93 protein-coding genes and 1 tRNA gene (2 of these 94 only partly in view) are annotated in these 115,343 nt (G+C 42.2%); 71 read left to right on the forward strand and 23 right to left on the reverse strand.

Translation table 11 applies throughout. The features are described 5' to 3' along the window. The 43 genes from asnB to ACFPIK_RS00925 form a co-directional block, all read left to right on the forward strand. On the forward strand, positions 1–1,134 hold the 3' portion of the coding sequence (asnB, locus tag ACFPIK_RS00715; protein ID WP_377911180.1) for an asparagine synthase (glutamine-hydrolyzing). 714 nt of this gene lie to the left of the window's left edge; the window shows 1,134 of its 1,848 coding nt (coding positions 715–1,848); the start codon falls outside the window, past its left edge; the stop codon is at positions 1,132–1,134. 9 nt (positions 1,135–1,143) lie between these two features. Next, positions 1,144–2,181 carry a glycosyltransferase family 47 protein gene (locus ACFPIK_RS00720; RefSeq protein ID WP_377911182.1) on the forward strand — a complete coding sequence of 346 codons (1,038 nt, stop codon included), beginning with the start codon at positions 1,144–1,146 and terminating at the stop codon, positions 2,179–2,181. Between the two features lie 39 nt (positions 2,182–2,220). Continuing rightward, positions 2,221–3,174, forward strand: coding sequence for a hypothetical protein (locus ACFPIK_RS00725; RefSeq protein ID WP_377911184.1), 954 nt, complete (start codon positions 2,221–2,223; stop codon positions 3,172–3,174). 25 nt (positions 3,175–3,199) lie between these two features. Next, entirely contained in the window at positions 3,200–4,243 is a 1,044-nt protein-coding gene (locus tag ACFPIK_RS00730; RefSeq protein WP_377911186.1) for an N-acetylneuraminate synthase family protein, read from the forward strand. Beyond that, positions 4,230–5,366 (forward strand): UDP-N-acetylglucosamine 2-epimerase, encoded by a 1,137-nt coding sequence (gene neuC / locus ACFPIK_RS00735; RefSeq protein WP_377911188.1) that lies wholly within the window; start codon positions 4,230–4,232, stop codon positions 5,364–5,366. Before ACFPIK_RS00730 ends, neuC begins: the two co-directional genes overlap by 14 nt. A 136-nt stretch (positions 5,367–5,502) precedes the next feature. After that, positions 5,503–12,594, forward strand: a complete 7,092-nt coding sequence (locus ACFPIK_RS00740) for a PKD domain-containing protein (protein WP_377911190.1) — start codon at positions 5,503–5,505, stop codon at positions 12,592–12,594. Positions 12,595–12,629: 35 nt separating this feature from the next. Next, positions 12,630–13,616, forward strand: coding sequence for a Gfo/Idh/MocA family protein (locus tag ACFPIK_RS00745; RefSeq protein WP_377911192.1), 987 nt, complete (start codon positions 12,630–12,632; stop codon positions 13,614–13,616). After that, the gene (locus ACFPIK_RS00750) at positions 13,613–14,314 is read left to right on the forward strand and encodes an acylneuraminate cytidylyltransferase family protein (protein ID WP_377911194.1); all 702 of its coding nucleotides are present in this window, start codon (positions 13,613–13,615) and stop codon (positions 14,312–14,314) included. The genes ACFPIK_RS00745 and ACFPIK_RS00750 overlap by 4 nt, the downstream gene beginning before the upstream one ends. 14 nt (positions 14,315–14,328) lie before the next feature. Then, complete coding sequence (locus ACFPIK_RS00755) at positions 14,329–15,141, forward strand: SDR family oxidoreductase (RefSeq protein WP_377911196.1); 813 nt, start codon at positions 14,329–14,331, stop codon at positions 15,139–15,141. A 184-nt stretch (positions 15,142–15,325) separates the two neighbouring features. Continuing rightward, positions 15,326–16,114 carry an MraY family glycosyltransferase gene (locus ACFPIK_RS00760; RefSeq protein ID WP_377911198.1) on the forward strand — a complete coding sequence of 263 codons (789 nt, stop codon included), beginning with the start codon at positions 15,326–15,328 and terminating at the stop codon, positions 16,112–16,114. Between the two features lie 644 nt (positions 16,115–16,758). After that, positions 16,759–17,232, forward strand: a complete 474-nt coding sequence (locus ACFPIK_RS00765) for a nucleoid-structuring protein H-NS (protein ID WP_377911200.1) — start codon at positions 16,759–16,761, stop codon at positions 17,230–17,232. 24 nt (positions 17,233–17,256) lie between these two features. Continuing rightward, positions 17,257–17,832, forward strand: coding sequence for a hypothetical protein (locus tag ACFPIK_RS00770; RefSeq protein ID WP_377911202.1), 576 nt, complete (start codon positions 17,257–17,259; stop codon positions 17,830–17,832). Then, the gene (locus ACFPIK_RS00775) at positions 17,829–18,671 is read left to right on the forward strand and encodes a hypothetical protein (protein ID WP_377911204.1); all 843 of its coding nucleotides are present in this window, start codon (positions 17,829–17,831) and stop codon (positions 18,669–18,671) included. The genes ACFPIK_RS00770 and ACFPIK_RS00775 overlap by 4 nt, the downstream gene beginning before the upstream one ends. Next, positions 18,658–21,111, forward strand: coding sequence for a leucine-rich repeat domain-containing protein (locus tag ACFPIK_RS00780; RefSeq protein ID WP_377911206.1), 2,454 nt, complete (start codon positions 18,658–18,660; stop codon positions 21,109–21,111). Before ACFPIK_RS00775 ends, ACFPIK_RS00780 begins: the two co-directional genes overlap by 14 nt. 379 nt (positions 21,112–21,490) lie before the next feature. Continuing rightward, positions 21,491–22,993, forward strand: a complete 1,503-nt coding sequence (locus ACFPIK_RS00785; protein ID WP_377911208.1) for a hypothetical protein — start codon at positions 21,491–21,493, stop codon at positions 22,991–22,993. Then, complete coding sequence (locus ACFPIK_RS00790) at positions 22,993–24,534, forward strand: hypothetical protein (RefSeq protein WP_377911210.1); 1,542 nt, start codon at positions 22,993–22,995, stop codon at positions 24,532–24,534. Before ACFPIK_RS00785 ends, ACFPIK_RS00790 begins: the two co-directional genes overlap by 1 nt. Before the next feature lie 252 nt (positions 24,535–24,786). Beyond that, entirely contained in the window at positions 24,787–25,293 is a 507-nt protein-coding gene (locus ACFPIK_RS00795; RefSeq protein ID WP_377911212.1) for a winged helix-turn-helix domain-containing protein, read from the forward strand. Between the two features lie 708 nt (positions 25,294–26,001). Further along, entirely contained in the window at positions 26,002–26,874 is an 873-nt protein-coding gene (locus tag ACFPIK_RS00800; RefSeq protein WP_377911214.1) for a glycosyltransferase family 2 protein, read from the forward strand. Positions 26,875–27,012: 138 nt separating this feature from the next. Further along, positions 27,013–27,879, forward strand: a complete 867-nt coding sequence (locus ACFPIK_RS00805) for an ATP-grasp fold amidoligase family protein (RefSeq protein ID WP_377911216.1) — start codon at positions 27,013–27,015, stop codon at positions 27,877–27,879. A gap of 54 nt (positions 27,880–27,933) precedes the next feature. Then, entirely contained in the window at positions 27,934–28,773 is an 840-nt protein-coding gene (locus ACFPIK_RS00810; RefSeq protein ID WP_377911218.1) for an ABC transporter permease, read from the forward strand. A 294-nt stretch (positions 28,774–29,067) separates the two neighbouring features. Then, positions 29,068–29,991, forward strand: a complete 924-nt coding sequence (locus ACFPIK_RS00815) for a glycosyltransferase family 2 protein (RefSeq protein WP_377911220.1) — start codon at positions 29,068–29,070, stop codon at positions 29,989–29,991. Between the two features lie 296 nt (positions 29,992–30,287). Beyond that, positions 30,288–30,944, forward strand: coding sequence for a GNAT family N-acetyltransferase (locus ACFPIK_RS00820; protein ID WP_377911222.1), 657 nt, complete (start codon positions 30,288–30,290; stop codon positions 30,942–30,944). Positions 30,945–31,191: 247 nt separating this feature from the next. Then, on the forward strand, positions 31,192–32,352 hold the full coding sequence (gene rffA / locus ACFPIK_RS00825) for a dTDP-4-amino-4,6-dideoxygalactose transaminase (RefSeq protein ID WP_377911224.1): 1,161 nt from the start codon (positions 31,192–31,194) through the stop codon (positions 32,350–32,352). A gap of 57 nt (positions 32,353–32,409) precedes the next feature. Next, a complete protein-coding gene (locus tag ACFPIK_RS00830) occupies positions 32,410–33,024 on the forward strand; it encodes an acetyltransferase (protein WP_377911226.1) in 615 nt (204 codons plus the stop codon). Between the two features lie 522 nt (positions 33,025–33,546). Beyond that, complete coding sequence (locus ACFPIK_RS00835) at positions 33,547–34,281, forward strand: glycosyltransferase family 2 protein (protein WP_377911228.1); 735 nt, start codon at positions 33,547–33,549, stop codon at positions 34,279–34,281. Positions 34,282–34,773: 492 nt separating this feature from the next. Continuing rightward, complete coding sequence (locus tag ACFPIK_RS00840; protein ID WP_377911230.1) at positions 34,774–35,472, forward strand: O-methyltransferase; 699 nt, start codon at positions 34,774–34,776, stop codon at positions 35,470–35,472. After that, positions 35,472–36,314, forward strand: a complete 843-nt coding sequence (locus ACFPIK_RS00845) for a glycosyltransferase family 2 protein (RefSeq protein WP_377911232.1) — start codon at positions 35,472–35,474, stop codon at positions 36,312–36,314. The genes ACFPIK_RS00840 and ACFPIK_RS00845 overlap by 1 nt, the downstream gene beginning before the upstream one ends. Next, the gene (locus ACFPIK_RS00850) at positions 36,311–37,393 is read left to right on the forward strand and encodes a glycosyltransferase WbsX family protein (RefSeq protein WP_377911234.1); all 1,083 of its coding nucleotides are present in this window, start codon (positions 36,311–36,313) and stop codon (positions 37,391–37,393) included. The genes ACFPIK_RS00845 and ACFPIK_RS00850 overlap by 4 nt, the downstream gene beginning before the upstream one ends. After that, on the forward strand, positions 37,386–38,657 hold the full coding sequence (locus ACFPIK_RS00855; RefSeq protein WP_377911236.1) for an ABC transporter ATP-binding protein: 1,272 nt from the start codon (positions 37,386–37,388) through the stop codon (positions 38,655–38,657). Before ACFPIK_RS00850 ends, ACFPIK_RS00855 begins: the two co-directional genes overlap by 8 nt. Before the next feature lie 36 nt (positions 38,658–38,693). Then, a complete protein-coding gene (locus ACFPIK_RS00860) occupies positions 38,694–39,410 on the forward strand; it encodes a class I SAM-dependent methyltransferase (RefSeq protein WP_377911238.1) in 717 nt (238 codons plus the stop codon). Between the two features lie 65 nt (positions 39,411–39,475). Next, the gene (locus ACFPIK_RS00865) at positions 39,476–40,414 is read left to right on the forward strand and encodes a hypothetical protein (protein WP_377911240.1); all 939 of its coding nucleotides are present in this window, start codon (positions 39,476–39,478) and stop codon (positions 40,412–40,414) included. A 45-nt stretch (positions 40,415–40,459) separates the two neighbouring features. Then, complete coding sequence (locus ACFPIK_RS00870; protein ID WP_377911242.1) at positions 40,460–41,737, forward strand: glycosyltransferase; 1,278 nt, start codon at positions 40,460–40,462, stop codon at positions 41,735–41,737. Between the two features lie 6 nt (positions 41,738–41,743). Next, complete coding sequence (locus ACFPIK_RS00875; RefSeq protein ID WP_377911244.1) at positions 41,744–42,502, forward strand: glycosyltransferase family 2 protein; 759 nt, start codon at positions 41,744–41,746, stop codon at positions 42,500–42,502. After that, positions 42,499–43,488: a hypothetical protein gene (locus ACFPIK_RS00880; protein WP_377911246.1), complete on the forward strand. Its 990-nt coding sequence runs from the start codon at positions 42,499–42,501 to the stop codon at positions 43,486–43,488. The genes ACFPIK_RS00875 and ACFPIK_RS00880 overlap by 4 nt, the downstream gene beginning before the upstream one ends. Then, entirely contained in the window at positions 43,489–44,472 is a 984-nt protein-coding gene (locus ACFPIK_RS00885; RefSeq protein WP_377911248.1) for a glycosyltransferase, read from the forward strand. Further along, positions 44,462–45,310 carry a glycosyltransferase family 2 protein gene (locus ACFPIK_RS00890; RefSeq protein WP_377911250.1) on the forward strand — a complete coding sequence of 283 codons (849 nt, stop codon included), beginning with the start codon at positions 44,462–44,464 and terminating at the stop codon, positions 45,308–45,310. Before ACFPIK_RS00885 ends, ACFPIK_RS00890 begins: the two co-directional genes overlap by 11 nt. Continuing rightward, positions 45,307–46,197, forward strand: coding sequence for a glycosyltransferase (locus ACFPIK_RS00895; protein WP_377911252.1), 891 nt, complete (start codon positions 45,307–45,309; stop codon positions 46,195–46,197). The genes ACFPIK_RS00890 and ACFPIK_RS00895 overlap by 4 nt, the downstream gene beginning before the upstream one ends. Further along, the gene (locus tag ACFPIK_RS00900; RefSeq protein ID WP_377911254.1) at positions 46,194–47,075 is read left to right on the forward strand and encodes a glycosyltransferase; all 882 of its coding nucleotides are present in this window, start codon (positions 46,194–46,196) and stop codon (positions 47,073–47,075) included. The genes ACFPIK_RS00895 and ACFPIK_RS00900 overlap by 4 nt, the downstream gene beginning before the upstream one ends. Next, complete coding sequence (locus ACFPIK_RS00905; protein ID WP_377911256.1) at positions 47,072–48,649, forward strand: glycosyltransferase; 1,578 nt, start codon at positions 47,072–47,074, stop codon at positions 48,647–48,649. The genes ACFPIK_RS00900 and ACFPIK_RS00905 overlap by 4 nt, the downstream gene beginning before the upstream one ends. Before the next feature lie 568 nt (positions 48,650–49,217). Then, a complete protein-coding gene (locus ACFPIK_RS00910) occupies positions 49,218–50,822 on the forward strand; it encodes a glucosamine inositolphosphorylceramide transferase family protein (protein ID WP_377911258.1) in 1,605 nt (534 codons plus the stop codon). Then, the gene (locus ACFPIK_RS00915; protein WP_377911260.1) at positions 50,819–51,889 is read left to right on the forward strand and encodes a glycosyltransferase; all 1,071 of its coding nucleotides are present in this window, start codon (positions 50,819–50,821) and stop codon (positions 51,887–51,889) included. The genes ACFPIK_RS00910 and ACFPIK_RS00915 overlap by 4 nt, the downstream gene beginning before the upstream one ends. Beyond that, entirely contained in the window at positions 51,880–52,965 is a 1,086-nt protein-coding gene (locus ACFPIK_RS00920) for a glycosyltransferase (RefSeq protein WP_377911262.1), read from the forward strand. Before ACFPIK_RS00915 ends, ACFPIK_RS00920 begins: the two co-directional genes overlap by 10 nt. 345 nt (positions 52,966–53,310) lie before the next feature. Next, positions 53,311–54,531 carry a hypothetical protein gene (locus ACFPIK_RS00925; RefSeq protein WP_377911263.1) on the forward strand — a complete coding sequence of 407 codons (1,221 nt, stop codon included), beginning with the start codon at positions 53,311–53,313 and terminating at the stop codon, positions 54,529–54,531. A 732-nt stretch (positions 54,532–55,263) separates the two neighbouring features. Here the strand turns inward: ACFPIK_RS00925 and ACFPIK_RS00930 are convergent. The 3 genes from ACFPIK_RS00930 to ACFPIK_RS00940 all read right to left on the reverse strand — a co-directional run bounded on the left by ACFPIK_RS00930 (position 55,264) and on the right by ACFPIK_RS00940 (position 59,000). After that, on the reverse strand, positions 55,264–56,577 hold the full coding sequence (locus tag ACFPIK_RS00930; protein WP_377911265.1) for a glycosyltransferase: 1,314 nt from the start codon (positions 56,575–56,577) through the stop codon (positions 55,264–55,266). Between the two features lie 112 nt (positions 56,578–56,689). Next, positions 56,690–57,673, reverse strand: coding sequence for a polysaccharide deacetylase family protein (locus tag ACFPIK_RS00935; protein ID WP_377911267.1), 984 nt, complete (start codon positions 57,671–57,673; stop codon positions 56,690–56,692). Between the two features lie 397 nt (positions 57,674–58,070). Continuing rightward, positions 58,071–59,000: a GNAT family N-acetyltransferase gene (locus tag ACFPIK_RS00940; RefSeq protein ID WP_377911269.1), complete on the reverse strand. Its 930-nt coding sequence runs from the start codon at positions 58,998–59,000 to the stop codon at positions 58,071–58,073. 153 nt (positions 59,001–59,153) lie between these two features. Between ACFPIK_RS00940 and ACFPIK_RS00945 the strand changes: the two genes are divergently transcribed. The 4 genes from ACFPIK_RS00945 to bla all read left to right on the forward strand — a co-directional run bounded on the left by ACFPIK_RS00945 (position 59,154) and on the right by bla (position 64,063). Continuing rightward, positions 59,154–59,969, forward strand: a complete 816-nt coding sequence (locus ACFPIK_RS00945; protein WP_377911271.1) for a polysaccharide biosynthesis/export family protein — start codon at positions 59,154–59,156, stop codon at positions 59,967–59,969. 3 nt (positions 59,970–59,972) lie between these two features. Further along, positions 59,973–62,435 carry a GumC family protein gene (locus ACFPIK_RS00950; RefSeq protein ID WP_377911273.1) on the forward strand — a complete coding sequence of 821 codons (2,463 nt, stop codon included), beginning with the start codon at positions 59,973–59,975 and terminating at the stop codon, positions 62,433–62,435. An 80-nt stretch (positions 62,436–62,515) separates the two neighbouring features. Next, on the forward strand, positions 62,516–63,241 hold the full coding sequence (kdsB, locus tag ACFPIK_RS00955; RefSeq protein WP_377911275.1) for a 3-deoxy-manno-octulosonate cytidylyltransferase: 726 nt from the start codon (positions 62,516–62,518) through the stop codon (positions 63,239–63,241). Between the two features lie 87 nt (positions 63,242–63,328). Continuing rightward, positions 63,329–64,063 (forward strand): subclass B1 metallo-beta-lactamase, encoded by a 735-nt coding sequence (gene bla, locus ACFPIK_RS00960; protein WP_377911277.1) that lies wholly within the window; start codon positions 63,329–63,331, stop codon positions 64,061–64,063. 698 nt (positions 64,064–64,761) lie between these two features. On the opposite strand, the gene ACFPIK_RS00965 is transcribed toward bla, so the two are convergent. Beyond that, positions 64,762–64,850, reverse strand: a tRNA-Ser gene (locus ACFPIK_RS00965). Positions 64,851–65,096: 246 nt separating this feature from the next. Between ACFPIK_RS00965 and ACFPIK_RS00970 the strand changes: the two genes are divergently transcribed. Beyond that, a complete protein-coding gene (locus tag ACFPIK_RS00970) occupies positions 65,097–65,351 on the forward strand; it encodes a hypothetical protein (protein ID WP_377911279.1) in 255 nt (84 codons plus the stop codon). Positions 65,352–65,601: 250 nt separating this feature from the next. After that, positions 65,602–66,906, forward strand: coding sequence for a sensor histidine kinase (locus ACFPIK_RS00975; protein ID WP_377911281.1), 1,305 nt, complete (start codon positions 65,602–65,604; stop codon positions 66,904–66,906). 32 nt (positions 66,907–66,938) lie between these two features. On the opposite strand, the gene ACFPIK_RS00980 is transcribed toward ACFPIK_RS00975, so the two are convergent. The 4 genes from ACFPIK_RS00980 to recQ are packed head-to-tail and all read right to left on the reverse strand — an operon-like array spanning position 66,939 to position 72,428. After that, positions 66,939–67,397 carry a gliding motility lipoprotein GldH gene (locus ACFPIK_RS00980; protein WP_377911283.1) on the reverse strand — a complete coding sequence of 153 codons (459 nt, stop codon included), beginning with the start codon at positions 67,395–67,397 and terminating at the stop codon, positions 66,939–66,941. After that, on the reverse strand, positions 67,390–68,901 hold the full coding sequence (locus ACFPIK_RS00985; RefSeq protein ID WP_377911285.1) for a regulatory iron-sulfur-containing complex subunit RicT: 1,512 nt from the start codon (positions 68,899–68,901) through the stop codon (positions 67,390–67,392). The genes ACFPIK_RS00980 and ACFPIK_RS00985 overlap by 8 nt, the downstream gene beginning before the upstream one ends. Before the next feature lie 47 nt (positions 68,902–68,948). Then, positions 68,949–70,235, reverse strand: coding sequence for a phosphoribosylamine--glycine ligase (purD, locus tag ACFPIK_RS00990; protein ID WP_377911287.1), 1,287 nt, complete (start codon positions 70,233–70,235; stop codon positions 68,949–68,951). 15 nt (positions 70,236–70,250) lie between these two features. Then, a complete protein-coding gene (recQ, locus tag ACFPIK_RS00995; RefSeq protein WP_377911289.1) occupies positions 70,251–72,428 on the reverse strand; it encodes a DNA helicase RecQ in 2,178 nt (725 codons plus the stop codon). Positions 72,429–72,525: 97 nt separating this feature from the next. Here recQ and ACFPIK_RS01000 point away from each other — a divergent pair, with 97 nt between their 5' ends. Together ACFPIK_RS01000 and ACFPIK_RS01005 are read left to right on the forward strand one after the other, a co-directional pair. Then, positions 72,526–73,494 (forward strand): KpsF/GutQ family sugar-phosphate isomerase, encoded by a 969-nt coding sequence (locus tag ACFPIK_RS01000; protein WP_377911291.1) that lies wholly within the window; start codon positions 72,526–72,528, stop codon positions 73,492–73,494. Between the two features lie 6 nt (positions 73,495–73,500). Beyond that, positions 73,501–74,577 carry a mannose-1-phosphate guanylyltransferase gene (locus ACFPIK_RS01005; protein WP_377911293.1) on the forward strand — a complete coding sequence of 359 codons (1,077 nt, stop codon included), beginning with the start codon at positions 73,501–73,503 and terminating at the stop codon, positions 74,575–74,577. Positions 74,578–74,691: 114 nt separating this feature from the next. Here the strand turns inward: ACFPIK_RS01005 and rlmB are convergent, their stop codons facing one another. Together rlmB and ACFPIK_RS01015 are read right to left on the reverse strand one after the other, a co-directional pair. Beyond that, a complete protein-coding gene (rlmB, locus tag ACFPIK_RS01010; RefSeq protein ID WP_377911295.1) occupies positions 74,692–75,468 on the reverse strand; it encodes a 23S rRNA (guanosine(2251)-2'-O)-methyltransferase RlmB in 777 nt (258 codons plus the stop codon). After that, entirely contained in the window at positions 75,441–76,676 is a 1,236-nt protein-coding gene (locus tag ACFPIK_RS01015; protein WP_377911297.1) for a GWxTD domain-containing protein, read from the reverse strand. The genes rlmB and ACFPIK_RS01015 overlap by 28 nt, the downstream gene beginning before the upstream one ends. Positions 76,677–76,737: 61 nt before the next feature. Here ACFPIK_RS01015 and ACFPIK_RS01020 point away from each other — a divergent pair, with 61 nt between their 5' ends. Next, positions 76,738–77,514, forward strand: coding sequence for a class I SAM-dependent methyltransferase (locus ACFPIK_RS01020; protein ID WP_377911299.1), 777 nt, complete (start codon positions 76,738–76,740; stop codon positions 77,512–77,514). A gap of 57 nt (positions 77,515–77,571) precedes the next feature. Here ACFPIK_RS01020 and ACFPIK_RS01025 read toward each other — a convergent pair whose 3' ends face one another. Then, complete coding sequence (locus ACFPIK_RS01025) at positions 77,572–80,556, reverse strand: glycosyltransferase family 117 protein (RefSeq protein ID WP_377911301.1); 2,985 nt, start codon at positions 80,554–80,556, stop codon at positions 77,572–77,574. A gap of 171 nt (positions 80,557–80,727) precedes the next feature. Between ACFPIK_RS01025 and trxA the strand changes: the two genes are divergently transcribed. The 8 genes from trxA (at position 80,728) to ACFPIK_RS01065 (ending at position 88,566) form a co-directional block, all read left to right on the forward strand. After that, positions 80,728–81,048 (forward strand): thioredoxin, encoded by a 321-nt coding sequence (gene trxA / locus ACFPIK_RS01030; RefSeq protein ID WP_377911303.1) that lies wholly within the window; start codon positions 80,728–80,730, stop codon positions 81,046–81,048. 87 nt (positions 81,049–81,135) lie between these two features. Further along, complete coding sequence (locus ACFPIK_RS01035; RefSeq protein WP_377911305.1) at positions 81,136–82,557, forward strand: MBL fold metallo-hydrolase; 1,422 nt, start codon at positions 81,136–81,138, stop codon at positions 82,555–82,557. Positions 82,558–82,841: 284 nt separating this feature from the next. Further along, positions 82,842–83,423, forward strand: coding sequence for a YeeE/YedE family protein (locus ACFPIK_RS01040; protein WP_377911307.1), 582 nt, complete (start codon positions 82,842–82,844; stop codon positions 83,421–83,423). A gap of 13 nt (positions 83,424–83,436) precedes the next feature. Beyond that, positions 83,437–83,931 carry a DUF6691 family protein gene (locus ACFPIK_RS01045; protein ID WP_377911309.1) on the forward strand — a complete coding sequence of 165 codons (495 nt, stop codon included), beginning with the start codon at positions 83,437–83,439 and terminating at the stop codon, positions 83,929–83,931. A gap of 251 nt (positions 83,932–84,182) precedes the next feature. Beyond that, complete coding sequence (locus ACFPIK_RS01050; protein ID WP_377911311.1) at positions 84,183–85,349, forward strand: MFS transporter; 1,167 nt, start codon at positions 84,183–84,185, stop codon at positions 85,347–85,349. Beyond that, positions 85,346–86,062 carry an acyl-[acyl-carrier-protein] thioesterase gene (locus ACFPIK_RS01055; protein WP_377911313.1) on the forward strand — a complete coding sequence of 239 codons (717 nt, stop codon included), beginning with the start codon at positions 85,346–85,348 and terminating at the stop codon, positions 86,060–86,062. Before ACFPIK_RS01050 ends, ACFPIK_RS01055 begins: the two co-directional genes overlap by 4 nt. A gap of 90 nt (positions 86,063–86,152) precedes the next feature. Further along, positions 86,153–87,214, forward strand: coding sequence for a c-type cytochrome (locus tag ACFPIK_RS01060; RefSeq protein WP_377911315.1), 1,062 nt, complete (start codon positions 86,153–86,155; stop codon positions 87,212–87,214). Continuing rightward, positions 87,214–88,566 (forward strand): hypothetical protein, encoded by a 1,353-nt coding sequence (locus tag ACFPIK_RS01065; protein ID WP_377911317.1) that lies wholly within the window; start codon positions 87,214–87,216, stop codon positions 88,564–88,566. Before ACFPIK_RS01060 ends, ACFPIK_RS01065 begins: the two co-directional genes overlap by 1 nt. Here ACFPIK_RS01065 and ACFPIK_RS01070 read toward each other — a convergent pair whose 3' ends face one another. After that, positions 88,567–88,899, reverse strand: a complete 333-nt coding sequence (locus ACFPIK_RS01070) for a type II toxin-antitoxin system PemK/MazF family toxin (RefSeq protein ID WP_377911319.1) — start codon at positions 88,897–88,899, stop codon at positions 88,567–88,569. Beyond that, on the reverse strand, positions 88,896–89,129 hold the full coding sequence (locus ACFPIK_RS01075) for a ribbon-helix-helix domain-containing protein (RefSeq protein ID WP_377911320.1): 234 nt from the start codon (positions 89,127–89,129) through the stop codon (positions 88,896–88,898). Before ACFPIK_RS01075 ends, ACFPIK_RS01070 begins: the two co-directional genes overlap by 4 nt. A gap of 471 nt (positions 89,130–89,600) precedes the next feature. Here ACFPIK_RS01075 and ACFPIK_RS01080 point away from each other — a divergent pair, with 471 nt between their 5' ends. From ACFPIK_RS01080 to ACFPIK_RS01095, 4 genes are read left to right on the forward strand one after another with little or no spacing between them, the layout of a single operon-like run. Next, positions 89,601–90,623 (forward strand): fatty acid desaturase family protein, encoded by a 1,023-nt coding sequence (locus tag ACFPIK_RS01080; protein WP_377911322.1) that lies wholly within the window; start codon positions 89,601–89,603, stop codon positions 90,621–90,623. Continuing rightward, the gene (locus ACFPIK_RS01085; RefSeq protein WP_377911324.1) at positions 90,598–91,791 is read left to right on the forward strand and encodes a DEAD/DEAH box helicase; all 1,194 of its coding nucleotides are present in this window, start codon (positions 90,598–90,600) and stop codon (positions 91,789–91,791) included. The genes ACFPIK_RS01080 and ACFPIK_RS01085 overlap by 26 nt, the downstream gene beginning before the upstream one ends. A 9-nt stretch (positions 91,792–91,800) precedes the next feature. Further along, complete coding sequence (locus ACFPIK_RS01090) at positions 91,801–92,061, forward strand: cold-shock protein (RefSeq protein ID WP_377911326.1); 261 nt, start codon at positions 91,801–91,803, stop codon at positions 92,059–92,061. Beyond that, on the forward strand, positions 92,054–92,248 hold the full coding sequence (locus ACFPIK_RS01095) for a cold-shock protein (RefSeq protein WP_077348399.1): 195 nt from the start codon (positions 92,054–92,056) through the stop codon (positions 92,246–92,248). The genes ACFPIK_RS01090 and ACFPIK_RS01095 overlap by 8 nt, the downstream gene beginning before the upstream one ends. 58 nt (positions 92,249–92,306) lie before the next feature. On the opposite strand, the gene ACFPIK_RS01100 is transcribed toward ACFPIK_RS01095, so the two are convergent. After that, entirely contained in the window at positions 92,307–93,302 is a 996-nt protein-coding gene (locus tag ACFPIK_RS01100) for a 2-hydroxyacid dehydrogenase (protein ID WP_377911329.1), read from the reverse strand. Between the two features lie 168 nt (positions 93,303–93,470). Between ACFPIK_RS01100 and ACFPIK_RS01105 the strand changes: the two genes are divergently transcribed. Continuing rightward, entirely contained in the window at positions 93,471–93,905 is a 435-nt protein-coding gene (locus ACFPIK_RS01105; RefSeq protein WP_377911331.1) for a Dabb family protein, read from the forward strand. On the opposite strand, the gene ACFPIK_RS01110 is transcribed toward ACFPIK_RS01105, so the two are convergent. Continuing rightward, a complete protein-coding gene (locus tag ACFPIK_RS01110; RefSeq protein WP_377911333.1) occupies positions 93,906–94,310 on the reverse strand; it encodes a hypothetical protein in 405 nt (134 codons plus the stop codon). A 104-nt stretch (positions 94,311–94,414) separates the two neighbouring features. Between ACFPIK_RS01110 and ACFPIK_RS01115 the strand changes: the two genes are divergently transcribed. Then, positions 94,415–95,023 carry an alpha-ketoglutarate-dependent dioxygenase AlkB family protein gene (locus tag ACFPIK_RS01115; RefSeq protein ID WP_377911335.1) on the forward strand — a complete coding sequence of 203 codons (609 nt, stop codon included), beginning with the start codon at positions 94,415–94,417 and terminating at the stop codon, positions 95,021–95,023. Between the two features lie 44 nt (positions 95,024–95,067). On the opposite strand, the gene ACFPIK_RS01120 is transcribed toward ACFPIK_RS01115, so the two are convergent. From ACFPIK_RS01120 to msrA, 4 genes are all read right to left on the reverse strand, one after another. Further along, positions 95,068–95,457 carry a response regulator gene (locus ACFPIK_RS01120; RefSeq protein ID WP_377911337.1) on the reverse strand — a complete coding sequence of 130 codons (390 nt, stop codon included), beginning with the start codon at positions 95,455–95,457 and terminating at the stop codon, positions 95,068–95,070. A 22-nt stretch (positions 95,458–95,479) separates the two neighbouring features. Continuing rightward, entirely contained in the window at positions 95,480–96,604 is a 1,125-nt protein-coding gene (locus ACFPIK_RS01125; protein WP_377911339.1) for a response regulator, read from the reverse strand. Further along, entirely contained in the window at positions 96,597–102,098 is a 5,502-nt protein-coding gene (locus tag ACFPIK_RS01130) for a PAS domain S-box protein (RefSeq protein ID WP_377911341.1), read from the reverse strand. The genes ACFPIK_RS01125 and ACFPIK_RS01130 overlap by 8 nt, the downstream gene beginning before the upstream one ends. Positions 102,099–102,572: 474 nt before the next feature. Then, the gene (gene msrA / locus ACFPIK_RS01135) at positions 102,573–103,652 is read right to left on the reverse strand and encodes a peptide-methionine (S)-S-oxide reductase MsrA (RefSeq protein WP_377911343.1); all 1,080 of its coding nucleotides are present in this window, start codon (positions 103,650–103,652) and stop codon (positions 102,573–102,575) included. A 324-nt stretch (positions 103,653–103,976) separates the two neighbouring features. Between msrA and ACFPIK_RS01140 the strand changes: the two genes are divergently transcribed. Next, entirely contained in the window at positions 103,977–106,640 is a 2,664-nt protein-coding gene (locus ACFPIK_RS01140) for a PQQ-dependent sugar dehydrogenase (protein ID WP_377911345.1), read from the forward strand. 226 nt (positions 106,641–106,866) lie between these two features. Here the strand turns inward: ACFPIK_RS01140 and ACFPIK_RS01145 are convergent, their stop codons facing one another. From ACFPIK_RS01145 to ACFPIK_RS01155, 3 genes are all read right to left on the reverse strand, one after another. Beyond that, positions 106,867–107,583, reverse strand: a complete 717-nt coding sequence (locus tag ACFPIK_RS01145; RefSeq protein ID WP_377911346.1) for a hypothetical protein — start codon at positions 107,581–107,583, stop codon at positions 106,867–106,869. 67 nt (positions 107,584–107,650) lie between these two features. Continuing rightward, complete coding sequence (locus ACFPIK_RS01150) at positions 107,651–109,003, reverse strand: sensor histidine kinase (protein ID WP_377911348.1); 1,353 nt, start codon at positions 109,001–109,003, stop codon at positions 107,651–107,653. Next, positions 108,993–110,381 (reverse strand): sigma-54-dependent transcriptional regulator, encoded by a 1,389-nt coding sequence (locus ACFPIK_RS01155; protein WP_377911350.1) that lies wholly within the window; start codon positions 110,379–110,381, stop codon positions 108,993–108,995. The genes ACFPIK_RS01150 and ACFPIK_RS01155 overlap by 11 nt, the downstream gene beginning before the upstream one ends. 315 nt (positions 110,382–110,696) lie before the next feature. Between ACFPIK_RS01155 and ACFPIK_RS01160 the strand changes: the two genes are divergently transcribed. The 3 genes from ACFPIK_RS01160 (at position 110,697) to ACFPIK_RS01170 (ending at position 113,389) form a co-directional block, all read left to right on the forward strand. Continuing rightward, on the forward strand, positions 110,697–111,947 hold the full coding sequence (locus ACFPIK_RS01160) for an efflux RND transporter periplasmic adaptor subunit (RefSeq protein WP_377911352.1): 1,251 nt from the start codon (positions 110,697–110,699) through the stop codon (positions 111,945–111,947). A gap of 307 nt (positions 111,948–112,254) precedes the next feature. Continuing rightward, complete coding sequence (locus ACFPIK_RS01165) at positions 112,255–112,623, forward strand: four helix bundle protein (protein ID WP_377911354.1); 369 nt, start codon at positions 112,255–112,257, stop codon at positions 112,621–112,623. A gap of 67 nt (positions 112,624–112,690) precedes the next feature. Next, complete coding sequence (locus ACFPIK_RS01170) at positions 112,691–113,389, forward strand: ABC transporter ATP-binding protein (protein WP_377911356.1); 699 nt, start codon at positions 112,691–112,693, stop codon at positions 113,387–113,389. 34 nt (positions 113,390–113,423) lie between these two features. On the opposite strand, the gene ACFPIK_RS01175 is transcribed toward ACFPIK_RS01170, so the two are convergent. After that, a complete protein-coding gene (locus ACFPIK_RS01175) occupies positions 113,424–113,825 on the reverse strand; it encodes a four helix bundle protein (RefSeq protein WP_377911358.1) in 402 nt (133 codons plus the stop codon). A gap of 186 nt (positions 113,826–114,011) precedes the next feature. On the opposite strand from ACFPIK_RS01175, the gene ACFPIK_RS01180 reads away from it, so the two are divergent. Then, on the forward strand, positions 114,012–115,343 hold the 5' portion of the coding sequence (locus ACFPIK_RS01180) for an ABC transporter permease (RefSeq protein ID WP_377911360.1). It continues 1,038 nt past the right edge of the window; only the first 1,332 of its 2,370 coding nucleotides appear in the window; the start codon lies at positions 114,012–114,014; its stop codon lies off the right edge, out of view.

Here is a 115,343-nt window from a genome sequence, read left to right on the forward strand (position 1 = left end):
GAGTGGTTTGAGGAAGTTTTTCACCAGTCCATTCGATATAGGATGATATCCGATGTCCCTGTAGGTACTCTCCTAAGTGGAGGGTTAGACTCAAGTTCTGTGCTTTACAGTCAGGCTTCGCAGGGATTTCAAGGATTGAGTTCTTGGAATATCTCTTTTTCAAACTACCAGCATGACGAATCTGCAGTAGCCAGAAACTTTTCAAAAAGCTTAGGAGTCGATTTCCATACGCATGAATTCAAGGGCGAAGAATTGATGAGCTTAGTGATGGAGGCAATTCATAACCATGACGAACCTTTAATGCACCTTCAGGATGGGCATATTCTGGGTATATCCAAAAAAGCCAAAGAAAAAGTCACCGTTTTGTTGAGTGGGGAAGGTGCAGATGAGATTCTTGGGGGATACGTGAGGTATAAAGTTCATGATAAAGCTTTTAGATACCAGCTTTTGCAATTTTTGAAGTATGTGCCTGATCGATTCTTAACCAAGGAGCGATTAAGAAAAATGAAGAGGTACCTTCAAGAAGGAAAGGAGGAGTTTCAGATGATGTCTAATTCCAATGAGAATTTCCTAAGTGACTTAAATAGATTTGGGGGGATTCCAGGTGACCTAATTATTCCTTACAGAGAGCAAATACTAGAAGAGGCAAAATCACTTTATCCGAAAAACAGACTCCGTCAACTGCTTTATTTAGAGCAGCATACGCACTTATTTACCCTGAATGATCGAAATGATAGAACCACGATGGGAGCTTCTATTGAGTGTAGAGATCCATTTCTAGATCCTAATTTGGTGATTGGTGTAGCGAGTTTGAAAGATGAGTGGTTTGATACGAAAGGAAAGGGTAAAAAATTGTTGTTTGATTCTGTTGGTAAGCACCTGCCGGATTACATCACCAAGCATCCGAAAATTGGACTTTCTGTGCCTTGGAATGAATACTTTTTGAAACAAGAGGAGTTCAAACAGCATTTTGAAAAGATGCATAAAAGTGTGCTGTTTGAATCTGAAACCTTTGAAAAACTCCAGATTTCAAAAATTATAGCAGACTTTAAAAAAGATGGAAAAACAAACTATGGCATGATCAGACAGCTGTTTTTTCTATCATTATGGTATAATTATCAGTTTAGCGGATAATATAGAGTAATGGTAAAGTTGTTTATTCCAAAGTTTGACTTTAAAAATCAGCTATTGTTTGAGATTTTTGAATATTCTGAAAAAGGGGATTTTTTGATTTCTAAAACAGCTGAAAATTTATTCGTTTGTGTAGAGAATTATGAAGATTCAGATTGGATAATCATTCCAGTTTTTATAACTTCTTTGTCCTCCGCATCTGGAAAAGAATACATTAAAAATGCAGCTAAATTAGCTCAATCCTTGAATAAGCCATTTGGAGTTTTTTCAAACTCAGATTTAATAATTAATCCGGGTGTTGAAAATGTTTTTGTCTTTACCCCAGGCGCATATTCTACCTATTCCAATCTAATTGAAATACCTGCGACCCTTCCTTATGATCCTGTCCAAAAATGGAAGCAAGGTAATTGGTTACCATGGGATCCATCCGGCCCTTTAATTGGTTTTTGTGGTCAAGCAACAATCAATCCCATCAAAATGCTTAAGGATGCTTTGAAAATTTCAAAGTTAAGACAAGAATTAAAAAAAGGGGGGTCTCCTTACCTTACTGTACCCAATTTTCTTCCTGCATGGGAAAGGGCAAGAATATTGAAAAAGCTTCAAGCTACAGATTTAAGGACTGATTTCATCCTTAGATCAAGGTATAAAGCAGGAGCCAGCAGTCTAGACGAAAAGGAGAAAGTAGAAGAAGACTTTTATCAAAATATTGATAAAAGTCTTTTCACCGTGTGCGTGAGAGGGATGGGCAACTATTCTGTTAGGTTTTATCAAACATTAGCGATGGGAAGAATTCCAATATTGATCGATACAGACTCAGTTTTACCATTTAGTTCTGAGATTCCCTATGACCAATTTATCCTTAAGGTATCTTTTCAGGATAGATTTAACTTAAAACCCATAATTGAATCTTTTGTAAAATCAAAAACTGAAGATGAACTCATATCAATTCAAAAACTGGCAAGAGAGTGCTGGATTCAGCATTTTCAAACAAAAGGGATGATCAAAGACCTAGAGAAACAGATGAGAAAATTGGCTGTGGAAATGCAATAATTTAAAACTTGAGATTGAATAAACATAAACATACTTTTAATGCCAAAGATTAATGTATTGAATATACCTAATTACTATTGTTCCTATTATCATTTCGGTTTGGAACAACTTGCTGACCTAAGGTATACCCCAAACCAGGAATTTGCTCACCTAAACAATAAGCCTTTTTTAGTTATTGAATATCAGGGGAAAATAGCTGTGATTGAAAATGATGACCCTATTGGAGTTGATAAAAAATCCTATGATGCATGTGATTTGTATTTTGCAACCAATAAACTTTTAGCAAGAGAAGATTACAATTGGTCCAAAGTAAATTCCATCTACCCTCATTATTCCATCAATAATTGCTGGGAATATTTGAGACTTTTTGGTGTAAATGGAGCGCTAAATATTGGAGCCAAAGAATTTCTGCGACAATGGTACATTCTTTATCGAAGGCCAGATTTTATCAATATGGGAAGAAGACATCTGGAAGGGAATTATGTGTTTTTTGCGGGGAGTATCTGGAAAAAGGAACCTTGGGCAAATCAAATACGAGCTGATTTTGTAATAGCCTGTCAATCAAATCCTTTGATAAATTTTGAAGGAGGGATGAATCCTAGATCTGATGGTGATTTATGTGGTCTTCCTTTATCCGTTATGGATAAAAGATATACTCCGGGAGATTTTGCTGAAAAATCCTCTCGATCTGTCATTGGATTTAGCAATCCGGCAGTTTTGGATGCTGTAAGTTGGCGTCTGGCAGAATATTGGAATTACAGCTGCTTTGTATTGGGATTTCCATTTAAAATAGATATGCCAACTCTACCAGAACATGGAAAGCACATGCATTATGTTCAGGATTCTGCTGAATTCACTGAAGTGTTGACTTTTGTAATGAAAAATTCATCCTATCGAGAAAAAGTATCCCAGGGAGGGAAGGATTTCTTTGAGTCAAACTGTCTTCCAAAAATTCAGGCCAAACGAATCTTGGACCTTCTTGAAAATTCCTAACTCAAAAAATAATTTAATATACTCTATGAATCACCCATCATTTTCTATAGCTGGAAGAATGGTCGGCTATGACTATCCACCCTTGGTAATTGCAGAAATTGGAATTAATCATGAAGGTTCTCTTGAGGTAGCTAAAGCTATGGTCGATGCCGCACACCGTGCAGGTGCAGAAGTGGTTAAGCACCAAACCCACATCGTCGAAGATGAAATGTCCGGTGCTGCCAAAAAGACCATTCCCGGGAATGCAAAAGTTTCCATTTACGAGATCATGGAACGATGTGCCTTAAATGAATCTGATGAATTGGCTCTTAAAAATTATGTAGAGAGTAAGGGGATGATTTTCATTTCAACTCCTTTCTCAAGAGCAGCAGCAGACAGATTGATTAAGTGGGATGTTCCGGCATTCAAAATCGGTTCCGGTGAATGTAATAATTACCCACTACTAGAGCACATTGCGGATTTTGGCAAGCCAATTATTATGAGTACCGGTATGAATACCATTGAAAGTATTCGTAAAGCAGTAGCAATTTTCGAGCAGCGAGGAGTTCCGTATGCGCTTTTGCATACAACTAATTTGTACCCAACCCCTGATCATTTGGTAAGGCTGGGCGCGATGGTAGAAGTTCAAGAAAATTTCCCTAATGCGGTTGTGGGCTTAAGTGATCATACACTCACCAATCACGCTTGTTTTGGTGCTGTCGCACTGGGAGCTTCTATTTTGGAACGACATTTTACAGACCATATGGACAGACCCGGTCCAGACATAATCTGCTCAATGGACGAAAAGGCCTGCAAAGAATTGATTGAAGGATCACGTCTGCTACAACTCCAAAGGGGTGGAAGAAAGGGGCCTGCTGAGGAAGAAAAAGTGACCATAGACTTTGCTTTTGCAACAATTTGTACGATTCAATCCATCAAAGCAGGAGAGCTGTTTACTAAAGAAAACATTTGGGTAAAACGGCCTGGTAAAGGAGGCATCTTAGCAGAGCATTATTCAGAAGTTTTGGGGAGAGTGGCAAAGACTGACTTAGAATCTGACGTTCAATTGCTTTGGAATGACATTGAATAAGAAAAAGATAATTTTTTTGACAGGAACAAGGGCTGACTTTGGCAAACTGAAGTCCTTGATAGAAATCACCAGAAATCATCCTGATTTTGAGGTGCATATTTTTGTGACAGGTATGCACCTGCTAGAACAATATGGGTATACTTTTTTGGAGGTTCAAAAATGTGGGTATCAAAATCTTCATGCATTTAAAAACCATACCGATGAACGTACAATGGACCTAAGTCTAGCCAAAACCATTGAAGGTTTCTCAGCTTTTGTAAAGCAGGTTAGTCCAGATCTAATTGTAGTGCATGGTGATCGAATCGAAGCGATGGCAGGAGCGATAGTAGGAGCATTGAATAATGTCCTAGTGGCACATATAGAAGGGGGTGAGGTGTCAGGTACAATTGACGAACTCATAAGGCACTCTGTTTCGAAATTGGCTCATATTCACTTTGTTTCTAATCAAAAGGCCAAAGATCGATTGATACAGATGGGAGAGTTGGCAGATTCTGTATTCGTAATCGGTTCACCCGATGTAGATCTGATGCTGTCTTCTAATTTGCCAGCAATTGAGCAAGTGAAATCCTATTATGAAATAGAGTTTGAAACTTTCGGGGTAGCCATGTTCCATCCTGTTACTACAGAATATGATCGCATGGATCACTATGCAAAGGAGTTTGTAGAAGCGCTTTTGGAATCCGAAAAAGAATACGTAGTCATATTTCCGAACAATGATTTGGGAAGTAAATTCATATTGAAGGAATATGAAAAACTTTCGAATCACCCCAAATTCAGAATTTTTCCTTCTATCCGATTCGAGTACTTTTTGACTCTGTTGAAATATGCCCGATTTATGGTTGGTAATTCTAGTGCCGGCATCCGTGAGGCTCCTTATTATGGTATACCCGTAGTCAACATTGGAACTCGACAAAAAAACAGGGCCCTGCATCAGGATATCCTAAATTGTGGATACTCAAAACAAGAGATTTCGGATGCTATAAAGATTGCCTGTTCTAGTAGTTTCTCCAAAGAAGATCTTTTTGGGGAAGGGAATAGTGATCAACTCTTTTTGAAATCACTGGTATCGTGTGAATTTTGGGATATAGACAAGCAAAAGCAGTTTAAGGATTTAGTTTATTGAAATGATTGATTTTCAAATTATTAAATAAAATAAACCCTATGATTCATTCCAAAATGATGATTTTTCATTTCATAACCCTCATTATTTTATTTTAGGTACGATATATGAGGTGTTTAAAGATTGATTACCCTAAATCTTGCAGTTTCTCTGGCATATAGGTATGAGGAAAAAATCTACCCCTCCAAGTGAACGATTAGCATTCTGCCAAAAAGCAATTCTATCATTGCTTTTAGGTTTGTTTATTTTTTCTTATGGAAGTTCGCAGACTGTGATTATTCCAAGAGATGGATTCCCTTATTGCGAGCCGTTTACCAAATCCTCTACTCGTGCCAATACCGTTTTTGATGGAACTCCTAATAAAGCATTTTTAACTGCAGCTACAGGTTTGGACGTAGAAGGTGACGGCTTTTTGCAACTAACTGATAATTCAACCGACCAAAGAGGATATGTGTTTATTGACCTTCCTTTTTCATCAGCCTATGGAATAAAGGTTTCTTTTGAATATTTTGCCTATGGTGGTATAAATCCTCCAGCATATGCCGATGGAATTTCATTTTTCATGTTTGATGGAAACATTGGTCCATCTACTTTTCAGATTGGTGGTTTGGGAGGATCATTAGGTTACGCACCATGGAGAAGGAATGCCAATACCACTTTAATTCCTGACCAACCGGGCTTGAAGGGAGGTTATATTGGAATAGGGTTTGATGCTTTTCGAAATTGGGGGAATGAATATGAAGGGAGATTTGGTGGATTTAAAAACTCAAGCTCCTTAATGTTTGGTCCTGTTCCTGATGAGCGTCAATATTATAATTCAATAGCCATTAGAGGACCCGAATCTTCCAACTATAAATTCATTGATGGAAAAAGGACATACAGCAGAAGCTTCTTAAATGAAGAGCAAGTTGCAGTCTATTCAGATCCGATTAATTCGATTTATTACCTATTTGATGGACTTGATCCCTTAGATTATTTGGCCCGAAGATTCAAAATAGGATCAGTAAACAAAGCTGAAGAATGCTCACAGGACGGCTATAGAAAGGTTTTCATAGATTTGGCCCCTACAGGTGGAGGCAACTACCTCTTGACTGTGGACATGTTGGTAAATAACGGAGGGACACTTAGACTAGAAAATATTTTTAATAAGGTTCCATATAATTTTCCAGCTCCGAAAAATTTAAAAATTGGTTTTGCAGCCTCAACAGGTACTCCAAATACCAATTTTCATCAAATTAGAAATGTAACTGCAGAGGTCTCAGATTATTTGAGTATTCCAATACCTGAGGTTGAAAATCTTTCCGCTGAGGTTTGTGAAGGAGATGCTAACCTTTTTGAATTTGATGTAAATCTAAAAAGCGAAAACTCTTTTGTAAGATGTGTTCAGCTTTTTGAATCGAACCCAGGTCCTCCCAACAATTCAGCTCCAACAGGTGGTAATCCTTCCTTAACTAATTGTGGGTTATCCAATGTTTGTATTGAAAGATGTAACCCCTTAAATAATAGCAAGTATATTCCAGGAAAAGGTACTTTCACCGTTGAATTAGCAGAATTAAACAGCGGAAATTTTGATGATGAACGTTTTTCCGCCAGCGTCCGATTTGTTCCAGACCCTGGCTTTGTAGGAACTGCTCAGGTGTATTACCAAGTATTGGATAATTATGGTTTGCTGTCCTTTGCCAAGACCATCACGGTAACTTCCAATCCTGATCCTATAAAAATTCAAGATCCTACTATTGTTAACCCATCTTGTAATGGACAAAATGATGGGCAGATTTCAAGTTTGATTGTGGGTGACCTAGTGAATGGCTTTGATTACGAATGGATTTATAATGGAGTATCGCAAGGCAAAAGTAATGCTACAGTTACTTCTCTTACCGCAGATGGTAAGGCAACCTTCTCCCTCTCAAATATCAATATTGGAACCTATACATTGAAGGTTTGGAATCCTTCTGACAACGGAAGATGCGAATTTTCATTTTCTGTTCCGATTACTCAAGAAAAAGGAACTCCAGTAGAAGTTGAAGTAAATGATAAAGTGATTTGTGAAGGGCAAGTAGTAGATTTTAATCCAGTGATTAATCCTGCTTTTGGGAATGATTCTGGGGCAAAATTCTTTTGGTACACCTCTGCCAACCGAGTTGGTGGACCCATAACCAATGGTTCTACCAGAGTAATAGATGGAAAAACAATTTCATTTAAAATTACAAATGATAGGGTTATTGAAATAAGTGGTCTTACACCAAATGGATCTACCCCAAAAAGCTACCAGTTTTTTGTTGAGGCCCAATCGGCCTCTAACCCCAGCGGGAATTTTTGCCCTTATATAGGGGATGTTTTGGCTGTAGCTAAAGTGACAGTCTTTCCTCCAATTAATTTTACAGCCACAAAAGTCTCTGACGACTGGTGTCTCGATGGTGGAGGGAGAATTAGTGCAACCGTTTCAAACCCTTCTAGCCCTATTTCCTATACTTTGCTTAATGGTACTGGTAATGTAGTTTCTACCAATACTACCGGTCAATTTCCCGGTTTGTCAAAGGGAACTTATGAGGTATTTGCTACATCCTCCAATCCTTCCTGTACATCTGTTTCTATACCATTGACCATAGATGGTCCAAATTCTGATTTATCTCTTGTTTTTGGTTCTGTACAAAACTCATTTTGTAATCTTCCTAATGGAGTTTTTGATTTCACTTTATCTGGAGGAAATCTACCTTACACGATAAAAGTTGATGGCAGCTCCATTTCTTCCCTTACACCTGCCGGGAATTTATATACCATTACAAATCTTTCTTCTGGTAGTCATACATTAGAAATTATAGATGCAAAAGGATGTGTAGAATTACGTCAATTTCAAATCAATGCTGATCCTCTTCCATCATTTAACACTACAAGTGATGAAATTTGTGTAGGTGAAGATGCGGTTATCGAGCCAGTGATTGTCAATCAATCATCTTCTACTCCCGTATTTTCATGGTATGCCTCTGACGGTGCTGGTGGCTATCTACCCATTACTAATTCTTCCACTTTTAATGGTGCAAAATTTAGCATTAATCCTTCTACCTCAGTACTGACTGTATCTGGTCTTGCCGCTTCTGCTACTCCGTACACCTATTATCTTCAAGTAACTGGTTCTAAGACTTGTAATAGTGCTTATTTACCTGCCCAGATTAAGGTAAATGCCGGTCCTGCTTTAAGTCCTCCGTCCTTGAAAATGGTCGAATGTTTCGGACAGTCAACAGGAGCAATTCAAGCAGCAGTCACTGCGGGGAATCTAACTGATTTTCAATTTTCACTGACTGGCAATAATGGTGTGAATATCCCATTTACATCCAATAGCGGACTATTTCAGAATCTTTTAGCAGGAATATATACCCTATCAATCAAAAATTCAAGTGGCTGTATTACCTCCATTTCGGCAATAGAAATAACTCAACCAGCCGAACTAAAGATCGGTTCAAAGGATGTTTCAGATGCAACTTGCGGCGAAAATAATGGCACTTGGACTGTTGAAGTCACTGGAGGGACACTCAAACCTGGAGATAATTATCAACTGACTTTTGATGGACAGCCTGTAGCAGGGCTTGGAGCAAATTTCATAACCAATAGCCCCGGAAACTATACTGTCAAAGGAATCTCACCCGGAACTCATACCATCGATGTAAAGGACTCGAATAATTGCTCGATATCGATTAGCCAACTGTTTTTAGCTCGACCTGTACCCAAATTCGAGACTGAGGATTTGGTTATTTGTGAAGGACAAACAGGGGTGTTAATTCCACAAATAGTCGATCAAGCAGGTTCAACGCCAACTTTTTCTTGGTCGTTAGAGGATCCATCAAAACCAGGATCTTTTATAACAATTAATTCAGGTGATAAAATAGGAAGTGTTACTTACACGATTTCAAATGGACAGTTGACTGTAGAAGGATTGGCTCCACAAGCTGCTCCTTATATATATTATTTATCAGTTTCTGGAAATTTGGTTTGTCCTGCTAGCCCAATTCCAGCTGAAATTAAGGTTGTAAAAAATCCGGAGGCGACGTTTGAAATAGAAAAAGTATCATGTTTTGGAGCAAGTGATGGTGCTATTCGACTTTTAAGCAGTACTCCCTCAACTGATTTAACGTATACTTTAGTAGAAAAAGAGCAATCAAATTCAACGGGTATTTTTTCTGGATTACAAGCAGGTTCATACACCATAGCCGTTAAAAATCTTTCAGGATGTGAGATTACAGTTCCTTTGGAGGTGCCTCAACCAACAGCGGCAATTCAAATAAATAAACCTGATATTTTAAGAAGCTCTTGTGATTTAGAAAATGGCAGCATAGAGAACCTTGTTATTTCAGGAGGTTGGGGTAATTATACAGTCACATGGAAGAAAGGATCCCTTACTGGTACCGCTATTACTGGCTCAGCAACCGAAGTTAAAAACCTAGGTCCAGGTATCTATTATTTAATCATTAAAGATGAGGAGGGATGTGAGGTTTCCTTCTCCTTCGTAATTGAGGAATCTTCTGATCCTGAATATGCGTTAGTACCACCCATCAATGTATGTTTGGGTCAGGTAGTTTCTATCCGTCCAGTACACCTGGCACCTAATCCCAACCTTCCGCCGGCAGCTCCTACAGAAGTTCAATGGTATACAGGACCAGGTAAAACAGGATTGATTTCAAATGGGGCAGATCCTTCGACGCCTTCAATATCCTACACTATAGATGATACCGATTGGCTTAATCCTAAGCTGGAAGTAACCGGATTGCCAGTAGGGGTTCATGATTTTTATTTCTATGTCGTGTGTACGGGTAAAGAATCCAAAATTGAGGTAACGGTCTATGAAGTTCCTAAAGTGGAGCTTGAACTCACGCCGATTACTTGTTTTGGTAATACAAATGGAAAGGTTAAAATCACTTCAGGAGCCCTGCCTGTATATACTTATACTGTTAATGGGGGCGCGACACTCAGTCAAACAGCATTTGAGGCGCTGAATTTGGGAGCAGGTGTGTATAATCTGGAAGTGAACACTCCTGCGGGCTGTGTCCAAAAGACGACATTTGAGGTATTGGGACCAAGTGCAGCCTTGTCCTCTACGACGATGACCAAGGTAGATCCTGGCTGTAATGCTCCAAACGGAAAACTTGAATTTACTCTGAATGGCGGATGGCTTCCATACACGTTAGAAGTGATTAAAAACGGAACAAGTCTAGGCACGCAGACGACAAGTGCTAGCGCGGTAGTTCTGAATGGCTATACTTCGGGAGTGTACCAGGTGAAAGTAAGCGATGCAAGAGGGTGTACGATTACAACCAATACGGTAACCCTAGTGGACGGGCCATCTCAGATAGCCGTTCAAGATGCTGAGATATGCGTTGGAGGGACGGCGGTGCTTACTCCGACGATTGATCCTGTGGCACCAGGAGCGGTATTCAATTGGTATTTGGATGCGGGCTTGACTCAAAAGATCAACAGTAGTGCAACTCCTGCTGCTGATGGCAGGGTTTATCTGATAGAAGGCACAGGAGTTTTGTCTATAAGTAACTTACCGGCAAGAGTTGCTCCATATGTATACTATGTGAAGGCTACAGGTCCCGGCGTCTGCACTGGTTTTGTGGAAAGAGTTGAAGTGAAGGTCTTTGATCTTCCTCTAGTATCTTCTGTAATCAAAAACGAGGTTTGTTTTGGTGATGGTGGTGAGATTACCGTTCTGGCAACAGGAGGATCGGGAAATTATTCTTACAGTTTAAATGGAGGTCCATTCGGGACGACTAATACTCTCAAGGTTCCAATTGGTAATTATCAGGTTGAAGTTCGGACAAAAGAGGGGTGTGCTGTGATCCTTAGTGGATTATTGGTTTCTGGACCTACCTCCTCCTTGACTGCGACTGATTTGCAGCAAGATTCTCCTACTTGTGGTCAAAGCAATGGCGCGGTTAGATTTCAAATTTTGGGAGGCTATTCTCCTTACACTGTCTCATGGATGAAAGATGGGGTAATTTCGGGTTCCCAAAATGTGGCTGGACCTGGTCAGGCAACAGTCAGTAATCTGGGTGTTGGAAATTACACTTTTCAGGTTAGAGATAATTCAGGTTGTTTGGTAGGTCTTCCAAATAGTTTCACTTTAGTAGAGGTGCCTACCGTGATTTCAATTTCAGATGATAAAATTTGTGAAGGAGAGTTAGCAGAATTGATTCCTAGTCTCCCTCAAAATATTACAAACCCAATTTATTCTTGGTCATTTGATGCTGGAGGTAATTCGAAAATTTCAGATGGAATGACCCTCGATGGAGCAAGATTTAATATAAGTTCATCTGGAGTTCTAACAATTGAAGGATTAAAGGGTACGGCAAATCCATATAAATACTACATAACAGCCAGTGGAAATGGAATTTGCAATGTTTCTCCTAAAGAAGTTAAAGTTCAAGTTTTTAGCTATCCTAATTTGAGGGTTTCCAATCCTTCAGTGGTTTGCGATCCAAAAGGAACAGTTGACCTTACTGATTATATTGAGGGTTTTAATCCATCAATTTATGATTACTCAGTATTGAGTCCTTCAGGTGGCTCAATGCAACTCAATGAATTGGAGAATGTTTCATTTTCAGGAGACTATAGAGTAAGCAGCTCAATCAAAGGTTCGGGCTGTTGGAATCAACCTCTGCGAATTCGAGTATTGATCGCTGATGAATTGTTGAAAGCTGAATTCAATTATGAAGTGGACTTGGGCAATGGTATTTTAATACCCAATGCCGAAGTTCAAATTCAAGAAAATGTACAATTCTATGATTTTAGCCTCGGCAAAGCTATCATATGGAATTGGGATTTTGGAGATGGCAAAACTAGTACAGCCCAAAACCCTACTCACCAATATCAGAACAAAGGCACGTACACAGTTTCTCTTCAGGTGATTGATTCACTTGGTTGTATTTCTACCTTTGAGCGATTGATAGTAGTGTCTGACGATTATAGAATTATGGTGCCAAATGCATTTACTCCTGAAGGGGTAAAAAATAAGACTTTCAAACCATACACCAGAGGTATAGCGTCAATGGAATTTTATATTTTCAACACTTGGGGGGAATTGCTTTATAAGTCTGAATCTTTGGAAGACCAAGGATGGGACGGAATGCATAATGGAAAACCTGCACAAAATGGAAACTACGTCTATCGTGGGAAATTTACCAGTCGATCAGGCGAAATTTCTGAGAGATCAGGGGTCTTTGTATTGATTCGATAGGCCATTTTCAAACAATACCTTCAATAATTTTCTAAATGTTTAAAATTATAGTAATTGGAATAGGGTCTATTGGTAAACGACATGTTTCAAATCTCATTAGACTTGGTTATAAAAATTTAACACTTATAACTTCCAAGCCTACCTTAGGATCAGAATACGAAGGTTTTTTTTCGAGCAAGAGTTTATCTGAATTAATGCCTGATCATGACTATTCCCATGCAATAATTTGTTCACCCACAGCAAGTCATGTAGCTGATTTAAAAGCTTGCATTGAATTAGGTGTTAGACATATTTATCTTGAAAAACCGGTAAGCCATACCCTTGAAGGAATAGATGAAATTCACAACCTGATTTTAAAAAATAAGGTGAGGATTCAAGTTGGATTTGATTTGCATTTCGATCCTGGTCTTACCAAAGCCAAGGAAATTTTAGAATCAGGAATTCTAGGCAAAATCTATTCTGCAAATGCATTTGTAGGTCAATACTTACCTGACTGGAGGCCACATGAAAATTACAAATTGGGAATGAGTGCTTCAAAAGCTAAAGGGGGGGGAGTAATGCTGGATTTGGTTCATGAATTTGACTACATCAGGTGGCTCATGGGGATTCCAGAATTGATATTTTCAAGTTACCAACACAATGATGCTCTTGGAATAGAAACAGAGGATCTGGCTGATGTATTGATCCGGCATAAAAACGGAGCAAACTCATCGATTCACTTGGATTATCACCAAAGAAAGCTTATTCGTTTCTGTTTATTTACCGGAGAAAATGGCACCTTACACTGGGACTTAGCAGAAAGAAATCTAAAGTTAATTTCTAAAGGCGCCCATGTTGAATCATTTGATTTTTCATCCTTTGAACGTAATGATAGGTATTTGGAGATCATGAGAGCATTTTTGGAAAATCCGTTAGATCCAAGACTTACCTCTTTTGAGGAAGCCATTGTGAGCCTAAAAATGGTTTTGGCTTCAAAAATAGCTAGCGAAAAAAAATCTGTTATTGAATTTGCAAATATATGATTCTTGGTACCATTTGTTGTAGAGGAGGCTCAAAGGGAGTTCCTGGTAAAAATTTGAAGCTACTAAATGGGGTACCGCTCATAGGCCACACTATTTTGCAAGCCCAAAAATCATCCTTAATTGATCACTTGATCATTTCTACGGATTCATTGGAAATTTCTTCAATTGCCAAAAGCTATGGGGCCGACGTTCCGTTCATTCGGCCAGAAAATCTCGCTACAGATACTGCAAGTAAATGGCCAGTATTCATCCATGCGCTTGAGCATATAGAAGCTAAATGGAAGACAAAAGTTGATTTTTTGGTAGACATGGATGTTACTGTTCCTCTGAAAACAACTGCTGACATTGATGAAGCAATTAAATTGGCAATTTCAAGGCCAGATGTAGACGTGGTGATCACCGGATATGAACCCGAGCGTAATCCTTATTTCAATATGATGGAAATAACGGAAGAAGGGTACGCTCAAATTGTAAAAAAATCTGTAAAACCAATTGTTAGGAGACAAGATGCTCCAATGGTCTATAGTTTGAGCCCGGCAGCCTATGTGGTAAGAAGAGAAGCACTATACAAATATGAGCATTGGTCAAAAGCAAATTGCCTAATTTCACCCATGCCACGGGAAAGAGCAATTGATATTGATTCTGAGTTTGATTTCAGCTTAATAGAATATATCCTTAACTATCAAAAAAATAAGTAATCAAGTTTTAGCCCATGAACAATAATTCTATTTCTCCCTTATTTGATCTTTCTGGGAAAGTTGCCTTAGTTACAGGAGGGGCAGGTCTCCTAGCTTCAGAACATGCAATAGCCTTGGCAGACCATGGAGCAATTGTAATTTTAGCGGATAAAAATTTGGAGAAATGTAACCAAGCGGTTCATGAATTAGCTTCCAAAGATTATAATAAAATTGAAGGATTTGAACTCGATGTAACCAGTAAAGATTCGTGGGAGATGGTCAAAAATCACCTTATAGATCGATATGGAAAAATAGATGTTTTAATTAATAATGCTGGATATACCAACCAAAGTAAATCAAAAAATTTTGACGCAGGATTTGAGGATTTTCCCCTTGAAGATTGGACCAATATTATGAATGTTAATCTTACGGGCTGTTTTTTGGGTTGTCAGGTGATTGGTAAACAAATGCTTAATCAGTCAAAGGGAGCCATAATTAACATTGCATCACTGTATGGTGTGGTCAGCCCCAACCATAAAATTTATCCAGGTACCGGAATTTCCCAACCTGTAGCCTATTCGGTAAGTAAGCATGGAGTTGTTTCGCTGACCAAATACTTAGCTACTTTATGGGCAGAAAAAGGAGTGAGAGTGAATGCCCTCACACCAGGAGGGATTTGGAATGGTCATAGTGGCTTGTTTCTAGAGAGATTTCAACAGCTGAATCCAATAGGTAGAATGAGCGATAAAACAGAGCTGAGAGGTGGGATTGTTTACCTTGCCTCAGATGCAAGCAGTCATGTCATTGGTCATAATCTTATCATTGACGGAGGATGGACGGCCTGGTAATTTTTTTCAAATGATTCTTTCACAGCTGATTGTCTTTCTTGCTTTGCTATTGGTAGCTTTAGTTTACTACCGATTAGCAATAAAATTTGGGATAATTGACAGTCCAAATCATCGTAGTTCTCATATTAATCCAACTGTAAGGGGAGGGGGGATAATCTTTCCAATTGCGGGTATCTTTTGGTGGATGGCCTCTGACTTCCTTCATACCTGGATGGTACTTGGTTTGGTTTGGATTTCTGCCATCAGCCTAATGGATGACATGTATACCCTGTCTCGAAAACTTAGATTTGGAATTCAGTTTTTAGCAATTTCCATGTCCTTCTATGATCTAGGAGTCTTTGAACAGAAGCCTTTTTGGACACTTCCAATCTTGTTTTTCATCGCACTAGGGATCATTAATGCAATCAATTTTATGGATGGCATAAATGGGATTACAGGATTGTATTCATTGGTGTTTTTTGGCTCTATTTTGGCCATAAATAGATTCATGCCCATTTTTGAGGCCAGCCTTATTCAATACATTATCTTGTCTATTTTAGTTTTTTTGATTTTTAACCTACGTAGAAAAGCATTGATGTTTGCAGGTGACATTGGTAGCATTTCTATGGCTTATTTTGTGATTTACTTTTTGGTCAAATGGTATTTGGCAAGTAATGACTGGACCATTATTCTTTTTTTATTGGTTTATGGAGTAGACTCCTTTCTCACCTTAGGGCAAAGATTGCTTCGGGGAGAAAATGTGGCCCTACCTCATCGATCTCACCTTTATCAACTTTTAGTCAATCAATTAAAAAAAGATCATGTGGTAATTTCTATTGCATTTGCCTCCGTTCAGTTTCTATTGAATTTCTTTCTGTTTATTTACCCTCAGTCTTTTCCAAGCCCAATGATTGCAAGCATAGTACTGATAGTCTCTGCCATGGTATACTTGCTGATTAAAAAACCTTTACAAAAGAAATTCAACCTGATCTAAATCAAACCTTCTTTATTCCTAAAGAAAAAAGCCCTCTAGAATCCAGAGGGCTTTTTTGATTGGCTTTAGCCTGATTTAAAACTTAACACTGTCTCAAAGTTCATGGAATTTATTGCTCAAGTAAATACCCTATATAGGGTATTTTTTGAATATTTTAATTATTTAGGTGTTCAAAATTAAGCGGGCTAAGACTTTTGAAGTTCTTGGTAAGATTTCTGAAGAAAGTCAGAGGGCCCTTTTATTCCTTACCCTTTTTAAAATTTTGGAGGAGAAAAATCCCATGAACTCAACTCCCTAAGTTGAAGAATCTGGATTTATGTCACTCAATTTTGCATTAGAAACTGGGATTTTGAAGGTTGTTACCCATAAAAGATTTTTAATTTTCGGCTTTGAAAGTCCCCTAAATCGGATTTAAAAAGTTGATTTTTTTCCAATTGAAATTCAGAGAGTTGGTAAATTTTTATTTTCTCTATCAACCTTATAAAAATAATTTATTGAAGTTTTTTTTACATAAAAGGGCAAATATCAATTTCAACTCGTGTAAAGCAGTATCGTCAAATGATATGTTTTTATTTACTTTGCATCATCCAATCGCCCTAAATTCGGCAACTATTCTAATTAATAAAACCTAATCTATCAAAAAGATGAAGCAATCCTTGTTCTCTCTTTCCTTGAGAAAAACCATGTTTGTGGCTCTGTTAGCCATGATGGCCATGGGTGCATGTAAAAGCAAAAAGAAAGCAGTGGCTCCTGCACCTGCACCTGCACCAAAAGAAGAAGTCATCCAACAAGCTCCTCCTGCACCCGCTCCTGCAAAATCTGCGGAAGAACTGGCTGCAGAGCGTCTTGAAAATTTCTTCAATTCGGTTTCAAATGCCAGCAGTGTAAATGCAGCAAATCAAACTATCCAAGATGCCTTGGCTATGTTCTCAAATCAGGAAACTCCGGTTCTGATTGTTATCCATGAAGAAAAAGGAATCAAGGATTATGACGAGCCTACCACTATCAAAAGATATTTGGAGTACCTGAAAGACACTAAAAAGAACCTCAACTATATTTCTGACATCAGATTGGATGCCAGCGGTAAGGTGTCTGAACTGGAACTGAAAAGAAAATAATTCAAACCGGAAAAACTGAATAAAATGAAAAATAAATTGATTCTTTTCCTCGGACTGTTTCTCTCTGCTTCATTGGCAGTAATGGCTCAGGACAACATCAGCCCTGCACGTAAGCAGGCCATTGATTCCCTTGCATTGGAAAAAGTAAAAGACCTTTCCAAGTATATTGCCATAATTGGCAGCAAGGAGACACAATTCTCCGAAGCCAACCGCGTTATGGATAGAGCTGAAGAGCTGTTTGCTCCAGGTGCTGAGATGGGGGTGTCCTCTATCAATACCAAAGAAATCGCTTATTACAAAGTAAGAAGATACTTCGAGCGACTAATGGCTCTCAACTATGATCGAGTAAACATCACATGGTATGATATCCAGTATATCTCTGACTTGGAAAGACAGCCTGACGGTAGATACGTAGGTGTAATCACTATCTATCAGAGATTTGAGGGAACTTCAATCGAAACAGGTATGAACTATAAGGATACCACCAAAAAGGACATTACCATTTACGTAGAGAAGAAGCAAACTCAAATTGCCGGCCGTACCATCGAGTTTTGGGACGTGATGCTCGGTGACGTTAGAGTTACTGAAACCTCCGCATGAGAAAAACCTTTCTGATTTTTGCGTTTTTTATCGCAATCATCTCTGTTGTCTCGGGGCAAAGCTATTTAGGCGGCCCCGGGACAATTAAGGATGACGGAAGATTTGCAGCTTCCACCAAACAACTCAATCAATTCTTTAGAAGATTCAACGGTGAAGAATCTGTAGACGGAAATACTCGATTTTATCCGGGAGACTCACTTTTTCAAAATCCAAGTCTCAGAAAAGGTTTCTTATCGATCCTTTTTGATAATCAGACTTCTTCCATTTCACCGGATTTGAAAAATCAGTTTATCCAGAGTGTACTTTCACCCATGTATCCACAATACCTCATCTTCCACAGGCCAGGGTGGTATGCTGAGGTAGATGCAGTCTTTAATTTTAAAGGTAAAAGAGAGCAAGTAACCTTTATCATGAAAATCCAACCCGAAGGTCTTGGATATGAGTGGGTTATTGATCACGTGGTATTCGACCCTTTCAAAAATTTGTTTAATAAGCCAGTAGGGGATAAAAAAGATTTCCTTCATCCACTCAGCCATGAATTGGGATTTATGAATCTCAGAAGGGCTTTTCAGGATTCAAATTCCCCCGAATCATTTACTGCCAGTTCATACAAGCCAGATTATTTGGCAATTTTCTTGTATGAGATGAAACAAGGTAACCTTCGCTTCGAAACAGTAAATGAGGTTAAGTTCCACTTTTTTCTGATTGGAGGTTGGTACTTTGAAGTAAATCAGTTTAACAGACCCGGATTCAATACCGGATGGTTGATTTCAAATCTTGTCCGACTAGGACCAGGTGACAAAGAGACCCTATTAAAATATATCTATGATCAGAATTAAGCAAAATACGCTCCTGAGCCTGTTATTTTTGCTGTGCGTTTCTCTTCAAGCTCAAACCATCAAAGGCTATTCCAAGGACCAGGTAACTGAACTTTCTTCCAAAGTAGAGGATCAGGTTAGATTTTTGGAATATCTGCTCAATACTGTGGGGGATTCCCAAACCTCAGCCAGAGACAAAGATGTAATTATTCGCGAGAGTTACCTTAAGATTTTTAGGGATGCCAAAGTGCAAGTAGAGGATGATTTGCTACTTGATAGAAAAGTAGTGACCAACAAAGATGTCACCGCTTATCTGAAAGACATTGAATTTTTTTATAAAACTGTTGAATTCAAATTTAAAATCCGGGAAGTAAAGCCAAACCAAAAGGAAAATGGTGAAGTGTATTTTCTGGCTTCCTTGGATAGAACCATCACCGCTGTAGGAATAGGTGGGGAAAAAATCTCAAATACCAAACCTCGATTCATCGAGGTCAATTTGGATGAAAAAACTCAAGAACTAAAAATTGTCAGCGTCTATACCACCAAGGTGAGTAGAGATGAAGAATTGAAAGCGTGGTGGACATCCCTTGATTCCGGATGGAAATCATATTTCAAAAGCAGGTTTCAACTTAGTACTACCGATAGTGTGGGCTTGGATATGTGGTACAAGTTTGTCAGTGTAGATTCCCTCAATCTTGCGGGGAATAGGCAAATTAAAAACCTCAATGCACTATCCGAACTCAGGGATTTAAAGCATCTGGACATCAGTAGTACTTCAATTACGAATTTGGGGCCTATATCCAATGTCACACTATTGGAGAGCCTCAATATTGCCAACACCTCTACATCAAATATTCAATTCATAAAATACTCTGATCGCCTGAAGTATTTGGACATCTCCAACACAAAAATTGAAAATATAAGTGAGCTGCTTAATCTAAAAAGTTTGGTAGGCGTAAAAGCTGAGCGGACTCCCATTCAGAGTTTTTCGGTTTTGAATGAATTTAAAAATCTTACTGACCTGGACCTTACTGAAAGTGGATTCAATAATCTTGAAAATATTAAGGAATTAGTAAAATTGGAACGACTTGATTTGAGTAAAAACTATATGCTCAACTTTTCGGCGATAGCTTCATTGACTTCTTTGAAATATTTAGATTTATCTCAATCCAACTTGCAAGATCTTTCTCCCTTGAAAGGGATGACAAGGTTGGAACTTTTAGACATCACAGGGACCACTGTTGCAGACCTTTCTCCTGTAGAGACCCTGCCTGAACTAAAGAAAATCTCTGCCGATCAAACCAAGCTTTCGGTGGAGACGGCTACAGATTTTGTCAGAAGAAACCGAGAGATCCTGCTTATTCACCATGTGAAAGACCTTGAATCGTGGTGGGTAGGACTTCCGGAAGCTTGGAAATCAGTCCTTAAAAAAGCTAACTCATCCATCAAAAATGATCAACCTGGTGTTGAGATACTTACCCAAACCGTTACACTTCCAACGCTTAACTTGGATGATGCAGGGATAGAAACATTAAATCCTTTGATCCGATTTGTAAATCTTTCTGATCTAAGTTTTTCTGACAATCCATTGGTAACAGATTTGATTCCGTTGAGCGAAATCAGAACCTTGAAAAAAGTGGTTGGTAAAAATTCCGGCGTAAAGGATTTATCAATTTTAAAGGAGGTTGAACTTTTGGAGCATATTGACTTGGAAGGAAGTCCCGTTGAAAGCATATCAGCTATAGTTTCGCTTCCCAAGCTAACTTTCCTTAACGTAAATCGTTCGGCAATTTCCCATGATGAGGTACCTGGATTTTTAATACAAAGACCTGAAATCAATGTAATCTATAGGACCGATGAGCTTCAAACCTGGTGGAATGAAATGTCCACCAGTTGGAGGGATTTATTCAGAAGGCAGTTTAATTTGCCTGAATCTCCCAACACAGAACAGTTGCATCAGCTGACAGGAAGATCAGAATTGAATTTTGAAAGGATAGGTGTTCAGGATCTTAACCCTCTGATTGTCTTTACCAACCTTCGAAAACTTTCTGTTTTTGATGCTCCGATAGCCTCGATAGCTCCTGTAAGCAGCATGACTAAGCTGACTTCCCTGAGGCTGTCTCAAATCCCATCTGTGGACTTTCTTTCTGTATCGGGACTGATTGATTTGGTTGAACTTGATCTCTCAAACACAGGTATTGAAGATTTGCTTCCTATTAGTAACCTTAAAAATTTGCAAAAACTCAATCTTTCAGGTACCAACCTTAAGGTTTTAAAAGGGTTGGAGAAACTTGTCAATTTGGAAGAACTTGATGTAGCAAGCACCAATCTTAGAACCTTGAAACCGCTGGAAGGATTGAAGACTTTGAAAAAACTTTCCTGTTTCAATACCAACCTAACCACTCGTGCGGTGGATTCTTTCAAGGCCACCCATCCGGATTGTGAAGTAAGGTTTTATTAATTTTGTCCTCAACGTCAAAGCAAAAAAGGAAGGCCGAAGCCTTCCTTTTTGTTTCAATTAAAAAGGGGAGAAAAGTCATGAGAAAAATCCCTTCAAAGTTTTGAGAGCAAAAATCATGAGAAAAGTTGCTTAATCACCCTGATCAAAATTACCAGCCGGAGCCTTCAAAAAAATACCCACAATTGGGTATTTTTTGACTTTAAGGGTTGGTAGTTTTCCACATAATGTAATTATTTCATGATGTAAATTACCTTTTCTAAGATTGAAGAGAGGGTATTTCAGAATTGAATTCCGGTTATTCGAAGTGCTTTTTTCCTAAGGACTAGTGCAATTCTTGTCAAAGAGTACAGGTATGAAGTCAAGTTCTTATTTTCATGTTATGGCTAACTTGTTTTCCTGGTTTTCCCTTTTGATGTGCCTTCTATTTATATGGATTGGAATAAATAAAGGATTTGATATCTCAGATGAAGGTTTTTATGTCTTATTGACCGTTCCAACTCAAGAGAATCAATCAGGGATTATCAATTATGACTTATTCTTTAAACTGATTTTCCAGGTCACAGGCATCTCATTTTCTTTGATTGATTTGAGGCTGATTCGTTTGGTTGGATATTTTTTTGCAGGATATGCCTTGACTGAGTTTTTGAAAAGTCGCTTTGATACGTCCTTGAGCAAGTCTCAGATTTATCTCTTTTCGATTTTGGGATTGTTTTCAGGGTATGCATTTCTGCCACCTACACTATCTTATAATTCACTTACGGTAGTCCTTGCGTGTTTTTGGCTCAATACTATTTTTTATAATCCTGATCATTCTCTCAAATCTGTATCACTTGGATTGATTTTGGCATTCATGGTCTATGTTAAAATTACAGTTGCCCTTGGATTGCTCTTCTTTTCAATAGGAATTCTAATTTTAAAAGGGAAATTTTCCCTGCGGTCAACTATACTGCTTATTATACCATTCCTGATTTTGGAAGGTATTTTTTGGATATGGCTTGAGGACTGTGCATTAGCAAGGTTGTCCGAGGCTATACCGTTTACCGCTTCTCGTCCTGGGTATGGGCTCGCGCAATTGATAAAAACTCCCCTAATAGGTTTGATTTTCACCCTTATTGGTGTGCTAATAGGAGGATTGATTGCCAAATCAAAGGAAAGATCCTATCTGTTTGTCGCTTTATCCCTGTTGCTTTCCTTTGGTTTACTTTATTGGTTGATCAGATTCACCCATGTTACCGATGAATGGAACCATGCTTTTTTGCTGTCTACCTCTGTTTTTCTTGGTTACGCATGGGTTGACTCAAACAAGATTTTGTCCCTTTCTCTTGAAGAGATGACGATGTTTTTTCTGCCTTTCCTACTTCATTTTGGGAGTAATGTATATTGGCTTCGTATAGGAATCCATTATTGGGTTTTTTGGGGGGTATTGATTTTGTTGAAAAACCCGATCACTTCCCAACAATTATTGAATCTCGTTGGATTCCTTGCTATGGTATTGGTTTTTAATGGAATTTGGTGGCATCCTTTTGGCCAGGAAAAACCGCTCTGGACTGCCAAAGTCGATTTTAACCGAGGAGGTGAAGTGATTAAGGTCGAGGAAAGTCTTGTTGAAGTTGTTGGGAGAATTCAGCACTTTGCAATAAACAGAGAGATTACTCAAATTCAAACCGCATACAGAATCCCTGGATTAATTTGGTTGGCAGGTTACCAAATTCCTTATTCATCAAATGTCTGGGATAAAAACCAATTGCAGCTTATTTCTCCCTCGCCACCTAATGTGATCTTATACAGTCCCATTCAATCATTGCCTGAAGGTTGGATATATACACAATCCCAACCTCTAGGTTCTGTCCAGGGAAATTTGATTTACCTGCTATGGAATTGATGAGTAAAACTAAATTTCTTCTTTTTTGGAATACCTGGGGGGCTATTTCTATAGCCATGATCACTTGGCTACCATGGAGATTTCAGGTGAATGATGATGTGATCATGATGTGGCTCGTATCTGGAGCTTATACGGGTACCCCTGAACCCTTTGCGGTATTTATCCATCCGGTTTTGAGTTGGATGTTTTCGAAACTTTATACTGCTGGACCATCTATTTATTGGTACGAGAGCCTATGGTTTCTTACCATTTATTTTTCCTTTGCTTTACTTATCAAAAGTGTTTCTCAAATCCACACATCTGAATTATTCAGAAATCTCCTGGCATTTTTTATACTGCTTATCAGTCTTCATTTAAGTATTTTCCCCCAGTTTACATTGGTGGCAGGCTTTGCTGCTTTTTCTTCCTTGGTGATTTTGACTGGAAAAGAATCAAAACTACTATGGCGATTAGCATTTGTTCTGCTCTCCTTGGGAATTATGATCCGTTGGGAATCTACAGTTTTGATTGGTTTGGGATTTATTTTCTGCTCCATATTCACCTTTCCCTTTAGTTTTAGAATAAGAATTAGTAAACCGATAATTAGGATAGTTCTTTTATTTATTTCCCTCATTGGGTCAAAATCGATCTACGAAATAAATTCTCCATATGCAGAATTTTTAAAGTTTAACCGAATCCGAGCGGCAGTAATTGATCACCCTGTTTTTTACCAGGAGATTTTGGAAAAAAAGATTCCCGAATCTTCAGAACTTTATTTTTTCTCCAGATGGTATTTTGAAGACTCGGGGATTTCTGAAACTGATTTGCAGGAAAAGAAAAAAAGCCTGGATTTGAGCTTTTTTACTTTTGATTACGCGCTTAATTCGCTTAAGAGATTATGGAGATTTCAAAAAGTGGAAGCCTATAAATCCGCTTTGATTCTTGGTATTCTGTTTTTTTATTTTTTACTGATCAGAAAAAAACATTCACTAATTCTATTTGGAAGCTTTTGGTTATTGTTTTTATTGATTTTCAACCACTTCTTTTTGATTCAGGGTCGAGTAATCTTTCTTTTCTTTCTCTGTTTTCTGGTTCCGTTATTCAAGCTTGGCCAGATTGACATCCATAGGAATGCCAGCATTGGATTGTTTTTATTCTTTATGATAACATTCGGTATTCATTTGTCTAACTTTTTGAAAGAGGGGAGAGGAAGAAAAGTTATGGATAGTGAACTGGTAAGTCTGCAAAGCCGATTGAATCCATCCGTACCTGTCCTTATTGAAGGATACCATGAACATAATTTGGGATTTAGATTTTCATCTTTGAATCCTGTCCCTTTCCTATCCACGGGCTGGATTTCAAGGAGTGAGTTTCAGAAAAAAGCCCTGAAAAGGTTGAATCTTTCCAGTTTTGCAAATATTCAAGAGTATGCACTGATTACTCCTACTACAAATACAGAAATTGTATTTCCTGATTACATGGATCATGCTTTTGGTTCTTTTGTTCAAACAGATTCAGTCCAGACAGCTAATTTCATTTTTCTTCAATACAAGAAAAGGTAGCAAACAACCTTTTGTCTTGTACCTTTTTACTCTTGCAAAACTCCTTAAAGCCTTTAAATTTGTTTACCGAGTAATTTTTTTACTCAATCCGCTAACTCCCCATCTGGGAGTGAAGTGGCGAAGCGTGGAGAATTAGTAAAGCATTCTCTCTTTAGACTTGACCCCGTTTTCAATTCAGCCATATTAGGTGAAGAGACTTTTTCTGTATCAATTCTCCTTATCTCCAATCTCTTAATCTCCCAAATCTAACCTTTGCTCGACTCTCTAGTCACTTCCAAAACCCGTGTAAAGCTCCTTTTGAAGTTTTTCGCACACAATAATTCAGGATACCTGCGCTCCTTGGCCAAAGAATTTGAAGAATCCACCAATTCGGTGCGGGTGGAGCTCAACCGTTTGGCGGAGGCAGGTTTGCTGTTGGCAGAGGATGAAGGCAAAACCAAAGTCTATCGGGCAAATCACATGCATCCTTTTTTCACGGAAATCAAAAACATGGTTTCCAAATTTTTAGGTTTGGATGACCTGATGGAGCGGATAGTTCGTCGGATGGGTGAGGTAGAAAGGGCTTACATTGTCGGAGATTATGCCATGGGGATAGATTCGGGCATAGTGGAGATGGTTGTCATTGGGAAGAACCTGGATACTCAATACCTGGAATTTATTAAAAGCAAAACGTTTGAAAAGGTCAATAGAAAGGTTCAGGTAACTATTTTGGATACCGATCCTCAGGATATTGTTGGAATCATGATTTACGGCAATTAATGACCTATCCACATCAATTTACTGCATTAAGAACAGTGGAAAGGTTTGAAGCGGTGGCTGTTTATAGATGCCGCAAAAAGGTGAGCAAAATCTAGCTTTCGGTACTCGAATTCCTTTTCTAACAGTACTTTACCAAATGTATGAAAGAGGCAAATGAAGAGCTGTAACCATGGGTTTCTGATCAGGATTTAAGCTTCATGAAGGAAATGATCTATCCCGATAGGAATGTCTTGGAATTGCCTGTTGAGGAGTTCAATTTTTGGGAAGTCCTTGAATGAAGGTAATCCATCTTTAGGAAAAGTCTAACTGGGAAATTTTTTCTATAAAAAATGAAAATGATTCTAATAAAAAATTGTACTATATTCCTGCTGATGAATTCGTGTCGAGGTGGAGTTTAGAAGCAATTGGGAGATGAGCTATTCTGGAATATGCTTTGAATTTTATTTGCAAAAGGTCATGCGGTTAGCTTGGCAAATTTTGAATCTGCCGGTTATGGACGGCGGGTCTAAACAGGCTTGTTTACCAAATGAGCCAAGAAAAATTTCATTCGGTAGAATTCTATTTTTCGACAATTATCTTCTTTTTCAACACCAAGCCCCAATTTCTGAGGACGGTAAAGGTTTGATAATTAGGATGCGTTTGTTTATACCGAATTCAAATTATTTAAATCCCTTCAAGTTATATAATTAAAAATTAAATTTTAAAACATTGTATTTCGAACCAGGGCTTGTTTCTATTTTAATACCCAATTTTAATAAGGCAGAGTTTATCGCTGCCACCCTTGATTCCATTATTACCCAGGAATATCCCTTGTGGGAGTGTATTATCGTAGATGATCATTCTACGGATGAATCCTTGGAGATTCTAAAAAGATACGAAGAGAAAGACAGTCGTTTTAGGGTTGTCTTGAGACCGGCCGGAATTCCAAAGGGAGCTAATTTTTGCAGAAATCATGCATTTTCCCTCTGCAAAGGAGAGTTTATCCAATGGTTTGACAGTGATGATATTATGTACCCGTGGTTTTTGAAGCGAAAAGTGGACTATCTTCAAAGTCACCCCAAAATGCCATTTGTCATAGCGAAGGCTGATTTGAATTTTGATGATGATTTTGTGGGCAACAGAAAGTTTGCTCAAAATTTGACGAGCGAAAACCCAATTGATGATTACTTAAAATTTAAGCTGATTTTTCTAACTGGAGGCCCCTTGTTGAGGAGAAATATTCTCAAGGAATCAGGTTTGTTTAATCTCAGATTAAAGCGTCATCAGGAATGGGAGCTTTACCTTCGAGTCGTTCTGAATTATACCAATTGGGGGATTTTGGAAGAGCCCTCCTTTAAGTACTTTTTTCACAGCAATTCCATTACTTCCCATTTTCAGGAAAAAAGTAAAGTAGTGGATTCCGAATTGGTCCTATTTCAAGAAGTTTTGAACCTTCCCGAAAAGAATTTTAACCATCCTATATCGAAATCTACCCGTATTCGGCTTGCCCTGAAGTATGGGTTGGTGGCTACCAAATATTTAAGGCCTAAATATTCTTTACAGTTTTTCAGGATGCTGTTTATGGAGTTTTCAAGAGCTTGAATCTCCTTTTTGTAAAAGCTTTTAAAGTATAATTACTCACTTTCTATGTTGATTTTCAGCTCGGCAGCAATTCAACGTTGGCGCAATAGGGCCTTTGAGTTTAGACAAGCAGTTTTGGGGTATCCCAAACTCAGGAAAATGTTTGAACACTGCAATGGGTATCCTTTGGATTTGCAAAATCCATTGACTCACAATGCGAAGATCAATTGGAAAAAAGTCAAAGACCGAAATCCTCTTTTAACCTTGACTTCTGATAAAGTAAAGGTAAGAGACTATGTGAAAAGCGTCCTGGGTGATCAAGAAGCTGAGGAAATACTGATCCCTATTTATTTTATAAGCAAAACTGGAAGGGATATCCCTCACCAAAATTGGGACTATGAATTTTTCATGAAAGCCAACCACTTTTCAGGGGGAAATATGCTAGTCCAGCCAGGGGCTGATCCCAAACTCATCCAGGAGACCTGTGAAAATTGGCTTTCTACCAGCTATGGCCAAGGCATGCATGAATGGGCCTACAGAGATATTCCCAGGAGGATAGTCTGTGAAAAAGTGCTCCGAACCGAACATGGACAAATTCCTGCGGATATTAAGTATTACTGCTTTCATGGAATTCCAAAAATGTTGATGATCCTTTCAGATAGGTTTGAAGATCAAAAAAGAGTCTTTGTAGATGAAAATCTCAACCACTTTGAAGGTGCTCAAATGATTAATAAACCTCTACTTTGGCCCTTACCTCCTTTGCCAAATCATCTGCGAATGATGGAAATAGCTGCTAAGCTATCCAAGCCCTTTACCTATTGCAGGGTGGATTTTTACTCCATTGGTGAAAAAGTATATTTCGGGGAACTTACCCATTATACCAGCTCAGGATACGAGCCATTCAGTGATTATGATCTCGATCTTGCATTTGGAGAGCTTTGGAAAAAAGAAAACAGCCATCGATCGGTTCTTGAAATATTGAAATCTATCAAATCCAAAAAACTGGAAGTGATCCATGGGGATTAATGTAACCGTAATCAATTTTCTGTTCTCTGGTTTTAGTAATCTCTAAGTAGCGAAATGAGTCAAACCTTACCCAACCCCAAACTTGTCAAAGTAATCGAGCCTTCTTCCGGCTGGAAAATGGTCGATTTCAAAGAGCTATGGAGATACAAGGATTTACTCTATTTCCTTACGCTCAGGGGGATCAAAGCCAGGTATGCCCAATCTGTCTTGGGAGTAGCTTGGGCAATAATTCAGCCTTTGTTTACCACGCTGGTATTTACCCTGGTTTTTGGAGGTTTGGCAAAAGTAGATTCCGATGGAATGCCTTATGTGTTGTTTTCCTATCTGGCATTATGGCCATGGAATTACTTTTCTGGCACGCTTACCGAGTCGGCTAACTCCCTGATTCAAAATGCCAACATGATCACCAAGGTGTATTTCCCCAGAATGGTACTCCCACTTTCAGCTATTCTTTCCAAGCTTTTGGACTTTACCATAGCCTTTGTGGTGGTCATCGGGATGCTGATTTATTTCAAGCAAATGCCAGGTTGGGGGATATTGGTCTTACCCCTGCTTACCGTCCAATTGTTGATGTGCTCCTTGGGAATCGGGATGTTTCTATCAGCCTTGGCAGTGAAGTATCGGGATGTGAAGCACGCGTTAACTTTTGTAGTTCAACTTTTGCTCTATGCTGCTCCCGTGGTTTATAGCACTTCGGCTGTACCCGAAAAATACCTCCATTTCTACATTCTCAATCCCATGGTCGGTGTGATTGAAGGATTTCGAGCCGCATTTTTGGATCGGCCCATGCCTTGGGAATGGATCTGGCCGGGTAGCATAGTCGCCTTGATTTGCTTTGTTTTCGGCATGATGTATTTCCGAAGAATGGAGCGGATCTTCGCTGATGTAGCTTAAGGTGTTGTCAGGTTATCCGCCTACGGCTGTTGTCCGCTGAAGCTGTTATCATGTTGTCTGCCTACGGCTGTTGTCAGGATGGTGAGCTTGTCGAACCATCCGCCTTCGGCTGTTGTCCGCTGAAGCTGCCTGCCTCCCGAAGGGATGGTTGTCTGGTTACCTGAACAAGTTGACTTCCTACTTCAACCTTGATGCTTCGACTACGCTCAGCACAGGCAACCCTACAACTGGATAACCTCGACAACCAGACAACTAAACAAACGGACAACCCAATAACCCAACCTTCTCTTCCAAATGCCTCTTCTCTCAATCGTATCTCCAGTATATAAGGCTGAGAAGCAGCTCCCCGAACTTGTCCAAAGGATAAAGGCTGCCGTGAGTCCGATCTCCATGGATTTTGAAATTATCCTAGTGGAAGATGCCAGTCCAGACAATTCATGGTCGGAAATCGAGCGTCTCTCAGAGTTGCATCCTGAGATAATCGGACTCAAGCTATCACGCAATTTCGGACAACATTACGCCATTACTGCGGGGCTCGATCAGGCAAAAGGAGAATGGGTGGTAGTGATGGATTGTGATCTACAGGATCGACCGGAAGAGATTCCCCCTTTGTTGCAAAAAGCTCAGGAGGGATTTGATGTGGTTTTAGCACGACGGGCTAATAGACAAGATGGGTTTCTTAAGAAACTTTCTTCCAAACTCTTCTACCGAACCCTCGCCTGGCTGACAGGTTCTCAGCAGGATGAGACGATCGCCAATTTTGGAATTTACCATCAAAGAGTCATTCGACAAATAACTGAAATGAGGGAAAGCATTCGCTACTTTCCCACTATGGTGCGATGGGTTGGATTCCGGCAGACTGCCATCGATGTGATACACGCAGCCAATGAGGATAGAGGGAGCAGTTATAATTTCAAACGCTTGTTCAATCTGGCCTTAGACATCATGCTCGCTTACAGCGATAAACCCATCCGTCTTACTGTCAAGCTCGGCTTATTGGTAGCAATGACTGGATTCCTATTCGCCATATTCACCTTGGTCCGATACGTACAAGGACAGATCATTGTCGCTGGTTATGCCAGTTTGATCATTTCCCTGTGGATGCTTACCGGGTTTTTGTTAGTTACCTTGGGGATGGTAGGCCTATATGTGGGAAAGACCTTCGAGGGAGTAAAAAAACGTCCCATTTACATCGTGGAAAAAAGTGTTGGAGCATAGTTCGGTCAATCCGTTGTCCGCTAAAGCTGCCTGCCTCCCGAAGGGATGGTTGTCTGGTTACCTAAACAAGTTGACTTCCTACTATAAGGTTGATAACCTCTAAAACATTGATGCTTCGACTACGCTAAGCACAGGCAACCTGACAACATTGACAACTAGACAACCCGGACAACCCGGACAACACGATACTTCGACAAGCTCAGTACAGGCAACTGGATGCTTCGACTACGCTCAGCACAGGCAACCCCGATATTTCGACAAGCTCAATACAGGCAACCAAACAACCTATCCAACCCTTGATCACCCCTCTCTCTTTTGATTCCTCCCTCTTCGGATACTCCGTGGGAAAGTGCTTGGCTGATGAAGACTGGTCTGAATTGGAGTTTTTGGAAGCAGCCAAATCATACAGATTGGTATACCTCTTTTCTGAAGTACCGCTTGATTTTAAATCCACTCAAATCCAGTCCGTCGATCTCCGTTTGACTTTTTTCAAAAATCTAAAAGGGCAAAATCCCAATACCACAGAAATCTATCCGTACTCCGGGGAACTGTCGGAAAATCTGCTAACTCTTGCGCTGGAAAGTGGAGGATTTTCCCGCTTTCATACCGATCCCAGGTTTATCAATCGGGAGTTTGAAAAGCTGTACCGGCTTTGGATAGAAAAGGCGCTGGCTCAACAAGAAGTCTTGATTGCTGAAGAACTAGCGGGTTTTGTCACCTGTGAAGTGTTAGAAAATGAGGCTCAAATCGGTCTGATTGCAGTCCGAAAAGACCATAGAGGCAAGGGATGGGGAAAGAGATTGATCCAGGCTGCCGAAAATTTCGCCATTCAAAAAGGTGCTCAATCCATGACCATCGGAACTCAAACAGCCAATCTCCCAGCCTCTGCGCTTTACCACAGCATGGGTTACCAAGTTGTCCAAAGGCAATTTATCTATCACTATTGGGGATGATTGTCCGAATGGTGAGCAGCTAGTCGAACGATCTGCCTACGGCTGCCTGCCTCCTGAAGGGATGGTTGTCCGGTTACTTGTAAAAGCTGACTTCTAAATTAGAGGTTGACAACTGGACAACCCGATGCTTCGACTACGCTCAGCACAGGCAACCTCAATGCTTCGACTCCGCTCAACACAAGCAACGCGAAGCTGACAACTCTACAACCCCGAACTCCGAACCTCCAACCTAGAACCCCCACCACCCTTGCTCATTCCTTTCAACAAACCTTATCTCACCGGGCGCGAACTCGACTACATCCGGGAAGCGGTAGACATGGGCAAAATTTCCGGTAACGGTGAATTTACCCGGCGATGCCAGGAGTTTTTTGAGCAACGCTATGGATTTCAAAAGTGCCTGCTCACCACTTCCTGTACAGATGCACTCGAGATGGCGGCCATTCTTTTGGATCTCCAGCCGGGCGATGAGGTCATTCTACCCAGTTTTACCTTTGTTTCCTCTGCCAATGCCTTTGTGCTACGAGGAGCCAAGATCGTCTTTGTAGACAGTCAGGCCGATCATCCCAATCTGGATGTCACCCACTTGGAACGTTTGATCACGTCCAAAACCAAGGCCATCGTAGTGGTCCATTACGGAGGTTTGGCTTGTGATATGGATGAAATCATGGCCATCGCTAATCGACATGGAATCTTTGTCGTCGAAGATGCCGCCCAAGCCATAGCTAGTACTTACCAAGGCAAAGCCTTGGGTGGAATCGGACATTTGGGATGCTTCAGCTTTCATGAAACCAAAAATATCCAGTGCGGAGAAGGAGGGATGCTGGCCATCAATCATCCGGATTTTGTCAAACGCGCTGAGATCATTTGGGAAAAAGGCACCAACCGAGCGGCCTTTTTCCGAGGAGAAATCGATAAATACGGATGGGTCGATGTCGGAAGCAGCTTCTTGCCTTCGGAAGTGACAGCGGCATTTCTTTGGGCACAACTCGAAAATCTCAATTCCATCCAACATCGACGAATCCAGATTTGGAATGACTACCATAGCTTTTTGACCCACCAGGAATTACCCCAACTTCTTGATCTAAACTACCTGACTCTTTTGCAAAAGGCAGGAGAGGGGCTCTCATTTTCAGTGATGTCAAAGGATAAAATGGCCAACGCTCATCTCTTTTATGTGCTGTTTGAAAGTCTTGAAGCCCGTACAGCATTTGCCCAGATGCTCAAAGATCACCGGATTTTATCAGTGTTTCATTACCAAAGCCTTCACCGATCCCAAGTTGCTCAAGGCCTCTTTCCGGATCAATACCAACGCCAATTACCCAATTCGGATAAATTCTCAGATTGCCTCCTTCGATTACCGTTGTTCTTTGAACTTGGAGAAATGAGTAAGTTGATTGCTGCACCCTGAACTTCGAACCCCGAATCTCAAACCTCGAACTGCGAATTTCCTAACCCACATTCTCCCATGATCATCGCCGGTGCCGGAGGGCATGCCCTCGAAGTTCTAGATGTCCTCAGGCCATGTAATCTGTCCTCGATTGCTGTTTATGGGGAGAAAATCACCCCGCTTTGGCCTGCTGCTATACCTACATTCTCCGATTTAATCCAGGTGAAGGAATGGCTATCTCAGCACAAAGAGTTTGTCCTGGGCGTGGGATTGCCTGTTTTCCGAAAAAAGCTCTACCAAGAATTTACCCAACTGGGAGGTTCACATCAAGCACTCAGAGGTCCTCAAGCGGTGATCAGCCCTTCGGCCCGTACAGAAAAAGCAGATATCCTCAGCGCTGCATTTGTCGGAGCGGAAGTCCAGCTGGGTTTGGGAGTTTTGGTCAATGTAGGTGCGCAAATTCACCATGAGGTCAGCATCGGAGATTTTTCCGTCATCAACCCCGGAGCCGTCCTGTTGGGTGCTTGTCAACTGGGAGAAGGATGCTTTATCGGAGCTCAGGCTACCGTCCTTCCCGGGGTGAAAATTGGAAAAAATGCCATCATCGGTGCAGGGGCGGTCATTATCCGGGACGTGCCCGAGGATGTCACCGTGGTAGGGGTGCCCGGACAGATCAAACCCAAAATGTCCTAAGCAGAGCAGGGAGATGGTCTTTCGTTATTTTCCCATTTCACCGAAGGAGTGTTGCAATTATAAATCGACTGAGTAAATTTATTACTCAGTCTGCTAGGTCCAAATTGGGATCGAAGTGGCGAAGCTGTAGGCGATGACCAATGATCAATGACCAATGATCAACTTAACATCCTCAGCAGAGTAACGACTTGCTTTGACAACTTCGATGCTTCGACATATTTCGACATATTTCGACAAGCTCAATACGAGTGCTCAATACGAGTGCTCAATACGAGTGCTCAGCACAGGCAACCGGACAACCCTTCAGATCGCTTCGGCGCAGCCCACATCCGTAATGCCCAATAGCTCATGCTGCTCCTCTCGATGACGTCCACTTACTGAACACTGCCCACTGCGACTGATCACTGAATACTGACCACTCCAAAGATCGCTTCGGCGCAGCGCACATCCGTAACTTCCAGAGGCCAATGCTGCTCCTCGCGATGACGTACACCGATAGCCCGACAACCCCGAATCCAAAAGTTGCACCTCTCGGTTATCCTTCCCAATTATAACTCAGGCCCACTGCTGGAAAAAACACTCGCCAGCATCTTTGACTCCCCCCGCAGGTATAGCCTGGAAGTCCTGATCATGGACAACCTTTCTTCTGATAACCCCTTAGCTACCCTCCATCGATTCCCTTCCCATCCCATTCACTTTCACTCGGAGGCTGATCGGGGGATCTATGATGCGATGAACAAAGGAATCCAAAAGGCCAAAGGGAAATGGCTGATCTTTCTCGGCGCAGGCGACGAATTGCTTTTGGAAAGTGTAAATCAGCTGCCACTCGACTCGGATACCCCCTGCATGATGTATGGAGACGTGTACTTGGTTCAATCTCAGAAAATCTATGACGGCCCCTTCGATTTCCTGAAGATGACGGAGAAAAATATTTGTCATCAGGCCATTTTCTATCATGCCCGTGTCTTCCGCCAACTCGGTCTGTTTAACCTTCGCTACCCGATCACGGCGGATTATGTGTTCAATTTGACCCTCTTCGGCGCCATGGGACACCGGATTCAATATGTACCCTTGACCATTTCCAGGTTTTTGGGTGGAGGACTGTCAGATAATGGCCAAGACCATGCCTTTCACAAACATAAGTTTAGGATCATCAATCAGGCCGTACTCCAAAGCCCCAACCTCTCCGGATTCTGGGAGTTGATGCGCTATAATTTTATCCATTCCCGCAACTACCTGAAAGCTAGGATAGGGTGAGGAATTCCCAACAACCAATGATCAATTATCAAACTCAAGGGCTTACTGATCATTACTTGCTCAACCCTAATTACAGGACACTTACTACCAAAATCTTTGCTTTTTAACTCCTTCGAATTTCTGATTTTCTTACCATTGGTCTTCTTGGCCTATTGGTTTGTTTTTCAGAAGAATATTAAGCATTTAAAATGCTTTGTTATAAAGTAGCTAAGGGGGATATAGCAAGCAGGCTCTATTGATGAGGGCTTACTACTTTAAATTCACCAGCATATTTACTAACCAAAACCAAATCTTGGATTGATTCAACCAAGGTTCTCAGGAACGAAATATTCCCTTTTTCGACCACTCCAACAATCCCAAAAACTAAGATAACTTTCACTTCTATTACGTTGCCCACCTTAACAAAAAGGACTTGTGCTGACTTATGGTAGAGTTATCGGTAAAATAAATTCAGATATGTTTTTATTTATAAATTTCTTTAAATGATTTTAAATGAGAAAAAGAAGTTTGGTTTCAATATTGCATCAATTTTTTAAAGAACTAAAAATTGCTAAAAGAAAAGGAAAATCGGTTTTAATACCATTCACTTATCTTTCTACTTACATTATTCAAAATAGAGTGAAGAGAGATAGATTTGAATTATCGTCTCCATGGATGACCGTTCCTGCAGTAAAGTTTCTTGAAAAGAAGGTAAAGAAAGAATTTAGAGTATTTGAATACGGTTCAGGTGCATCAACTTTTTACTTTTTAAATAAGAATTGTGAATTACATACTGTAGAACATAACAGGGAATGGTTCAATAAAATGAGCAATAAATTAGAAGATAGAGTTCCTTTTTATAATAATTTAAGACTTTTGGAACCTGTTAGAAGGACTAATTCCAATGGAATTTTTTCAAGTAAAGATCCTGCTTATCTCGAATGTGATTATTATTTGTATTGTAATGGAATTTGTAAATTTAAAGATGGATTCTTTGATTTGGTGGTTATTGATGGAAGGGCAAGAGTAGAGTGTTTGAAATTGGCTTTGACAAAAATAAGACCAGGAGGTTATCTTTTATTTGATAATGCTGATAGAGAAGAATATGGTGATGAATTAATAAAATTGAAAGATTTTCTCGTGCTTTCAGATTTTACAGTAACTAATTTTGATTTGTCTTTTAGTCAAACAAATATCTATAGACTTCCTTAGTGAAAGTTTCGGCAGTAGTTCCTGTTTATAATTCAGTTAATACGCTCGAAAGAGCCATTAATTCTCTTTTACTCCAACCAGAGATTAACGAAATTTTTATTGTAGATGATGGTTCAACAGATGGTTCTTATGAATTAGCAACAAAGTTAGAGTTGGAGTACAGTTTGGTAAAACTTTTAACTCATACAAATCGCCAAAATCTTGGAGCTTCTGCATCTAGAAATCTTGGTTTAAAGTATTGTTCGAATAATTGGATTCAGTTTTTGGATGCAGATGATGAACTGTTATTAGAGAAAATCTCAAAACAACTTTCTCTACTAGGAGATAACGTTTCTTTGGTTGTTTCTAATTCGATTTGGATTAATAATAAAAGAACTCTTAATGTTTTTCATTCATCTGACCTTTGGGGTGATCTGATTTTGGCTAGACTTGGTAACACATGTTCAAATTTATGGTCTAAAAAAGCTATATTAAATAGTGGAGGATGGAATGAGTCACTAATAAATACACAAGAGTATGATCTTATGTTTCGTATTTCAAAACAAAATCCGAATATTGTATTCGATTCTAATTTTAATACTATTGTTTATGAGGTGCCAAATTCAATTTCTAGATCTAATCATTTAATTAATATTAAATTTGAAAATCAAGTTAAGCTTAGGAAAGAAATTTTTGAATATCTGAAAGATTCTAATTTATTAAGTTTCAAATATCTATTATATATAAATGGCTACTTAGGTACATTAAGAAGAAATTATAAAAAAAAAGAGTTTAACGATTTTAATTTTTTTTATTACTTAATTTTCAAAGTTAACAAGTCAATTACTGATAGGTTTAAATGATTTTTGCATATTATTTGCCTCAATTTCACTATATCTCAGAAAATGATGCATGGTGGGGAGAAGGTTTTACCGAATGGACAAATGTAAAGAAAGCCAAGTCTTTGTTTAGAGGGCATAGGCAGCCTTTGATTCCTGGAGAATTGGGGTATTATTATTTAGATACTACAGTGACAATGAGAAGGCAAGCAAAGCTTGCTAAAGAACATGGGATTGATGGTTTTGTCTTTTACCATTACTGGTTTGGAAATGGAAAGACTCTTCTGGAAAAGCCGATTCTTAATTTTTTGAATGATTCAACTATTGATATCCAATTTTGCATCTGTTGGGCCAATGAATCTTGGAGGGGTACTTGGCATGGTACCTCTAAAAATCAAATGCTTCAGGAACAAATGTATTTGGGAGAAGAAGACTATAAAAAACACTTTGAGTTTCTACTTCCCTTTTTTTTGGATTCTCGTTGCATAAAAATTAGCGAAATGCCTGTATATCAAATCTATGTACCGGAATCTATTCCAGATCTAGAGGCGTATATCCAGACTTTTAATCAGCTTGCGGTGAGTTCAGGATTAAAAGGAATTTATTGGATGGGGGTTAAACATTCTGATGAATTTATTCCAAGTAACTACGGAATTCAGGGAGTAGTTAATAATAATCTTAAAAGGATAAATCAGTACCATCAGAAAACCTTAGATGGCTTTTTCCAGAGGTATATATTAAGTAATCCCTTGATACGAAAGTTGATGAAATGGCCCAAGCGCATACCTTACCAAATTGTTAGGCATTGTTTGGAAGATTTTCGAACTGAATATCCATTTGATTTTTATCCATTGGCTATTCCAAATTGGGATAATAGCCCTCGGGTAGGTACGGAAGGAACAATTTATACAGGATGTTCCCCTAAAGAGTTTGAAAAGCACTTGGAAGCGTGTATTCAGCAGAGTAAAAGAAATAATAGCCCAGAAAAGCAATTCGTTTTTATTAAGTCGTGGAATGAATGGGCGGAGGGAAATATTTTAGAACCTGAGGCGGAATTTGGATTCGGTTACTTAGAAGTGATAAAGGAATTGACAAGTGAGTAATTCGGTAATAAAAGTCCAAAACATCTCAAAGCGTTATCGTTTGGGCCTTAAAGAAAAACAATCTGATACCTTGCTAGGTCAGATAGCACAGGCTATTCAGTCTCCTTGGAAAAATCTCAAGCAACTACGAGCACTTAATCGGTTTGGAGTAGAAGATGAATCTGTTTTTTGGGCGTTAAAGGATATTTCCTTTGAAGTCAAAGAAGGGGAAGTCCTGGGGATTATCGGGAAAAACGGGGCTGGTAAATCTACCTTGCTAAAAATCCTATCCCAAATCACAGAACCTACCTCAGGGAAAATAGAAATCCATGGCCGGGTAGCTTCTCTTTTGGAAGTGGGCACAGGCTTTCATCCCGAACTCAGCGGCAGAGAAAATATCTACATGAACGGGACCATTCTTGGAATGACCCGAAAAGAGATTAATTCCAAGCTTGATGAAATCATCGATTTCTCCGGAGTGGAGAAGTTTATCGATACCCCTGTCAAGTTTTATTCTTCTGGGATGAAAGTCCGCTTAGGTTTTTCTGTAGCTGCTCATTTGGATCCAGAAATTTTGATTATTGATGAAGTTTTGGCCGTAGGTGATGCCGAGTTCCAGAGGAAGTGCTTGGGTAAAATGGATGAGGTTAGTAAGGGTCAAGGAAGAACAGTTTTATTTGTAAGTCATAATATGGATGCAGTAAAACAAATTGCTCCAAAGAGTCTATTTCTAAAAAATGGTAAAATAGAAATGCTTGAAGATACAGATTTGGTTATTTCTACTTATTTACAAGAATCAAAACTTATTTCAGATGATTACTTGTTTACGTTTCATTCTGATAAACCAAGTTTTGAAAATATTGAGGTTTCTACTTCAATCGGAAATGGAATCCAAATTTTTGGCATGCCAATAAAGATCAAATTAATTCTAAATTTACCAGTAGTTTTAAATTCATTGGAAATTTCTTTTCAAATTTTCGATCAATTTGAGGAATCAGCTGTAGTTTATAACTGGTTTAGTAGTGCTGATTTTCTTAATCCTCTTTTAAATAAAACTGGAAAATTTTTGATTGAGATAACTATTCCAAGTTTAAGATTGTATAAAGGAGAATATTTCTTCAAGTTTCATTTATCGGATCCAAGAGGCAAAATTGTTTTTGAAAGTATTTCTTTTTATTCACCCTTTGAAGTATTAATGGGCGATTTGATAAATGAATGGGGATTTCGAAGTAATGTGGGATTGTATATTGAAAACTGTGAAATATCATTATCTGATTTTAATTAAATTATATTTAGATCGGATTTTTTTTAAAAAAGAATAATGGAAAATATAAAAGAATATATTAAAGATTGGTTTATCGATGTTGATATCAATAAAGTTCCACCTTCACTATATATAATAAGGAAAACCTTGTTGAAAGCAGTCAATCAGTCAAAACCCAAATTGAAAGGAAAAGTCCTAGATCTAGGTTGTGGGATAATGCCTTACAAGGAGTATTTATATACACCTGAAATTGATGAATACATTGGGATAGATTTGCAAGAGCCTACTGCTTACCAAAATTTCATTAAGCCAGACCTTTATTGGGATGGTAAACATATCCCTCTCGAGGATTCTTCATGTGATTTTGTCATAGCTACTGAATTTTTGGAACATTATTTTGATACCTTTCATATATTGAGCGAAATAAATAGAGTTTTAAAAAATGGAGGTGTATTATTCTTTACTGTTCCTACAGTTTGGCCACTTCATGCGATTCCATATGATTACCATAGATTTACTCCCCACGCATTGTATGAGTATTTTCAAAAATCGGGATTTTCTAAATGGGATGTCAGAGCATTAGGAGGAATTCATATTTCAGTTGCTTTAATTTTATCCTTTTGGTTTGAAAAGATACCGGAAAATAGGAGGATTTGGTTTTTAGGTAAATTTTTAAAAATTGCTATTAAGTTTTTAATGAAAAGAGATAGAGAGATATTTGATTTTAAAAATGGAGATTTTTATTCAGGTCTATATGGTTTTGTGCAAAAATGATTAGGCTTTTATGTTAAAATTTATTGTTGGTGTTTTCAGTTGTATTGGAATTGTTTATTATGTAAATGACTAAGGGATTTTGTACTGTTATTTCTTCTGATTTTTTGCCATTTGCAAGAGCTCTTTTTCAGTCAATTAAAAGATTTGGGGAGGATAATGAATTTACAGTTCTAGTTGTAAATGATTATCAACAAATTGGGGATGAAAAATTCAAGGTTCTATTTCCCCATCAACTTTCTGAAAAGGAATTGGCAAATAAAATTCTTTTAAAGTATCATAATGAATTGGATGGTCTGAGGTGGTCTTTAAAATCACTTCTTATGGTTCATTTGCTAGAAAAGGAAGGGTTTGACCAGGTCTTTTTTGTTGATCCGGATTTATATTTCTTTTCCGACTTTTCCTTTTTGACAAAAGAACTTGAAGACAGGTCCTTTTTGCTAAGTCCTCATTGGAAGCAGATGGATCCTTTGACTGATGAAAAGGAATTTCTAGCCAATTTCACTGATGGTATTTTTAATGCTGGATTTTTGGGTGCGACAATCAAAGGAGTTGATACGCTTCGTTGGTGGGCAAATATGTGTCTTTATTCTGCAAAAAGAATTGTGGATGAACCCTTGTATGCTGACCAATCTTACTTAGAGTTATTTCCAATACGCAATCCGGATGCTAGAATTTTAACTCATCGTGGTTGTAACGTGGCAATTTGGAATAAAGAAGAATGTAAGAGGGTTGTTTCTGATAGCGGTGAAGTTTTGATAAATGGAATTTATCCTATTGTTTTTGTTCATTTTAGCCATACTTATGATTTGTACAAACAAGACAAGTCATTGCTTCCTTACCTGGTGGAATATTCTAATGCCTTAATTGAAAATGGTCATCCTACGGGGATAATCAAACCCGCCAGAAATTATTTCTACAGACAAGCTTTAAAAAGACTTACTTTTCTGCAACGATTGAAGAGAAAATATTTGGGTGTGAAGTATTTCGATGAATCAGAATTTTAAAGTTAGGATACTTTTCATTCCATACATTCCGGTTATTTTTCAGGCATGAAGGTTTTACATGTTTCCTCTTCTGATTCCGGAGGTGGTGCTGGCAGAGCAGCTTACAGGATACACCAAGCTGTGAAAGAAGCCGGTGGTTCCAGTTTCATGCGAGTAATTAAAAAGGAATCTATCGATCAGGATGTAAGTGATTGGTTTCCAAAATCTTTTGTAAAACAATTAGAGTCTCATTTTTATCGTCGTTGGCTATTTAAACTTAAGGATAAGTGGAGTAGTGCGATTAATGAGCTTCATACCTTTGGTAGCTATGGCGTTGGGTTGGTAGATGAATTAAACAACAGTGATGCAGATATTATTCATCTTCATTGGGTGAGTGATATGCTTAGTATAGCAGACATAGGGAAAATTAAAAAGCCTATTGTATGGACTATGCACGATATGTGGCCCTTTTGTGGTAGCGAACATTATGCATTGGATGAACCAGAGGCAAGGTTTAAAGTTGGGTATTCCCTTTCTAATAGACCAAAGGGAGAAAAGGGAAGAGACCTTAGTCGTGTTACTTGGGAGGCAAAAAGAAAGGCTTGGGCTGGGCAAAGCTTTCATATTGTTTCCACAAGTAAATGGATGGATCAATGTGTTCACTCCAGTTATCTTTTTGGCAATTCTTCAAGGGAAGTGATCCCGCTTCCGATAGACTCCCAGTTCCGATGGAAACCCCAATCGAAAGAGATAGCCAGGACAGCCTTGAATCTTCCACCTAATAAAAAGCTTGTTTTGATGGGGGCTGATGGAAGTGTGCTGCATCCCCGCAAAGGTGGAGATTTACTATTGGAGGCCATTGGAAACCTGAATAATACTAATCTGTACGATATTGAATTGGTGATTTTCGGGAAGACTTTTCCAATGGATTTTGAATTATACTCTTTTCCGATTCACTACTTGGGTCCTATAAAGGATGACAGGTTATTGGCTCTTGCGTATTCCGCGGCAGACGTTTTAGTGACTCCTTCCAGACAAGAAGCTTTTGGATTAACAGCCCAAGAGGCTTTGGCTTGCGGAACACCGGTAGTTGCGTTTGATATTGGAGGGTTATCGGATCTGTTGGTTCATCAAGAAAATGGCTGGCTTGCCACTCCCTTTGATCCCTCAGATTTGGCTAAGGGAATTGATTGGATATTAGAGGATTCTACCCGTTATATAGAGTTGTCCAAGCGAGCTAGGATGAGGATTGAAGAAAATTACTCCCCGGAAATAATTGGGAAGAAACACTTTCAGTTGTATGAAGGTATTTTAGGAAATCGAAGTATTACAGACCATTTGTAAGATTCATTGAAGTCCCCTTTTTTTTCCATAGTAATTCCAACTTTCAACTCTGAGAAAACTCTAAAGCAGACTTTAGAAAGCATCATTGCCCAGAAATTTGAAGACTATGAAATCCTGATTCTTGATGGTGGATCTACGGATGGCACTCTTTTAGTTCCAAACCAATTCAACCAATCAAGGATTTTTGTTTTCGATGGCCCTGACTTAGGTACTTATGATGCAATGAACAAAGGAATCAGATTGGCTAAAGGTGAATGGATATATTTTTTGGGCAGTGATGATATCCTTTATGATGAGTTTGTCTTAGAAATAGTTTTCAAGGAAATCCAGGCTACAGCCTTACCAGTCGTTTATGGAAATGTTAAAATACTTGGTGATACAGGATGGGCAAGAGATGGGGAAATTTACGCTGGGTATTTTTCTAAAAATCGAATGTTGAAAAAATCTATATGTCACCAAGCTATATTTTACAAGAGAGAATTCCTCGCTAAAAATGATTTGTTTTTTGATCTTAGATATCCTGTTTCAGCCGATTGGCACTTAAATTTAAGATGTAGAAGACTTACGAAGTTTACATATGTTGATCAGATTATTGCTGTTTTCGCTTCGGGGGGTATAAGTTCAACTAAAAGTGACTCATTTCCAGAGGAAATAAAGGTAGAATTTACGGATTTGCTTCCTTCAACAGCTGAATTGTATCTAATTAAAATTTCAAATAGGATAAAAGTTTCGTTAAGATCATTTATTAAAAAATTAGCTTTTTGAGTTCTATTTATTTCACCCTCTGCTCCAATAATTACCTCCCTTTTGCCTTTACTTTAGGAAAATCGCTCAAGGAATTAGAATCAGATGTAAAGTTGGTGATTGGCTTGGCCGATCGAGTAAATGTCAACATCGATTATTCGGTTTGGAATGAATTTGACTTTTTGCCATGTTTTGACTTGGGCTATCCGGATTTTGAGTCCATGCTTGCCCGATACAACATCATTGAGTTTAACACAGCGATAAAGCCCTTTTACTTCGAATACCTGTTTGCTAAATATCCTGAAGTAGATCAGATCTACTACCTCGATCCGGATTTGTGCTTTTACCAATCGCCCAAGCTCATGGATCAAGAATGGAGTGAGGCCGAAATCCTGCTGACTCCCAATCTCATTTACACCACTCCGAAGCCTAGTACGGGGGAATTGGCTTCCCTTCGGCATGGGATGTATAATTTGGGCTTTATCGGGCTAAAAAGAGGAACCGAGTCCTTTCGGCTTATTCAATGGTGGAAAGAACGGTTAAAAGAACACTGCCGCATCGACAAGTGCTACGGGATCTTTGTGGACCAAAAATGGATGGATTTGGCACCCTTGTTTTTTGACAAAATCAAATCGGTTAAGCACCCCGGATGGAATATGGCTTGGTGGAACTTCAGCGAGCGTAAACTCCTCCAAACTTCGGAGGGATATTCGGTCAATCAAGCGGATACACCTTTGGTGTTTTTTCATTTCAGCGGGTTCAAGCCTGAGAAGTCCCATCTCACTGAGCGCCTGCTTACGGATGAGTTTAAAGAGGCGGAAAATGCAGCCTTGGCCACCCTGTACCAATCGTACAGAAATCAACTTTTAGAAAATGGCTATGAGGTTCTTTCCCAAATCAAACCCAGCTTAAGTTTTAAAGAAGCCCTTAATTCGCCTTGGAATCGGTTGGGGAGAAAGCTGAAGTCCAAGATGACCAATGCGATTTATCGAATATTCGCAGTCTAAATGATCAGCATTGTTGTCTGTACCCACAATGGAAGAACACGAATTGGACCTTGCTTGACATCGTTGATTGCTCAAGAACATCCTCCTGAATATGAAATCCTGGTGGTGGACAATGCTTCCTCGGACGGGACGGGGGAAATGGTTCGTACACAGTTAAGTTCTTCTTTTCCTTCTGGAGTTTGGAGAGTTATTCACGAAGAAAAACCCGGTTTGCTTTATGCCCGTTTAGCAGGGCTTCGAGCAGCCCGATACGACTGGGTTCTGTTTTGTGACGATGACAATGTCCTCTTTTCGGATTTTCTTTTTCAGTCACAGCAAGTGCTTTCCCAAAATCCTGGAATTGGAGTTTTGGGAAGTTTGGGGATTCCCGAGTTTTTAGGACCAAAGCCGGATTGGTTTGATCGCTACTCCTCCAGCTATGCTGTAGGGCCTCAGCAGATCGTTAATTCAGTAGGAAAGCGATTGGTCCATGTGTATGGGGCCTGCTCGATTTATCGGAAAAACCCGTTGTTGGAACTGTTTCAAAAGGGATTTAAACCAGTCCTCGGTGGGAGAAAAGGTAAGGAAATGAGCGCCGGAGATGATGTGGAATGGTGTTGGCTGATGCAATTGATGGGCTATCAAGTGGCCTATTCTCCCAACCTGCAATTTACCCATCAGCTTCCTGCCTCCCGCTTGACTTGGGACTACTATATTCGAATGAAAAAAGGAATTTCCGGCAGTGCCGGTTTATTGAGTGCTTATACCTTTTACTTTTCAGCTTCTTTTAGACCAATAGTGGGGTTTGCCTTCCATTATTTTACCAATACTGTCAAGTCAGTTTTGCTATACGGTAAGTATGGGGTACGATGGATGGGTAAGCCTTCCAAACCCGAGAACCAACTATCCTTTGCCATTTTGGAATCCCAAATGTGGGCCTACCTCAGACAGGGAAAATCGGCCCTTATCCATTTCCGCCAGCTAAAAAATCATTTTGGAACCTAGATTCTCCCTCATTATTCCAAGCTATAATCGGGCAGCCACCTTGGTTAGGGCGATGGAGTCAGTCCTTCATCAGACCTTTCCTGCCTTTGAAATCATTGTAGTGGATGATGGTTCTACTGATCAAACCCGACAGGTAGTGGAAAGATATCCTTCCGTCAGGTATTGCTATCAGGAAAATCAAGGCGTATCTGCTGCAAGAAATAAGGGAGCCGAACTTGCTACCGGAGATTGGTTGATTTTTTTGGATTCGGATGATGAGCTTGTGCCTTCTGCCTTGCATGATTTTTCTAATTCTATCATGAAGAAACCAACCGCTACAATACTTTTGGGTGGGTATTATCTTAGAAAAAATGGTATTGAGAGAACCTATGTTCCTGAACCTGGAAAATATATTGGATATCTCTCGGGAAGTTTTGCGATCAGGAGGAAAGTATTTGAACAAATAGGGGGGTATGATGCTGAGTTGAAATTTGCAGAAAATACGGAGTTGTTTTTCAGGTTGGATCGAAAGGAATGGGAACGAGTCGAAATACCAAACCCTGTTCTAAAGTATCACCAAGCTTCCAGTGGAGGGAACAACAATTTGGGAGCTATGTCCGATTCCATTCTGTATATTTTGAAAAAGCATCCTGATCTCGATTTCCAAGTTCAAAGGTTATATCATCAGATCCTCGGCGTGAATTACCTCCGATTTAGGCAATTCTCCGAAGCTCGAAAGCACTTATTCCGCGCCTATCTGCTTAAACCTTTCAAATTGGATACTTTGGTGAGATTGGGAATAGCCTTAATTCCCTCTCTGGTAAAGCGTCTTTATTCTCCAAATCCTATACATAAATGAGATTTGGTGGATTTATTATCACCTATCAGCGGGTTCAAGTACTTCTAAATACACTGGAAGGCATTTTTGCACAGACGGTTCCTCCTCAGCACTTATGGATTATCGATAATTCCGAGGACTGGGAGACCGAACAGGTCCTAAAGGAAAAGAACGATTCCCGTCTGACCTATGTGCGGATGGGGAAAAATACCGGTCCGGCAGGGGCTGCAGTCAAGGGATTAGAGCTCTGTGGCAAAGCCGGATTGGACTGGATTTATTGGGGAGATGACAATGATCCCCCTTTTAGAGAGGACTGCTTTGAGCGGCTATTGGCAATTAGGAATGCCAACCCATTTTGTGGGGTTTTGGGAGCTGTGGGTCAATATTTTGACGGTAGAAAAGGGAAGATATTAAGAGTTCAGTCTCGACTTTTAGAAAAAAAGCCGTGGATCGAAGTGGACTATGTGGCAGGAGGGATGTGTATGTTGGTCAGCGGTGACGTGGCTAGGGTAGGTATTGCCCCCGATCCCAAGCTGTTTTTCGGGTTTGAAGAATTGGATTTTTGTCTTGAGGTCAAGCGAAAAGGGTATTCGATTGTGGTGGACACTGTACTTTTTTTGGAAGCAAGAAGCAAACACGGTCGTTTAGGTTTTGAGCGGCCACTTTATCAAAAGAAAACTAATCTAGTAAGAGAATACTATAGTCTGAGAAATCTTCTTTATATCTCTGATTCAGTCTCTCTTCCCTTTATGCGAAGAAATCTGTATCAAAAATGGTCTCTCAAGGCTATTTATGGATTTCGATATGGTCCGGGTTATGGCTGTAAAAATATGAAAATGATTTCCCTAGCCTTTTGGCATTATTGGAGGGGTAGGATGGGAAAGACCTTGGATTTAAATAGCGAATGAAGGTTTCAAAGCAAATTGCCTGTATCATAGTGACTTTTAACAGGGTTTCCATTTTGCAGGAAAATTTAAAATTTATTCAAGGCCAAGAAATAAATCCTGATATTATTCTCGTGGTTAACAACGGCAGCACAGACGGTACTATTGCCTTCTTGCAAACTCAGGAATCTTGGATATATGCAGTCAATTTGCCTGTGAATGTAGGTTATGGGGCGGGATTGGCAGCAGGAATAGATTATGCGAGAGAAAATTGGGAAATAGAATATTTCTGGCTAATGGATGATGATAGCTTCCCTAATTCTAAGGTTTTGTCCAGTTTGAAATCAGAAGTTGAGGGTAAAAGGTTAGATGGAATTCTTGGAGTTACAGGTTTCCGACTGGAAAGAGGAATACCAAGACCTATAAGACAAGCAGATCAAGGGATTTCGAATGCAGATTTTGTTTTGGTAGATAATGCTCTGCTAAGTGCTTCTGCTGTGACGCAAGTCGGGAATTTCCGAACCGATTTGTTTATGATGTGTGAGGATTATGAGTATTGTTTTCGACTTAGAAAGTATGGGTTACTTGTGGGTGTGTTGAATGATCCTTTGATGGAGGTGAATCGTAAGCATTTAGGTTCCCAATCCAATTCTAAGAACCTGATTTGGAGAGGATATTACCATTCCAGAAATCTGATGCTGATTTTGAAAGATCATTTTACCTTAAAAGGATTGATCAATTATTTCTATCGTCAGGGAAAATATCTAATTCATTCAATGTTCTTTGGTGTAAATCGATGGTCCAGGACAAAATACCGCTTAATCGGGATCTGGGATGGGATTTGGGGAATTAGCGGGAAAACATTGGACCCTCTTTCATTAAAAAGAGTTTCAAGAAATTGAAAGTCCTTTTCACCCAAGATGCTCTAGTCAATGCCGGAGCAGAGCGAAGCCATTTGGAGATCCTGTCGAGGTTTTCGCCGGATACGGAGGCTGCCTTGGTGTATTTTTACCCCAAGCAGGAGTTGAAAAGTGAGTATGAAAAAGCCGGTGTACGGCTTATTTTTTTGGATATTCCGGAGACCTATCATTTTCCTTTGGCCATCTCTCGCTTGGTTCGCTTGATCCGTACCGAGAAACCCGACCTGTTGATCTCCTGTCTCTGGCGTGCAGATATCATCACCCGTATCGCTTCCTGGATCACCGGAGTTCCACTTTTGGGCACTTTGGTGAATGACTCCTACAGTCCCATGGCCTGGAAAGACAAGAAAGGGCTCAAATACAAAGTAGTGTACTGGCTGGATCGCCTGACAGCGGGTATCCCTGTTCACTGGATCGCCAATGCGCAGGCTTTGGCAGATTCCCATGTGAAGACACTCGGTTTGAAAAAGGAAACGATATCGGTCGTGTACCGCGGCCGGCGCGTCATTGCGAGGGAGGTACGACCGAAGCAATCTTCCTCCGATAAGACTGCTTCGTCTGGTGATGATTTATCGGAAAAGGAAGGCTCTATAGAGAGCAGCCTCGCAGTGACGGCAGTGACGGGGGACGTCATTGCGAGGACGAGGTACAGCCTGCCCCGTACGAATGTCGGGGAGGACGAAGCAATCTTTTCGATAGAAAATTCTTTTAATCAGGAGACTGCTTCGGCTGCTGAAGATTTATCAGAAAAAGCAGGTTCTATAGAAAGCAGCCTCGCAGTGACGGGGGTGACGGGGGACGTCATTGCGAGGGAGGTACGACCGAAGCAATCTTCCTCCGATAAGACTGCTTCGTCTGCTGATGATTTATCGGAAAAGGAAGGTTCTATCGAGAGCAGCCTCGCAGTGACGGGGGTGACGGCAGTGACGGGGGTGACGAAGCACTTCATCTCCTACGGCCGCCTCCTGGAGCGCAAAGGCTTTCAGGATGCCATCCATGCCTTTGCCCAAGTCCTGAAAATCTATCCCGACTGCACCCTGACCATCTTCGGCGAAGGACCTTTTCGAAAAGAATTGGAAGATCAAATTCAAATTCTCGGCCTTCAAGACTCCGTCTTCCTCCCCGGCAAAATCTCCAACCCAATGGATTTACTTGTTTCAAATGGGAAAGAACATCCGACATCCGACATCGGACATCCGACATCATTTCACTGTTTTCTGTTTCCAAGCTGGTACGAAGGCTTCTCCGGCGCACTCGTCGAAGCCATGATGGCGGGCGTTCCCATCATCGCCTCCGATATTCCGATGAATCTCGAAGCAGTCACCGATGGCAAAACCGCCCTGACGTTCAAAGTAGGTGATCCCCAAGACCTTTTTAGCAAAATGAAAGTTGCCCTGGAGCATCCCGAGCAGATGGCTGCGATGGGTAAGGAGGCTAGGAGAGAGGCGGAAGCCCGTTTTGATATTGAAAAGATCGCGAGGGAGTATGAGGGAGTGGTAAAAAGAATTTCCCCACCCCAACCCTTCCCGCAAGAGCTGCGGGACAGGCTCCCTTGAGGGGAGGGAGAATAGTCAAATGAAAGGAAGGAGTAAAAGCCTTTTAAGACAAGACATGACTGGCGCAAGTCAGCAACAGTTCTCCTGCCCCTTTAGGGTCATATCAAAATAGCAGGATATTTGGCCCAGTAGGCCTTCCTTGAAAATTGTTAATTGAATTTGAAAATTGACAATTGACAATTGACAATTGACAATTGACAATTGTATAGCTAGGTGTCTATGTTCTTTTCTATGTGATAAATAAAACACGGTCTTTCCCGTTCCATTGCGCTGGGATCGGGCTGATTTTTTCAAACAATGATTTCGGACCAGCGCTAAAAACTACGCGCTATTCTTTCTTCCCAGGGTGATGGTTCGATAAGCTCACCAATCAACCCTGGGCTATTGAGATGTTTGACCCTGCCTTTGCCGGCAGGCAGGCCCTTTGGGGTCTTGACCCGACTGTCACCACCTCATATAAGTCTTTCATCAATTTGGATTTGCTTTGAAAATTGATCATTGAGTTTGACCATTGAAAATTGAATACATTCCCAAGTCCCCCTCAAGAGGGATTTAGGGGGTAAAAAACATGCTCCGAATCGGGATTCTTCTAGACAGTTCCACCATCCAAGCTTGGCAAGCCGAAGCGATTAGGCAAATCCTGTCTTCTGGACTTGCGGAAATTTCGGTGTTGGTTTTCAACCAATCGCCAAAATCCTCTGGGAATCCAAGTCCGATGGGGTATCGAATTTACCGGGCATTGGATCGAACCTTATTTAATACAAAATGGGATGCATTCAAGGCAGTTTCAATTGATGACATACTCCCAAGGGATATTGAAACAGTTACCCTAAAACCGATTCAAAAAAAGTACCGAGACAGTTTTTCAAATGCTGACTTAGACCGGATCGAAGAATTTAAGCTGGACGTGTTACTGAGGTTTGGATTTCGAATCCTGTCCGGAAAGATTTTAACCCTACCAAAATTGGGTGTGTGGTCTTTCCACCATGGAGATCCTGCTGTGTATCGAGGCGGCCCACCGGCGTTTTGGGAAGTGATGAGGCAAATACCCTCTACCGGCGTCGCTTTGCTTCAACTTACCGAAAAGCTCGACCAAGGTCCCATCCTCTATCAATCCTGGACCCAGACCGATCCGCTTTCGGTGCAGCGCAATGCCAACAAACTGTTTTGGCTTTCAGCCTGTTTTCCGGTCCGAGTTATTCGAGAAATTCATCAAGTGGGGCTCGAAAAGTGGAAAAACAATCGATTGGATCATCCTAATAAACCGACGGGGCCGCTCTGGCGACCTCCAAGTGCTTCCAGGCTTCTGCCCTTGATTTCTAAGTTGATCTTTAGGACTATTCTACGGAAGTGGAAGGAACGCTTATTCAAGCCCCATTGGGATCTGGGTTATGTTGAAAACCTCACCTTTACCAACCAAATCCTAGCTCCTCAAGACGTTCAGCTGGTGCCAAATCCGAGATCAGCAGAGTCTTACCTAGCAGACCCATTTCCGATTCAGCAGCAAGGAAAGGATTGGATTTTTGCAGAAGAATACTCCAAAAGAGAAGGCAAAGGACGGATTACAGTAGTGGATCAGCAAGGAGCCATCCGACCTGTGGTAGAAGAAAAATGGCATCTATCCTATCCTTTTATCTGGGAGGAAAATGGGCAATGGAGTTTGATTCCGGAAAGTGCAGCATCCGGTCAAATCTGGAAATATACCGCGGTGGATTTTCCATTTGTCTGGCAAAGGAAGGAAGTCATGCTACCGGTGGAAGGGTATGATCCCACCCTCTGGAAATCCACCGAAGGATATTGGCTTTTTGTCAATCAGAAAGCTCATCCAGCCTGTTCTCCCTTTGATGAACTCTATCTTTATTTTTCTCCTTCACTCGATTTTCCCACTTGGGTATCCCATGCCTTAAACCCCATTGTTTCGGATGTCAGAAGATCACGACCTGCGGGAAGACTGTTTTTGAAAAATGGAAAATTGTATCGACCGGCCCAAGATTCTGAAAAGCGGTATGGTCATCGCATTCGGCTGATGGAAATCAAAAAATTAAGCCTGTCTGACTACGAAGAGGTGGAGGTGTGTAAAATCGAACCTTCTGAATCCTCCTCGATCTTGGGGATTCACACCCTTAATCAAATGGGTGATCGTTGGGTGATGGATTTTTATTTTAGAAAATGAGAATTCTGTTTCTTATCCATCGATCTCAGGCAAGAGGCCAGGAAATTTTCGCCACACAATTAGCAAACAGGCTACTTGAATCGGGAAACGAAGTGGCACTGGTCTCGCTGTATGCCGGAGAGTTTGACTTAAAGTTTAAAGGAAGTCACTTCCGATTAAACCTAACTTCTGGAGTGGAAACGCTATTTCCTTGGCATTGGCAAAGATTGATAGAGGTCATTCAGGAGTTTAACCCGGAGCTGATTCAAGCTAATGGGGGAGATACGGTGAAGTTTTTATCCTTGACCCAATCGGTTTTTTCTTTTTCCGCCAAACTGGTGTTCAATAATGGGGGAGTGGTAAGCCATTACTTGGATTCAAATTGGAAGAAATGGGTGTATCAAAAGCTCCTAAGCGCATGGGATGGTGCTATTTCGGTGAGTCGCTATTCCCAAACAGATTTGGCTCAGCTGCTGCCATCCACTTGTAAGCAAACCCAAATCCCCATTGCTATTCCAGCTCAGGAGTTTCTTTTGGCTCCCCGATCAGAATCTCAGGTGTTTGTCCATATTGGAGGGTTTACCCAAGAAAAAAATCACGTTGAGCTCATCCGGATTTTTGGCGAATACCTAAAACGGGATCCTAAGGCCCAATTGTGGTTGATCGGAGATGGCCCGCTCAAAATGCAAATACAAACCGCAGCACAACAAGTGGCACCCCATGCCATTCGGTTTTTTGGAGCGGTGCCAAACCCTTGGGCTTTGGTACCCCAAAACTCCATTCTGGTACTTTCGAGTAAGATGGAAGGAACGCCTGCTGTACTGGCAGAAGCTTTCCTTGCAAAGATTCCGGTAGTCACTTATGCGGTGGGTGGAATCAAAGAAATGGCGGAAGGTTTTGCCACGATAAGACTTGTGGAGCCGGGCGACCACCCTTCATTTATAGAGGCGATGACCTATTGGGCCCATTTGCCCGCAGAAATTTCGGGACCAGCCTTAGCAAATTCAGCTTCGAAAGCCAAAGATCGATTTGACTTCGGGAGAGTTAGCAATCAATTTTTGGAATTTTACAAGGACGTATGCGGATAGTACAAGTGGTGACCAGACCTCAGCGTAGGGGGGCGGAGATTTTTGCAGCACAGCTTTCGGAGCAATTGATCAAGTTGGGTCATCAGGTAACCTTGATAGCGCTGTTTAAGTCAGAGCAGGGACTGGATTTCGATGGGGAGCAGATTAAGTTAGAGTTAGACTCCAGAGGAAAAATTGATTTTAAGGGCTTTAAACTGTTGGCGCAAAAACTCAGAGAATTAAATCCCCATGTGGTGCAAGCCAACGCCTCAGAGGCTCTAAGAATGTGCGTCGGTGCTGGCTATTTTTACAAAGGTCAGTACAAATTGATTTACCGTAATGCCAATCAAATCAGTCCTATGCTGAAAGGTAGACTGGCTAAAATATGGAATAAGTTTTTGCTCAGTCAGGTGGATGGGATCATATCGGTCAGTGACGCTAGCCGATGGGATGTAATTCAGACCTTCTCTTTGCGAAAACGGATGGTAACCATTCCCATCGGAGTGAATTCGGAGGAAATAAATCAAAAGTTAGCAAAGGCCGATAGTCCTATTTCATCCCCGTATCTGATTCAGATTGGAAGTTTGGTTCCTGAAAAAGATCCTTTGGGAATGCTAGAGATTTTCAAAGAGCTACAGATTCCAAATTTGAAGATGGTTTTTTTAGGCTCCGGACCCTTGGAGGATTCATTGACTGATCAAATTCAAATGCTGGGACTGAGTGATCAGGTACTCCTAATACCCAATCAGGCCAATATTTTTCCCTATTTGGCGAAAGCTTCAGCCCTCGTCATGACTTCTAAAGTGGAGGGACTGCCGGGAGTGATTTTGGAGGCGATGTATTGCAAGGTTCCGGTAATAGCCTACGGAGTAGGAGGGATACCAGAAATCCTAAAAAATGGGAAAACCGGGTGGTGTATGACTCCATCCGATTCCAATGCCTTTATCAATTCAATCCATGAGGTATTAACCATGGAGGCTTTTGCCAAACAAGAAATTTTAAATCAAGCGCATCACCTCGTCCTTTCCCACTACACCCTTCCCCAAGTCACCCGACAATTCGAAGATTTTTACAAAGATCTTTTAGGCCAGCATTAGTCCGAAAATTCAAGCAACCACTTTTTACCCGCTAAGGCACATCCCCCAAAATCAAAAAATCCCCTTTTCTCAATTAACCTTTCCCAGTCACAGCGTCCAACAATCCAACACTTAAAACCGAAAGATGATGATCCGCTTTTCTACCAGTAACCAAATAAGGTAAGGCTTAGAGTCCGATTAGAAGTGCTGTGGACTGTCGTCTGTGGTCAGTCGACGAATATCCGCGATTTGTGAAAAGATTGTGGATATTCTTAAACCGAAAACATCCCCTAGTAACATTTAACTCTTGACCCTTAAGAATCACGGCTCTTTTTTATATTTGGAAAATCCAAACCCTCCAATTCCGTGCTCGGCGCTGTATTCCTAGTCTTGTTTTTATTCTTTGCCTCTCAGCCCATTCTGAACAACCTTCAGCAGGAGCATAAGTGGCTGAAGGCGGGCCTATTGAATCAGATGTTTTGGTACCATATCTTTTTTGGATTGGTCTATTGGACTTATACCCAATTCAATCGTTCCGATTCTGTTATGTATTATCAGAGTCATCATCATTATCAAAATTGGTTTGATGCCTTCGTTCCTGGAACCCTTTTTATCGAATGGATCAATTATCCCTTTGCCAAGTGGTTGGGTTTTAATTATGACATGATGATGTTCCTTTCCACCTGGGTGGGATTTTGGGGCTTTGTGTATTTCTACTGTTTTATGAAAGAGAACCTGCGCTTCAACCCCAAATTTGAGGGTTGGGACGCAATTACCATTTTTATGTTCTTGCCCAATATGCACTTTTGGACGGCATCTCTGGGTAAAGGAGCTTACATCTTTACTGGATTAGCCTTTTTGACCTACGGGCTCTCTTGGCCACAAAAGCGGATTTTTCACATTGTCCTAGGAAGTTTTATCTGTTACATGATCCGGCCGCATATCCTGTTTGCGGTCTTGATTGGGATGGGCTTAGGCTTTGTGTTGGGTCGTGAGAAAGTGCCGCTCTATCAGAAATATGCCGTGGTGGTGTTTGCCATTGGGATGAGTGTTTTTGTCTATGAAGACCTGTTGGTGTTTCTAGGTTACGATCCGAATAATGTGGTTCAAAGCTTCGAGGAAGAAACTGCCCTTAATGCACAGCGTTTACAGTCCGCAGGATCTGGAGTTGACATGGCAAGCTACAGTCTCCCGATGAAGCTTTTTACCTTTTGGTTTAGACCCTTATTTGTAGATTCTCCCAATGCCATTGGATTGGTAGTGTCCATGGAAAATGCCTTATACATCTACATGTTTTCCAGGATTCTGAAGAAAAGCTTTATTGATTACATCCGGATTGCGCCGGCGATGGTGAAGATGGCTGCCGTGGTGTTTATCTCGATCTCCATCTCCATGACCTTTGTGATGTCGAATCTGGGAATTATCATTCGACAGAAGTCCCAGATTATGTACTTTATGCTCTTTGTGATTGTTGCCTTTATGGATTGGGAAAAGACCAATCGAATCAAAAAACGGGCAGAAATCTACAATCGAATTGTGGAGGAAGAGCGGAGAAACAGGGAGTTAGCTGAGGCCCCTCAGGTCTGATGTTTACCTTCCTTGAAAATTGTTCATTGAATTTGAACATTGGGAATTGAAAAACTTCCATACTTCTAAACCGCTATTCTTCCCAACTTCCTTCCCTTTCCATTACGCTGGTATCGTGCTGATTTTACCAAACGATGATCCTTCACCAGCGTATTATCAACGCTTTCTTCTTTTACCCCGGGTTGCACCCGGGGCTATTTACAGTTCGACCCTGCCTTTGCCGGCAGGCAGGCCCTTTGGGGTCATATTTACATCGCCTGCTCCGCTTGGCGCGAGTCTATTGACCAACTTGCATTATACAGGCAATAGATTGACCACAGGCAACCTCGATACTTCGAATACGCCCCTAATGGCCCCTAATGGCGAAAGTCTTCAGACCTGCCTGCGGCAGGCAGGCTTGTGCCTCACTGTATGCAGTCCTGCCCTCCGGCAGGCGGGCTTCAGATTGCCTTGATCTGATTTTCATCTTCGCTGCGCTGGTGTCATGCTGATTTTTCCAAACGATGATCCTACACCAGCGCTGGGCGATCGAACGCAATTATTTTTTCCATGGGTTTCACCCATGGCTATTTATAGTTCGACCCTGCCTTTGCCGGCAGGCAGGCCCTTTCAGGGTCTTTAATCAAGTTGCAAAAGTCAGCAACAGTTCTCCTGCTTCTCTAGAACCTGGACCCTATCTTTCGTAAACCACCCTACCTTAGGCAGGCCCGACAACCTTTACAACCAAACCTCCTAACCCCCGTTCTTCCCCCTCCCAATCACTTCCGCATAAATCTCCTCCAATTCACTCACCATCCGCTTCATGCTGAATTTTTCAATCACTCGTTCACGGGCAGCTTGGGCCATTTCTTGCTGAAGGGCCGGATTTTGAAGCAATTCCAAACAGCATTTTTCCAACTCTTCCCACTCCTCGATTTCAGTGAGATAACCTTGCTTGCCATGTTGGATCACCTCGCCGATTCCTCCGGCACGGGTAGCTACCACTGGCACTTCACAGGACATTGCCTCTAACATGGCAATAGGTAGCCCTTCAAATTCGGAGGTGCTAAGGTAGATATCCATCAGGCTGAGGTAAGGCACCACATTTTTTTGAACCCCCACCCAATGGAAATGGGCGGATTTGCCCGATTTACTTATTTGGCTAAGAATTCGTTCACGCCACTCTCCATCTCCCACCAGTAAAAAATGAGCTTCAGGATATTTTTCCAAAATCCGTAGGGCAATCTCAACCCAAAGCCATAACCTTTTTTGAGATCGAAACACCGCCACTTTTCCGATGACTGCGGCTCCTTCAGGGATTCCCAATTGATCACGTAACAAAGACGTTTCGGTATTCCTTTCAGCAAAACTCACGTCCTGTGCCTCGCACACTACATCCTGATTCGTGATACCTGATCCTTGATACGCTAGTCTAAGGTCTAATTTCTTGTGTCTTGTGTTTTGTGTCTTATGTCTTGTGTCTCCTGTCTCCTGTCTTCCGTCTTCCGTCTTCCTTCTCCTAAACACTTCCGTATTCACCCCATTCTGCACCACGCGCACCTTTAGTCTTCCTCCTCTTCGATATGGATCCCAAATGGAGTTGAGTCGCATAGACAAAGCCACCTCATTGGACACTGCGATGGCTACATCTTGGAGTTTAAAGGTCATGCGGTTTCCCAAATAGGAAATTTTATTGTATCGCTCCCAAGTATTGTGTTCGGTATATACAATGGGAATGGAGAGTTCCTTGCCCACAAATCTCGACAGAATGCCGGCCCAGGGTAGATGGGCATGGATGAGATCAAATCCTTGCTCTATCACGAAGCGCTTCACTTTTTTGATCTGGAAAAAGAGCTCGAGATTGCCCGCAGGAAAAAGGTGGGTTTGAATACCGGCTGCTTCCAATTCGTCAAGAATGTTTTGTTCCTGATGGAAAAAATAGAGGCAATGAAATTCAAACCGACTTTGGTCATGGACCATCGCGGTTTCAGGGATCAATTTTTCCGCGCCGCCACGACCAAGGCTTTTGATCAGATGGAGAACTTTGATTCGGTTGGTGTCAGGCATAAAACTCCTGCAAATTGGGGAATTAAAAGTGAAGTCCTTTCTGAATCGGTGGAAATGCTAACGAACAGAGGTTTTATAGATTTGATTTGTCATTGACAACTACCGATTTGCCTTAAATTTTGATGAAGGAATTTTTTGCTACCCTGTAGCCAAGTTCCTCCATGCTGAGGCTTTCCATCCCGTGGATTTCCCTAAGGCGATCGTAAGTGGAGATTATTTTTTTCAATTCCTGCATACTTGCCTGAGGGTTATTCCCAAAGTTGTGGGGGTGCCACCACAAGTGGTAAATCTCCTGTAATTGAGCTGCTCTTTCCATTTCATTCAAAATCCGGGCAAGTCTTACCCCATTAAAAAATGGGTTTGAATTGGTATAAGGCCTCAAAATCCGCGAGGCAGGCAGAATCACAGGTTCTTTGGAGTGGAAGGTCAGTTCTTCAAATGGGTAGGAGGTTCGACTGCCTAGGGGAAAAAAACAGTCGGCCGACCGAAACCATTTTTTGCTTTCATCCTCGTGCTGGGTTTCTTGCCAAAACCAATTTTTGGGATTGCCTCTGACCACTTCAAAGCCTTCTTCGAGACAAATGCCGAGGTAAAGCTCGTTGATATGGTTTCGGGGAAAAACCAAGGATTTTAGCTTTACTCCAAATTTTTCACCGGCAATCCGCTGGGAGGCGCGTAGATCTTCCCGAAACTGCTCCGGGCTTTGGCCCCGCATCAGGGTATAATAATGGGCGTAGGAGTGCGACCCCAGTTCTTGGTAGGGAGTTTGGATAATTTGCCGGATAAGCTCGGGCGCAAAATGCACCTCAGGCCGTATTCCATGTTCCTTTGCCCAATGGTAGGCAGAGTATTTTTTTTCCCGGTAAGAGGGTAGGAAGCTCGGGGAATACTCCTTCCATTCTTCTTCATTTTCGGCAAAAAGCATCCCCACGGTGGCCCAAGTCACATGGATTTCATGCCTGGCAAAGAGATCCAGCATTTGAGGAATCACTTTTCGGGTATTGGAAAAGTACTCAGGACGGTAACGGGTGCCCACCTTATCAAAAATCCCCCAGAGGAGTTCGAAGTCAAGGCTGATCGTGAGTGTGCCGGGCATAGGTCAATTATCGGACTTGAATTTAGAAATGAATTAGCTGTTATCCTTACTGAATTTCCAATTTCAAATGCTTTTTACTCCTTTAGTACATTTAGTACAAAATGAATAGTAAACAAACCCATCGAAAGGCTAAAAAATCAGGTTCAAGGCATTCATAAATCAGATGACTAGAAATTCAAAGGTAACTCGACAATAGGATAACCTTACGACTAGACAACCCTAACAAATCGACAATCATCCCTGCAAGAGGCAGGCCTTTTACTTCTACATGCTCAGTACATGCAACCCTACAACTGGCCAACCATCAATCCACCTATCCCTCGAATACCTGATAACCTCGACAACCTGACAACTACCTGGACAACCATTCCTTCGGAAGGCAGGCTGGAAAACCACTTTAAAACACCTCCAAATCGCCCAAACTCCAAGACCAGGGAAGATTGAGGGGTTGTAGCTGTGGGTTGAGTTGCTTTAGAGTGACTAATGGCCCAAGGGGAAGGGAAGGGGAAAACTTCCAAAAAGAAGGGAGTTCCTTTCTCGTATGAAGACCGGAAACTGTAATAAATCGGGGTTTTTCTATTTTCTCCAATTCCTTTAATTGGGAGGATAGTGACAGGAGATCTAGATTTCCGAGTGAGAAGAAATCGCAAATTCGGAGTTCTTTTCCCCATTTGGAATCCTTTGTCCGGTATATCAAAAGATAGCTATGTAAATCACTGATCACTCGGTAATCGACAATCGGGCAATCTCGGTACCTCCAGTGAAGGTACCCCTTGACCAGGTGGGTTTTTAGTTCTGTATAATCCAGTTCACTACCTTCTAATTTCGCTACCAGATGGTCAGCTTCCTCCCATGAAACCCTAGGGTCTGTACCAAGTGAATGAGCCCTAAAGAAAAGCGGTTTGATTTTGATAGGTAGGGGATCCCATTTTTCCCAACCGAGCTTGAGATAGCCCGGGGTACTTTTTCGGTTGGGGGTATTAAAAATAAGGTCTGTCCCTTCCAGTCTTGACTTTTCCAAAAGCTTTCGGGTGAGTTGGCTGAAAATCCCTTTTCCCTGAAAATCAGGATGAACAGCGGTGTCCACTGCCCGTTGGGCGAGAAGGATCTTCGATTCATGGATGTATTCCCACTTCAAAAAAGCCCTCACTCCGATGATTTTTCCTGCTGACTCAGCCACTAGTACAGGTGATGGACCGAAGGGGTTTTGACGATGTTTCCAGTTCCATAGGGCTTCCGTCTTCGGTATTCGATCCTCTCCCAAAGAAATTTTGAGAAGTGCGATCACTTCTTGAAGATCAGAATCGGTGCCTTGACGGATTATCATGGCCGCAAGATAAGTAAATCCTTTGCCTTGAAGATAATTCACAAATGCAGATAAGAATAGGAAAAAGGCAATTCATTACTCTTCCCATGAACGGTACCCGCCCGACCTGAAATTTCCATATATTTGACCATCATTGTGGATAAAGCCTGTTTAATGAAAAGAATTCTTTTTTATCTGCCAGTTCTGTTATTGTCGGTGTCTTGCATCAGCAATAAACGGATCACTTATCTTCAAAATCTATCCGATAGCACGTCTATCGAATTGGAGGAGTTTATTCCATTTGCCAAAGTTGACTACAAATACATTCTCCAACCCTTTGACATCGTTCAGATAGATTTTGCCAGCTCGGATCCCGAACTGGTGGAAGGCTTTACTTTCGAGAGGCCAATGCAGCAGGGTATGATGGTAGGAGGCGGCGGAGGCCAAGGAAGTGATCCATTGTACATGAACGGGTACTCGATTGATCAGGAAGGTATGGTGGATATTCCAAGGTTGGGTAAGATCAAGATTGGAGGCTTGACCGAGGAGGATGCAAAAAACCTCGTTCAAGAAAAAATCAATGCGTATTTTAAGGACGATGTGTACGTGAGGCTCAGAATACCTGGGATAAGGTATACCACCCTGGGGGAATTTAATCAGGTAGGAGTTCAGATTATCTATAAAAACCGGGCTACCCTATTTGATGCGTTGGCCAATTCGGGCGAAACCTCTCTTGTAGGCAAAAAGAATAAAATGTTTCTGATCCGCCAGTACGGAGAAGGAACCAAAATCCATCAAATCAATCTCAATGACCGTGCACTATTAGCCAGTCCTTTTTATTTTATTCAACCCAATGATATCTTGTACATTGAGCCGATGAATATTAGACAGCTTGGTGCGGCGGATGATTTGACCTCTTCATTGGCGCTGTTTGGTGGATTATTAGCATCAGTGTTGTTAATTGTAAATATGGTGGTACGGGAATTTTAACGCATGGAAAAGCTCGATCTCAGTCAGTTAGATAATGAGGAAAAAGCATTAGAGATCCGGTATGTAGTTGCCAAATACATCCGGTACTGGCCATGGTATATCCTGTTTATCTTCGTCTTTGTCTTTGCAACCTACATTTTCCATCGCTACACCGTAGATGAATTTGAAGTAACGGGCTCTCTGGTTATCAAAAACAGCAGCTCGCCCGAGTCTAGGATTTTGGACCGCTCAAATATTTTTAACAGTGGGATCAACCTTGAAAATGACATCCTTCGCCTTCGATCCAAAAATTTGGCAAGAGAAGCCTTAGCCAAGCTCCACTTTGATGTGGAGTACTTTGCGAAGACCAACATCAAGGACATCGAACTCTACGATCGCTCTCCCATCAGGATCGATGTGGATTGGAACCACCTGCAGGTGACTGAGTCCCTTGTGGAATTGGAAATCCTCTCTGAGACCAACTTCAGGCTTTTGCCTTCACAGGGAGGATTGATGGACTTCAATTCGGCACAAGCTGCAGGAGACGAATCCATTCTGAATAAAACCTACACTTTTGGACAAGAAATTGAGACCGCTCGGTCCAAGTTTACAGTGCTCCTTACCAATCCGGGAAGAGTAGGAGAGACAATCATTTTCAGAATGATCAATCCCACGGTTTTGGAAGACAGGCTGGCAGGATCGGTTCAAGTGGCTTTGGTCAATGAATACTCTTCCGTATTAAAAATAAGTACCACCACCAAGGTGCCCGAGAAGGGTAGAGACTACATCAATGCCCTGATGCAGTCTTATATCGATTATGACCTCAATGAGAAAAATAAGATCCAGGAAAACTCCATCGCCTTTATCGAGGAGCAGTTGGGTTTTTTGGAAGATTCCATGAAGTCCAAGCAGCGGGAGCTCCTCAATTTCAAAGTAGAGAACCAACTCTTGGATGTATCAGCGGAATTTTCGAGCATCTTATCTAAAATGAGTGCATTGGATGAACGCAATGCAGAGCTTGACTATCAGCTGAAATACTTCCAAGAGATCAAAGAGTACATGGAGAAGAAGAGCAAAGACTTCTCTGATGTCATCGCACCTTCGGTGATCGGTGTACCTGATCCATTGCTTAATGGCTTGATCCAAAACTTGGTGACACTTTCCCAAGATCGACGGAAACTTTTGGCCACGGTCAATGAAAACCACCCCGAAGTGATCAAAATCGATGTGCAGATGGGAAAAGTCCAAGATGCACTCTTTGAAAATGTGGTAAACCTGATCAATAATACTCGAAATCAGAAAACGTCCATTCTTAGAGAAATCAGAGACTATGATTCTCAGTTTGCTACCCTTCCTGAGTCTGAGTCTCAGTACACGGATATTTTCCGTGAGTTTCAGCTCCGCGAAAATCTATTTACCTACCTGCTTGAAAAACGGGTAGAGGCGGGTATTGCCCGTGCTGCCAACGTGTCGGACAATGCGATTTTGGACTTGGCAAAGAGAGGAACACTGGTATTTCCCAAAAAGACCCAAAACTACGGTTTGGCTATCGCCTTGGGCTTTTTGTTGCCGTTTGGGTTTATCGTGTTGAAAGACATGTTTGACGATACGATTAAGGATCAGCGGGATTTGAAAAAGCACTTTATGATCCCGCAGCTTGGGGTAATCGGATACAGTACCAAGGAGACCAACATGGTTGTGCTGGAACACCCAAAAACGGCCGTTGCTGAATCCTTCAGGTCGCTAAGGTCTGCGATTACTTATCTGGCCTCAGGCAAAAACACCAAAAAGATCTTGGTGACCTCTTCTGTATCCGGCGAGGGTAAAACCTTTACCTCCCTGAACTTGGCTTCTGCCATGGCCTTGGGATCCAAAAAAACCGTGGTAGTCGGAGCTGACTTGCGCAGACCTAAATTGGCCTCCTATTTCAATCATTCGGATAAATTGGGGCTTTCCACCTACCTGATTGGCAAAGCCAATGCTGAGGATATCATTATCCCTACTCAGCATGAAAATTTGTTTTTTGTGCCTTCGGGTGTGATTCCTCCCAATCCTGCCGAATTGTTGCAGACTCCGAAATTGCTGGAATTTTTGGCTTACTTGGAAGATAGGTTTGATATCATCGTGTTTGATACGCCCCCGATGGGGTTGGTTTCTGAAACCATTGATTTGATGCGGCTTTTTGATATCAATCTGTATGTGGTCAGACAAAACTATACCATCAAGGATCACTTGGTCATGATCAATGACTTGTTTAACAACAAGCAAGTAAAAAGTGTCTATGGTGTATTCAATGGGATCATTAACTCGGGCTACCATTACGAAGGATACAACTACGGGTATGGTAATACCTACCTTTACTCTCAGAATAATAAGTACATGTACAATTATTATGGAGAGGACCTCGAAACCAAGAAGAAAAAGATCAAGCAATCTCAGAAGTTTGATTTGAAAAAAGTATTGAAAAAGACCTTCCGCTTGAAGTAAGCTTCTAAACCAAGCAGGATTTAGAAGCGTTTAGACAAACGCAGATACTAGCGAAACTTGAAATTCAAACCAAGAATGCTTTGAAAACCGCCGCATTAATCCCCGCCCGATATGCCTCTACGCGACTTCCTGCAAAGCTTATCCAGGATTTGGGAGGTATTTCTGTGATCCAGCGTACGTTTGTGAGTACGTTAGCGACAGGGGTATTTGATGAGGTTTGGGTGGTTACCGATCATGAACATATCCGGGAGCAGATTTTGGAATTGGGTGGGAGAGTATACTTTAGTCAAAAGGCACATGAGAGCGGCTCGGATCGAATTGCCGAAGCGCTTGAAGTAGTGGACGCAGACCTTATCGTCAATGTACAGGGTGACGAGCCCTTTCAGGATACCAAGTCTCTTCGGGATTTGGTGAATGCTTTTGATCGACCGAAAGTAAAGATGGCCAGCTTGATGTGTAAGATTTCTGAAGATGAATCTTACAATCCCAATGCTGTCAAGGTGGTGGTAGATGATAAAAAAAATGCCATCTATTTTTCAAGATCTCCAATACCGTTCAATAGGGAGAAAAATGAAGATGTGGTCTATTGGAAGCATATTGGGGTTTATGCCTATACCCGGGAGTTGCTTCAGGAATTTACATCTTGGCCCAAGGGGCAGTTGGAGCAAATTGAGATGCTTGAGCAATTGCGTTTGATCGAGAAAGGAGTCAAGATAAAAATGGTCGAAACTACTCATCAAGCCATTGCAATTGACACCAAAGAGGATCTCGACAGAGCCAGAAATTTTCTGAAAAGTATTCTGTAATCCCGAATCGTGCTTTTTGCTTGATTTGGATAGTACACTTGTTTCTGCGACCTACTTTTCCTTCCTAAATCATCCATCAATTATCTGATGAAAAATCTGATTTTGTTTTCGGTCTTTTTCCTTGTTGTCCTATTCCGGGGACTTGCCCAAACGTCAGTTTATAAGACAGCAACTTTGGAAATTATCCAATTGACTGAGTCTTCTTTTGTCCATGTTTCATATCTCAATACCAATGATTTTGGCAAGGTAGCCTGTAATGGTTTGGTAGTTTTGAATGGGGGAGAAGCTTTTGTATTGGATACTCCCGTAGATGATCAATCTTCGGTTGAATTGATTCATTGGATCAAATCTGTAAAAGAAGCAAAACCTACAGGAGTATTGGCCACCCACTTTCACAATGACTGTTTAGGAGGGTTAAAGGCTTTTCATGCAGCAGGTGTTCCTTCCTTTGCTTCGCAGTCTACGGTAGACTTAGCAAAGGAAAATGGATACGAAGTCCCTAAATCGGGTTTTTCTCAGGAGAAAGCATTTAAAGTTGGGGGGAATACGATTGAAGTGACGTTTTTGGGAGAGGGGCATACCCGGGATAATGTGGTCGGTTTGGTAAAAGAAGAGAAGGTGCTGTTTGGGGGATGTCTTATCAAAGAGCTTGGTGCCACAAAGGGCTATCTCGGTGATGCCAATCTAAAAGAATGGTCCGCTACAGTAGCAAAGGTGAAGATGCGTTTTCCAGCTAATCAATGGGTAGTCCCCGGTCATGGTAAGCCAGGAGGGGACGAACTTTTGGAATATACTTTTGAGCTTTTTAAAGGCTCATTTTAATGTGTAAAAATCAACCTAAAAACAAAAAACCAACCCTAGTTATAAGGTTGGTTTGACGCAGAGCGTGGGGGATTGCTCGTACGCGCTTCCTTGCCGCACTTCCCCTCGCGAATCTCCCTTCGGTCGATTTCGAACCCGGGGGTTCTCATCCCCTAAACCCTTGAGATAAGTTTGATAATAAACAAAAAACCAACCCTAGTTATAAGGTTGGTTTGACGCAGAGCGTGGGGGATTGCTCGTACGCGCTTCCTTGCCGCACCTCCCCTCGCGAATCTCCCTTCGGTCGATTTCGAACCCGGGGGTTCTCATCCCCTAAACCCTTGAGATAAGTTTGATAATAAACAAAAAACCAACCCTAGTTATAAGGTTGGTTTGACGCAGAGAGTGGGGGATTGCTCGTACGCGCTTCCTTGCCGCACTTCCCCTCGCGAATCTCCCTTCGGTCGATTTCGAACCCGGGGGTTCTCATCCCCTAAACCCTTGGGATAAGTTTGATAATAAACAAAAAACCAACCCTAGTTATAAGGTTGGTTTGACGCAGAGAGTGGGGGATTGCTCGTACGCGCTTCCTTGCCGCACTTCCCCTCGCGAATCTCCCTTCGGTCGATTTCGAACCCGGGGGTTCTCATCCCCTAAACCCTTGGGATAAGTTTGATAATAAACAAAAAACCAACCCTAGTTATAAGGTTGGTTTGACGCAGAGAGTGGGGGATTCGAACCCCCGGTACAGTATAACCCGTACGACAGTTTAGCAAACTGTTGGTTTCAGCCACTCACCCAACTCTCTATTCCCTTTTGAATAGTTTCAGAATTTGATCTCTGAGGCTTCAAAGTGTTGCAAATATAAGCCAATTGAAAAGATTTTCGCAAGTGGCAGTCCACAAACAAATTCACTTGGATTAAATCCTCAGTAATTCCCTGAAAATCAAATTAAATATTTTATCGAATCCCTGAAAAATGTTAAAAATACCCACTTGTGGGTATTTTGATGATGTACAGATTATTCTATTTTTGACTCAAATAACTTTGAACTATGATTATTCAAACTTTAAACTGTGATTTTTTAATAGAAAGCTCAGGCGCCTCTACTGGTGAGTTGTATGTTTATTCCCATTGCAAAGATGAACTTCAACGATTTTTTGGATCTGCTTCCGTGGAATTTTCACCAAAACCCGATTGGAGATTTAGAGCAATTACAGGCAAACAATATTTGGTTCATGCTTTGATTCACATGGTCAAGGAAGTAGACTATCCAGCCTTTCCCTTCAAATCGTCTGTATGGGTTTGAGCTGCCCTTGCAGGTGGTTTACTTCTCGCAGTCATTGATTTATTTTCAAAAAATCTTCTTCAAATGCTTTTTGTTCCGATCTCGTGACAAAAAGCATTTTTTGTTAGTGCTTATACTTTTTCTTGTAGTGATAAGAATATTATAAGGAAAATGAAGGAATTTTAGTATATAATTCGCTAAATGTCTTATTTTTTTTAATAAAATTTTTTATTCAACTTTCGGTACGTTCAATTAAATAACGCCTACCGCCATGATAAGTACTCCTGATATCGAAAACCTTGTCCCGGAATTCCTAATGGAATCGGGACATTTCTATCTGGTCATCACGGATGTGGAAGGCCGGATATTGAAACATAACCGGAACTTTGAACGACTAAGTGCCAAGCCTACCAATAAAGAGTTTTGGAAGTATTTGTCCATCAATTCAGCAGAAGAATTCTGTTATTCCATGGAATTGATGCTCAGCGCACCCAAAATCACTCGACACCTCCTCCTCGAGCATCCTAACGCCGCCGAGGAAAACTTCTCTCAGATTTGGTGGGAATTTTCGGTCATTACAAATCCGGATATGGATATTTCAGCCATTATAGGTATTGGGGTTGGAATGCAGTTTCTGGAGCAGGAAATGCCTTGGAACAACCTGGTCGATGTTCTTGGATTTGGTAAGATCACGCTTAATTCATCCATGGAAGTAATAGGCTGGGATGAGCGAATTGATAATTGGTTTTCTCCTACGACTCAAACCTGGCTTAATAAACCGCTGAAGGCAACCATACCATTTAAGGGATTGGATGACCTGGAGTATCGGTTGAATGCCGATGCTAAAGAGTTTAATCCGGTTTGCTTTCTTATTCAAACCAACGAAGGTAAGTTCTCCACTTTTGCTACATTATTGGCCTCATGCGGAGAAGAATACCACCTGTTTTTGGTTCCGAAAGAAGCTCAAAGTGCGCCAAACTCCCTGCTAAAAACCGTGGTCAACCAAGATATACTGGAGTCTTTTCCTGATGCTGTCTTCGTTTTGGATAATTCCGGCAAAATCCTTCAGCAAAACGAAATGGCCAAAATAGTAGGTCGAAACTGGAAAGGGCGAGCATATTCAGAAGGATATGTACTGACTTTTTCCAATCAGGCCAATCGATTTACCAAGCTGGTCAAAGCACTTCAGGAAGCAAAATTGGGTGAAGTAAATGAAGTGGAGATCAAACTTCTCAATCCTGATAAGGAGTTTTCATTCTGGAGCGCCCGTGTAAGTCCTGTATTTTCCGAAACAGGTTCTTTAGAGTCTATTTGGGTACATGTCAAAGACCTTACCGCTATGAAAAAACAAATGCAAGAACTGAAATTAGAGAATGAACGGTTGAGGGATATGGCTCTGCAACCTTCACATATTCTGAGAGGCCCACTTTCGACCATTCTTGGGATTTTGGAACTGATCGATAAAAAGCAGCTCGATAAAGAGAATCAAAAACTATTTGACTATCTAAAACCATTGGCAGCTGAAATGGATCAATCCATCAGACAGCATGCAAAAAAAATGAGTGCCTTTGATTAAGGCACTCATTTTTGTTTTCAATTGATCCTTTTTTAAGGTTTGAGCACTTTGAGCCCGATCGCTTTTATTCCGGGCAAATCAAACTGTCTCATGTATTGAACCAATACCACTTCTTTTGTATCAATTGGTAGATCAAATGGAATCGTATCATATTTGGTAAAGGTATTGCCAAATCCTTCTCCTAAAGGTTGTCCTGATTTTGAATCAAAAATGGGCACATTAAGGAGTTTGTTTTGCAATACGGACTTACTCGAATCTCTGGCGATCACTCGGATGTAGCAATTTGAATAGCTATAATCTTCCGTGTATTTGACGGCAATCAAACTTTTACCTTCCAAAGAGGACAATTCTCCTAAATCAAATAGAACAGAATCCTGTTCTGACCAGGTAGCATCTTCGAAGGATTGAAACTGTTCAAACAACCGGTCTTCCGAGCAAGAGCTTATAGCCAGGAGGAATGCAACCCACACTGAGCTGATTATTCTATTCATTTCCTTCCTGATTAGGTCCCTGATTTCTTCTTGGGGGAAATCTCCTTTTTTGATCTTGAGCGGATGGTCCGTCCAATTTTGGTTCGGATCGTTCAGGTCGCGGTTCGTTTCGCTGTTCTGGACGTTCTGGTCTACGTTCCTGTCTTTCAGCTTTTGGCTGATTTGGATTTCCTTGCTGGGAAGGATTTGAGTTTACCTGCGGGTTAGGATTGGGACGGTTTCGATTTTTCTTCTTCTTCCGATTTTCTCCTCCCGACCTTGTTTCTGGTCCTGCAGAATTGGGATTGTTTGGTCTTTGTGCAGGAGCAGCAGTAGTTCTGACTTCCTGAGGTTTTTGCGCTGGCCTTTCAGCATTGGTCTGGATTGGCTTGGTCTGCGCTTCACCAGGTTGACCTTCGCGAGGACCTTTCTTTTTCTTCTTTTTCTTTTTGGAAAACTTCTTATCCAAAAGCTCAAGTTCACGGGTAGACTGAGCTGCCAAGTCTTCAATATCCGTGGATTTATCCACCTGTAAATTGAATACTTTGATCCCCTGTTCGTTTAACTCTTGGATTTCCTTTACCCGATCACAGGTAATGCTGTGCCAGTCATTGTCATTGTTATAGCTAAACCACATCAGCTTACGGAAGATATCCGTTTTCTGTAGCTTGGCTGGTCCCTGTTCGGTTTGAAGCGGTTTTTCTACCTGTGGGATGTCTTTGATGGCATCCATATAGGTATCGAGCTCATAGTTGAGACAGCATTTGAGTCGTCCGCACTGACCTGAGAGCTTGCTTGGATTTAGAGAAAGATTTTGGTATCGAGCTGCTGAGGTGGTGACATTTTTGAAATCTACCAACCAGGTAGAGCAGCATAGCTCACGTCCACAAACGCCAATGCCTCCAAGTCTTCCTGCTTCTTGTCGAAGGCTGATTTGTCGCATTTCCACCCGGATTTTGAATTCTCCGGCGAGGAGTTTAATCAGTTCTCTGAAATCTACCCGATCCTCAGCAGAGTAATAAAAAGTTGCTTTGGAATTGTCTGCCTGAAACTCCACGTCAGACATTTTCATCTGCAGATTCAGTTCATCTACAATTTGCTTGCAGCGATAAAGGGTAGGAACTTCCCGATTTCGGGCTTCTTCCCATTTCTCCATGTCTTTTTGATTGGCGACCCGATAGATTCGTGTGATGTTATCATCATTGCGAACCTTGCGCTTCTGCATTTGAAGACGCACGAGTTCACCTTGGAGTGATACATAACCGATGTGATGTCCACTGGGTACATCCACGACTACAGGGTCTCCGGTATTGAGAGAAAGGTAATCTACGTTTCGGAAATACTCTTTTCTTCCCCCTTTGAACTTGACTTCGACAATGTCAAAATGGTCCACTTGGGGGATGCCCATGTGGGAAAGCCAGTCAAAAGAATTCATTTTATTGCAATCGCTCGTGCCGCAGGTGCCATTGTTTTGGCAGCCACCGGTACCACCTGAGGTGGTGGAGCAAGTACTACATCCAGCCATAATTGATATATTCAGGGCTTTCGCCTCGTTTCATTTTTGGGTTTATTTCACATTAATTTTAAGATATCCTGTCCGATATCTCTTCTAAAGTAAGCCTTTTCCCAAGTGATATGATTCACTGTGGCATAGGCATTTTCCAAGGCTCCTTTGAGGTCCGAGCCAAATCCTGTGATTGCCAGTACCCTGCCTCCTTGGTTGACCAAGTCTCCCTCTGGATTTAAAGCCGTTCCTGCGTGGAAAACTACACTTCCATCCGTCTTTTCCGGTAATGAAATTGAAAATCCCTTTTCATAAGATCCCGGATAGCCTCCACTGACCATGACCACAGTGGTGGAGTAGTTTGGAGAAATTATCAATTCATATTGATCTAGCGTCCCTGTAGCAATTCCTTTGAGCAAACCCACAAAATCGCTTTCGATTCGTGGAAGCACTGCTTCGGTTTCAGGGTCACCCATTCGCACGTTGTATTCAATGACAAAAGGCTCTCCGTTGTTGTTCATCAGGCCGATGAACACAAACCCTTTATAGTCAATCTTTTCTTTTTCCAATCCGGCAATGGTGGGTTTCACGATTTTTTCTTCCACCTTTTGCATAAATGCGGAATCAGCAAAAATCACAGGACTGACTGCGCCCATGCCTCCGGTATTCAACCCGGTGTCACCTTCTCCGATTCGCTTGTAATCTTTAGCCTCGGGGAGGATTTTGTAGCTCTTACCATCCGTAGCCACAAATACAGAAAGCTCTATTCCTGTGAGAAATTCTTCGACGACTACTTTCGAAGAAGCATCTCCAAATTTGGCTTCGAGAAGCATTTCTTTGAGAGAGGATTTAGCTTCTTCTAAACTTTCGCAGATCAAAACACCTTTGCCTGCTGCCAGACCGTCAGCTTTGAGGACGATGGGCAGGGATTGCTTTTCCAGGTAAGCCAGACCAGCATCAATTTGGTCTGCGGTAAATGTTTCGTACGCTGCAGTCGGCACCCCATTTCGCTGCATAAATCGCTTTGAAAAGTCCTTACTGCCTTCCAGAGTAGCTCCCAATTTGGAAGGCCCCACCACAGGAAGGTGTGCAGTCTCAGGTTGGGATTGTAAGAAATCAACCAAGCCTTTTACGAGCGGTTCTTCTGGACCTACCACGACCAAATCAATGGATTCGGCTAAGATAAACTGATGAATGCCCTGAAAGTCTGTGGCAGAAAGTGCTACATTTTGAGCGATTTGGGCAGTTCCCGCATTTCCGGGAGCCACAAAAAGACGGGAACAATCCGGACTTTGTACGATCTTCCAGGCAAAGGCATGCTCTCTGCCTCCGCTTCCCAATAAGAGTATGTTCATGAACTCAATTCGTGTTTAATTGGCATGCTCGGAGATGAATTTGATTCGGTACACCCGCAGTTCGTCTTCTGCGAAGTCCTCACCATCCAGCTCTTCCAATGCCGATTTGATATGATCGGTTTCCGCATTCATAAAGTAATCATGGAGGATTTCTTCCCGCTCCTCATCCATGATGTGATGAATGTAGTAATCGATGTTAAGTTTAGTTCCGCTGTAAATGATCTGCTCAATTTCTTGAAGCAGTTCATTCATAGAGATGCCTAGGTTTTCGGCGATCTCATCCAGATCAGTTTTGCGGTCAATCTGCTGGATAATTGAAATCTTCACCTTGGATCGGGTTCCGGAGGTTTTGACCACCACTTCTGCGGCGGTTTCGATTTCATTTTCTTCCACATAAGCCGAGATCAGCTTTAGGAAAGATGCGCCAAACTTGGCGACCTTGCCCATTCCTACTCCATTGATTTGTGCAAGTTCTTCTTTGGTAGTAGGGTAGACGGTTGCCATTTCTTCCAAGGAGGGATCTTGGAATATGACATAAGGAGGTAGGTTTTTCGATTTGGCTACTCGTTTTCGCTCAGCTTTCAGCAATTCAAAGAGCTTCTCGTCGTAAGCTGGTCCCGAATTGACTTGAATATCCTGAGTCTCGGTTTCTGCCAGTTTTTCGAAATCATGATCCTTGTATAAGTCCACCGAATAAGGGGCCTCCAAAAACTCTTGACCTTTCGGAGTGAGTTTGAGATGACCATAATTTTCGATGTCTTTTTCTAACATGGCCGCGATCATGGCTTGGCGGATGACGGAAGTCCAGTGCTTGTCACTCTCCTCTTTTCCTATTCCAAATACAGGCAAGGCGTCATGCTTGTAGCTGATCACATAATCATCCATTTCCCCTCGGATTACTCGTACCAAGTGCTCAAGCGTAAAGCGTTCGTTGGTTTGCTTCACCGCCTCCAAGGCAATGACTATGTAATCCAATCCTTCAAATGTCTCGCGCTCCCGCTTGCAGTTGTCACAAAATCCACAATCCTCATTAAGTGTTTCTCCGAAGTAATTGAGAATGAACTTACGGCGGCAAACCCCTGTCTCCGCATAAGCTGACATTTCCTGAAGCAGAATCTTGGCATTTTCCCGTTCGGTGACTGCCTTGTCTTTGTTGAATTTATCCAGCTTGATGATGTCCTCATAGCGATAAAACATCAGGCAGTGTCCCTCCAGTCCATCTCGACCCGCACGTCCGGTCTCTTGATAATATCCCTCCAGAGACTTGGGTACATCGTAGTGGATCACATAGCGAACATCCGGTTTGTCAATGCCCATTCCAAATGCAATCGTTGCGACAATCACGTCCAATTCTTCGTTGAGAAAATCGTCCTGGGTCTTGATCCTCACGGCCGAGTCTAATCCTGCGTGATAAGGTGCGGCATTTACCTGATTGACTTTCAGAAGCTCAGCGATTTCTTCCACTTTTTTTCGGCTGAGGCAATAGATGATTCCTGATTTCCCCTTATGCTGTTTGATAAACTTGATCAGGGCCTTTTTGGACTCATTTTTCACCTTTGGCCTCACTTCGTAGAAGAGGTTGGTACGGTTGAATGAAGATTTGAAAAGGTCGGCTTCTTCCATTTGTAGATTGCGCTGAATGTCCTGCTGCACTTTTGGAGTAGCAGTGGCAGTCAATGCAATGATGGGAAGGTGAGGGGCAATCTGAGCGACAATGGATTTGATTTTCCGGTATTCCGGCCGGAAGTCATGACCCCATTCCGAAATACAGTGTGCCTCATCAATGGCTACAAAACTGAGATGTGCTTCTTTGAGAAAGGCAATGTTTTCCTCTTTGGTCAAGGATTCCGGTGCCACATAGAGTAACTTGGTTTTCTTTTTCAACACCTCATTTTTCACTTTCGTCGCCTCAGATTTGGTGAGGGTAGAGTTGAGAAAATGAGCATTGATTCCAATCGCGTTGAGCTGATCTACCTGATTTTTCATCAAGGCGATGAGAGGAGAAATCACAATAGCTGTGCCTTCATTGACGACTGCAGGCAATTGGTAGCAAAGTGATTTACCGGCGCCTGTGGGCATGATGACAAAGGTATTTCGCTGCTTGAGCAGGTTGTCCACAATCAGTTCCTGATTGCCCCGGAACTGGCTGAATCCGAAGATTTTTTTTAGGTCTGATTTAACTTTTTCTTCCACGTGAAGAAAGGGCTTAGTGGGTGATAACTACCTGCAAACAGGATTGAACGATTAGTTTTATACCTTTGTACAAAATTAATGATTAACGCAGGGAAAATTGAAATTAGCTAAAAATATTAGAAATACCGCTGTTCGGGTCCTGCAAAATGAAGCCGAAGCCATTCAAAGTTTGATTGGTTTCTTGGATGCTGATTTTGAAGCTTGTGTAGAAAAAATTTTAAACTCCAAGGGTAGGGTAGTCATCACTGGAGTAGGTAAAAGTGCTTTGATCGCCAATAAAATTGTGGCCACTTTAAATTCCACAGGCACTCCTGCCATTTTTATGCACGCAGCCGATGCGATTCATGGAGATCTGGGAATGGTTCAAGACGATGATATCGTCATTTGCATTTCCAAGTCAGGTAATACGCCGGAGATCAAAGTCCTGGTTCCCCTGCTCAAAAAACTGGGTTCCGTGCTTGTTGCCATGGTTTCCAATACTGAATCTTATCTCGCAGAGCAGGCCGATTTTGTCCTGAATGCAACCATAGGTGAGGAGGCTTGCCCTCACAATCTGGCACCAACTACCAGCACTACAGCCCATTTGGCTCTCGGTGATGCTTTGGCTGTTTGTTTATTGGAGGCAAGAGGCTTTACTTCCGATGATTTTGCCAAATACCATCCGGGGGGTTCACTTGGAAAACAATTGTACCTCAAAGTTGGGGATGTCCTTTCCAAAAATCAGTTGCCGGTAGTGTTGGAAGATGCTAACCTCGCGCAGGTGATTGTGGAAATTTCAGGGAAAAGGCTAGGAGCTACTGCCGTGGAGGATAAGCAAGGAAATTTGAAGGGGATCATTACTGACGGAGACTTACGAAGAATGCTTCAAAAGACCCTGAATATTCAAAATCTGAGCGCTAAGGACATCATGACCGTGAATCCCAAGACCATTTCGGTCGATGAATTTGCCATTCGCGCGCTCAATTTGATGCGAAATCACAATATCACCCAGTTGGTAGCGATGGATGGAGAAAAAATCGCAGGATTTGTTCATATTCATGATCTAATGAAAGAAGGAATCGTCTAATCCAGCATGCAAGACAAACCCTACATTGTAATCATGGCCGGTGGGATCGGTTCCCGATTTTGGCCTTACAGCAGAACAGCCAAGCCGAAGCAATTTTTAGACATTCTGGGTACTGGAAGAACCCTTCTCCAGATGACTTATGATCGGTTTCGGGAAATTGCCTCTCCAGATCTCTTTTACGTGGTAACCAATCAGGAATACTTCGACTTGGTAAAAGAGCAACTTCCTGAATTGTCAGACCAACAGATTCTGACGGAACCGCTCCGTAAAAATACAGCCACTTGTGTGGCCTATGCATCCTTCAAGATTAGTCAGCAAAATCCGGAGGCAACGCTTGTAGTAACTCCTGCGGATCATTTGATTCTACAGGAAAGTAAATTCATCCAGACCCTTCAAACAGCGATTCAGGCTGCTCAAACTCCGGGCAGATTGATTACCATTGGAATTAAGCCAAACCGTCCTGAGACTGGCTATGGCTATATCCAATACCTCGAAAGTGACAATCACCACCCTTCGCTAAAAGTGAAGACGTTTACGGAGAAGCCCAATCTAAAGCTGGCGAAGACCTTTATCGAAAGCGGGGACTTTGTTTGGAATTCCGGGATGTTTGTCTGGAAAGTGAGCAGCATTCTCGAGGCCTACCATCAACACATGCCTGACGTGGCCGATGTCTTTGAGGACGGCAAAGCTCATTATGGGAAAAATACGGAAGGGGATTTTATTAACCGGGCCTATACCCAAGTTAAAAATATTTCCATCGATTACGGGATCATGGAAAAATCAAATGAGGTCTATGTCATTTTAGGTGACTTTGGTTGGTCGGATTTGGGCTCTTGGAGCAGTCTCCACGAGCTGAGGGAAAAAGATGAGTTTAACAACGTCATCGAAGCTAATGCCATGGTTTATGAGACCCAGAATAGCTTCATTAAAATGGATTCTGACAAACTTGTGGTAGTCCAGGGATTGGACAACTACCTAGTCAATGAATCCGAAAATGTGCTCTTGATATGCAAATTGGATTCAGAGAAAAAATTCAGGGATTTTGTGGCCAATGCCAAGAAAAAAGGGGAGGATTTCGTCTGAAATCCTCCCCAAGTAAGTTGATGTATTCCCATCACTTCAAATTCAATTTTCAATTCCAAAATCCATCAATCCACCTTGAAAATTGATCATTGATTATTGATCATTAGTTATTGCTCATTTTTTCCTTTGTCTGATGGCTTCATAGATCGCTACGCCCGCGGATACGGATACGTTCAAACTTTCAATATTTCCGGCCATGGGGATTTTTACTTTTGCGTCAGCGATACCCATGATTTCCTGGGAAATACCATCTTCTTCCGAACCTAAAATCATCGCCACAGGAGCAGAAAAATCGGCTTCATACATGACTTTATCAGTCTTTTCGGTCACAGCGACAAGGGATAATCCCATTTTCTGTAAGTCACGACAGGTGTAAAAAAGGTTTTTCACCCTTGCTACAGGCATAAAATTCAGGGCCCCTGCAGAGGTTTTTACCGCATCGGAATTGATCTGCGCACTGCCTTTTTCAGGTATTACGATGGCATCCACACCGGCACATTCGGCTGTTCGAGCGATGGCACCAAAGTTTCTCACATCAGTAATATGATCCAGCACCAAAATCAAAGGGGACTTGCCCACAGCGTAGCACTGATCGATTACATTGTCCAGCGATGCATAAGCAATGGATGACACTTGGGCTATAACACCTTGGTGATTTTTCCGGGTAATGCGGTTCAATTTGGCATCCGGTACGCGCACCACAGGGACGTTGGAAGCTTTACAGAGTTGAAGCAATTCCTTGATGAGGTCATTGTTCAACTCTTTCTGAACCAGTACTTTGTCTATTTCTTTTCCGGAATGGATGGACTCCATTACCGCTCGTGTTCCAAAAATAAAATCTTTGTCGTTGGCTCCTTTATCGATCAGAAAGCCATCCTTCCGCTTCTCCATTGGGAAATGTTTTTGAACCATACCGGCTGATAAGCTCTGGACCGGTTCAGGGTGTAGAAATGTGGGGTAAGTAGTGTCTTAACCCGGGCAAAGGTAAACCGAATTTTGGAAGTCTCGTCTATGCCGGCATAGGACCATACTTCCCGATCTTCGAAAAAGTTGACTTCCTGAGGAGGTCCCATCACGATATACACCATGCCTCGGTCAGTTTTCCAGCCTTCTTTGAAGTCGGTAAATAAGATATTGGAAAATTCAACCATGCGGAAATAGTTACGGATGAGGTCTTTGGCTACTTCCGGGTTGCGGGTCAGATTGATCCAATATTCATCCAGTGCTTTCTTCTTATCCTGTGCTAAAAGGAGTGTTTCATGCTCTTTTCGGGTAGAAATGTAAGTTACCATTTGAACCATTTCATCCCAGTCTTTCACTTTGGGAAAGGCATCATGGACGGTTTTCAGGATGATTCCTGCTTGTGAGCTCGTATCTGTCTGAAAGAAGTAATACCCCTCATCATTCAGTTGCTTGGGGATATTGGCCAGGAAATCTCCCTGATTCTCGACTTTGATTTCCTTGGAAACCTCTGCAGGTCGGGTTTCCATAGGAGGAAAAGGAACATCAAACCGTGATGGATAGAAGTAGGAGTGAATGGCAGGTTTGGTGACGGTTTTGAATAGCAGGGCTTCGCCTTTGGTCAGGTAGTTTTGGTCAAAAGGTATTTCATTGGAATAGTAATAGCCAAAGTCCGGCTGATCAAATACAAATAAACCTTTCAGATCAACATGGATCACATATTCATCCTGTTGCCTGGTATCTAAGACGGTCAACAAGGCTATGGCCGTGGACTGGTCAGCAGGTAGTTCTACCGTCTTTTCAAATAACCAATGACGGTCTGTGTCTCCCACCAAGTCTTGTGCCGTCAATAGGTTTGTCAGTGAAGAAGTGATCTCCTGCTCGTAGGATGAAAGCAAGGCATAAGAAAAGCTGAAAGTCTCGAATGTCGGGGCTTCCTCGATTTTCTCGACTACGAATTGGAGTTTGTAGGTAGTAGAAGAAAGCTTAATCGGTATGATTTTTAGCCCCAATCGGGAATACAGAGAATATCTCAATGACTGGTCTGTGGAGCTGAGTGTTTTCTGCGCAAAACCTGACTGCGATAGCAGGAATGAAAAAAATAGAACAGGAAGTAGAAGCAGCTGTTTTTGATTCATCGGGTGTTGGTCTAGGGTTTTAAAAATTAGCCTTACTTTTGCCAAAATACTAAAATTTCGAATGGCTACCTATACAACGGAAATCGCCTCTGACAAGTTAATCAGCGACAATCCCATCCATCAAAGACTGCTCAAAGCCTATATCGCGGCAAAGCCTTGGATCTCAGGAAGTCTCCTGGAAATCGGCTGTGGCGAGGGAAGAGGCGTAGAGCAATTGCTTCCGCTTGCTGATAGCTACATCGGTCTGGACAAAATCGGCGAAGTAATCGATATGCTCCGAACCAAGTTTCCCGGAGTAGATTTTAGACAGGCTGTGATTCCACCGTTTTCAGGATTTGAGGACAATTCCTACGATACCATTGTCAGTTTTCAGGTCATCGAGCACATTCCCAACGATCGGCTTTTCCTCCAGGAAATCTACCGAATGCTCAAACCGGGAGGGAAAGCCATTATTTCCACACCTAATATCACCCATACGCTTTCACGCAATCCTTGGCATGAGCGTGAGTACAAACCACAGGAATTGATCGATTTGGCTACCGGAATTTTTGACAAAGTAGAGGCAAAAGGGATCGGCGGAAATGAAAAGGTTTGGGCTTATCATGAGGCAAACCGCAAATCCGTTCAGAAAATCATGCGATTTGACATTTTTGACTTGCAGCATAAACTGCCTGCATCCGTATTGAGAATGCCGTATGAGATTCTAAATCGAATGAACAGAAATAAACTACATAAGCAGCAAGGAAGCACTGTGGTAGAAATTACCCACGAGGATTATCTGGTAGTGGAAGATCCGATGAAAGGCCTGGACTTATTTTACATCCTTTGGAAAAAGTAAATCCGACCAAATGCTAAAACATAAAAAAAGCGAGTCTTTCGGACTCGCTTTTTAGCTTTATTTTCTTTCCAGGATACTCGGAGAGTCGCCTTGGCTTCCTATCAAGCTTTCCAAACGCTGCTTGAGTTTTTCAGCTTCTTCGTTATAGCCTCTTTCCTGGAGTAATGGGATGAAATACTTGATCATTTCTATCGAGATCATCATATCTCGGTCATAAGGTCTTCCTTCAGTCGTGTTGAACTCGATCATGTCGAGGGATCTTTTCGAGATTTTTTCAACGATATCCAGCGCTTTTTCATCTTCACCGACTTCAAAGAAAAGCGGAACAGATTGCCCACTGCTTAGGTCGTAAGGCAGGGCTTCGTGAGGTATCGTTTCCAAACCAAAGTTAAGGAGCTTAGCAGCATCCTCCATTCGGTCTTCATCAAGCAAGGCCATTGCGATCGAATTCAGGGCGCTTCGGTGATTGGAAGCAAATCGTCTATATTCCTCATCCAAGTAGGCGTTAGGATCATTCATACCTCGGAAAGAGAAATTCTCCATGTAGTTTTTCATGGCTAAATCCGTATTGACCAATTCGTCCCTAACATACTCAGGCTTTTGGATAGGAAGCAGACGGTAAGCCATGCCTTCCATGACCACGTGTTCGCCGATGTTGAGGCCAATGGTAGAAAGCGAGGTATTGTTGAAATAGATCGGTCTTTCCCAATTGTTGCTGACGATCAAATCGATCAGCATCATAGTGCCTTTGGTTACGTAATTGCCCTTCAGCTGCAAGTTCATCTGCGGTACAAAAAGGTCCTTGAACTTAGGAGGAACAATCTCATCATTTGCCATGAAGCTGCTGTCTACTTCTAAGATCAGGTTTCGGGAAGGCACCATGTTGACTACACTTTTGCCTCCTGTTTTAACTTTAAGTACATCGGATCCAGCATTAAGTAGCTTTAGATATTCTCTCGCAGAGATGGCTTGAAGTCCTTCTTTCTCGATGAGGTAAAGCACATCATTGGTGCCTTTTTGGTAGCGCTCTTTAGTCAGTGAAAACGGTAATGGAGCAGATTGATCGGCCTGCTTGGTCATTTGCTCCACATACCAATCGGTATCAAAGTAGCTCAATACAATCACTCTGACATCGGTACGGAAGCCTTCTACTTCCTGCACATACCAAAGCGGGAAGGTATCATTGTCTCCACCTGTAAACAGAATGGCGTTTGGTGCGCAGGAGGCAAGGAAGTTTCGGGCAGAGTCTACAGAAAAGTAGCGTCCGGTTCGGTCGTGGTCATTCCAGTTTTCCGCTGCCATCAATCCTGCAATTGGGAGAGTCAAAATGGTGGCGATGATTCCTCCGGTTGCCAGGTTTTTGGTGTATTTACTTAGGCTATGTGCCAAAGCCAAGGTGCCCAATCCTGCCCAAATGGCAAAGGCATAGAAGCTACCTACGTAAATATAATCTCGTTCACGTGGTTCGATCGGAGGGGAGTTGAGGTAAAGCACCAGTACCACGCCCATCATGAGAAACAGCATGAGGTTGACATAGAAATACTTGGGGTCTTTTTTGGCTTGGAAGAAAAATCCGATCAAGCCCAAGATCAAAGGCAACATGTAGTAGTTATTGTGCCCTTTATTTTCGGTGATGTAGTCTGGAAATTTATCCGTAAATGCATTGGCAAAGCCTATCCAATTGGCGTCAATGAAGTCACTTTCCCTACCTGAAAAATTCCAAAGGAAATACCTCCAGTACATGTGACCCAACTGATGGCTGAACATGAAATACAAGTTGTCTCCGAAGGTAGGTTCCTGACCTTCTTTCAGCCCCAGTTTGGCTCGATAGATTCGCTTGTGACTTTCCTGAGTGGAATAGATTCGGGGTAAAATGGTAGTCTTTGCAGGATCGTAGGTGTTTTTTAATTCATAATCCACCACCTCATATTTTTCCTTCCCTTTCATGTAGACCGGAGCACCTTCCTCCTGATCTATCAACTGCGCAGTGAAGTACTGCCCGTGCAGCAGAGGTCTGTAGCCATATTGTTCCCGCTTTAGATAGGATACATAGCTGATGATATCCTTTGGTGCATTTTCATTGATGATCGGATCTTGGTTGGATCGGATGATGATCAAGGTGTAGCTGGCATAGCCGATCAGGATAAAAGTCAAGGAAAGCAGAATCGTATTAAGCAGCACCAATTGCTTTTGGATGGAATACCTGAATCCAAAAGCCAGCGCACCTATAAATAGAATAGCAAAGACGACGATACCCGACCCAAATGGCAATCCAAGGCTATTCACCATAAAGATTTCCATGGATCCTGCTAAGCTTGGAAGCCCCGGAATGATCAGGTTGTTGATGATAATCAATGCTACGCCGCCCAAAAACATGGCGTAGATTGCACCTTTGAGTGTGGGAGTAGGATACTTTTTGAAATAATAAATCAATGCCAAGGCTGGCAAGGTGACCAAATTGAGCAAGTGGACGCCTATTGACAAACCGACCAGGTAGGCAATGAATACCATCCATCGGTTTTCTTCTTTGGGATCGGTAATGACATCCCATTTCAAAAATGCCCAAATCACAATCGCTGTGAAAAAGGAAGACATCGCATATACTTCTGCTTCTACTGCCGAAAACCAAAAGCTGTCTGAGAAAGTGTAAATCAGGGAACCTACGATACCTGCACCCATCAAAGCAATGGTCTGTTCTTTGGACTCTTGACCTTCCGTGATGGAGAACATCCTTTTTCCAAAAAGTGTAATGGACCAAAACAGAAACAGAATGGTGAATCCAGAGAATAGGGCGCTGCCAATATTCATCCAATAGGCGACCTGAAGTGGATCTCCCATGGCCAAAAAGCCAAACATCCGATACACCAAAAGCATGAAGGGAGCTCCCGGAGGATGGGGAACTTGAAGCTTATAGGACACGGCGATAAATTCTCCCGGATCCCAGAAACTAGCCGTTTGTTCGACAGTGAGGATGTATACCAGGGTGGAAATGGCAAAAATTACCCAGCCGGTAAGATTGTTGATCTGCTTGTAATTGAGCATTAATAGGGGAAATTAGAGGGACGAAAATATAAAAATTTACTCCAAGTCGGGGATTTTTAGCACTTTTTAAAACTTTCCAAAAATCTATCGGCACTTGGTCCTGTGACAAAAATTACTGTTTTGACTCTGTTTGTACCCTTAATATTGCATCGTATTCAAAACACACTGACCATGAGTGCACAACCTAAGACATTTCAAGAACTGGTAGACGGAGATATTCCGGTATTGGTAGATTTCTTCGCAGTATGGTGCGGACCTTGTAAAATGATGCAACCCATTCTGGAAGACACGGCGCGACACATGGGAGACAAAGTCAAAATCGTCAAAGTGGACGTGGACCGCAATCCCTTGGCCGCGAGCAAATTTCAGGTAAGGGGAGTTCCTACGCTTATTCTTTTTCACAAAGGAAAAGTAGTGTGGAGACAATCAGGCGTAGTGCCTGTGCATCAGTTGATCCAGACGCTGGAATCAAATCTGATGTCAAATGCCTGATCTGCATGTGACAAAAGTCATTTTATCGGCTAAGCCACCCTTCTAATTTTACCCAACTTTAAAAAAGGACAACCTAAACACAGCAATATGAAAATTGAACAAATCTATACCGGATGTTTGGCACAAGGTGCTTACTACATCGAATCTGAAGGCGAAGCAGCTGTAATTGATCCATTGAGAGAAGTGCAGCCTTACATCGAAAAGGCTGAGCGTCGCAATGCAAAAATCAAGTATGTTTTTGAAACGCACTTCCATGCAGATTTTGTGTCCGGCCACAAAGACTTGGCAGCTAAGACAGGGGCCAAAATCGTTTACGGTCCAACCGGTATGAAGATGGGATTTGAGGCAATTGTAGCAGAGGATAATCAGGAATTCACGCTTGGCAAAATGAAAATCCGAGTGATTCACACGCCGGGTCATACCATGGAGTCCGTGTGCTACCTTTTGATCAATGAGGAAGGAAAAGAAGAAGCCATCTTCACAGGGGATACTTTGTTTATCGGTGACGTGGGACGACCTGACCTAGCTCAAAAGGTAATCAAAGACCTAACACAGGAAAAACTAGCGGCTCATCTTTATGACTCGTTGAGAACTAAGTTGATGCCTCTTTCCGACGATTTGATTGTCTATCCGGCCCACGGTGCAGGTTCTGCCTGTGGCAAAAATATGAGCAAGGAGACTTCAGATACATTGGGCAACCAGAAGAAGACCAATTACGCGCTTCAGCCGATGACCAAAGAGGAATTTGTGAAAGAAGTATTGACTGGATTGACACCTCCTCCGGCTTATTTCCCACAAAACGTGTTGATGAACATCCAAGGATACGACAGCATTGACGAGGTATTGGAAAGAGGTGTGAGACCTTTGACTCCTGCTGAATTTGAAGCCGCAGCCAACGAGACAGGTGCGCTGATCCTTGATACCAGAGAGGCTCAGGTGTTTGCCAAAGGATTTGTACCCAACTCCATTAATATCGGCATCGACGGAAGCTTTGCCGTGTGGGTAGGCGCGATGATTCCTGACTTGAAACAAGAGATCTTGGTGATTGCGGACGAAGGAAGAGAAGAAGAAGTAATCACCAGACTGGCACGAGTTGGCTACGATTATGCTATCGGATATTTGGCCGGCGGATTCAAAGCATGGAAAGAATCAGGTCATGAAGTGGATTCCATCACATCCATTACGGTGGATGAATTGGCAAAAATCAAAGAAGGCGATCCACAGATTCATATTCTTGACGTCAGAAAGAACTCCGAATATCTTTCAGAACACGTGGTAGATGCTGAAAATGCGCCTCTTGACTACATCAATGACAGCATGCTGAAAGTGGACAAAAATAAAACCTACTACGTGCACTGTGCCGGCGGATACAGATCTATGGTGTTCAACTCTATCTTGAGAGCTAGAGGATATGACAACCTGATCGATGTAGCTGGTGGATTCAAAGCCATCAAGGAATCTGAAAAGTTCAAGGTGACTGACTACGTTTGTCCGACAACTTTGCTCTAATCCATACTGAAGTAAAGCTTAATACTGCAAAATGGCAGGCCTTTGGGTCTGCCATTTTTAGTTTGGACTTTTCTGATGTGATCAAAGTCACAAGATTCAAAGGCGAGCTTGACTCATTTTTGTCATCTTAAAATTTATGATTGATTAATTTCAGTGGGTTTTTATTGAGATGATAAAAATCACATCCAAAACAATTCCTCCTTCAAAGATTTTACCCTAAGCAATGAACCATCTAAGTCAGGTTTCTGATTTTAGAAAAAAACTAGTAACAACTCAAAAACTATATGAACCAATTTATGGAATGGATTACCCAGCCTTGGCCCTGGTATGTGGCAGGGCCGATCATCGGACTTACCGTCCCGGCACTATTGATTTTAGGAAATAAAACCTTCGGGATTTCATCCTCGCTTCGTCACATTTGTGCGGCCTGTGTTCCGGCAGGTATTCCTTTTTTCACTTACAACTGGAAAAAGGAAATTTGGAATCTTCTTTTCGTTTTGGGTACAGCGATCGGAGGATTTATTGCCATGAATTTCTTGGCTAATCCCAATACCATGGTCATTTCTGAAGCGACTCAGGCAGATTTGGCTGCCTTGGGGATTACCAGTTTTACGGATTTGATGCCTTCTGATATTTATTCCTGGGAAACTGTATTCTCTGCCAAAGGACTCTTGTTCTTTGTGTTTGGAGGATTTTTAGTTGGTTTTGGAACTCGCTATGCCGGTGGATGTACTTCAGGGCATGCCATCATGGGGATCAGTTCCCTACAGTGGCCATCCTTGGTAGCGACCATTTTCTTTATGATCGGAGGCTTTGTGATGACACACTTGTTGATGGAGCCTTTGATGAAACTAGTTGGATTCTAAAAAAATCGAAATCATGACAAAAGTTAAAGAAAAGAAAGTACAGCCACAGGACGACCACTGCGTAGCTCCTAACCTGAGAGAAGATCATGACAAAGGCCTTGAGCTATTGAAATACTTGATCATTGGGGTAGTATTTGGGATTGTGTTTGTAAAAGCGGAGATCATCTCTTGGTTTAGAATTCAGGAAATGTTCCGCCTCCAGTCTTTCCATATGTATGGAGTGATTGGGTCTGCAGTAATTACTGGGATCATTTCAGTGCAGCTGATCAAACGCCTACATATCAAAACCATCCATGGGGAAGAAATCGTGATTCCGGATAAGGTCTTTAAGAAAGGTCAGATCATCGGAGGATTTATCTTCGGATTGGGTTGGGCGATTACCGGTGCCTGTCCAGGACCTTTGTTTGCTCAGATCGGAAGTGGATACACGGTCGTATTGGTGACCTTGATTTCAGCTTTGGCCGGCACTTGGGTGTATGGCAAGTTTGCCGATAAGCTTCCTAATTAATTAGATTGAAGAATTGAAAAAGGCTGCTCTTGAGAAAGGGTGGCCTTTTTTCAGTTAAATACCTTCTTGATGATGAATCGGATGAGTAAAATGATCGTGATGACAATGCCGCCTACAATGACAAATTCCATGGGATTAGCTTTGCCTCAAAACTACCCTTCGGCAGGAATAGTTTTTCCGTTTCTGGAATCTTTCTCCAAATCGCCTTCAATCTTTTTACTTTTGCATCCGACTCAAACCTACCCACTCTCATGAATTACCTTTCCAAAAGGAGGATCGCACTTGGAGCCATGTTTTTTTTCATGGGGCTTTGTTTTGCCAGTTGGGCAGCACGTATCCCTGACATTCAGGCCAAATTCCAGCTTTCCGAAGGTCAGTTGGGCACGATTCTTCTCTGCCTCCCAATCGGGTCGATGCTCGGTTTGCCTATTGCAGGCTGGTCTGTGCATCAGTATGGCAGCCGCATTGTGATTTTGCTGGGGAGTTTCGCCTATGCTATGACGCTTCCTTTGATAGGCTTGGCCACGACGACTTGGATGATCGTGCCGGTTTTAGTGGTGTTTGGCCTTTTAGGAAATATCATGAACATCTCGCTCAATACCCAGGCTTTGGGTCTTGAAGATCAGATGGGTAAAAGTATTTTGGCCTCTTTTCACGGATTGTGGAGTATGGCTGGATTTACCGGTGCAGGGATTGGTGCAGGGATGATTTTTCTGAATTTTTCTCCCGCCGCACATTATGCAGTGGTGATGGGGATTTCTTTTGTGATCATTCTCTTTTCTCAGAAATATGTCATCAACGACAAGCGGGATGCAGGAGAAAGTGGAGGGCTTGTTCTCAAAAAGCCCGACGACCTGCTGCTTCGAGTGGGATTGATTTCTTTTTTGGGGATGATGACGGAGGGGTGCATGTTTGATTGGAGTGGAGTTTATTTCAAAAAAATCGTGCTTGCCGAGCCGGAATATGTGGCTTTGGGCTATGTCTGCTTTATGGGAGCCATGGCTTCAGGTCGATTTATTACAGACAAAGCGACCAACCAATTTGGAAGGATTCCTGTACTTCAAGCCAGTGGGATTTCGATCTTTGTGGGACTTTTGATGTCTGTCTTAGTGCCCACTCTGATCACAGCTGCGCTTGGGTTCCTTTTAGTTGGATTGGGGGTGGCTTCGATTGTGCCTGTCGCTTATGGGATTGCGGGTCGATCCAAATTGTATTCTCCAAGTGTGGCTTTGGCTTTGGTGTCGACCATTTCTTTTTTTGGGTTTCTGTTGGGACCACCTTTGATTGGATTTATTGCAGACCTGTTTGATCTGCAGGTTTCCTTAGCTCTTATTTCTATCAATGGACTTGGGATACTCCTTCTGAGTAGTATCAGAAAACAGGTCTTTTTCACTCAAGAAACCATTTCTACTCCATGAGCCTTCCAGAAAGTTTTCAATTCACCAAAGAGTTTGAGGTAGGTTCATTTCAGGTTCATCCGAATGGCAATATCCGAATGGCCTGTTTGGCGGATTTACTGCAGGAGATAGCGTGGAGGCATGCGGATTCGGCAGATTTTGGCAGAAATCTCTTAGAGACCAAGCAAATGTGGGTGCTCTCCAGGCTGGAAATTAAGGTGGAAAAGTTTCCCAAATGGGGGGATCGTCTTCAGCTTTTTACCGGAGGAAGAGGAGCGGAAAAGTTGTTTGCCTTTCGTGAGTTTATGGTTTGGGATCAAGATCAGCAAGTTGTGGCTCGTGCCATGTCTTCGTGGCTATTGCTTCACACCGAGACCAAGCGAATCCAGAAACCTGAACTGGTATTGCCTTCGGAACTTTTTGATCCAAGAAATGCTCCTGCTTGGCAGCCTGAGAAATTAGCGGTAGGAGGAGAGCTTTCTGCCCAAGAAGAAATCCAGGTCAGACAGTCAGATCTCGACCTGTATCATCACGTCAACAATACCAGCTATATCCGTTGGGTAGAAAATTTTCTAGCTGAGGTGAGCTTTTTCCCCAAGCAGATTTCCATCAATTACCTTTCCGAATGCCTCTCGGGGGACCAGGTGATCCTTTCTCTTTTTGAAAAGGATGCTGAAAAATTCATTGAAGGGAAAGTTGGAGACAAGTCAGTGTTTGTGGCTCGAGTGCGGTAAGCATCCTTCTTTAATTTTTTCGAACTGGGTGACGATAGTCACAGCCTTGCAAGTGATCCTTGAGGCAACTTTGTATATTACCGTAAGACTATGAATCAGATGATGCAGCCTTTTGTCAAACTTATCACCCTTCTCGTTGCGCTTTTAGGACTAGCCGTTGCCTTGGTGGGAGTGGTTGGATTCGTTCTATTTCTTTCCTATTCAGGCGTTCAGCTTCCCAGCCTCTCGGAAAAGGATCAACCCGTCGCTGAGATGGTTGCTGAAATCCCCGTGGTCAAAGCCCTTGCTGATGCCGCCAGCCTATGGAAAGCACCGGATTGGGCCTCAGTGGATTCCGAACCCAATGCAGCTGAAATCAAATATGGCCGCGAACTGGTAGCCAATACGTCTGAGTTTCTCGGGCCAAAAGGAAAAGTCAAAGCCATTTCCAACGGGATGAATTGTCAAAACTGCCATTTGCAAGCAGGAACGGCACCATTGGGAAATAATTACGGTGCTGTCGCTGCTACTTATCCCAAATTCAGAGCTCGATCCGGAACAGAGGAAACTATCGAAAAGCGCATCAATGACTGCTTTGAGCGAAGTCTTAACGGGAAAGCATTGGATAACAATTCTAAAGAAATGCGAGCGATGGTTGCTTACATCAACTGGGTGGGAAAAGAAGTGCCCAAAGGTGAAGTCCCCAAAGGCTCAGGGCTCTACGAAGTGCCACTTCTTGACCGTGCAGCTGATCCGATCAAGGGAAAATTAGTCTATGACAACCAATGCGCTTCCTGTCACCAAGCAGACGGGAAAGGAATGCCCAAACCTGACGGAACGGGTTATCTCTATCCACCACTTTGGGGAGAAAACAGCTACAACCATGGCGCTGGACTTTACCGCCTTTCCAGATTTGCAGGCTATGTCAGAGCGAATATGCCTCTTGGGGCTACGTTTGAAAATCCGATGCTGAGCGATGAGGAGGCTTGGGACGTGGCCGCCTATGTGAACAGCATGGAAAGACCTGCTAAAGATCTTTCCAAAGACTGGCCCGATATTTCCAAAAAACCGATGGATCATCCGTTTGGTCCCTTTTCGGATGGATTTACTGAAGAGCAACACAAATTTGGACCCTTTAAGCCTATCCAAGCGGCCAAAGCCCAAACCAAGTAATGCGTCGCTTTATTTTGCTATCAATCTTCTCTTTGGGATTTTTCGTTCATCTGAAAGCCCAAACCGAGGAGAAGAAAATTGACATTCATCCGGATGTCCATTTCAGGACTTTCTGGATGAACACTACCTATGCAGACACTAGGTATAAGTCTGATTATGCCTTGGGCATGAGCTTAAACCTTGGGGCAAAAATCAACTATGCCAAGCATTGGACCTTGCAGCTGGGTTATCGCACATTTGCCAATGTGATGAGTACCCCTATTTGGGATCTGGACCCCGTCACTGGTCAGACCAACCGATATGAAACCGGGCTGTTTGATTTGTTAAACACCCGCGATCGTTTGTTTGGGAAGCTGGAGACCCTTTTCTTGAGCTATTCCAAAGATCGAATTGGAGTAGAAGTGGGCCGGATGGGCATCAATACCGACTGGGTGAATGCACAGGACGGGAGACTTTCTCCCACTGCGGTGGAAGGAGTCCATGCCTGGTTTGCTCCGAGTCAAAGATGGAAGGTTGGTTTGTGGGCAATTGGTCGAATGAGCATCCGTGGCAGTAGTGAATGGCTGGGAGTTGGGGAGACGGTTGGGATTTTTCCTCAGGGGCGTACTGTTTTCGGTAAACAAGGCGCCTATTTTGGCAATACCGAGAGCGAATGGCTCTCGATCCTAGAGGTAGATAGACAGCTGAGAAACGGAGGAAAACTTCATTTTTCCCATACTTTGGCACAAAATCTCTTCTCTACCACTTGGGGATCTTTTGAGAAAAGCACAAAAACAAAGAAAGGCATGTTGACCTTAGGCATACAGTCAGGGGTCCAACATACAGTAGGAGATGGAGGAAATCCTGATCTCATTCTTGCATACAAAAGTCCGGATGATTTCAATTATGCGCTATCCGGTCGAGTAGCTTGGAGAACTGACCGTTGGCTTACACACCTCAATTATACTCATGTAGGAGGAAAAGGTCGTTGGTTGAGTCCTCGGGAATGGGGGAAGGATGCTTGGTACACCTTTATCCCTAGGGAGCGAAATGAGGGCTTTGAATCGGTTGATGCGTTGGTGGGCTATGTGGAGTATCGTTTTGAAAAAATACCGGTTCAGGTTTATCTCCATGGAGGAGTTCACTGGCTTTCAGACCTTGCGAGTGCGGAAGCCAATAAATATAACTTCCCAAGCTATCGTCAAGTAAACATTGGATTGAAACTACAGCCGAAGGGTGTGAAAAACCTGGATTTTCACTTGATACTCGTTAGTAAAGAGCCTCTTTCATCTCAAAAGTTAACACCTAATCAGATCTACAATAAAGTCGAGCTACTTCATTTTAATGGGATACTTAATTGGAAGTGGGATTGATCAAAGTGTGAGAATATCAGCGAGTGTTGTCTTTATTTCACTCACGATTTCCGGTTGAACTTCTCCGATTTTTTCTAAGAGTCGGTCTTTTGAGATAGATCTAACGTGAAAAACCAGCGCTTCAGAAGTAAACTTTAGCTGGTTTTGGAGATTAGGTTCAAGGATTGGATTTCCTTTGTATCGTTTGATTTGAGTGGTGAGTGGTACCACAATGACCACCTCCAAATATCGATTCAGTAGGTTTCCACTGATAATTAATACTGGTCTTCTTCCACTTTGCTCTCTTCCCTGAACAGGATTAAGATCTGTCCACCAAATCTCTCCTTGTCTCATTTTTCAGTTTGTTTGAGATAGGTTTCCATTCCTTCTTCTGCAATAAGCATGATTTCTTCATCTTGGCCCGCTTCTTTGTAGGATTGAACATATTCCGCTCTTTTGAGGTGTTCCAAGTAAAGTCGAAGGGCTTTCTCAATCAGGCTGTTTTTGGGTATGGAGAGCTTCAAAGAGTATTCTTGAAGGGTTTTGAGTACATCATCTGGGAGTGAACTGGTGAAAGTAGCCATATTAATTATATTTACATTTTATAATTATCAAATGTAAATTAAAATTTATTTTAATACAAAGCTTACTTGCTAACAGCAGTTATAATTCGGTTCGATTTCAGAAAAAATTAGGAATTGCAGATTCCTTTGCCCACCTTTGACCCGTCGAAGAAATGTTTTCGATACTTGTCACCAAGTTTAGCATCGGCGATTCACCTGCCACAAGTAGCAAATCAAGAGTTCTCCAAATCCAGGTTTTACTTCTTCTTCTTCTACTTTTTTGATTCCATGAAGCCCTCGGTCTTTTCGAATTAAAACCTGCAGTTTACAATCATTTAGAGAACCCAGATTTCCTAACACCCATTAAAGTTCCCTCTTATTAAGACCATTCGATTTTCAGAATCAGCGCTGTCTGAATTCTCCCTTACCCTCAGAAGTAGAGTTAACGACTATTTCAAATCCACCCAACAAACCAAGTTTGCCAATAAGGAAATGATCTTCAAGACCGTGGTCATGATCATGATCTATTTCGTGCCAGTGATCTTGGTGATAACCGGAGTAGCCACAGAGACTTGGCAATTATTTGCTTGTTTTATCCTCAGCGGATTTGGCATGGCAGGTATAGGTATGGGCGTCATGCATGATGCAATCCATGGAACCTATTCTCAAAACCCAAAAATCAATAAACTTCTCGGCTATACCTTAAACATGGTAGGTGCCAATGCTACAGTTTGGAGAATACAACACAATGTCTTGCATCATACCTATACCAATATTCACGAAGGGGATGACGACATTAATGCTCCTTTTTTCCTTCGCTTTTCTCCCAACATGCCAAAAAATACCCTGCACCCTTATCAGCATTGGTATACTTGGTTTTTCTATGGCTTGTCGACTATATCTTGGGTGACTTCTAAGGATTTTGTCCGCTTTGATCGCTATTACAAAATGGGCTTGATCAAAGGAGAGAATGTCTATCGCAATACGGTATTGAAGATATTGGCTTGGAAGATTATTTATTATGTCTTCACGTTGGGATTGCCGATCGCCTTTTCTGGCTTTGGAGTCGGACAAATCCTCCTGGCTTTCCTGATCCTTCATTTCATCACCGGATTGAGTATATCCTTAGTCTTCCAGACTGCGCATGTTATGCCGGAGGTGGTCTTTCCAGTGGCTGACGAAAACGGTACTGTAGAGGGCGAACGCATGCTTCATCAACTGGCTACTACATCTAATTATTCGGAGAAAAGCAAGGTCTTTTCATGGATGATTGGAGGTCTAAATTACCAGGTTGAGCACCATCTTTTTCCCGATATCTGCCATGTGCACTATCGGAAAATTGCACCGATTGTAAAAGCCACTGCGGCTGAGTACAATATTCCTTATTATTCAAAAAAGACATTTTTTGATGCTTTGAAGTCACATTTCGAAATGCTTTACCTGCTTGGTAATGCAGAAATGGAGCCAGTCAAAGCCTATACCAACACTCATGAACACTACGAAAAAACATACTAAACCTGCTGCTGCGCCCCGAGGTGGAAACCCGGATAGAAGGCAGGTGAAGAAGAAAAAAGAGTCCACCCTGGATCCAAAGCTTTTTGTTAAAAAAGCCCAACCTAGCGGACAAGAAGGGTTCCGAACCGAAAAATCCTTTGATGGACTTGGTCTCAGTTCCAAATTACTTCAAAATATCCTGGCTAAAGGTTATCAAACTTTAACCAATATTCAGGAGCAATCTATTTTGCCTCTTCTCGACGGGAGAGACATGATGGCTATTTCCAAAACAGGCTCCGGAAAGACTGCGGCATTTTTGATTCCCATCATTGAACACGCGCTCAAAGATCCCCGCAATTTCACGGCTCTTGTAGTAACACCTACGAGAGAATTGGCATTGCAAATAGAGGAGGAATTCAAAAGTCTCACGTTTGGGATGCAGCTGTATTCAGCCACATTCATCGGAGGCACCAATATCAACTCGGATCACACCAAACTGGAGCGAAAGCTACAGGTAATTGTGGGTACTCCGGGTAGGTTGTTGGATTTGTCGGACCGCAAAGTGCTGGACCTCAGAAAAGTAAATACGCTCGTTCTCGATGAGTTTGACAGAATGCTTGACATGGGATTTGTACTTGATGTCAATAAGCTGGTCAATCGAATCGGAAAAAGAGAACAGACACTTCTGTTTTCGGCGACTTTGGAGCCTGCACAAAAGAAGCTAATTGACGGGTTGCTTACCAACCCTATTGAAGTAAAAGTCACTAGTGGTTCGTCAACCAATGAGAATATCGAGCAACAAACAATCCGTGTCCCTGAGGGACAGGATAAGTTTGAGGTATTGGCTGATCTTTTTCGCAATCCTGAATTGGAAAAAGTGATCCTTTTCACAGAAACCAAAAGACTGGCCGACAGACTGGCCAAAAAACTGATTCAGTCAGGCATTTCTGCCGGACAGATTCATGGAGATAAGTCTCAGAATTTCAGAAACAGAATGATTGATGAATTCAAGAATGGGACTATCCGAGTACTGGTAGCTACTGATGTAGCCGCTAGAGGGATCGATGTAGCTGATGTAAGTCATGTGATCAACTATCAGCTACCGATGACCATGGATGCTTACATCCATCGTATCGGAAGGACTGGCAGAGCTGGCAAGGTCGGTCATGCCATCACGTTTGTTAACTAACCCCATTGCATGTCAAAAAATCAAAACACATTCATCAAGAAGCAAAAGGCTGAACTGAAAAAGAGGAAACAAAAGGAAAAACTGGAAAAGAAACTTGAGCGAAAAACCCAGCCCAAAGATGGTAGCCTGGATAACATGATCGCTTATGTGGATGAATTCGGAAATCTATCCAATACTCCTCCGGTACCGCCTGTAGAGAAAAAAACGAGTACAAATCAATCAAATCAAAACCGAGTAAAAACAAATCAAAATTTCAGAAATCATGAATGAAGGAACAGTAAAATTCTTTAACACTACCAAAGGCTTTGGATTCATCACACCAGCAGACAACTCTGAGGACGTATTCGTTCATCACAGTGGCCTAGTTCACGAAATCCGTGAAAACGACAAGGTGAAATATGACCTAGTACAGGGTAAAAAAGGCATCAATGCCGTAAACGTGAAAGTAGTAAGATAATTCTGCCTACTTTGAAAAGTATAATCCCCGGGGACTTTTAGCCTCCGGGGATTTTTTATTAGCTCGCTTTCACTTCATTTTTCAAAAATTCGCCACGCTCAAAAGCTGCTACACTTTCAAGGGTAGTGGTGGCAATCTGCTCCAAGGCCTCATGTGTCAAAAATGCCTGGTGGCCTGAAATCAGTACATTAGGGAAGGTCATCAATCTGGAAATCATCTCATCGTCAAGGATCTCTTCTGACAGATTTTTGAAGAAAATATGCTCCTCCTGTTCATAAACATCTATTCCAAGAAATCCTATTTTTCTGGATTTAAGTGCCTTGATGACGGCTTTGGTGTCAATGAGTGCGCCTCGACTGGTATTGATTAGAGTGACTCCTTTTTGCATCAGACTCAAAGTGTCTGCATTGATCAGGTGGCGAGTCTGAGGCGTTAATGGGCAATGCAGCGAAATGATCTGACTTTGTTCGAAAACTTGGGCAAGGGGCAAATAGGTGACTCCGATGGCTTTCATTTCTTCGCTCTCATACAGATCGTAAGCAAGGATTTCTGCTCCGAAACCTTTTGCAATTCTGCAAAATGCTTTTCCGATTGCACCGGTGCCAATGACCCCGATTTTTTTTCCATGGATATTAAATCCTGTAAGTCCTTCCAGCGAAAAATTATTTTCTCTCACTCGATTGTAAGCTTTGTGTGTCTTTCTCACGCAGGTAAGCAATAATGCTATGGCGTGCTCAGCCACCGCCTCAGGACTATAGGCAGGTACTCGCACGATCCGGATTCCTAGTTTTTCTGCAGCGGAAAGGTCCACTTGATTATAACCCGCGCATCTCAGTGCAATCAATTTGACACCGAAGTGATCCAGTTTTTTGAGGATAAATTCATCGATGGGATCGTTGACAAAGGAACAGATCACCTGATGACCTTCGGCGAGATTTACTGTTCGATGGTCTAGCGATACATCAAAAAAACTTAATTGGTAATCGTAATTAGCCGAATGGAGAGTAAAGCTTTCCCTGTCATAGGATTTGGTGCTGAAAAAGGCGATTTTCATGTGTCTAACTATGGGTGATTTTTGGGTAAAGATAGGGTGGATAGCAAGATCTTGAAGTTCTCTTCATTGATTTTTCAATTGGACAGGATAAGTCATGAATCTTTTTAGTCTAGATTTTGAAAACCATTCCAGGACTTGGATATTCACAGTTCATTTAACCCCTTAGCTATGAAAAAACAATTTCTTTATTCCCTCTCCCTTTTGCTCCTGATTGCATGCGGACCTGCAAAGCAAGAGCCTATAGTAGAAGATTCCGTACCAGCCGAACTTAAAATCGAAGAAGTAACTATGCCTGATTCAGTACTCCGCCACGTGGTTCTATTTGGTTTCAAAAAAACCTCCAGTCCCGAAGATGTCCAGAAGATTGTGGACGCATTTAAAACACTTCCTTCCAAAATCTCTGAAATAAAGGATTTTGAGTGGGGGGTAAACTCCAGTCCCGAAGGCCTCAATCAAGGATTGACTCATGCTTTTACAGTGACCTTTCATTCGGATGCAGATCGTGATACCTATTTACCACATCCAGCTCACAAAGAGTTTGTTGATATTCTAGGGCCGCATCTGGATAAAGTGACGGTGCTGGATTACTGGACTAAGCCCTGATTACTTGTCATAGGGCAAGAGGCTGTTGCCCTCACCTGAAGGGCTGGCATTGATGACTTCTGTCACGATAAATTCGCTTGTGCCTCTCCAAGGCAGGATACCATTGTATTCTTGGTAGCGCAATTCAAGGTGTTTTCCTGAGTTGCGCTCCAGGATTTGGGCCACTTCCGGATCGGTAACGCTAAATCGGAATTCGTTACTTTGAAGTGCACCTGAGGTTGGACTTTGAAAACCTTCCTGCACCATTCTTCCTTCATAAGTCTTAAAGATTACACCTTTTCTTGCGAAATAGTTGAGGCTACCTGCTTTTACTCCCTCTCCAAAAACGAAGTAAAATTTCCACCATAAAAAGATCCCAAGAATTGCAATCGTAGTCAATCCGGTGATCCAAAGAAATTTTTTCATGAGTCAAACAATTGATTTTCAATAAATATAAGAGGTGAATCCGCTGGTTCAAAAGTGAATTTATTTTATCAAAAACCACAAGTCCGAATTCCTGTTTTATGGTGATGCAAAAGGAGATATTTATTCCCGATTCAGGTAACCTTTTACCTTATGGGGGAGAGGTAAGGTTGTACCCAGCGTTCTATGCAAAGGAGCAAGCAGACCGGATTTTTGAGGATTTGAGGGGAGGGTTGGCTTGGAGGCAAGAGCCCATATGGATGTTTGGAAAGCAGGTAATGCAGCCAAGATTAACTGCTTTGTATGGTAATCCTAACCAACCTTATTCATATTCAGGCATATCGATGGATGCCCTTCCGTGGACGAGTGTTTTGGATGAAATAAAAAAGAATATCGAAAAGTTTACCGGTTGTCAATTCACACACGTTTTATGTAACTTTTATAGGGACGGAAATGACAGTATGGGGTGGCATAGAGACAATGAGGCTGTTCTAGGCCGAAATCCAACTATCGCATCCTTGACCTTTGGTGTGACCAGAGTATTTCAACTGCGCGATTATCCATCAAAAAAGAACAAAGTCGAGGTTCCTCTGAGTCACGGTAGTTTATTAATCATGGCGGGTGAAAGCCAGCATCTTTGGGAGCATCAGCTGCCCAAAACCAAAAAGGTAAACGGACCTAGAATCAATCTGACCTTTAGAAAGTTACTAATGTAAAGTGAGTGAAAGTAGATTTGTGTCTATAGATCAATGAGTTGGGGTTAAAAAATGGATTGTGATTTTAGATTGATCAGGTAATTCATCATCAGTGGTTTTTCAATGTATTCGATCACGGATTGATATTGAATAGCTTTTCGCTTGTCGTCCATACTTACAGAGGAAGTGATTAGGATTACCTTGATTTTATCGTGTCGATTGACTGACTCCAGATAGTCCAAGACTCCCCATCCGTCCACATCCTGCATGTAAATATCCAAGAATATGAGGGTGTTATTTATATCTTGATCTATGATGGAAGATAAATGGTCAATCACTTCCCGTCCGCTGGAAAAAGTCAGCGGATCTTCATTCAAATCGGATTTTTTTGCGAGCAGCTTGTGGAAAAAAATATATTCCGCGTCGTCGTCTACAATGATTAAATCGAAATTCATATACTAAGATTGAAAGATTATTTTAAAGGTCTTGATTTTTTTGGGCTTCGGCTGTTTTTTCAGAAATCTCTCTGATGATTTGATCCAGCTCAAAAGCAGAATCCAAAATCATTTTTATAAACTTATACAGTTCAGGATCCTTGTTCTCCAGGTCGTCCATGTCGGTAAGGAGATGAATGACTCCCATCATTCTGGCTAGCGGTGCACGTACTACGTGGGATTGGATCCATGCAATTTCTTTGAAAGCCCGGTTTTGTTTTAGAATTGCTTCAATAAATTTAATTCGGTCGGTAATGTCTCTGTAAATGTTAAGAACGGCTTTTTTTCCTTCCAATTCGAAGACATTCGCTTTGACTTCCATATTTCGAAGCTCACCGTTCTTTTTGCGGATGACTGTTTCAAATTCCAGGGAACCTTTTTCCAATAGTTTCTGCAACTTTTCTTGGAAGTATTCACTGTCCACCATACCGGTGTCAATGTCATGTAGGCTTAGATTGAGTAGCTCTTCTTTGGTGTAGCCAAGCACTGCCTCACTGGCAGGATTCGATTCGATAAAGTTGGAAGGACCTGACTCATCAATGTAGAATAAATTGATGTCGTCTAGGTTTGCATCAAAAAGTAACCGGTACTTTTTTTCGTTTCGCTCCGCCTCCTCCTTGGCAGTCTGAAGTTGTTCTGTCCGGATTTTAACCAAATCTTCGAGATGGTCATTTTGATTTTTCAACTGATCCATCAGGTATTTGGTGGTCAGTAGGTTTTGTATTCTCAGCGAAACTTCACTGATGTCAAAAGGCTTGGTAAGGAAGTCACTTGCACCTAGTTTCAGTGCTTTTTCTTTGCTCTTGGGATTGGTGTCTGCGGTCAATACCAAAACAGGCATAAAATCCCTCGATTCGGTAGTTTTTTCCAATTCGGCCAAAATATCAAATCCGGTCACCTCGGGCATCATGAGATCGAGGAGGAGGATATCCGGCTTGTGAGTTTCGATTTTTTCAAGGGCAGTCGTTGAATCTGTGGTGGATAGAATTTCATTAAATCCAGTCAGATTCAAGATGTTTTCCAATAATATGATATTGGGAAGCTGATCATCCACAATCAAGATTTTATGCTTGAGGATGGACTCCTTGATTCGGTTTTTTTCACTCATGAGTTGTGTACTTAAGGTATTGATCAAAAATTTTGATCAATTGCCCCACATTGATTGGTTTGGTGATATACTGGTCTGCCCCTTTGGACAGGATAAATTCCATTTGTTTGGTAGTAGCGTCCGCACTGACCACGACAATCGGTAGATTCCTAGTATCGGGGTCAGATTTGAGCGTTTCCAGAACTTTTGATCCAGAGGTGTCTGGAAGATTCAAATCTAATAGAATTAAGGAAGGTTTGTATTCTTTCGTTAGCTGAATTGCTTCCAATCCATACATGGTATTGATCACTTCGATCCCTGGTTTGAGGCTTCGAAGAAGTTCCTTGATCAATTCAATATTTGAAATATTGTCTTCGACCAATAACAGCGTTCCTTGGGTGTCTTTGTTGGATAAAACCTGTTGCTCAGAATCTTTCATGCCATTAAGCTCAATGGGATTGGCATCGGTACCCGGAAGTTGAATCCAAAACTTGCTTCCTTCGTCGATTTTACTTTCTACGCCTACCTTGCCTCGCATAAGCTGGGCGAGTTTTTCCACCACGGAAAGTCCCAGTCCTGTTCCCTCGGTAGCAAATTGATCACCCCCAATTCGTTCAAAGGGTTTGAACAACTTGGGTATATTTTCTTCTGATATGCCTATGCCGTTGTCTACGACTAAGATCCTGACTGATTTTTTTCCATCCAGGTCAAAACTGGTCTCAGCTGAAATCCAAACTGAACCACCTTTTCGATTGTATTTGATGGCATTGTTGAGCAAGTTGATCAGGATTTGTTTCAATCGCTGTAAGTCTGCCAAGACGAAAATTTTCCGCTTATCGACCGGGAGGTGAACCTGTACTGATTTTTCTCCTGCAAAAGGCATGACCGAATCAGCGATTTCCTGAATCACTCCGGTCAACTCGATTGGTTCTAGGGAAACGGAGACCTTTCCTGCCTCGATTTTGGCAATGTCTAAGACTTCATTGATCAACTGAAGGAGGTGATTTCCGCTCTTGAGGATGTATTCCAGATTTTTGTGCTGATTTTCAGTGAGTTCTGTAAATTCCAGTAACTGTGCAAAGCCAAGAATAGAATTCATGGGAGTTCTGAGTTCATGGCTCATTCTGGAAAGAAACTCACTTTTTGCCTGGTTGGCCGTGTCGGCTTCGTTTCTGGCTAGTTCAAGTTCGAGGTTTGAATTTTCCAGTTCTTTGGTTCGCTCTTGAATTCGCAACTCGAGATTTTGATTGAGTTGGATGATTTCCTCCTCGTAATGCTTTCGCTCAGTGATATCCTGCTTGACAGCCAGGTAGTTTTTGATATTGCCATTTTCATCGAGAATGGGTGTAATGGAAATGTTTTCCCAGAAAATCTCACCCGACTTTCTTCGGTTTCTCCATTCGGTCTGAAAGTTTTTGCCGGAGGTAATGGTTTTCCAAAGGTGATTGTACAATTCCCGCTCGGTCAGTCCTGATTTAATCAAACTGATAGGCTGCATGTATAATTCCTCGTGGCTGTAGCCTGTCATGGTAAGGAAGGCTGGGCTCATGTACTCGAGCTTACCGGTCAGATCGGTAATGATGATGGCTACAGGACTTTGCTCGATGGCAAGAGTCAGTTTTTTGATTTCCCTTTCGTTCTTTTTTCGCTCCGTGATTTCTCTGACAAATCGCAGGACTTTAGTGTCTGACATGGGAACGATCCTCGATTCAAAATGTCTTTCTTCATATCCATAAATTCCAAAGGCTTCATAGGTTTCAATTTTCTGTTCAGTCAGAGATTTTCTAATTTTATTTAAATGAAAATCTGCCTCCTTGGGCTCGAAGACATCTTTAAGATTTTTACCAACCAGATATTCAAAATCTCCGATTTGATTTTCTTTTTTAGAACTGAAATATTCCAGGTAATTGCCATCAAAATCCATGATATAAAGCAAATCCGGAATGGCATCGATGATGGCTTTGAATCGGATATTTTGCTCTCGGATTTGTTCCTCAACTATTTTTTCGTGTGTGATGTCGATGACAGTCGCCGCATTGAAGATCGGCTTGCCGTCCTCGTCAAAGAAAAGCTTCGCGGTGACCAATCCGGGAAAAGTACTGCCGTCTTTCCGCTTTCGGCCAAATTCCTTAAGGGTATATTCTTTATTATTTAGGTATTCGGGATAGATCTGCTCTTGGTATTCTTCAAGTTGCTCCGGGGTATGAAGACTAAATATCTCCATCCCGATCATTTCATCTACTTCATACCCATGCATTTTTGCAAATGCCTCATTGCAATAGGTGATTTTCCGTGTGCCGTACTCGGTAATGACTGTACCGTAGGAAGCTTTGTCTGAGATGATTCTGAATTTTCGAAGTTCTTGCTCGGCAGTCTTTCTGGCAGTGACGTCGTAATCTGCACCCCGGAACCCGATTACTTTTCCTTCTGTATCTCTGATAGCGGCTCCAAAACTACTTACCCAAATGATCTGTCCGTCTTTTCGCTCAATGGTGTTTTCCCAATCGAATAGATCGTTGCCATCTTTGAGGTGTTGGATACCTATGGACTTATACTCTTCTCTTTCATTTTCAGGGAAAAGGTCCCAAAAGTACTTATTGCCTACCAACTCTTCCGGTTCATACCCGTAGACGCGCTTGGATACAGGACTGATGTAGGTATAAAGCCCCGTTTCATCTACTTCCCAAATGACCGCACCGGTATGCTCTGCAATTTGGCGGAAGCGGTTTTCGCTATAAATGAGTGCTTGTTCGGTAGCTCTTTTTTCGGTAATGTTTTTCCAGGAAGTGAAAATGACTTCTTCTCCATTGAAAAGAATTTTGGAAAGGGTGATCTCAGCAATGAACTCTGTGCCGTCTTTTTGGAGGTGAACCCATTCAAAATGTACATGTCCTTCATCTTCTGCTTTATCGAGCAATTCTTTCGCATACTCAATAGAATGTCTCCCATTGGGCTGCTTTTCCGGAGAAATGTCGGCTGGAGTTAATCCTACCACTTCTTCTTTAGGTCGACGTAATAGACTGATAACCGATTTATTGCAATCGATGAACTTTCCATCCTTGATGATCAGGTATCCGTCAGGGGATTCTTCAAAGAGCACTCGGTATTTTTCTTCACTGTCTCTTAGCTTTTGTTCCGTTTCCTTTCGATCGGTGATATCTATACCCACGCACTGCATTTCAAAGGGTACTCCCGCAGAATCTGTCAAACAAACAAAATCCCACAGGGTGGTCATGATCTTACCCGAGCGAGTTGGCTTGTCTAGCTCTACTTGGACGATTTTTCCTGGGTTCTCTATGCACTTTTCTACAGTTTCTCGAGCTTTGTCTTGATCATATTCACAGATCGAAGTCAGAGAATCAGACTCAGCAAGGCCTTTGGTTGGATAGATATATCCAAAATCCTCCTCAAATTTTTTATTCCAAAACGTATGTCGCCCTTGCAGATCTGTACGGATGACATAATTGGTTTGAGATTCAAGGAGACTTCGAAGGCGGTTTTCACTTTCAATCAATTGGTCTTCTGCTCGCTTTCTATCGGAGATATTAATCCCCATACACTGGATTTCATTGGGTACTCCGTTTTCGTCAAAAAGTGCGACAAATTCCCAAAGTGTGGTAATTATTCCTCCCTCTTTACTCGGTTTATCTAGCTCTACAGGAAAAATTTCACCAGGGTGTAACATGCACTCCTGGACCACAGCCCTAGTTTTATCATGATGGTACTCACAGATGGATTGCAAAGCATTGCCGTGGGCAAGCCCGTTATCTACGTAAAGCCAACCGAATTCTTCTGCAAATTTTTCATTCCAATAGGTATGACGACCATAAAGGTCTGTTCGGAGAACATAGCTGGTTTGGGAGTTGAGCAGATTTTGTAGCTGCCGTTCTTTCTTCCTTGACTCAGCTAAGTTACTTCTGGATTCAAAGTGTTGGCCCAATACACTGGTAAGCGCTTGCACCAAGGTGTATTCCTCGATCAGGAAAAATTTATTGTTGGGGATAAAGACTTCTAAAACACCCACCTCGAGGTTATTTACCAAGATGTTTTCTTTGATAAGATTGGTACTTCTTTTAAATGATGGGGAGATGAATTCTGAATTTTTGTAACTGATCCGGGCATGGGTTTCCTCGGGTTGGAAAAAACCAGCAGGAATGATTTCTACTGCCCGTTGAAGCACTTGCTCCTCCTTTAGATCTCCGGAAATCAGCAATTGGGTGATTTCATAGACCGTATTGAATTCTTTGATACGCTCTTTAAGGTCCCGTTCTTTTCGGATTCTATTGTGAACATTTCCTAAGATGGAAGTGAAAATTTTAAGGAGATTGAATTCATTTTCGGAATAAGAGTGGTGTTTTTGGTCTGAGTCCAATCCAATAAAACCTATACACTCATTTTGATCCATAATGGGCATAGCCAGTAGGCTCTTGATTCCCTGAGCTTCAAGAATTTGCCGGAGCGTGGTAGATTCCTCCAATGCATTTACATCTTCCACATACATGATCTCCCCTTGGAGGTGTCGCTTGGTCCAGTCTTCCAATCCTTCCAATGAGGTTTCCTGAAGAAATTCAAGTTGCGGTTCAATACCTGTTGCACACCATTCGAAGGTATTGCTGCAGGTATTTTGTGCCCAGTCATAGTCAAAAACATACATCCGGTCTGCTTCTACAAACTCACCCAATTTCTGTAAAGAGGCCTGGATGGTTTTGTGAAGATCCTCTTCCGAAATATTGATATAAGAGGAGGATGTCTGTACTAAAAGCTCCAAAAGCTCTGACTGGGATTTAAGCTTTTGCTCTGCTTCTACCTGGTGCGTGATGTCGAGAAAAGTCGTAAAGACCTGAAAGGGTTCCTTCTCTCCAGGTTTGAATTCCGGAACTGAATTGATCGAAATCCAAGTATATTTTTTCTTTTTTGGATTAAAGACTCCCATCACTTCATTTTGGACTGGTTTTCCGGTCCTCAAGGATACCATGGCAGGATGGGAATCGCCGGGAAAATCAGAACCATCCAAGTGGATCGCATGCCATTCGGGATCGACGGAGGTTTTTCCCTGCATTTGGTCCCTGGTTAGCCCAAGCATGATTTCAGCTGCTTGGTTGCATTCGGTGATTTTGCCGGTAGAATCTTGATAAACTACCCCTTCAGGCATCTTTTCGAACAAGGTGGCATAGCATCCGGGTTGTTCTTGATCAGGGGAAAAAGTATAGCTGATATAGGCAATCATTCCCTGAGGGAATTTCTCAAATCGGTATTTCCAATGGCCTTTAAGTTCAAGTGAAGTGGTGGAAGGATCTGAAACAAAAGTGCTAAGGGATTCGGTTTGCAGATTCGGAAACACATCAAAAATGAGATTCCCGTCAGAGATGTTTTTTTCGGAAAGCAGGGATTCTGCTGCTTTGTTTTTACCAATAATTTTAAGTTCAGAATCCAAGAAAAGTACAGCCTCTTGAAGCTGATTAAGTGCAGATCTTAGGAGTTGGAAATTCTCTTCGCTAGGTTTTTGAAAAGGCATACCAGATATCTAATTAAGACGCTTTCGACATGGGTCAAAAGTAAATTGGAAATTCGTCCGAATCGACTGCAGTTGGTATTTGGGTGCTTGATCCACTACAATTCTATTGATTTGCCGAATTTCGATTAATAGTACTAAAAATCAACGGTAAATTGTAGATGAACAGGATTTAATTAGGCTTATAAGTACTTTTTTGTAATGAAAAGTTTAATAAAATATATGAATTGTAATTTTCGGATTAATGCAGCCTAAAGGATATTGATGGTAAAAGCAAAAAAAAATAGCCCCTGATTTTTTAAATCAAGGGCTTGATTTTTTAACCTGGATTGTGCGTTGGAATTTGAAACAAGAATTCAAAATTTAGGAAAGTCAGTCACTTTGGATTCCGATAGTTATTGGGAGAAAACTGAAATAAAACGACTGATTAGGTAGCATTTTGAGCTCGTAGTAGATTTTCCAATGCATGGTTCAGTTTTAATCTACCAACCAGAGGTAATCCCCATAGCCGGCTTCTTTCATTTTTGTTTTTGGGATGAATTTCATCGCGGCCGAATTCATGCAATACCTCAATCGGGTAGGTTCAGGGCCATCATAAAACACATGTCCTACATGGCTTTTACCATATTTACTTCGGACTTCCACACGGGTCATTCCGAGTGTTCGGTCAATTGGCTTTTCGAGTGCTCGTGCATCTATAGGCTTTACAAAGCTTGGCCATCCCGATCCGGATTCGTATTTGTCTTTGGAACTAAAGAGCGGAGCACCGGACACAATACAGACATAAATGCCGGATTCCTTATTGCCATTGTATTCGTTGTTGTAGGCATATTCAGTAGCATCTTCCATGGTCACTTCGTATTGCAGTGGAGTGAGTGATTTTTTTAGTTCTGCTTTGGATTTGGCAGGGTAGGTACCTTCATTGATGTCCGGCCAGTTGGTTTTGATGCATTCTTGCCGACCACTTCCGATTTTATAAGCATTGTATTCATCCGGAGACTTTTTGTAATAGTCTTGGTGGTACTCTTCAGCAGGATAAAAGTTGCTGTACTTGATCACCGGAGTAGCGATGGGCTTGGTAAATTTCCCCGATTTATCCAGTCTGGATTTGCTTTCCTCGGCCACTTTTCGCTGCAGGTCATTATGAAAAAAGATCGCAGATTCATACTGCGTACCTCGGTCAAAGAATGAACCTCCTACATCGGTAGGATCAAAGGTTTGCCAGAAAATATCGACCAGTTCAGCATAGCTGATGACTTCTGGATCATAAGTGATTTGGACAGCCTCTCGGTGACCGGTTTTCCCTGAGGAAACTTCTGAATAGGTAGGATTTTTCTCTTTACCTCCTGAATAACCTGAGACTACGGAAATTACTCCGTCCAAGCCTTCAAAAGGTGCTTCCACACACCAGAAACAGCCTCCGGCAAAAGTGGCCAACTCAGTTTTGGCAGAAAATACTTCCTGCTTTGGCTCTTCTGGGAGGTTTTCAGTTGTTCCTGATTTTTCGGCAGGACCAGATGAACAGGCCATTAACAGGCCAACAAACAGACTCAACATAGTAAACGAATGATTTATGGATTTGATCATGTAGGTAAATTCAGATGTAGAATAGTGCTGTAATTCGGTTATCGCATCGGTTTAAACTAGTGTACTCGACCTTCTGTTCAGGCTAAAATCTTAAATTCCTTTAAAACTCACCTTCAGAATTACGAGGAAGGTGAATTTTTGGATTAATCCCTTCTTAAATAAAAACTCAAAGGCTGGAATTTGATCAATTGGCTTCTTTCAATTCACCAGTTAAAAACAAACTCATGTAAATCTGAATTTAATACTAGTCTGATTTTAATATCTTTTGAAACCCAAATTGCCTAAACCCATTTTATGAATTCAAGAATAAGTTTCCTGAGTCTTATCATCTTAGCAGTCTTCAGTTGCAAGGAAAAAGACATCGATCCTTTTGCCACTATCCAGCCTGAGGAAAGCCGATTTACCAAAGTCACCCTGGTTGAAAAGCTAAATGAACCCATGGAGCTGGAGGTCTTGGATAATTTTGACGTGCTCTTCATCGAGCGGGGTGGAAAAGTGAGAAGATTCCTAGCTGAGACTGGAAATGTTGAAGAAGTCGGTTTTCTTGACGTCTATGCCCAAAATGAGGACGGACTACTCGGCCTAGCCAAAGACCCCAAGTTCAACGAAAATCAATGGATTTACCTCTACTATGCACCTGCAGGTCCGGATTCAATCAACCGGCTTTCGAGATTTACCCTGACAGATGGTTTACTCGATAAAGGTTCGGAGAAGATCATGCTCGAAGTACCTGTATTCCGAGGTTGCTGCCACTCGGGAGGTTCGCTTGAGTTTGATTCCAAAGGCAATCTTTTCCTAAGTCTTGGGGATGATACCACCCCCTTTGAGTCGGATAATTACAATCCCATCGACGAGCGTGCAGGAAGGCCCGGTAATGTGGATGCACAAAAGACCTCCGGCAACAGCAATGACCTGAGAGGTTCCATCCTGCGAATTACCCCACAGCCCGATGGTACTTACACCATTCCCGAGGGCAATCTTTTTCCTCCCGGCACACCCAATACCCGCCCAGAGATCTATGTCAAGGGAAATAGAAACCCATTTCGAATCGGGATCGATCAGCGCAATGGCAATCTGTTTTGGGGTGAAGTGGGTCCGGACGCTTCCAAAGACAGCCTGAAAAGAGGTCCAAAAGGACATGATGAGTTTAATTTGGCGACCAAGCCCGGATTTTTCGGCTGGCCCTATTTTGTGGGGAATAATAAGCCCTATTGGAAATATGACTTCGAAAAGCAGGAAAGCCTTTTTGAATTTGATCCGAAAGCACCAAAAAACACATCGCCTAATTCCACAGGAATCGAACAACTTCCTCCTGCTACGCCTGCTTTGATTTGGTATCCTTATGATGAGTCAGTGGAGTTTCCGATGCTTGGTACGGGAGGTAGAAATGCCATGGCAGGCCCGGTCTACTATCGTGCAGATTATGAAAAGTCTGAGGTGCGATTCCCGGGCTATTACGATGGCAAGGCCTTTTTCTACGATTGGATGAGAAACTGGATCTATACCGTGAAGCTGACCGAGGATTTTCAATACGATACCATGGAGCGATTCATGCCTTCGACGGTGTTTGACAAGCCTGTCGACATGCAGTTTGCCAAGGACGGCTCGCTTTACATTTTGGAATATGGCACGTATTGGAGTTCGCAAAATGATGATTCAGGCATCTACCGCATCGAGTTTGCCTCGGGCAACAGAAAGCCCAAAGCGATTGCCTCAGCAGATCGGCTGAACGGAGCTGTTCCATTGCAGGTGAAGTTTTCTTCCGAAGGCACCCAAGATGCAGACGAGGGTGATCAGGTGGTGTTGGAATGGGATTTTGGCAATGGTCAAACCTCCAAAGAGGCTAATCCTGTCATGAGTTTTGACAAGCCGGGCGTCTACCGAGTCAAACTCAAAGTGACCGATCAGCAGGGCGCATTTTCTGAAACTTTCCTCGAAATCAAAGCCGGAAATGAAGCCCCTCAAGTCCAATTGGACTGGAAGGGTAACCGAAGTTTTTACTTTGGAAAAGAGCAAATCACCTATGCTCTGAATGTGACAGACCGAGAGGATGGTACTCCACAGGAGTCTAAGATCGGGTTTTCCATCGATTACCTCTCCGGTGGATTTGATCTGATTCAGGCAGGACATCAGGAGGATAAGCCCATTTTGCCCGGAGAAAACTACATCACTCAGGCGGGTTGTAAGGCATGCCATGTCGTGGAAAAGGCATCGGTCGGGCCAACCTACACCGCCGTCTCCCAGAAGTACCTCAATCAGCCTGATGCCAAATCCTACCTGATCACTAAAATCACCCAAGGCGGGGGCGGTGTATGGGGCGAGCGGGTGATGCCGGGTCATTCGCATATAGCTCCTAGCCAAGTGGAATCCATGGTGGATTACATTCTCGCTTTGGCCAATCCTAATGCAGTCCAGCGAACAATTCCGCTCGCAGGCACTTATCCGATTGACCAAACTGAAAATCCGGAGGGCTACTATTTGATCCAAGCCAACTATGAGGATCAGGGTGCCTCGGGGATTGAGCCGCTGAAAACTCAACTTAGAATGATCCTTAGAAATAGCCTGGTGCCGGCTGTTTCTGCCAATGGATTTGAGGGCGTGGCCAAAGCCAATGGTCCAAATTCGCAGTGGGTGAAGTTTACTGCTGCTCGATCTTGGATACGATTTGATCAGCTGGATTTGACTGGAATCAAACAGTTGGAAATTGCCCTTTCTCCTGGAAATACCTCCGGCAAACTCGAAATCAGAACCGGAAGCTCAGATGGAATGGTGATCGGGGAGACGAAAATTCTTTCCAAAGCAGACCGTCCGGCCAACTGGGAGGGACAATTCTTCCCTGTACCTGTCACCCTTAGTCCGACAGAAGGAATGAAAGATGTCTTCTTAGTCTTCGTGCCAGACAAGGAAGTTTCCATCTGGAATACGTTCAATGTGAGTTCGATCAAGTTTAAGAGATAGAAAATACATGCCGAGGTTACGCTGATCAGCTGGCTGAGGAATATTTCTCTGATTTTAGGATGGAAGACCGAAGACCGATGACCGAAGATTTCCAGAAACATGTCATTGAATTGTACTTCTGAGCTTTAAAAAACTATTCTAGTCAATCAGTTGATTTAAGTATGAAAAGCCCGAATCTATTGAGATTCGGGCTTTTTTAGTGTTGGGACTTTATTCTTTCAGAAAATCAAAACAGCATGATCCCTGCCTGAAGGGTAATCATTCCGGTTTGGGTCTTGCCGTTTTTGTAAGTGATAAACCCTTCCGAATCGACTGCGATACTTCCTTTCCTGACATAGGTTAGCCGATCGCCATAGGCATAATTCAGCTTCAGGTAGAAGCTGTTTCCCACGTTTATTCCTCCTTTGTCGAGTTTTCGGGTAAAAAAACCGATACCCATTCCATACCCCAATCCTTCATAATTGGTGGAAAGTAGGCTTTCCAAGTATTCTTGATCAAGGAGCGTATCAATGATCGTGTTGTCAATTCTCGTTTTGGTATTCAGCAACTTCATGCCCACAAAACCATCCACAAAAGGCACGATTCCTTCTTCCCGCTGGGAAAGGAGTGCACGTACCACAGGCCCGAGTGTGATGTAGTTGTAGGAAGTTTTGAGTTGGGGGAGAAAGGTGCTTTCAGGGGTTTTCTCCGTGCCGAGGTGGAGGTAGTTGAATTCAATTCCGAGTAATACGGGTGAATAAGCTGCTTCTTTTTTGGGATTGAACAAGATGCTGGAACCCAAACCCACTCCATTTCCACCAATTGAGTTTTGGATAGCTTGGCGAAACTCACCCATGGGAAAACCTAGGTTTCCATAAAGGCTGACCTGTGCTTTTTCGGAGAATTGGGCGAAGGAGGGGGAGGATAGGAGGGTGACTAGAAGTACTAGAAGTCTTTTTTTCATGCTGTGTAACTTACTTTTCCAAACACGTGAGCGCATCCCATTGAGTTTTATTAATCTAAAAAATCGTTTACCTAAAATTCAAACTAAATACCGTTCGTTTGTCGGGTTCTGAATCCACGGTCAGGCTGCCTCGGTGGAGGTTCATGATTTGCCGAGAAATCGCCAATCCGATTCCCGAACCGGTCTTTTTGGTGGTGTAGAAGGGTACAAAAATCCGTTCCAATGCTTCAGGTACGATCCCCGGACCATTGTCCTCGATTTGGATGAGGCTGCCTAGGTCACCTTGACCGATGGCTCGGATGTGGATCTGTCGGTCTGCCTGATTCTGTAAAGATTCGATGGCGTTTTTGATTAGATTGATGAGAATCATCGTGATCTGATCAGGATCGCAGCCGATCTCGAGTTGGGGAGGGTGAATGGTTTTCTGGAGGCTAATATTTTTGGATTTGAATTCCTCTTTCATCAGTTGGCAGACATTTTCGATGAGAGACTCCGCGGTAATCAGTTCTTTACTTGGTGCCGGAATATTGGTGTAATCCCGATAGGCATTCACAAAGTTGACCAGCCCCTTGCTCCGGTTGGCAATGGTGTCGAGTCCCTCCTGCATATCCAAGAAACCCTCTTTTTTGATCAAAATCCCTTCTTGCTGTACGTAGCTGTCTTCGTCCAGGATGGTTCGAAGCGATTCCACCAAGCTGGAGATTGGGGTGATGGAGTTCATGATTTCATGGCGGAGGACCTTGGTGAGGTTTTGCCAGGCTTCCAGTTCGTTGGATTGGAGTTCGGGGTTGATGTTTTGAAAGGAGAGGAGTGTCCAGCTTTTGCCGCCCATTTTCAGGGAGGTAGATTGGATGATGAGGTGGAGGGTTGGATTGACCTTGAATGATATCCGCTGCCCGGGTTTGATGTCGAGGATTTCCGCGAGAAGCTTTTCAGAAAGTTTTGCCAGATCATGGATGCTTCTGAACTGTGGAATTTGGAGCAGGTGCTTGGCGGCATTGTTGATGACCCCGATTTTTCCATCTGTATCAAAAGAGACGATTCCCGTATTGATGTGCTGGATGATGACTTGGAGAAAAAGCATCTGCTCTTCCTTTTCGGCTCGTGTTTTCTTGAAGACTTCCATGACTTCATTGAAAGCCTGATTGACTTCTCGGAAGGAACCTCCCATTTTGCTGTCGGAGGTAAAAGAAGATGAAAAATCCGTGTACCGGATCGAATCCAGAAAACGGGCCAGTTTGTGATTGATGGAGTTGACATAAAAGATCATTTCCCCAGCGAGAGCTACCACTCCGAGACCAAGGATGACTGGAGCTAAGAGCATTCCTTCAGTCAAATACAGCCAAATCCCTGCAAAAATGCAGGAGATAATCCCCACGATTCGCAGGGTAATTCCTACCGAAAATCTCCTATAAACCATATTTCTCCAGTCTTCGGTACAGCGAGGAGCGAGTCAGTCCCAATTCTTCTGCAGCTCTCGTGATGTGTCCGTTGTGCTTTTGCAGGGCCTTTCGGATGAGGATTCGTTCTACATCTTCGATGTTGAGGTGGTCCAGACTGACATTTTCCTCGGATTTTTCTGCCTGCCCCATCTTTTGCAAAAAGAGATCCTCGGGTTGGAGGACGTTGTGATTGCTCATGATGACCGCGCGCTCGATGCTGTGCTGCAGCTCCCGGATATTTCCCGGCCAGTGGTACTTGGTCATTCGTTTGATCAGAGGTTCGGAGGCTTTGCGGATGTCTTTGTTGTATTTTTTGGAATAGTAGCTGATGAAATGGTCCGCCAACAGCGAGATATCCTCCACTCTTTCCCGAAGGGGTGGGAGGGTGATTTCGATGGTATTGATTCGGTAGAGGAGATCCTGACGGAAAGAATTGTCATAGACCATGTTGTAAACCGGCATGTTGGTGGCAGAAATCAGCCGGATGTCAACCTCGGTGGCTTTATTGGCTCCGACACGGGTCACTTGACGGTTTTGGAGAGCGGCCAATAGCTTGGACTGCATGTTAATGGGTAGATTGCCGATTTCGTCTAGAAAAAGGGTGCCCTTGTGGGCTTGCTCAAAACGGCCCGCCCGATCTTCTTTGGCATCGGTGAACGATCCTTTTTTGTGTCCAAAAAGCTCTGATTCAAATAGTGTGGTGGTAATGGCTCCTAAATCTACCCCAACAAAGGCTTCTCTTCGTCGTTTGGAATGCCGATGTATGGCCCGCGCGACCAGTTCTTTTCCAGTACCGTTTTCTCCCAAAATCAACACATTGGCATCTGTCGTCGCTACTCGTTCGATGGTTTCAAAAACCTTTTGCATGGCCGGGCTTTGGCCGATGATGTCTTTAAACTTGTTGTCAATATCCTGTTGCAAAGTTTGTTTCTGATCTCTCAGGAGGTTCACCTCAAGTTTTTTCTGTCGGAGTTGAAGTGCGGAATTGAGGGTGGCGAGGAGTCGCTCATTTTCCCAGGGTTTGAGTACAAAGTCAGTTGCCCCCTCTTTAATAGCTTTGACTGCCAGATTCACATCTCCATACGCGGTGATCAACACGACTACTGCTGAGGGATCGAGCTCCAAGATTCGATCCAACCAATAGAAACCTTCCTGACCCGAGCTCACATCTTTGGTGAAGTTCATGTCCAGCAGGATTACATCATAGTTTTCGTTGTGGGTGAGAATGGGCAGTAGATCAGGATTGGTCTCTGTGTCCACTTGGGCGAAGTGTCTTTTCAGAAAAATTTTGGCTGCTTTTAGCAGATCCTCGTTGTCATCGACGATGAGGATTTTTCCAATTCGTTGTTCGTTCATAAGGTAGAAAATTAAAATGCCAGAATAGTAGGTCAACTAGTAGGATTCCAAAAGTTTGCCGAAGTGATTTTTCCAAAATTTTTTCTGAAAAAGGTTCGATTTCGGGCGAAAATGGCCGTTTTTGATGCTCTTTATTTTTGAAATAAGGTAAGAGGAAAAAATCAAAAGTGAGGCACTTTTGTGCGCTGGCGGACGAAAATGTTCGAGAAACTAATCCAGCTCCTTTTCCAAAACCAATTACAGCGCATTTAAAGCCCTTTTTCCATGGCACATCCTTTGGCACAAAGGGAATACTGCCAAACGGCGGATTAAGACATGGATAAGAAAATAGAAAAGAAAACCTGGACTCCCCGAAAGATTGTCGCTCTAGTTTTGGGCGCTGTTTTGATCGGGGGGGTAATTTACCAAATCGTCTTTGCTGACCATCGCTCCACGATGAATGTAGAAAAGGATCGACTTAGTATTGGAACGGTCAAGATGGGCGAGTTTACGGATTACATTTTGGTATCCGGTCAAATCGAACCGGCTCGTACCGTTTACTTAGATGCCATCGAAGGAGGGGTGATTCATCAGGTGATCCGGGAATCAGGAGCCTTGGTCAAGAAAGGTGACACCATCTTGATCCTTAACAATTCCAATCTGCAGCTGGATGTAATGCAGCGTGAGACCATGCTGTATGAGCAGATCAATAACCTCAGGCAAACGCGTCTACTGTTGGATCAAAATGACCTCAATCAGCAGGGACAGTTGGCGGAGATCGATTACCAAATCAGCCTACTCGAGCCCCAATACAAGCGCTTTAAAGAGCTTCACGGCAAAAAACTCGTCTCGGACCGGGAGTTTGAGGAAGTCAAAGAGCAATATGAATACAATGTCAAGCGACGCAAACTGACCTATGCATCCTACCGAAACGATTCGATTGCACGGTCTATACAGCTCAAGCAGCTCCGCCTATCCGAAAACCGCATGAATGCATCCCTTACCGGAGTAGGCAATATCCTAGATAATCTGGTAATCACTTCTCCGATCGCCGGTCAATTGGCCACGCCACAGCAGCTGGAGATCGGTCAGGCGATCAACCCCGGACAACGCTATGGTCAGGTGGATATCTTGGATGAGTTTAAGGTGCGCGTGGCCATCGATGAACTCTACCTCCCTCGGATCAGTCAGGGACTGAGAGGTAAGTTTACGCTCAGTGGAACCGAATACGAGTTGGAGATTGCCAAAATCTACCCAACGATCACCAATGGGCGATTTGAAGTTGATATGGTGTTTACCGGTGCGGCTCCGGAAGGTATCCGCAGGGGACAGAGTGTCCGCATACGACTTGAGCTTGGCCAAAGTGAGCAAAGTCTGCTTTTGCCTGCAGGCGGATTCTTCAAAGACACCGGAGGCAACTGGGTCTACGTACTCAATGCCGCCGGCAATGCTGAGAAACGAACCATTCGCCTCGGAAGAAAAAACCCTGAGTTCTATGAAGTCCTTGAGGGATTGGTAGAGGGCGAAAAAGTGATTATCAGCGGATACGAGAATTATGGAGCGAATGAAGTGCTGGAGGTGAGGTGAGTTGATGTCCGATGTTGGATGTCGGATGACCGATGATTGAAGACCGAAGTCGGATGTCAGATGACCGATGTTTGTAGGCGAAGGCCCGATGATGGATGTCGGATGACCGATGAAGGCTAGGCGGAAGATTTGAATTTGGAGTCTGATGACGGATGTTTGATGACCGGTGTTTGTAGACGGAGGTCTGATGTCGGATGACCGAGGAAAGTTGCAGTTTGACTCTTTTTCTATTTATGTGGTTTTGAATTTATTATATATTTTGGATTGTAAAATATTGATTTTCAATAATTAAACAAAGCTACTTGTCATGGAAGAATATAAAGCACATTTCAAATTTGAAAACCTTAAGATTTGGCAAAAGGCAATGGATTTTGGTGAAATGATTTTTGATGAGTCAAGAAATTTCCCAAAAGAAGAGACCTATAATTTAATTTCTCAATCTAGAAGGGCAGCTGACTCCATTGCTCTAAATATCGCTGAAGGATCAATTTCTCAATCTAATCCTGAGTTTATCAAATTCATTAATTATTCAGTAAGGTCTTTAGCAGAGTTAGTGACTTGTCTACATAAAGCGAAACGCAGAAGCTATATCAGTTCTGAGGTATTCAAGCAACTCTACCAGGAAGCTTTTCATTTGATGAACATGCTTCAATCATTTAAATCAAAAATAAAATAAGAAAACAAACCTACCGGTTCGGCTACATCGGTCATCCGACATCCGACATCGGTCAACTTTCACAACCATGCTCCACGTCATCAAAACAGTCAATCTCCGCAAGCTCTACACCACGGAGGAAGTCGAAACTACCGCTCTTGACGGTATTCAAGTCGAAATCAAAAAGGGCGAATTTGTCGCCATCATGGGACCTTCGGGCTGTGGCAAGTCCACCTTACTCAACATCATCGGTCTGCTGGACAATCCAGACAGCGGTCAGTATTATTTTCTGGACCATGAAGTGGCCGGTTATTCTGAGCGTCAGCGGTCTACCTTGCGAAAAGGAAATATTGGATTTGTCTTTCAGAGCTTTAATCTGATCGATGAACTCACCGTTTTTGAAAATGTAGAACTCCCATTGCTCTACCTCAAGACCCCAGCCGATGAGCGTAAAAAGCGAGTGGAGGAAGTACTGACGCGTATGAACATCATGCATCGGAGAAACCATTTTCCGCAGCAGCTTTCGGGTGGTCAACAGCAGCGTGTGGCTATCGCGAGGGCTATTGTGGCTAAGCCAGCGGTGATTCTTGCCGATGAACCTACCGGTAACTTGGACTCCAAAAATGGGGAAGAAGTGATGCGATTATTGGAAGAGCTCAACAACGAAGGCACCACCATCGTAATGGTGACCCACTCTGCCCATGATGCCAACTACGCCCATCGCATCATCAACCTCTTTGACGGCAAAGTGGTGACGGAAAATATCCGGGAGCAGTTTAGTGTATGATGCAGGGAAGAATGGGTGTAAGGAAGTCAGGAGGTCATTTTCCTCCTGAGTTTGCACTTCCGAGGTCAGTTGGTTTTTTGGTTTTCAAAGTAGCCCGAAAAGCACCCATACTGTTCATCAAAGCATAGGCTTGAGTATAAAAGTTGGAAAATTCAGCTTCAGATAGATACTTCCTTCTTCTTGCCTTGTGTAAACAGGTGACCACCTCAGCTAAGGATCTCAAGGAATAGCCGATAAACTTTCGAAATTCTTTGTGTGACTGACCCGTTGATCCTTCCGCAATATTTAAGGCAATTGAGTCAGATGCACGTCGGATTTGAGAAGTCAAATTGAATTTCTCATCCGCATGGAATCTAGAAGAAGCTTCAAAAATCAACTCTCCGAAATCCATCGCTGTATGCCAGATTCTTAGTTTTTCAAATTTGAAATTTTCCATATAAGGAGGATTTTAACCGGATAAAAATTTGAAAATCAATTTATTGAATTGGATTAGATGATCAAAATCTCTCTTTAACCTTAGAACACTTCTTTTACAAACCTCCCAACTCCCATCCTTCCTAACCCCCCAACTCCCATACCTCCAAGCATCCCAACTTCCATACTTCCTAACTTCCCAATTCCCATGCTAACCAACTATCTAAAAATCGCCTTTCGAGGCTTTGCCAAGCACAAGCTTACCTTTTTGATCAATACCCTTGGCCTTTCGCTAGGTCTTTGGGCAGCTATATTGATCGGCCTTTGGATCAAGAGTGAATTTGAGGTCGGCAAGGGCCTGCCTGAGATCGAGCAGGTATATCAAGTCTTGGAAAACCAAACCTATGGTGCTGATATTTTCACTACTACTTCTACGCCGGGAATCTTGGCAGAGACGATGAAGGAAAACCTAGCGGAAGTGGAAAAAGCCGCTACGTATTCTTGGGACGAAGTTCATTTGTTTGTTTCAGGAGACAAAAGGGTAAAACTCACCGGATTCTATGCAGGAGCGGATTACCTCCAGATTTTTCAGCATCCATTTGTGCAGGGTAACAAAGAGAAAGCACTCACAGATAAATCACATATCGTTTTGACTGAGTCTGCTGCGATTAAGCTTTTTGGAAAAACAGATGTGATCGGCGAATCTGTGGAGATGGTGTCCAATGACGGACGTGAGCTCTATGTCGTTCAGGGTGTTTTGGCTGATCTGAAAAGCAACTTCCAAGGGAAGTTTGAGTACATCTTGCCGTATCAAGTTATGTTTGAAAAGCCATACAATGAATGGTTAAAACACTGGGGAAATGCAGGACCCAGTACGGTCTTGAAGTTGAAGGCAGGTACAGATGCAGAAAAATTTTCAAAGTCTATTCAAGATTTTATTTTAGACAGACATGAATGGAGCAATGCCAAATTGTTTGTATTCCCTCAAACCGAGATGCATCTCCATGGATCTTGGAAAGACGGGAAGCTTCAGGAAGGCAGAATAAAAACAGTTAAGCTCTTTGCCATCATCGGGATTTTTATTCTGCTGATTGCCTGTATCAATTTCATGAATCTTTCCACTGCCAAATCCCAAAAGCGGGCAAAAGAAGTAGGGGTAAGGAAAGTCTCTGGTGCAGATAAATTCTCCCTGGTCTATCAATTTCTAAGTGAATCGCTCTTGATTACGTTTTTTTCAGGGATGTTGGCCTTGATTCTGGTTCAGATTACCCTGCCGGTATTCAATAACCTGACGGGAAAAGTGCTGGAAATTCCATTCTCCCAATTGACCTTTTGGCTTCAGTTGATCGGGATTTTGGCAATTACCGGTTTGGTAGCAGGTAGCTACCCCGCCTTTTACCTATCCGGTACCAAGGTCGTTTCTGTTTTCAAAAATCACGTAAAGGGAAGCAATTCGGTGGTATTGGCACGAAAGGGGCTGGTTTTGTTTCAGTTTGTCCTTGCCACGGGATTAATTGTTTCCACTTTAGTGATCTTTCGT

The sequence above is a fragment of the Algoriphagus aquatilis genome, assembly GCF_042657405.1.
In the GTDB taxonomy this organism is placed as follows: domain Bacteria; phylum Bacteroidota; class Bacteroidia; order Cytophagales; family Cyclobacteriaceae; genus Algoriphagus; species Algoriphagus aquatilis.

Excerpts from the sequence above, each read along its gene's own strand:
- ACFPIK_RS00720 (WP_377911182.1), top strand. The coding sequence starts at position 1,144 with ATGGTAAAGTTGTTTATTCCAAAGTTTGACTTTAAAAATCAGCTATTG.
- ACFPIK_RS00725 (WP_377911184.1), top strand. The coding sequence starts at position 2,221 with ATGCCAAAGATTAATGTATTGAATATACCTAATTACTATTGTTCCTAT.
- ACFPIK_RS00730 (WP_377911186.1), top strand. The coding sequence starts at position 3,200 with ATGAATCACCCATCATTTTCTATAGCTGGAAGAATGGTCGGCTATGAC.
- neuC (WP_377911188.1), top strand. The coding sequence starts at position 4,230 with ATGACATTGAATAAGAAAAAGATAATTTTTTTGACAGGAACAAGGGCT.
- ACFPIK_RS00745 (WP_377911192.1), top strand. The coding sequence starts at position 12,630 with ATGTTTAAAATTATAGTAATTGGAATAGGGTCTATTGGTAAACGACAT.
- ACFPIK_RS00750 (WP_377911194.1), top strand. The coding sequence starts at position 13,613 with ATGATTCTTGGTACCATTTGTTGTAGAGGAGGCTCAAAGGGAGTTCCT.
- ACFPIK_RS00755 (WP_377911196.1), top strand. The coding sequence starts at position 14,329 with ATGAACAATAATTCTATTTCTCCCTTATTTGATCTTTCTGGGAAAGTT.
- ACFPIK_RS00760 (WP_377911198.1), top strand. The coding sequence starts at position 15,326 with ATGGCCTCTGACTTCCTTCATACCTGGATGGTACTTGGTTTGGTTTGG.
- ACFPIK_RS00765 (WP_377911200.1), top strand. The coding sequence starts at position 16,759 with ATGAAGCAATCCTTGTTCTCTCTTTCCTTGAGAAAAACCATGTTTGTG.
- ACFPIK_RS00770 (WP_377911202.1), top strand. The coding sequence starts at position 17,257 with ATGAAAAATAAATTGATTCTTTTCCTCGGACTGTTTCTCTCTGCTTCA.
- ACFPIK_RS00775 (WP_377911204.1), top strand. The coding sequence starts at position 17,829 with ATGAGAAAAACCTTTCTGATTTTTGCGTTTTTTATCGCAATCATCTCT.
- ACFPIK_RS00780 (WP_377911206.1), top strand. The coding sequence starts at position 18,658 with ATGATCAGAATTAAGCAAAATACGCTCCTGAGCCTGTTATTTTTGCTG.
- ACFPIK_RS00785 (WP_377911208.1), top strand. The coding sequence starts at position 21,491 with ATGGCTAACTTGTTTTCCTGGTTTTCCCTTTTGATGTGCCTTCTATTT.
- ACFPIK_RS00790 (WP_377911210.1), top strand. The coding sequence starts at position 22,993 with ATGAGTAAAACTAAATTTCTTCTTTTTTGGAATACCTGGGGGGCTATT.
- ACFPIK_RS00805 (WP_377911216.1), top strand. The coding sequence starts at position 27,013 with ATGTTTGAACACTGCAATGGGTATCCTTTGGATTTGCAAAATCCATTG.
- ACFPIK_RS00810 (WP_377911218.1), top strand. The coding sequence starts at position 27,934 with ATGAGTCAAACCTTACCCAACCCCAAACTTGTCAAAGTAATCGAGCCT.
- ACFPIK_RS00815 (WP_377911220.1), top strand. The coding sequence starts at position 29,068 with ATGCCTCTTCTCTCAATCGTATCTCCAGTATATAAGGCTGAGAAGCAG.
- ACFPIK_RS00830 (WP_377911226.1), top strand. The coding sequence starts at position 32,410 with ATGATCATCGCCGGTGCCGGAGGGCATGCCCTCGAAGTTCTAGATGTC.
- ACFPIK_RS00840 (WP_377911230.1), top strand. The coding sequence starts at position 34,774 with ATGAGAAAAAGAAGTTTGGTTTCAATATTGCATCAATTTTTTAAAGAA.
- ACFPIK_RS00850 (WP_377911234.1), top strand. The coding sequence starts at position 36,311 with ATGATTTTTGCATATTATTTGCCTCAATTTCACTATATCTCAGAAAAT.
- ACFPIK_RS00860 (WP_377911238.1), top strand. The coding sequence starts at position 38,694 with ATGGAAAATATAAAAGAATATATTAAAGATTGGTTTATCGATGTTGAT.
- ACFPIK_RS00865 (WP_377911240.1), top strand. The coding sequence starts at position 39,476 with ATGACTAAGGGATTTTGTACTGTTATTTCTTCTGATTTTTTGCCATTT.
- ACFPIK_RS00870 (WP_377911242.1), top strand. The coding sequence starts at position 40,460 with ATGAAGGTTTTACATGTTTCCTCTTCTGATTCCGGAGGTGGTGCTGGC.
- ACFPIK_RS00885 (WP_377911248.1), top strand. The coding sequence starts at position 43,489 with ATGATCAGCATTGTTGTCTGTACCCACAATGGAAGAACACGAATTGGA.
- ACFPIK_RS00895 (WP_377911252.1), top strand. The coding sequence starts at position 45,307 with ATGAGATTTGGTGGATTTATTATCACCTATCAGCGGGTTCAAGTACTT.
- ACFPIK_RS00900 (WP_377911254.1), top strand. The coding sequence starts at position 46,194 with ATGAAGGTTTCAAAGCAAATTGCCTGTATCATAGTGACTTTTAACAGG.
- ACFPIK_RS00910 (WP_377911258.1), top strand. The coding sequence starts at position 49,218 with ATGCTCCGAATCGGGATTCTTCTAGACAGTTCCACCATCCAAGCTTGG.
- ACFPIK_RS00915 (WP_377911260.1), top strand. The coding sequence starts at position 50,819 with ATGAGAATTCTGTTTCTTATCCATCGATCTCAGGCAAGAGGCCAGGAA.
- ACFPIK_RS00920 (WP_377911262.1), top strand. The coding sequence starts at position 51,880 with ATGCGGATAGTACAAGTGGTGACCAGACCTCAGCGTAGGGGGGCGGAG.
- ACFPIK_RS00930 (WP_377911265.1), bottom strand. The coding sequence starts at position 56,577 with ATGCCTGACACCAACCGAATCAAAGTTCTCCATCTGATCAAAAGCCTT.
- ACFPIK_RS00935 (WP_377911267.1), bottom strand. The coding sequence starts at position 57,673 with ATGCCCGGCACACTCACGATCAGCCTTGACTTCGAACTCCTCTGGGGG.
- ACFPIK_RS00940 (WP_377911269.1), bottom strand. The coding sequence starts at position 59,000 with ATGATAATCCGTCAAGGCACCGATTCTGATCTTCAAGAAGTGATCGCA.
- ACFPIK_RS00945 (WP_377911271.1), top strand. The coding sequence starts at position 59,154 with ATGAAAAGAATTCTTTTTTATCTGCCAGTTCTGTTATTGTCGGTGTCT.
- ACFPIK_RS00950 (WP_377911273.1), top strand. The coding sequence starts at position 59,973 with ATGGAAAAGCTCGATCTCAGTCAGTTAGATAATGAGGAAAAAGCATTA.
- bla (WP_377911277.1), top strand. The coding sequence starts at position 63,329 with ATGAAAAATCTGATTTTGTTTTCGGTCTTTTTCCTTGTTGTCCTATTC.
- ACFPIK_RS00970 (WP_377911279.1), top strand. The coding sequence starts at position 65,097 with ATGATTATTCAAACTTTAAACTGTGATTTTTTAATAGAAAGCTCAGGC.
- ACFPIK_RS00975 (WP_377911281.1), top strand. The coding sequence starts at position 65,602 with ATGATAAGTACTCCTGATATCGAAAACCTTGTCCCGGAATTCCTAATG.
- ACFPIK_RS00980 (WP_377911283.1), bottom strand. The coding sequence starts at position 67,397 with ATGAATAGAATAATCAGCTCAGTGTGGGTTGCATTCCTCCTGGCTATA.
- ACFPIK_RS00985 (WP_377911285.1), bottom strand. The coding sequence starts at position 68,901 with ATGGCTGGATGTAGTACTTGCTCCACCACCTCAGGTGGTACCGGTGGC.
- purD (WP_377911287.1), bottom strand. The coding sequence starts at position 70,235 with ATGAACATACTCTTATTGGGAAGCGGAGGCAGAGAGCATGCCTTTGCC.
- ACFPIK_RS01005 (WP_377911293.1), top strand. The coding sequence starts at position 73,501 with ATGCAAGACAAACCCTACATTGTAATCATGGCCGGTGGGATCGGTTCC.
- rlmB (WP_377911295.1), bottom strand. The coding sequence starts at position 75,468 with ATGGAGAAGCGGAAGGATGGCTTTCTGATCGATAAAGGAGCCAACGAC.
- ACFPIK_RS01015 (WP_377911297.1), bottom strand. The coding sequence starts at position 76,676 with ATGAATCAAAAACAGCTGCTTCTACTTCCTGTTCTATTTTTTTCATTC.
- ACFPIK_RS01020 (WP_377911299.1), top strand. The coding sequence starts at position 76,738 with ATGGCTACCTATACAACGGAAATCGCCTCTGACAAGTTAATCAGCGAC.
- ACFPIK_RS01025 (WP_377911301.1), bottom strand. The coding sequence starts at position 80,556 with ATGCTCAATTACAAGCAGATCAACAATCTTACCGGCTGGGTAATTTTT.
- trxA (WP_377911303.1), top strand. The coding sequence starts at position 80,728 with ATGAGTGCACAACCTAAGACATTTCAAGAACTGGTAGACGGAGATATT.
- ACFPIK_RS01035 (WP_377911305.1), top strand. The coding sequence starts at position 81,136 with ATGAAAATTGAACAAATCTATACCGGATGTTTGGCACAAGGTGCTTAC.
- ACFPIK_RS01040 (WP_377911307.1), top strand. The coding sequence starts at position 82,842 with ATGAACCAATTTATGGAATGGATTACCCAGCCTTGGCCCTGGTATGTG.
- ACFPIK_RS01045 (WP_377911309.1), top strand. The coding sequence starts at position 83,437 with ATGACAAAAGTTAAAGAAAAGAAAGTACAGCCACAGGACGACCACTGC.
- ACFPIK_RS01050 (WP_377911311.1), top strand. The coding sequence starts at position 84,183 with ATGAATTACCTTTCCAAAAGGAGGATCGCACTTGGAGCCATGTTTTTT.
- ACFPIK_RS01055 (WP_377911313.1), top strand. The coding sequence starts at position 85,346 with ATGAGCCTTCCAGAAAGTTTTCAATTCACCAAAGAGTTTGAGGTAGGT.
- ACFPIK_RS01060 (WP_377911315.1), top strand. The coding sequence starts at position 86,153 with ATGAATCAGATGATGCAGCCTTTTGTCAAACTTATCACCCTTCTCGTT.
- ACFPIK_RS01065 (WP_377911317.1), top strand. The coding sequence starts at position 87,214 with ATGCGTCGCTTTATTTTGCTATCAATCTTCTCTTTGGGATTTTTCGTT.
- ACFPIK_RS01070 (WP_377911319.1), bottom strand. The coding sequence starts at position 88,899 with ATGAGACAAGGAGAGATTTGGTGGACAGATCTTAATCCTGTTCAGGGA.
- ACFPIK_RS01075 (WP_377911320.1), bottom strand. The coding sequence starts at position 89,129 with ATGGCTACTTTCACCAGTTCACTCCCAGATGATGTACTCAAAACCCTT.
- ACFPIK_RS01080 (WP_377911322.1), top strand. The coding sequence starts at position 89,601 with ATGATCTTCAAGACCGTGGTCATGATCATGATCTATTTCGTGCCAGTG.
- ACFPIK_RS01085 (WP_377911324.1), top strand. The coding sequence starts at position 90,598 with ATGAACACTACGAAAAAACATACTAAACCTGCTGCTGCGCCCCGAGGT.
- ACFPIK_RS01090 (WP_377911326.1), top strand. The coding sequence starts at position 91,801 with ATGTCAAAAAATCAAAACACATTCATCAAGAAGCAAAAGGCTGAACTG.
- ACFPIK_RS01095 (WP_077348399.1), top strand. The coding sequence starts at position 92,054 with ATGAATGAAGGAACAGTAAAATTCTTTAACACTACCAAAGGCTTTGGA.
- ACFPIK_RS01100 (WP_377911329.1), bottom strand. The coding sequence starts at position 93,302 with ATGAAAATCGCCTTTTTCAGCACCAAATCCTATGACAGGGAAAGCTTT.
- ACFPIK_RS01105 (WP_377911331.1), top strand. The coding sequence starts at position 93,471 with ATGAAAAAACAATTTCTTTATTCCCTCTCCCTTTTGCTCCTGATTGCA.
- ACFPIK_RS01110 (WP_377911333.1), bottom strand. The coding sequence starts at position 94,310 with ATGAAAAAATTTCTTTGGATCACCGGATTGACTACGATTGCAATTCTT.
- ACFPIK_RS01115 (WP_377911335.1), top strand. The coding sequence starts at position 94,415 with ATGCAAAAGGAGATATTTATTCCCGATTCAGGTAACCTTTTACCTTAT.
- ACFPIK_RS01120 (WP_377911337.1), bottom strand. The coding sequence starts at position 95,457 with ATGAATTTCGATTTAATCATTGTAGACGACGACGCGGAATATATTTTT.
- ACFPIK_RS01125 (WP_377911339.1), bottom strand. The coding sequence starts at position 96,604 with ATGAGTGAAAAAAACCGAATCAAGGAGTCCATCCTCAAGCATAAAATC.
- ACFPIK_RS01130 (WP_377911341.1), bottom strand. The coding sequence starts at position 102,098 with ATGCCTTTTCAAAAACCTAGCGAAGAGAATTTCCAACTCCTAAGATCT.
- msrA (WP_377911343.1), bottom strand. The coding sequence starts at position 103,652 with ATGTTGAGTCTGTTTGTTGGCCTGTTAATGGCCTGTTCATCTGGTCCT.
- ACFPIK_RS01140 (WP_377911345.1), top strand. The coding sequence starts at position 103,977 with ATGAATTCAAGAATAAGTTTCCTGAGTCTTATCATCTTAGCAGTCTTC.
- ACFPIK_RS01145 (WP_377911346.1), bottom strand. The coding sequence starts at position 107,583 with ATGAAAAAAAGACTTCTAGTACTTCTAGTCACCCTCCTATCCTCCCCC.
- ACFPIK_RS01150 (WP_377911348.1), bottom strand. The coding sequence starts at position 109,003 with ATGGTTTATAGGAGATTTTCGGTAGGAATTACCCTGCGAATCGTGGGG.
- ACFPIK_RS01155 (WP_377911350.1), bottom strand. The coding sequence starts at position 110,381 with ATGAACGAACAACGAATTGGAAAAATCCTCATCGTCGATGACAACGAG.
- ACFPIK_RS01160 (WP_377911352.1), top strand. The coding sequence starts at position 110,697 with ATGGATAAGAAAATAGAAAAGAAAACCTGGACTCCCCGAAAGATTGTC.
- ACFPIK_RS01165 (WP_377911354.1), top strand. The coding sequence starts at position 112,255 with ATGGAAGAATATAAAGCACATTTCAAATTTGAAAACCTTAAGATTTGG.
- ACFPIK_RS01170 (WP_377911356.1), top strand. The coding sequence starts at position 112,691 with ATGCTCCACGTCATCAAAACAGTCAATCTCCGCAAGCTCTACACCACG.
- ACFPIK_RS01175 (WP_377911358.1), bottom strand. The coding sequence starts at position 113,825 with ATGGAAAATTTCAAATTTGAAAAACTAAGAATCTGGCATACAGCGATG.